Raw genomic sequence first — 94432 nt, 5'->3', positions numbered from 1 at the left:
TTGGATCCGGGTCAAAAGGGGCTAAAAGAAAGACAGTCTCGGCGTCGCAGAGCATCAGCGGATCGAAAATCATGCCTTTCGTCGTTCACGGCCCTGGGACTAAGCCGCTCCGCGGCATTGGCGCCTTTGGTTGGTGTGGTTACCTGACCAAATCAGTGCGCATTTTGCGATTTTGATGACCTGCCGGACGATTGGGGCCTTCTCAATCATTAGACAGGAGGTTTCCATGACAGAGGAGAGAGTAAGCCCGCTGCGTCAGCGGATGGTCGAAGACATGCGTATCCGTGGCATGGGCGACAAAGCTCAGAAAGCCCACATCCGAGCGATCAAAGACTTCACCGCATTCCTTGGCCATTCGCCTGATACCGCAACGCCGGAAGAACTGCGCGCCTATCAGCTTCATATGACCAACGCAGGGGTCACGCCGTCAACTTTCAATGCGCGGATCGTGGCGCTCAGGTTCTTCTTCGGCATGACCTGCGGGCGGGAGGAGATGAAGCGCTATATGCAATTCCGCACCGAACCGCGGAAGTTGCCGATCGTTCTCAGCGTCGAGGAGGTGTCCGACATCCTGATGGCGGCACCCGGGCCAGGGCTGAAGTATCGGGCGGCGCTCAGCATTTCTTACGGTGCCGGCCTCAGGGCAGCGGAAGTCTGTAATCTCAAGATCGGTGATATCGACAGCGACCGGATGCTGATCCATGTCGAGCAGGGCAAGGGGCGTAAGGATCGCAAGGTCATGCTGTCCCCGGGCTTGCTGAATCTGTTGCGTGATTGGTGGCGCGAGGCCCGCCCGGAAGGCTGGCTGTTCCCGGGCAAGCCAAAGATCAACCCGATTTCGCCGAGGCAGTTGAACCGTGCTTTCACCTCAGCCAAGCACATGGCTGGCATCAGCAAACCGGCAACACTGCACACGCTGAGGCACAGTTTCGCGACACATCTGTTGGAGGCCAACACGGATGTGCGGGTGATCCAGGTGCTGCTCGGTCACGCCAAGCTCACCACGACGGCGCAATATACCCACGTCGCCACCAAAACGATCCGCGACACGGTCAGCCCCTACGAGATGCTGGCCAAGCTGCAGGACCAGACTGTGAAGCGAAGTCTGGAGTGATTGGCTGTCGGGGTGCCCCGGCCAAAGCTAGAGATCGCTGACATCTTCCGTGCCCATGGTCCTGCGTGGCGGCAGGCCAATGCCGGGCATGTCAGCCTCTCGCAACTCAAGGTGATGTCAGCGATAGAAGCCTGCCGGACCGACGCGCTCGGCGGGCATGTGGCCGGTTGCACCAAGTGCGGCCACCATCACATCGCCTACAACAGTTGCAAGAACCGCCATTGCCCGAAGTGTCAGGGGCCGACGGCGCGAGACTGGATTGAGGCCCGCGCCGAGGACCTGCTTCCCGTGGAATATTTCCACGTCGTGTTCACGCTGCCCGCCGAGATCGCGCAAATCGCCTATTGGAACAAGAGGGCGGTCTACGCGCTGCTGTTCAAAGCGTCGGCGGAAACGGTCATGACCACTGCCGCCGACCCCAAACGCATGGGTGCGAAGGTGGGGCTGACCAGCGTCTTGCACACTTGGGGCTCTGCCATGACACACCATCCGCATATCCATATGATCGTGCCCGGCGGCGGTCTGTCGAGGGACGGCACCAGGTGGGTCGCCAGCAAGCCCGGGTTCTTCTTGCATGTGCGCGTGCTGTCCCGCCTGTTCCGCCGCCTCTTTCTGGACGGCCTGATGGCGCTGCACCAAGCCGGAGAGCTGGCTTTCTATGGCGACCTGGAGCGGTTGGTCCGGCCGGATGCCTTTACCGCCTGGCTCACCCCATTCCGTAAATCCGAATGGGTGGTCTATTCCAAACCGCCCTTTGGCGGCCCAGAGGCCGTGCTTGCCTATCTGAGCCGCTATACCCACAGGGTAGCGATCTCGAACCATCGCTTGGTCAGCGCGGATGCCCACACTGTAGCTTTCCGTTGGAAGGATTATCGCATCAAAAATGGCGATCGCCAGAAGATCATGCGCCTTGCCACACCCGAGTTCATCCGCCGCTTCCTGATCCATGTCCTGCCCGATGGGTTCCATCGCATCCGCCATTACGGCCTGCTGGCCAGCGGTGTCCGCAAAGCGAACCTCACCAAAATCCGCGCGCTGCTCTGCGTCCAGCCAGTGGAACAGGCGGATAACCACGATCTTGAGCCAGAGGTTGCCCCTCTTACGCTGCGTGAACCCTGCCCATGCTGCGGCGGACCCATGCGTATCATCGAGATCTTCTGTCGTGGGCAGAAACCGAAGTCGCGCGCACCACCAAGGGAGCAGGCCGCATGACCGAACGCCTCGCAAAGATCATAAACCCATGCTGGCAGCTCCATGCAGGCCCGGCCCAAGCCACCTGCGCCGATCAGGTACCAGCGCGGTTCCAGACCGCACATGCACACAGTCCGACGGTTAGCGCTTGGCGGCTGGACTGGGAAGCCCGCGTGTCCACCGCCGTGAAAAACGTGAAACGGCCCGCTGAAATCGCCGTCGCATCAACCGCCGGCGCTCTTTCCCCATAGTCTCACCAAGACCCTCGCGGCTTCGTCCTTGGGAGGTTTTCCAACGCGGGTCGTCCGCCCGCCAAGGCGCCAACCTTACGCCGCGACCCGCATCAGAAAACCTTCACCATTGCGGACGTTTGTCGCAGTGAGTCCCAGTGTCCGTTAAAGGTGTGTGACGTCAATATACGATCTTCCAGCTACATCTTGCAGTTGCGAAGAGAACTGGTAGTATTGTGCCACTCTTAGCTGGGTGTTTTTACGAAAATGCTCTACGCCGGGTGATTAGCCAGGCTGTACTAGATTGAACGACATTGGGCGCCGACTTTGATTGGTTTTGTCGGCCCCGGTCTTCGCCTCGGCGCCGACAAAACCAATCAAAGTCGGACGCTTAAGTAAGAGAACTCGAATGGACCACCCCCTGCGCAGCGAAGATCACAAATCGCTGCGCAGGACTCTATACAATTTGGTTTCGCAAGGCTTCACGGTCCCACGACAGAGCAACATCGTCTTCGTTTGCGGCGGTAGTGAAGCGGATCACATGCGCCGTCGCTTTCAGGATGAATTTGAGGCACTTTTGCCCGGTTACGAATTCTTCGAGCCTGAATTTGCGATGCGCAAGTATTGGACGCTTGGAGATAGCGAACCCTTCGACATTACCACTTTCGAAGAGCTGATCGGGAACCTGTCCCACTCAATTGTCATTTTTCCAGAGGCGCCAGGTTCACTAGCCGAAACAGGGTACTTTTCCGCACGGCCAGACATCGCCAAGAAGATTTTGCTCGCAATAAACGCGGCACATCTCACCACTGACAGCTTTATATCAATCGGCCCCGCGAAGAAGATAGCCGATGTGTCTGTCTTTCAGCCTAACATTCAGTTCGACTATGACAATCCGAATTTCAAGCTGATTTCACAAAGACTAATTGATCGAGCGCCGCTTCACCCAACCAGACAGGCGCTGCAGATCAAGGCGTTCTCAGACATGGGCAGCTTTGAACTCTTTGCAATCATCCAGTCTATGGTTGCGTTGTTGGGTATTGCGACAGTCGACGACATTGAGTTCTTCCTTCGCGGGTTGTTTTCCGGACACATTGGACCGTCGAAGACAAAGCAGATTGTTTCAATCCTCGTGGGTTCAGGGCGACTCGTGGAGATTGGAAACTACGGCCATCTTAAGGTCAGCGACGAAGACAACCTAATCCTGCAGATTAAAGACGGCGCGAAGACCGCACGGGACGTCTTGAAGGTTGACCTTTCAGCGGTCTATCTGGGAGCGGACCCAGAATTTTGCTCACTGCTGGGGGCCTGACATGCTTATCGAATTACTCAGCAAGACTTCAAACGTGCCGGAATCCAAACTCCTGAGTTTGTCGTTAACGGCAAGTCGCAGATATAAGGTCTACACAATCCCTAAGAGGACCGGCGGCGACAGATTAATTGAGCACCCCAGCCGAGAACTGAAAGCCATTCAACGCTGGATAGTGCAAGCTCTGTTCGCCCGGTTTCCCGTGCACGAGGCAGCAACCGCCTACCGGAAGGGCACGGGGATTAGAGAGAACGCGGAGCGGCATCGCCAATCAAAGTTCACGAACAGATATGACTTTTCGAACTTCTTCCCTTCATTCTCGCAAGACCGTGTTCTTCACTACGTGTCAGAGCAATCTAAGAACCTTGGAATCGATCTCACGCAACGTGATTTGGACTTTGTGGGGAATATTGTGTGTCGGCACGGCAGACTCACGATTGGAGCCCCGAGTTCCCCAGCAATATCAAACGCGATGATGTTCGAGTTTGATAGCCGAATGCATGAGGCATCCCAAAGTCGAGGTCTCGTATTTACGAGATACGCCGATGATATTTTCCTCTCCTCTTTCGAGCCGGGGAAGCTTGAAGGGTTGGAGGCGTTGATTCTGAAAAGTAAGCGCGACATTCCTCATTTACGGTTGCGGCTTAACCGCCAGAAAACTGCATACCTTTCGAAGAAGTATAGCAGGAAGGTCACAGGAATCGTCATTACTCCCCAGCACACATTATCAATCGGCAGGGAGAGGAAGAGGGAGGTTAAGGCGCTCATACACCAGTGGATCAAAGGCGGAATTGAACCGGAACGCTTCTACTATCTGAAAGGCCTGTTCGCTTTTGCGATCGATATAGAACCTCAGCTCGAAGCGAGGCTGATGGAGAAGTACGGGAAAGAGAAAATACAGCTTCTCAGAAGCGCCGATTTTGATTTTCCGATTGGGCTCATTTAGCGAATAGTCGATTTTTCGTCTGTTTTGGAACATACCAGACATCTGCTGGGTGCGCAGCGAATGTCCGGTTCCCGCCCCTCCAGGTCATTTGAGAAAAGTGCAGAATGTCTGGTTCAAATTGGCAATTTGGGCGGATTCCGGAAGTTCGCCGCATGTGCGAGCCCCACCTTGCGGGACCATGCAAGCGGACACTCCGCGAGTCTTGGGCCGCGGAACCCGGGCGATCTGCAGGGACGGCGGGGAGCTGACTTTCGCTGCATCGTTGATGAACGGCCGCACTGCGAAGTCATCACTTGGTTTCAGGGGTAATCCCAAAGATGCAAATTCTGGTAGAGTCAATCTTCCGCCGTGTGGTATGGGCAGTTCAGAAACTCGCTGGAAGTCAGAGGCTTAATTGTGATCATTTACGCTCGGGGCACAGCCATAATTGAACATCGCGACTCTGGTGAAAAATTCAAAATTTACGATGATGAATTGGATTGGGAGCCGGTAGATGGTGACGATAGAGGCATGGGGCCGGAAACGATCTATGAAGCCTTGATCGAACATGACGAATTGGGCGATTTGCGCTGGACGATTTCGGAGTACCCCGCCGGAGCCGAGAACTTCAAGGAAACTAATGTGGGCGTCCATCGGGTTGTGCAAGATTTTGACTACGGCTTGGAGCATGAACCCGAGTTTGACGACGAGGACCCGGCAAACCTTCGAGACCGATTTAAGAGCAATCCTGAATGGACGAAGGCGCTAACCAGAGCCACGGTAGTTAAATATTTGGTAAATTGGTTTCACTATTTTCACGAAGACCCTGCCAACGAAACTCCATATAACGGGCGCGAGGGGGGCTACCTCTACATCAAAGGCGGGCCGTATTCCGCAGAGGAGGAACTTCGAGAAAACTTTGAAGACGTGGTGCCGGAAGACGCCATTCTTGAGGCTGTCGAGGAAATTCAAAGCGATGGCCTTTTCGATTGGGCGCCCTCACATCGGCATCCTGACAGCATCGACTTCTATGAGGATGCGGTCGCAGAAGATTTTGCTCAGGAAGATTACTCTTTTGAGGAACTTAGAGAGATTGCCAGGCAGGGCCAAAGCGCGGGCCTCGGTGCTGAGGAAGAAAAAACTGCGCGCGCAGCATTATTGGAGCAGCTGGCTGCCCTGAAAGACGACTTGCCAAAGCCCGCGTCACATGGCGGCATCGGACACAATCATCCGCCCCAAGAGTTCGAACTGAATGGTGACGAACTTGAGGAAACGACTCAGAGCCTCGACGCAATCGAAGCGGAACTTGCTTCGAATGAACCGAATGTTGAGGTTGTGGCCCAAAAGGCATCGTTCCTTAGGAAGGCGGTCGGATGGGTGGCTGGCAAAATTGACGCGACAGTCGACGCGTTTTGCAAATCGTTTGGGACGACCCTGGGGGCAGCAGCTGCGGTAGCCCTTCCTGCTGCAATCCTTGCACAACCTTATTGGGGTAAATTGGCGATTTTGCTCGGAAGTGTGAAAGAGTGGCTATTGCTCGCTTTGGCATTATGATCCGATTTCGTACTTTCGTGGTGTGTAGCATTGGTTTGAAATGAAAAGCCGTAGGAGCAGTCCTCCGGGCAGACGGCAGCTGTAAATTGCACTGCAAGGGGGCAGAAAGCGGTTTGAGCTCAGTGCCGTGAGGCGTTCCCGCCGAACTGCTCTTCGATCACGATGCCAGAGCATTCTCAGGCTCATGAGGTGGGATGCACTTCAGAGCCTTGCGATCGTTCAGCCCCTCAGTTCTCCTTTTCTTGCGGCCAATCCTCCGGAACCAATGCGGGGGGCTTAGTCCAGGGATTTTCGACAAGCGCGTCTTGAAACCATTGATCACGAAGATTCGCATGCTCAACAACGATTAGTTGGAAGCCCGGCACGTCTTCTTGGGTGAACTTCAGCAAGATCTCGAACAGTCGGCGCACTGCATCAAGGTCAGCGTCGGCTTCCGTCTTTTGCACCGAACCATCAGCATCCCTGTAGACCTGCTCGGAAGGGAAGTAGACTTGGGTTGGCTGGTCGATCAACAGGAAGCGCGGAATTGGACGGTTGTTCTGTGCCGCGAATAGATGCAGGGCGAGCAGTGCTGACAGATGGTAGGCCAGATGGTTCTCGCCACCGCCAGTCCTGCTCATCGGGACAGGTCGCTCCGGACGATCAAAGATAATTGTCAACTGCTGCAGATTGAACCGCGCAGGGTAAGGACTGAACTCGGCGTCGAACTTCTGGATGTATCGCGACACCTGTGAGGAAATATTGTTTAGGATTGAGGTCAGACGTTCGTTACTTTCGTCGGCACCAATCTGCTCCTCAAGCTGCTCAACCTTATTGTTGAGAAGGCGATTTTCCGCTTCCAGTTTGATAAGATCCTCATTCGGCAGGAGCGTCTCCAAGAACAGGCTAATACGACCGACCACTCGCGCGGCCGCGTTGTTGCGGGTGCCCATCTGAGCGATGACTTCGTTTGCCGATATTGCTGCAGATAGCTCCGCTTCCTTCTCCTTGATATCGCCCGCAATTCCATCAACTACGCCGGTCAGGTCAGCCAGGTAGGCTTCGAGCTTCGGGCGCTGGCCGGTTGCGATGCGCAACTCTTTGTCGAGCGTCTCGAGTTCACGGAGCAGAACAACGGCTATCGGGGATTCCAGCGCCAAGTTTTGCTCGCTGAACGGCCATTGCCATTCGCCGCTGTCTGAGTTCTTCGGCAGTGCCTTGATTGAGGTCAGCCGGTCTATCTGTTCAGCGGCCTCGGTTTCGTAACCGCCGGCCCGCTTGGCGAACTGCCGTGCCGCGTCAATCCGGGCCTGTGTATCACGGCGATCCTGTCGAAGTTGGGCAAGTTCATCTTCCAGAAACGAAATCCGGCTGCCGTCGTCTTCTGGCAATCTTGTGGGTTTCCATGACAGCGCCAACGTCAATGCATCGATGATCCCGTCTGCCTTCGGGTTCTCGTCAGTGTTGCCGATGACCCCAACCGTCTTGGCTTCCGAGTAGAGGCCGATAGCTTGTTCATGCGACGTGTCGACGGCGTCGCGCGCCTGCTCCAGCTTCTTATTACTGATCCTCAGATCGCGCCGCGCTAAGCGTAGCTTGGATTCCAGTTCGTAGCGATCATGAGAGGAGACGCCAAGTAAGATCGGCAACGTGTCGCGGATGGCCTGAGGTTGGAATTGCTCGTTTTGTCGATAGAAAAGTTGATCCTTGTTGGCGACCAGACCTTGCTTTTGGAACAGGTAGTAGAACGTATGCTTGACGTTCGCGTCGTAGCTATCCCGGCTGTGCTCAAGCGCGACTTCTGTGCGGTTCTCGGGGATTCCAAGTAAGCGCGACAGTAGCGCAACAATGCTATCGTCGTCAGTGTTGACCGCCAGATCCTTGAACATGGGAACTTGCAATTGTTCTCCCCTTCGCAGCATCGCCGTACTGCAACTGGCACCACCACGAGGAGGAGAAGGCTTAGCGATAAGTACCTGTTCTTTCTCGAACTGATATATCACCGCGAACCAAGCCACTTTGTCCCGGATGATGCCTTCTGGAACGTTGAACGAGGAACGTCCCATGCAGTATTCGATAATCTCAGAGAGCGCAGACTTTCCGGTGGAGGAGCGACCGGTGATTACATTGAGTCCGTCTACCGTGAAGGTTAGATCACGGCGCTGACCGTCATGGCTATAAATGTGGATAGAACTAATTTTCATGGGCGAATTCCAAAGGTCGAATAAACTGTCGCCCGATCGGCGATGCGTGCAAATTCCTTTCCGACGATCCGCGCCACCTTCTGACAGGCTACGGTTTCGGCGGTTCCGTTTACGGCCTTGCGAACCTTCCTGGGTACGGATTGAATTCGACCTTCCTCCCCGACAATGATGCAGCCTTTGTCCATAAGCAGACCGAAACCTTCTAAAGCGTACGGCAACATTTGTGTGGCCCGGGTAGCGAAGCCCACAACGATTTGCTGGTTACCCTCTACGGTCTTGAGCAAGTAGCTGCGCGAGTTATTGGCGATCACCTCGCGCGAAGTCTTATGCAAGCATAGGGGCAGAACAAGCAACGACAACGAAAAGGGCATCCCGCGACCGTCTATTTCTTCGTAACCGTGCAAGGCACGAAACAAGACCAAGCCGCAGAACGCAGGATTGAACAGGTTCCGAATTTCAAAGGGGCGCTGATCCCATCGCTTCACGAGGCCACCTCCAGAAGTTTGCCAAGACGGTCCAGGAATCTGGGGTGCCAGTAAACCGTGGGCTCAGGGGTAGAATCCGCCAATATGTGGAAGCTGCCGCGAAGAACAAATGGTTCCGTCACCCGCGCACGAATTCGTAGGGATTCGATCTTTGCAGTCTCGAACTCCGCCCAGTTGTAGAGGGACATGCCTGCGTCGCGCAACGCTTCCTCCGCACTGTCATTTTTTAGCTTCTCGAAAGCGACATCCCTATAGCGACTCCATTCGTCGGTAAGCCGATCTTCATACTCCTCGACCTCTCCCATCACGAGCAGATCCTCGCGCGCCCAAGCCGATCGCTGTTCGAACGCCCGGTAATAGTCCAGTATCGCGCTCCTGATTCGATTGGAGGAGATGCCAATTTCGCGCAGTTGCGCCACGAACAGGCGTGGGTCTGTATCAGTGTCAATCTCGTCGGCGGGCAGCTTTCCCCGGAAGGTGATAGGAAGGTTGTCTGCCTTGTATTCCTCGGCGAAGCTTGAGAGCTTGTCGGAGACTTCGTAGCCGAAGACTCCGTCTGGCATTGCACCGGTAAGATGCTTGATTACGGCGTCGGTCCACCAGCCTTCCAATCTCTGAAAGACGAACTCGCGGTGCTCGCGCCGGATGCTTCGCATGTGCTTGTCCCTTATGATCGTCGGGATGTCGGCAATGCGCGGGCTACCATCAAGGATCAGAACTCGTTCTAAGAAATCTTGCTGCTCAAAAGCGTTCAAATCGTTGAACTCTATGGCAATCGGCTTGATGAGTTTTGACGTCGACTTGGTGAGCGCTTCTTTGGCAAGCTCTGCCAGTGTTTTTTCGTCATCCTGGGCGACCGAATGCTCGGGGAGCAAGCGCGCAAGGAAAGAGTCCGGGGATACCGTGCCTGTTGTGAACAGAAAGAAACGCAAATTAGATGCGGCACGACCATCACGTTTATACCGAGTCAACCATATGTTGACAGACTTCCAGAAATCGGTCGACAGATCGGTCAACCTATCACCAATGGCTTTATGCTTCAGTGAAGCCAAGGACTTGCCACCATCGCTATCGACGAAATCCAGGTCGTCGTCCTTTTCGAGACAAACAGCCGTGTTCTCTGGCAACTGTAATAGGTGAAGCAGGGCAAGACGCGCCTGATAGATATATCCAAGGCCCTGCTCGCCGGCTGAAAATTTATCGGGGCGGGCATCGGCCATAAGAAAATCCTGCTGCACATGTGCGGTACGCTGAGCCTGACGGCGAACAAGCGGCGCTGACCTTTCGCCTGTCTGACGCCACCGTTAACGAATAGTTAAACAAAATCAATGGGACCTTTGCCGAGAGAGGTCGTCAAATCCAGTAACTCGGTGTGGTAACTGCCTCAATTACGTACCGCCGTGGCCTAACGGCAGATCCAGAGAACGATGTCATGAAGCACGCGGTATGATCGAGTGGCGGCTTGGGGAAGCTGCGCTGCAGCGATGCGACTCTAAGTGAATGTCCTTTTAGGGCCGTAGGCACGGGTCGGAGCGATGCTACCGCGCTTTGTGCAGATGCACCTTCAAACCTGCCCATTCCTGGCAAAACTCTTCGATCCGCGCCTCTATCTCCGCGCTGGGGTTCAGCACGAAGAATGTCCTTGGGCTGTAGGCGGTCGCCCGGACTGCCATGCCCGGCATTCCGATCTGGCCAAGCCAATGATCCACTTCAGCATCATGACCGCCTCGCCGCCGAGTGTTATGATGGTAGATCAGCGCGCATCGCCCCTCGGCTAATTCCTGGACCTCTGCGAGCGGCATCTGTTTGCCGAACTTCGCACGCCCTCTTCGACAATCGGCATCGTCGATGATGCCATTATCCGGATCTGCGAATACAAGGTCGCACGGGGATAGCCGTTCTAAAACACGCTTGAACCATGCAGCGCGCCAGTTTCGGCGTTCACGGGGGGATATCACACTACTGTCTACGCTCTCATCAGATGAGATTGCCCCGCCCAGCACTGGCAACAATGAATTGATCGAACGCGCATTTTTCGTAATGCTTCGAAGATGACTGAACAGGGCCGGGTCCAGGCGCTCGTACCGTTGCGGTTGATCGAGATAGGTGATGTGCCGCCCATCTCCGTTGTGGCTTTCGTCGGGGTACCGGTACCACGCGACACCCAGCCGGCGTCCCGGTGAGAGAGCTCTCAGTAAGCCCAGCTTTACAAAGTCTCCAACATCTCCGGCATAACGGTCTTGCAATCGGGGTGACCTATTCCTTTGGCACCATTGATCTCTTGGAAGCGTATTAACAGCTTTCAGACGTATGGGCTACGAAGAGGCGATGGCGGCTATCCAACTCAGATAGATTGTTGATTCCGGTGGCCGCCGACCAGCTTTTGACCGGCGCACTGACACCTTGGGCCAGATAGAGTTCATGCGCCCGCAGCGAAGGTCCGGTATGATGAGCCGCACTGCAGCGAGCACGTCTGTGTTCCAACGGCAGGTCAGGGCCGGTCGGGCCAGAAGTCGCGTTCGATCACCCCGACTTTGCAAAGGCACTTACTGCGCATTGCCGACCTTGATCTCCCGCGGATGCTGCACGATCGACGAATGACCGGTTCGATGAAGTTGCACTGCGGTTTTGAGCGGTCAGTTCCATGGCAAACATGGGCCGTCTTTGCGTGCCACCCGGCTGCACAACCTCTCAGCCAGCGTCCCGAGCTTTTGTTGAACTGGATCAGCACAGGTTTTCGCAGGGCACTCCGTCGTTGTCGCCATCTAGGGCACCGCCCCAACTGCAATTTGTGAAGTACCAGCGCGCTTCGCGGCAGCTGGAAATGCTCTTGGAGCAATAGCGCCGTGGAGAACAACTCCAGCTTTGCGCAAGACGATAGGATGTTCTGTCCTTGCTTTCTTGGTGGCTTTGGCGCTGCGACTGGGGGCCAAAGATCGTGATCGGGGAGGCTTCTTCGGCGATAGCTGGCGCTGGGGAAAGCGCTGCTAAAAACAATAGTGTCAGTAGTTTCATTTGCATTCAGAATTCTTGCATCATAGTAATCTAGGATCACAAAGTTGCCTTGGAATAAGGCTCAATTGGGGCGTTGAGGTGTTCGCTCAGTGCCAATGCGGGGCGCGCCAGCCTGCTGCAATGGCTTCTGCTTCATCACAAAACCAACGTTCTCCTCTTGCTGGCGAGACCTTCGTACGAGAATACCAAGGAGACCAAGGCGCGTGGTAAATCTTGCTGTTCTTTGAAATGTTCCCTTTGATGGGGCATCCTTCGGGAGCGCTTTGTTGCGCCGCCGTCCATCGTTCTTCTCGGTATGCCCACGGGGCTTGATTGGTGCCAGCCCAGACGCCCTTTTGGCGTGCTTTGGCAGCATCCTCAGCGGCAGCATAGACATCATCGTAGCGCCTGAACGACCAAGCAAGACCAGCTTCGACAAGGCTTTTCCCGAGGTCAGTGCCGGATGCAAAGCACGTCGCGATTGTTCGGCCGTAGCGGTCTTGCTCCATCGCTTGGCACTTCAAGTCAGTGTTGGTGAGCAGGTCGACAAGGAACGCTGTCGCAGCCTCACCGCATCGCCAGGATTGCCCTGATGAGTTCAAGCAGGTTTGTCCGCTTTCTGGAGCGTCGATCCCGTTGAGGCGGTAGGTGATCTCGCCATCGGAGAGGGTATCACCATCAATCACCCGAATTGCCGCTGATACTCCAGCGGGACAGGCCAATACAGAGGCGAGCAGCGCCAAGCTCAGGATGATTTTCTTCATTCGATTTTGTTGGGCCTAAGAAGGAAAGTTAACAATTCATAAACGCTCCGCTCGCAAGGCGTCGACGTGAGTTTGCGCAAAGGCGGGCATGCGGGTCACGTAATTTGCTTCGACGAATTGAGACATGTTTTTGAAGAAGGCGCCTGAATTTACGCAGCGGGGGGCGCCTTAGGGTTAGTACATTGGACTGTCTTTCCATTCTGGTCGCGTGGTGAATGAAAACAGCTGGGGCGATTTGACCTGGCAGCGTAGCGCCCCGAGCCGCAGAGATGTGAAACGCAACCAGGTTTGGGCAGCGAAAACTGGTTTCTGTTTGTGCAGATCAAAGAGCAGTCGAGTTTCATGCGAAAACTTGCTTTATCCTCTGCCGAAGGCTTTCGGAAAGCCGGTCTTCAAGTATTGATGCGGTATGACATGCGGCTGCGATTATGACTCTATACACAGTCCATGGCTCTATCGCCGGCGCGGAGGCCTTTTGACGAACATTGAGGGAAGGCGTAGTCTTTGACGACGTCGGGTCCTGCTGGCTTCGTCGCTGTCTACGTTCATCTGATTTGGGACATACATGAAAACGGTTCGCCTTTTTGACTATCCCCAGCTTCGCTACCTTTGTTGGCACCGTCAGACTGATATGGAGCTCACAGAAGAACAGGCTTGGAGCATCTATCGGCGTCATTGGCGACATTTAAACAAGGCGCACCTGACAGACGAAGAAGCCGCCTTCATTGCCAGGTTGGAAGAAGAGAACTTCAGGGAGAAGTCGAGACATCTTCCCAATAGTCCGTTCTCTTCAGCGCCCTGAGCAGCGTGATCTGCCCCACTTGAGTGGGTTATTGCACCGTAGGCTTTCGGTTGACGGGCACGATGCTTTTGATTGCTGGCGTGCGGTAGCCCAGCGAACTGTGCGGGCAAAAGGCAGGTTGCAGCCAGGCTGAGCCTGGAGACGACGCGCTTCAACCAGATCGATAGGATTAGGCAAGGACAACATACCGAACCTCGTTTGCCGCTGGAGAGCAGCCGCCGCCGCAATCATACCATGTCTCCGCGACCCGCCTGGACGCCTTTCTGCCCGACCAAGGCTCTGCGCGGATATCTTCTTGAATCACCTCTCCGTCCTTGGGCGCCGGGAAGTGGCGCTCACGGCAATCGAGGGGCAGGTCGAGATCCGCCGCAGCCTCTCAGCGACCCGCCCTTATGCCTTCATGCTGGACCTGGCCATTGTCGGGCTCTTTAGCCCTTTCTGTCATAATATCAGCCGCAAGGGCGCAGAGAACGACTGATCGAATCGGAGGATGAAAATGTCACATCTCGGTTGATCGGCAGCGGCCGCTCATCCCTTGGCCCCATCAAACGCCACAGAACAATAAAGTTTCAACGTACTGCTGAACTGCGATGGCTTTCCCTCATATCCGTCTGAATGGTCATCCTTAGTGGGTCGAAAGGTCATGTTTCCTTCAAAATGGTCATTTAATGGGTGGTCTCTCACTCCCTATTTTGTTTTTCCGAGTAAATAAGTCAGACACTCTTTACCTGACTTCTTTAATCGGATAATCACCCCTCTAACGAAACGCGATTAGGACTTTTAAAGGGATTCGACATGACACTTCGCGCCACTCTTCTTGCTTCGGCGATGACTTTTGCAGCCACAGGTGCCATGGCCGTCGAGGCCGGTGACGTTCTGAACAACTATGCCGACATCGCTCTGGCAGGCTACGAAGACAGCCTGACCCTGGCCAAAGACCTGAAAACTGCGGTTGATGCGCTGGTCGCAAACCCCAGCGAAGAGACACTGGCTGCGGCCAAGGTGGCTTGGCTGGCCGCGCGTGTCCCCTACCAGCAGACTGAAGCGTTCCGTTTCGGCAACCCCACCGTCGACGAGTGGGAAGGCAAAGTGAACGCATGGCCGCTGGACGAGGGCCTGATCGACTACGTTGACCCCATGTTTGGCGGCAACGACGAAAACCCCTTCAGCCTTGCCAATGTGATCGCGAACCCCAGCTTTGAGGTTTCGGGCACCACCATCGACGCTTCGACTATCACCCCAGCGGTTCTGGAATCCCTGCACGAAGTTGACGGCATCGAAGCGAACGTGGCCACCGGCTATCACGCAATTGAATTCCTGCTGTGGGGTCAGGACCTGAACGGAACCGAGCATGGCGCAGGCAACCGTCCCGCGACCGACTTTGACACCGAGAACTGCACCAACGGCAACTGTGACCGCCGTGCGCAGTATCTGGTGGCTGCGACCGATCTGCTGATCACCGATCTGGAAGACGCTGTCGCCAACTGGAGCGCTGATGGCCAAGGCCGCGCAGACGTGACCGCCGACGGCACCGAAGGTCTGGTCATGGCCTTCACCGGTCTGGGCTCGCTGTCCTATGGCGAACAGGCGGGCGAGCGCATGAAGCTTGGCGTTCTGCTGCACGATCCCGAAGAAGAGCACGACTGCTTCTCGGACAACACCCACAACAGCCACTACTACGACGGTCTGGGCATTCGTAACGTCTATACCGGCCGCTATGTACGCGTGGACGGTTCGGTCGTCGAAGGCCCCTCGCTGAACGATTACGTCGCAGAGCGTGACGCAGATCTGGCGTCGAACCTGATGGCAGACATCAACCACACCATGATGGAGCTGGGTGCGATCAAATCGACCGCCGAAGCGGGCACAAGCTACGACCAGATGCTGGCCGCAGGCAACGAAGCAGGCGAAGCGCTGATCATGTCGGCAGTTGATGCGCTGGTCGCGCAGACTCGCAACATCGAGCGCGCCGTCGCGGTTGCTGGACTCGAAGGTGTTTCGGTCGAAGGATCGGACAGCCTCGACGATGAAGCGGCTGTGTTCCAGTAATTACACCTGACTGGGGCGCCTTTCGGGGCGCCCTCTTTTCTTGTGTCGGAGACGTAGAATGATTGTGTGTAGCTGTCAGAATATCACCGACCACGACATTAACGCGGCGGTTGACTGGATGCGGGCCTCGGACCCGAGCATCGTGATTACGCCCGGCCGGATTTACCGTGCCTTGGGCAAGCAGGCGGACTGCGGGGGATGTATGCCCTTGTTTCTGTCCACCATGCGCAAGAACGAAAGATACCCTGTTCCGCGACTGGACGTCCCTGTCGCCGTGCCTCAAGTTAAACGAACAACCACAGGACACGGAGGGTAATTTCCATGAAAGGCGACGCAAAGGTCATCGAGTACCTGAACGCACCTCTGCGCAGCGAATTGACTGCGATTAACCAGTACTGGGTACACTACCGCCTGCAAAAGGATTGGGGACTGGGCAAACTGGCAGCCAAATCCCGCGCAGAAAGCATTGAGGAAATGAACCACGCGGACAAGCTGATCGATCGCATCATCTTCCTCGAGGGTCATCCGAACCTGCAGAAGCTGGATCCCCTGCGGATCGGGCAGAATGCCAAGGAAACCCTTGAATGTGACCTCGCCGGAGAGCATGACGCACGCACCCTCTACAAAGAGGCGCGCGACCACTGTGACAGTGTTGGCGACTATGTCTCGAAGAACCTCTTCGAAGAGCTGATCGCCGACGAGGAAGGCCATATTGATTTCCTTGAGACCCAGCTTGATCTCTACAACCGCATCGGCGGCGAGCGCTACGAAATGCTCAACGCGGACTCTGCGGACCAAGCCGAAAGCTAAGGCGCTCTGGCTGCTGGCAGGGGTGACCTTTGCCAGCGCCACTTGGGCCGAGCCCCATCTGAACGTCGTGCCGCGCACCGCCGCTGAGGCGGCGCGCATCGCGGCTGCGACCGCGCCCACAACCGACTTCACCAAGCCTGAACAATTCGAAACACATCCCTCTGGGGCCGCGACCAAGTTCGACATCCGCACCCGTGATGCGTTCTCCTTTGCCTCTGCCAATATGCCGTTCGAGCGCGAAATGGATTTCAAGGTCGGCAACGGGTTCTTCAAGAAGCTTTGGGTGACGGCGCCGTCATCGACGGTGTCCAGCGACGGGCTTGGGCCGCTCTATAATGCGCGGGCGTGCCAGCGCTGCCACATCAAGGACGGTCGCGGACATCCGCCCGAGGGGGCAGGGGACGAGGGCGTCTCGATGTTTCTGCGCCTGTCGATCCCCGCCGAACAGAGCGATCTGACCGAAGAAACGCTCGCCTATCTGGGTGCCGCGCCAGAGCCGACCTATGGTCTGCAACTACAGGACAAATCCATCCCCGGCATTGCGCCCGAGGGACAGATGCAGATCACCTATTCAGAGGTGCCCGTGACCTTGGGCGATGGCTCTGTCGTTACCCTGCGCGCACCCGAGTACGACGTGGTCGATCTGCAATCGGGCGCCTTGCATCCCGACGTGCAACTCAGCCCCCGCATCGCCCCGCAGATGATTGGCCTTGGTTTGCTCGAGGCGATACCCGCAGCCGATATCCTTGCCCATGCGGACCCTGATGATGCGGATGGCGATGGGATTTCCGGCCGCCCGAACATGGTCTGGAACCACGAGTTCGACCGCGAAATGCTGGGCCGGTTCGGGTTGAAAGCGGGTTCGGCCACCATTCGCGAACAAAGCGCCATGGCCTTTCACGCGGATATCGGCCTCTCGACCTCAATGTTCCCCGAAGGCTATGGCGAATGCACTGCCTCGCAAACCGCGTGCCGTGCCGCGCCCGATGGCAATACGCCCGAGCAGCAGAACCTCGAAGTTTCGGATCAGGTGCTAAATCTGGTGACCTTTTACAGCCGCAATCTGGCCGTGCCTGCCCGCCGCAATCTGGACGATCCCGAGGTCCTGCGCGGCAAGGAGCTGTTCTACGATGCAGGTTGCACCAGCTGTCACACGCCGAAATTTGTGACAGATCGGCTGAACGACCAGGCGGAACAGAGCTTCCAGTTGATCTGGCCCTACACCGATATGTTACTGCATGACATGGGGCCGGGCCTTGCCGACAACCGGCCAGAGTGGCAGGCCAATGGCCAAGAATGGCGGACGCCGCCGCTCTGGGGAATTGGTATGACCCAAACCGTCAGCGGGCATACGTATTTTCTGCATGATGGGCGCGCCCGTAATCTGCTTGAAGCAATTCTGTGGCATGGGGGCGAAGCTGAAGCTGCTCGTGAAACGGTGCGCCTCATGACAGCCGCAGATCGCGGCGCCCTGATCAAATTTCTGGAGTCCTTGTGACAATGACCGTCAAACCCATCCTGTCCGCCTTGGTCCTTTGTGCCGTTGCAGGGACCACCTCCGCACAGTCGATCGCGAACAAAGAAGCGCCGGGCGTCGCGCTGGAAACCCATTCCGAGGAAACGGGCCTGCCCTATTTCGCTCCGGGCCGAGGGGTCGTCGATCATGAAGCGATCCGCCGCCGCGTGCTTGAGGTGTTTGACCGCCAGTTCGGGTCCTTTGTCAGCGAAACACAGGCATTGACCGACGCGGCGCTGGCTTATTGCGAGGGCACATCGGACGAGGCGGCCTTCAAGGCGCAGTTCCGCGACACTTGGATGGCTTGGGCGCCGCTAGACAGCTACCAGTTTGGCCCAATCGAAAGCCAAGGCGCGGCGCTGACCGTGAATTTCTGGCCGGACAAAAAGAATTTCGTAGGCCGCGCCCTGCGTGATCTCTTGAATAAGACGGCCGACGAGCAAGCCGATCCGGCGGTTGTCGCGGGCTTGTCTGTGGGGGCCCAAGGCCTGCCCGCGATTGAAATGCTGACCTACTCCGATGGAGTTGAGCCGTGTCCTGCGGTGATCGGAATTTCGGGCAACCTGCACCGGATCGCGGTTGATCTGCACGATGGTTGGTTCGCCGAGGGCGGCTGGGCTGATCTGGCGCGGGCTGCGGGACCGGACAACCCAGTCTACCTTGATGCGTCAGAGTTCACCAAAGTCGTTTACACCGCGCTTGATTTCGGGCTGACCCGCATTGCGGACACACGGCTCGGGCGACCCTTAGGCACGTACGAGCGCCCCAATCCAAAACACGCCGAGGCATGGCGCTCGGGCCTGACCAACGACATCATCGTCGCGCAGCTCAAGGGCATCGAAGAAGTCGTGCGCTTTGGGTTTGCCGGTGACATCGCCGAGAACAATCGTTCTTGGATCTACACCGTATTCGAGCAAACCGAAGGGCGCGTCGATAGCATTGGTATGCCCGTGTCAGAGGCAGTCGCCGACCCAATGTCCTATATCCGTGTCGAGGGGCTTCAAAGCAAAGTGCAATACTTGCAGGGGGAAATGGACCAAGAGATTGGACCGAACCTAGGAGTAGAGACCGGCTTCAGCGCAGCGGATGGGGACTGAGATGAAACGCCGCCATTTTCTGATCTCTGGCGCCGCTGGCGCTGCCCTGTCGATGGCACGGCCCTCTTGGGCCATGGCGGGCGCGCCGGCTTACCTGACTGCGGCGTCCAAAGAGGGCAACTCCACTTGGCTCGTAGGTCTGACCGAACAGGGCGACGTGGTCTTTGAACTGCCGATCCCGTCGCGCGGGCATGCGGCAGCGGCCCATCCTTTCCGTGCCGAGGCGGTGGCTTTTGCCCGCCGTCCAGGCCGGTTCGCTGTGGTTTTGGACTGTGCCACAGGGAAAGAAATCGCGCGCCTTGATAGCCCAGAGGGGCGGCACTTCTACGGGCATGGCGCGTTCACGGCGGATGGTAAGCTGCTGCTGACCACCGAAAATGCCTATGACGTGCCCGATGGCCGTCTTGGTATATGGGACGCCGAAGATGGCTATAATCGGATTGGCGAACTGCCGTCGGGCGGGATTGGTCCGCACGAGATGATCCGCTTGGCCGATGGCAGCTTTGCCGTGGCGAATGGGGGGATGCAGACCCATCCTGACTACGATCGTGCGGTCCTGAATATTCCGTCCATGAAGCCGAATTTGACCTATCTGGATGCGCAGGGACTGATCGTGGATCAGGTCGAACCGCCCGCCGACATGCGCTTGAACTCGATCCGTCACATTGCGGCGGACGACACGGGCCGCGTGGTGATCGCCCTGCAATGGCAAGGCAATCCTCTGACCGCCGTGCCCCTGATGGCCAGCCATCGCCGCGGCGAGGCTTTGGCCTTCTTTGATCATCCCGAAACTGTACGGCTCAAGCAATACGCGGGCAGTATCGCGATTTCATCCGACGGTGCAGAGATCGCGGTGACCGGCCCCAAGGGCGGTCACGTGCTGTTCTTTGACGGCGCGACGGGTGCTCCGATCAATGGCCGCGCCTTGCCCGAAGCCAGCGGCGTCGCGCAATTCGGCGACCGGTTCGCGATTACGCTCGCGGGTGGTTTGCTCGAAGGGGGCGCGTCGGGCGGCAAAATGCTGGATGTCGCCGGGGGCTACAGCTGGGACAACCATCTGGTGTCGATTAGACGCGTTTGATTGCTGACCTCGCCTCAGACGAATGGATCGTCCGGATATCCGACCTTGGACAGATACAGGCCCTGCGGCGGGCTGACCGGACCACATGCGGCGCGGTCACACGCCTCCAGCGCGGTTTTCACGTCAATGGGGTCCCAAGAGCCCGCGCCGACGCGCTCGAGCGTGCCGACAAAGCTGCGCACTTGGTTATGTAAAAAACTGCGGGCGGCCAAATGGAACCGGAACTCGATGCCGCTCTCGGTTTCGATCTGTTCGATGTCCAGCTTGTCCAGCGTTTTCACTGGTGAGGCGGCTTGGCAAATCGACGCGCGGAACGTGGTAAAGTCATGCAGACCCAGCAGGTGCTGTGCGGCCTCTTGCATGGGGTGCAGGTCCAGCGGCTGGGTCACTTGCCAAACGAAACCGCGCAGATGCGTCGCTGGGGCACGGCGGTTCAGCAGGCGAAAGATGTACTGCCGCTCTGTCGCGGAAAAGCGGGCGTGCCAGTCGTCGGCCACACGGCGACAATCGCGGATCGACACGGGCAGGGGCTTGAGGTGGAAGTTCAATGCCTCGGACAGGCGGAACGGGTCCCAATCCTTGTCCATGTCACAATGGGCGACTTGACCATAGGCGTGAACCCCTGCATCGGTGCGGCCTGCGGCGGCGATGGTGTGGTCACGCTTTTCCAGACGCGCGAGCGCGGCTTCGATCGCCCCTTGGACCGAGGGCTGGTCAGCCTGCCTTTGCCATCCGGCAAAGGGGGCCCCGTCATATTCCACAAGCAAAGCGTATCTGGGCATGGGCGCGATGTAGCGGGCGATCGCAATTAGGGCAAGCAACCTTCGCATTCCCCGAATTCAGCTACTGGTTTTACGGCCATGCGATGCTTAGGTTGTGCCGCGAAGAGGGAGGCGGTTCCATTTGGTCATCGGGCGGATTGCAGACGAACTGACGCGCGGCGTCGAAGGCATCACAGGCATCATCAACGAAGCACTGTTTGAACCTGGCATCCGGCTCGGGGTGACGGGACTCGCGCGTGCGGGCAAGACGGTGTTCATCACCTCGCTCGTGGCGAACATGCTGGACCGTGGGCGCATGGGCCACCTGACCGCCGCCGCCGAGGGGCGCATTCTGGCGTCCTTTCTCCAGCCGCAGCCCGATGTGACGGTGCCGCGGTTTGAGTATGAGTCCCACCTGTCCGACCTGACCTGCGCGCATCCCCATTGGCCCGACAGTACGCGGGCCGTCAGCGAGCTGCGCCTGTCCATGCGGATCAAACCGAATGGGCTGATCGGTGGACTGTCCGGCCCGCGCACTGTGCATCTGGATATCGTGGATTATCCGGGCGAATGGCTGTTGGACTTGGGCCTCTTGGATCAGAGCTACGCGGAATGGTCGGCGAGTGTCCTGCGCCGTCTTGAGGGACGGGCGCTCGGCGCGCCTTACGTGGATATGGCGCGGGGCACGGACACCGCCGCCCCGTTGGACGAAGTGGTCGCGCAAACTCTCGCTCGGACCTTTACAGCGTATCTTCATGCAGCGCGCGCAGACGGGTTCTCGGACTGCACGCCGGGCCGCTTTTTGTTGCCCGGTGATCTGGCTGGATCGCCCGTGCTCACTTTTGCCCCGCTGCTGAAACCCGACAACGCGCCCCGTCGCAGCCTGTGGCGCGAGATGGAAACACGGTTCGAGGCGTACAAGGCGCGCGTCGTTAAACCTTTCTTCCGCGAGCATTTTGCGCGGATCGATCGGCAGGTGGTGCTCGTGGATGTGCTTGGCGCCTTGCATCGGGGGCCAGAGGCCATTCAGGATATGCGCGACACGATGCAGGGCATTCTGGGATCGTTCCGCCCCGGCCGAAATGATTTCCTGACCCAGCTTTTGCGTGGCAAGCGGGTCGAGAAAATCCTCTTTGCGGCGACCAAAGCGGACCATCTGCACCACAGCCAGCACCAGCGCCTGACCGCGATCATCGAGGAATTGACCCGAGAGGCCCGCGAGCGCGCCCGCTTTGCCGGTGCCGAAACCGCAGCGATGTCTATCGCGGCCCTGCGCGCAACAACCGAAGAGAGCCGTCAGCACAATGGCCAGACCTTGGATGTGGTGCGCGGCAAATTATTAGAAGACGGGCGGATGGCCGCCCTGTATCCCGGCGAACTGCCTGCCGACCCCCGTGTATTGTTGAACGGGGAAGAGGGCGGTTGGCTGGAAGGTGATTTTGAAGCCATGCGCTTTGCTCCGGCCCCGCTGACCCTGCGGCCGGGGGACGGTCCGCCCCATATTCGACTGGACCGTGCAGCGCAATTTTTGTTCGGGGATCGTTTATGAGTTTCTATTTACGGCCTGCCCATGACCTCGATGCGGGGAAAATGGGTGCGATGTTGACCGAGTTTGTGGACCAGACGGCGTGGTTGCCCAAAGTGCGCTCCAGCGCCGAGGATATCATGTATTGCGCCACCATGATTGAGCGGGGCTGGGTGACGATTGCCACTGCGGACCGGCCCATGGGCTTTATCGCGTTGGCCGATGACGAGATTTTGGCCCTGTATGTGGCGCCGGATGCCCGCCGGAATGGCGTGGGGCGGCAGTTGATGACCTATGCCAAAGAGCGCTCGGATCGGCTGCGGCTGTGGACGTACAAGGCGAACACCGTGGCGCGTGCTTTTTACCGCCTGTCGGGATTCAAAGAGGTCGGGCGCACCGATGGTGATTACAACGACGAAGGGCTGCCCGACGTCGAGTACCTGTGGGAAAGGGGTGCTGAATGAGCAAAGGACCGGTCCTGTTCGATCTGGATACGCCAACGACCGTCGAAGCGGATACGCCCAATCCGGCGCAGGTAGAACCTGTGCCCGATCCGGGTCCCGACGCGCCAGAAGGCCGCGCGATGCAAACCGTCGCTGTTTTGGCAGCGCGCAAGCCTTCGGTATTGGCGCGGTGGTTCTGGGGCCTGCTCGTGTCAGTGATCGGGGCAATGATCTCGATCGCGGCGTGGAACTTTGTGACCGGCCTGATCGCGCAGAACGTTATTCTGGGCGCGATTGTCACTGGACTGATCGCAGCCTTCGTTCTGGTGTGTCTGCTGATTGTGCTGCGCGAGCTCGGGGCTATTGCTCGGCTGTCGCGTATCGACAAGATTCAGCATCAGGCCAACACCGCCATCGAAGGGCAGGACTTGGCCGCTGCGCGCGCTGTCGTGCGGGACGTGGAGCGTCTGTATGCGGGGCGCGATGATCTGCGTTGGGGTCGCGACCGCCTGAAAGAGCGCAAAGACGATGCTATCGAGGCCACAGATGCGCTGGCTCTGGTCGAGCGTGAACTCTTGGCCCATCTTGATGCGCAGGCGGTCAAAGAAGTCGAGGTCGCCGCCCGTCAGGTTGCAACGGTGACCGCGATGGTGCCTTTGGCGCTGGCGGATGTGGTGGCGGCGATGACTGCAAACCTGCGGATGATGCGCCGTGTGGCCGAAGTTTATGGCGGGCGCGGGGGCCTGTTGGGCAGCTGGCGCTTGGCACGCGCTGTGATGACTCATCTTGTGGCGACGGGCGCCGTGGCCGTTGGCGATGACATGCTAGAGCCTTTGATCGGGGGCAGCTTGCTGGGGAAACTTTCGCGCCGCTTTGGCGAAGGTTTGGTGAACGGCGCTCTGACGGCCCGCGTGGGAATCGCAGCGATTGAAGTCTGCCGACCCTTGCCCTTTATCGTCGAGAAAAAGCCCTCTGCGCGGGTGGTCGTCCAGCGCGCGCTAACTGGATTTTTCAAGAAATAGAATGCTCTGACTACCCGAGTAATTCAGTCAAGTATTTGTTTTAAAGCAACTTATTGACGCGGTCTGCGCGGTCGGCTATCCCTGACATCAACGAGGCAGCCAGCAGTACGCCAGCCGCCTCACAGCTCTTCAGCCACCTAGAACCAGCCCGCTCGCACCGCCGCCCCCTTCTGGTCGCCACGTTGCCAGCTCGCCAGCTTCAGGTAGCCCATCAGCCACCGTTGATCTTAAAATAGCTTTGGCACGGCGTCCTTGGGCGCGTCACGATCAGCCACGCCGATCCGCATTCCCGCACCGATCCGATGGGCCACAGCAGACCAACGCTCTGCGATTTCTGCGTCCAACTCCTCTGCCAGCACCTGATCAAACAGACTTAGCCAGTGGGCGAACATGTCGGCCTTGATCTCGGGCGTTTGCAGATGCGTGCGCATGGGGAAACCGTGGTAGTTCCGCTCTTGCAGTAGGGCATTGCGCCAGAAACGGCTGATCTTGTCCTCGTGCGCGGGCCATGCGTCGGCCGCGATCCGGCCATTAAATACGGGCCCCAGCACAGGATGCACCCGCACCCGCGCGTAGAATTTCGTGACGACACGGTCGATATCGGGGCCAGTGATGGGGTAGGGCATACGGCGACTCTCTGAAAGGAACGCGGGTCAGGCTATCGCCCGTGCCGCACCGCCGCAACGGGTCGATGCATCGCAGCGCTTTACGCCCCGTTTTCTGCATCATATAAGGCGGCCATGACATTCGTGATGGCGATCATTATTCGAATTATCAGCCCGGCGCTCTGATCCAAACGAGCCGCCGGGACAAGGCGTATGGGATACCGCGCCGCCGCACCCTCTCAGACATAAAACATGACCGAAGGACGCCACACATGTGCGCCGAAACGCCCGACTACAAAGACACCCTGTTCCTGCCCAAGACCGACTTCCCCATGCGGGCCGGTCTGCCCAAGCGAGAGCCCGAATGGCTGGCCCGCTGGGAGAAAATGGACATCTACCAGCAGCTGCGTGACAAGGCCGAGGGTCGCGAGCCCTTTATCCTGCACGATGGCCCCCCTTATGCGAACGGTAACCTGCACATCGGTCACGCCCTGAACAAGATCCTCAAGGATTTTATCGTCCGCAGCCAGCAGATGCTGGGCCGCGAGGCACGCTATATCCCCGGTTGGGACTGCCACGGTCTGCCCATCGAATGGAAGATCGAGGAACAGTACCGCAAGAAGGGCAAGAACAAAGACGAAGTTCCCGTCATCGACTTCCGTCAGGAATGCCGCAAATTCGCCGAGGGCTGGATCGACATCCAGCGCAAAGAATTCAAGCGTCTGGGCATCACCGGCACGTGGGATGATCCCTATCTGACCATGAACTTCCACGCCGAGCGTGTGATCGCCGAAGAATTCCAGAAATTCCTGATGACCGGCACTCTGTATCAGGGCTCCAAGCCCGTGATGTGGTCGCCCGTGGAAAAAACCGCGCTGGCCGAGGCAGAGGTCGAGTACCACGATCACCAGAGCCACACGATCTGGGTGCCCTTCCGCTTCCAGAACGCTGGCGGCGATCTGGAGAGCGCGCGCGTCGTGATCTGGACCACCACCCCGTGGACCATCCCATCGAACAAAGCGGTCGCTTACGGCAACGGCATCGAATACGGCCTCTACCGCGTGGACGCGACCCAAGAGGAAAGCTGGACCAACCCCGGCGATCTGTACCTTTTCGCCAACACTCTGGCTGCTGATGCGCTGGAAAAATCCCGCGTGACAGAATTTACCAAGGTTCGCGACGTCGCCCCCAGCGAATTCGAAGGTCTTATCTGTGCCCACCCGTTTAACGGCATCGACGGGGCCGACGGCTTCTGGGACTACGACGTGCCCATGGTCGATGGTGATCACGTGACCGACGACGCAGGTACAGGGTTCGTCCACACCGCCCCCAGCCACGGCCAAGAGGACTACGAAGTCTTTGTCGCCCGCAACTGGATCGAGCGCATGACCTATAACGTGGGCGAGGAATCCGAATTCCTGGACCACGTGCCGTTCTTTGCCGGTCTTCAGGTCTTTGATCGCAAGGGCAAAGAGGGCAAAGCCAACACCACTGTCATCGCCAAGCTGGTCGAGGCCGGCGGGATCATCGCCCGTGGCCGTATGAAGCACAGCTACCCGCACTCGTGGCGTTCCAAAGCGCCGGTCATCTACCGCAACACGCCCCAGTGGTTCGCGGCGATTGATCGCGAGGTTGGCGACGGTCAGGACACCTACGGCAAAACCATCCGTGATCGCGCTCTGACCAGCATCGACCAGCTGGTAAAATGGACCCCGCAAACAGGCCGCAACCGCCTGTATTCGATGATCGAAGCACGCCCTGATTGGGTTCTGTCCCGCCAGCGCGCTTGGGGCGTCCCGCTGACCTGCTTTACCAAAGTCGGCGCGAAGCCGCAGGACGAAGACTTCCTGCTCCGCAACGAAGAGGTCAACGCGCGTATCAACGAAGCCTTTGAGGCCGAAGGCGCGGATGCGTGGTACAAAGAGGGCGCGAAAGAGCGCTTCCTTGGCAATGTGGTGAACCCTGACGACTACGAGCAGGTGTTCGACATCCTTGACGTGTGGTTCGACTCCGGTTCGACCCACGCCTTCGTGCTGCGTGACCGTCCCGATGGCGCGGCGGACGGCATCGCGGACCTCTACCTCGAGGGCACCGACCAACACCGCGGCTGGTTCCACAGCTCGATGCTGCAGGCCTGCGGCACCAAGGGCCGCGCGCCCTATCGCGGCGTGCTGACCCACGGCTTCACGCTGGACGAGAAGGGCAACAAGATGTCCAAATCGCTCGGCAACACCGTGTCGCCAGAAGACGTAACCAAACAATACGGCGCCGATATCCTGCGTCTGTGGGTGGCCCAGTCCGACTACACTGCCGACCTGCGCATCGGGCCGGAAATCCTGAAGGGCGTGGCTGACAGCTACCGCCGTCTGCGCAACACCATGCGCTTCCTGATCGGCAGCCTTGATGGCTTCACCGAAGCAGAGCGTCTGGACGTCGCGGAAATGCCCGAACTGGAGCGCTGGGTCCTGCACCGTCTGGCCGAGCTGGATCACAAGGTGCGCACCGGCTACACCGCCTATGACTTCCAAGGCGTGTTCCAGCAGCTGTTCAACTTCTGCACCGTCGAGATGTCGTCGTTCTACTTCGATATCCGCAAGGACGTGCTGTATTGCGACGCGACCGACAGCACTCGTCGCCGCGCCGCCCGCACGGTCATGGACATCCTGTTCCACCGCCTGACCACATGGCTCGCGCCGATCCTGACCTTCACGATGGAAGAGGTCTGGCTCCAGCGCTTCCCCGGTGACGACAGCTCGGTCCACCTACAGGACATCCCCGCAACGCCCGCCGACTGGCTGGACGAACCGCTGGCCACCAAATGGTCGAGCGTCCGTAAAGTCCGCCGCGTGGTGACCGCTGCACTCGAAGTCCAACGAACAGACAAAGTCATCGGTGCCTCGCTCGAAGCGGCTCCGGTGGTCCACGTCGAAGATGCGGACGCGCTTTCGGCCCTGAAAACCGTCGCTTTCGAGGATATCTGCATCACCTCGGGTATCGCCCTGACCGCAGATCCCGCCCCGGCAGAGGCGTTCCGCCTGCCTGACCAAGCGGGCGTCGGTGTGGTCTTTGAAAAGGCAGACGGCGAGAAGTGCCAGCGTTGTTGGAAAATCTTGCCGGATGTGGGCACCCACAGCCACGCAGCGACCTGCAAACGCTGCAATGACGCACTCGGCTAAAACAGAAAAGGGCGCCCGAAACGGCGCCCTTTTTTCATCTTTGCCAAAATACTCCGGGGGTCCGGAGGCTGGCCCCCGGCGCTTACCCCTTTGGGCGTTCCGGAATAACCTGCTGCACAATCCCCACCAGAACCAGATAGATCGAGCTGGCGCCCAGCACCCAACCGGCCCAACTCGCCGGATGGAAATCGACCCAAGCGGCCCACGCCGCAGAGGCGGTCCAGATCAGTGCAATCGGCAAGGAGACTGCCCGCCAGCGTTTCGTGCGCACGGGGTGGATAAAGCGCAGGTTCAAAAACATCGCCACGGCCAACACGATCACCAGACCCACAATAAACTCGGGCGAAGGCTTCAGCGCGAACAAGGGCAGGATGGCCATGTTCCAGCAGCCCGGAAACCCGCGAAAGCTCTTGTCTTCGGTCTTCATGCGCGTGTCGGCATAATAGAGCGCGCTGGTGTAAGTGATCACCATGATCGCAAGCCAGCCCATCCAGCCCGGTAGCAAGCCGGACTTGAACAGAGCATAGGCTGGAATGAACACGTAGGTCAGGTAATCGATGATCAGGTCCATCAGCACGCCATCAATCTCTGGGGCGTTCTTGCCGACTTCGTATTTCCGAGCCAAAGGCCCGTCCACGCCATCGACGGCAAAGGCAACAACGAGCCAGAGCACCATCATGGACCAGTTTTGCTCTACTGCGGCCAACATGGCGAGCATCGCGATGCAGGCACCGGTCGCGGTCAAAAGATGTACGGATATTGCGGCGGATCTGAGTTTCATCGGTTGTTCATGCAGCATTGGGGTGCACGGTGCAACCGTCACCCGCGTTTCGCTCGGGGGTGGGCGGCAGAATACACGTCCAGAAGCCGTGCATTGTCGACACCTGTATAAACTTGCGTCGTCGAGAGGGCCGCGTGCCCCAACAATTCTTGGATCGCACGCAGGTCGCCACCCGCGTTTAACAGGTGCGTCGCAAAGCTGTGCCGCAGGGCGTGCGGCGTGGCCGAAGAGGGTAGGCCAAGCTGCATCCGCGTCGTCTCCATGGCTTTGCTTATCACGCGGGGGTTCACGCCGCCGCCGCGCGCGCCGCGAAACAGCGGCTCCTGCGGCCCCAGATCATACGGGCATTCTTTGACATAATCGGCCACCGCCTGACGGGCGGCGGGGATGACAGGGACAATGCGTTCTTTGCCGCCCTTGCCCACAATTCTCAGGGCATCGGGCAGGGGGGCGTCTGCGCCTGTCAGGCCCAGCGCCTCTGAGATGCGCAGGCCGCAGCCATATAGCAAGGTGACGATCGCAACGTCTCGGGTGCCGACCCACCCCTCACGGGGCAGAGTGCCAACGGTGTCGATTACAGCTTTGGCGGCATCCTCGGTCAGGGGGCGGGGCAGGGGACGCTGTGTGCGCGGTGCACGAGTTGAGAGGACAGTGGTTGGGTCAAACCCTTCGCGCTCTGCCAGCCAGCGGAAAAAGGTCTTCACCGCTGACAATCGTCGCGCAAGGCTGCGCGCGCCTGTCCCGCGGGCACGCTCATTCGCCATCCACGACCGCATGTCCGAAGGGGCGATGCGCAACAGCGGGCCAAGCCCTTCGGCGCCACCGTGGTGCGCGGCGAGGAAGGACAGAAAACCGGCCAGATCGTTGGAGTAGGCCTCGATCGTGTTGTCAGAGGCGTTCTTTACCCCGCGCTCATGCGCCAGCCAATTGGCCAGCGCATCCCGCTGCGCGGCAGAGATCAAGCTCATGCCAGCCAGCGGCGCATGGTCCGTTCGAAAACGCCAGCAAAGAACTCCAATAGGTCCGCGCCCTGCTGCGGGGTGAACTGGTGGGGGTCTTCGGCGCCCATTACCAGCATTCCGGGCAGGCGGCCCGCGCCGAAGTTTAGGCGCAAGCAGGCTTCGGAGCGGATGTCGGCGTATTTGTCGCCGTGCACACGGCTGTCGCCCGATTGGATCTGGCGCAGAGTGACTTGGCGTGTTTGGCCGCCGCGGCCCATGGTCAGATAGTCACGAACAAACCCCTCTTCGGCAGAGGACAGCACGTTGCTCAGGCGCTTGATCGCGGGCTCTTCGGCGCTCTGGCGGGTTTCCAGAACCAGACGCAGGCAATCCACGCGCAGGATTTGAGAGACCTCGCTGCCCAGGTTGGCAAGGAAGTCTTCAAACGTGACGGGGTCCAGCATGGCCAGAATGGCGCGGTGCACCTGATTGGTCCCAGCGAGGTTCTCGTAGGCGGCTGCGATCACGCTGCGATGAGTGTCCTCCAGCCGGTCCAGACGGCTTTCCAGTCGTTCCATCGCCAAGCCGCGCAGGTCAACAATATTGCTGCCCATTGCGCGTTCGTTCGCGGTGATCAGCGCGTGCATCAGGTCGCGGTCATCCAGAATGAGGTCCGGTTCAGCGAGAATGCGGTCGCGCAAGGGTGTTTCGATCTTTTGCGTACTGCTCATGTCGTAGGCCTGTTTTTTTAGTTACACGCGTTATAACACAGCCGATCCACCCGTGCCTTGTTTTATTGCATCTATCGTAAACCGTTGGTGACCTGTTGCGCGAAAGGCTCCGTCTGTTGCCCCGTTGGCATCAATTCCGCGGGTTGGCGTTTGCTTGCGAAGGGGCTAGGCCAAGGGGGATATCTGATCCAATCACAGGAGCCGGAGTTTGGAACCAGCGTATTTCGAGGCAGGCGAACCCTGTGCGGTGCTGACAACGCAGCCGCTGGATCGCCCTTTGGATTACCTCGCCCCAGAAGGCGGGTGCTGGAGCGGCTCTTATGTTGAGGTGCCCTTGGGGCCGCGTCGCGTTTTGGGTGTGGTGTGGGGGCCGGCGGCAGGTGACTATGATCGGGCCAAGCTGCGCGCTGTAATGCGCGTGTTGGATGTGCCGCCGATGCGCGATGAGCTGCGGGACTTTATCATCAAGGCGGCGGATTACACGCTGACGCCTTTGCCTGCGATGCTGCGGCTGGCGACCCGCGCGCCGGGCCTCAGCGATGCGCCTGCGACGCGCCGGATTTACAGGCTGGGGGACGGCGAGCCTGACCGGATGACGGATGCACGCCAGCGTGTGCTGGAGACGATGCGGGAATATGGTGGGCTGGCCTTTACCCAGCGCGAGCTGGCCGAAATGGCGGGGGTGACGTCCTCTGTCATCAAAGGACTCGTGAAGCAGGGGGCATTGCGCGAAGAGGATGCGCCCAAAGATCTGCCCTTTCCGCATCTCGATCCGAACCACAAGGGCAAAGACCTGACCGAGGATCAGGCCGCCGCAGCGGCCCATCTGGCCGAGGGGATTGCCAGCGGCACCTACGGCACCACGTTGCTGAAGGGCGTGACGGGCTCAGGCAAGACCGAGGTCTACCTCGAAGCAGTCGCGGCCTGCCTGAAACGTGGGCGTCAGGCCTTGGTGCTGCTGCCGGAAATTGCGCTGACATCGGAGTTTCTGACCCGTCTCGAAGCCCGTTTTGGTGGCAGACCTGCTGAATGGCACAGCGGTGTGACGATGACCGAACGCCGCCGCACCTGGAAAATGGTGGCTGAAAACGGTGCCCAAGTTGTGGTCGGTGCCCGGTCCGCCTTGTTCCTGCCGTTCCGCGATTTGGGTCTGATCGTGGTCGATGAAGAACACGACACGTCTTACAAACAAGAGGACGGCGTCCTTTACAATGCACGGGATATGGCTGTCCTACGCGCAAGCCTGTGTTGCGCAAGGGTGGTGCTGGCATCGGCAACACCCAGCCTTGAATCTTGGGCAAATGCCGAAGCGGGCAAGTACGACCGTCTCGATCTGACCTCGCGCTTCGGCGAGGCGGTCATGCCAGAGATGGAAGCCGTCGATATGCGGGCCGAAACACTGGCCGCGAGCACGTGGATTTCGCCGACTTTACGTAAGGCAGCGCAGGAGCGTATCGACCGAGGCGAGCAAGCCCTATTGTTTCTGAATCGGCGCGGATACGCTCCCGTCACGATCTGTCGGGCCTGCGGCCATCAGGTCGCCTGTCCCCATTGCGACGCACGCATGGTCGAACACCGGTTCCTAAAGCGATTGATGTGCCATCAGTGCGGCGAAACCACCCCGATGCCAGAGGAATGCCCAAGCTGTCATGTGCCGGGTAAGCTGGCTCCGGTCGGCCCCGGCGTCGAGCGTCTGGCCGAGGAGGCGACCACGCTTTTCCCCGATGCGCGCATTGCTGTGCTGTCATCGGATTTGTTTGGCAGCGCTAGGGCCTTGAAAGAAGAGATCAAACGGATTGCAGACGGTGCGGCCGATATCATTATTGGCACCCAGATGGTCGCCAAGGGGCATAACTTTCCCAATCTCACACTGGTAGGGGTGATCGACGCGGATCTGGGATTGCAGGGATCGGACCTTCGCGCAGCAGAGCGGACGTTCCAGTTGATGCGTCAGGTAGCGGGGCGGGCAGGGCGCTCGACCAAGCGCGGGCTTGCTCTGATGCAGACCTTTCAGCCGGAACATCCGGTGATCCGTGCCATCCTCTCGGGCGATGAAGAGGGCTTCTGGCAAGCCGAAGCGGCCGAGCGTCAGGCGGCAGGCGTGCCCCCGTATGGCCGCATGGCGGGTGTGATTGTTTCGTCAGAAGAATTAAATGACGCCTTCGATTTGGCAAACCAGCTTACAAGACAGTGCGAGCCGCTTCGGTCAGTCGGTGCACAAGTGTTCGGACCCGCGCCGGCTCCGATTGCACGAATCAGGGGGCGTCACCGAGTCAGATTGTTGGTCAAGTCTCCGAAAGGGGTGGCATTGCAAAAAGCAATCGCGCTCTGGGTGCGGAATGTAAGGGTGAAAAACACAACAAGGTTGACAATAGATATCGACCCGCAAACCTTTCTGTAGATAGGCACTTTCTTAGTGTGTTCTGCATAGGTTAATATATTTCTGTCTAACGAGTCTGGTTTGTTATGGTTACATCTAAGGTAAACTGGGACGACTTTCGGTACGTCGCAGCACTTGCGCGGCACCGTTCTATGAACGTTGCTGCAAAACATCTCGATATTAATGTTGCGACCGTCTCACGCCGCATTCACCGCATCTCTCAGGATGTCGGGGTAAAACTCTTTGTCCAAGGTCGGGACGGCTGGCGTCTGACACCCGAGGGACGCGCCCTCATGGATGTGATCGAGCAGTTCGAGTCGAATCTGGCGCGTTTGGGCAACAACTTGCCCCATTTGCAGTCGGCTGCAGAGAAGGCGCGAGTTATCACAACGGGATTCCTTGCGGCAGATTATCTGACAGAACAGCTTGGCGCGTTCATGGAGCGTTATCCCGGGATCGAGCTGGAAATCCTGTGTTCGTCGATCGAAGCGAACTTCGACCGTGAAGATGTGGACGTCGCGCTGCGGATGAACCGTCCGCTGGACGACACCCTGATGGGCCACGAAGTCGGCAAGGTTCACTTCTGCGCGGTGCAAAAGCCTGATGCGACCAGCCGTGACTGGATCGCCCTGAGCCGCGAGCTGGACTGGACCCCCGAGATGCAAGCTGGCTACGAACGCTTCGGTCGTCCGCCCGTCATGCGGGTCGAAGACTTCAGCCTTGCGATGGATGCGGCGGCCTCGACCGGTCTGGCGGCTATCGTGCCCCGTCTGCACCTGCCCGCGACATCGCCGCTGAACATCATCACTGGCGCGCATAGCGTTGCGACCCGCAGCCTGTGGGCAGTTTACCAAGAAAAGCGTCAGCGCGATCCGATTGTGAACGCTGTTGTGGACTGGATTGCCCAGAGTGTTGCGCAGCGCCGCCTGAGCGAGGGTTTCTCGCAGCCGAATAATGACGGTCAAGCGGGCGGGGTAGGTTACTCGGCCGAGTAATCCACCATGCGGTCGGTGACGATAGCGCCGACCCACATGCAAAAGAGTGCCAGCCAGGCGGTGCCGACAAAGATCGAGCCGCCTGTCACACCTGCGCCGATCGCGCAGCCCCCCGCCAACATGCCGCCAAAGCCCATCAGCGCCGCCCCGAGCATCGCGCGGCGCATATTAGCCTCGTCCTCGAACCCTTGGAATTTGAACTCGCCTTTGAACCAAGAGGCGGCAAAAGCGCCGATGAATACGCCGGGCACAAGTCCGACGTCGAACTCCAGCACCGGATTACGTTCGAGAAAGAACATGAGCGTGTGGGCCGAGGGTCCCGTAAACGTCGCGCTTTCGATCTGCACTGGGTCAAAAGCGACTTGGGACAAGGCGTAGGTCAGGACCCAGCCGACCGCGACAGCGAACCCCACGCCCGACGCGAACACCAGACGGGTCCAGCCAATCTGTTGGCGCCGGGACAGTTCTAACGCAAAAACAGCAATTCCAAGCCCAAGGATAAGCCCACCCCAGTCCGGTAGCCCTACAGCAGCCTCTAGGTTCAGGTTGCGCCCGCCGCTCGTGATCCACAGCGCCGCCAGCCTGTCCCGAAACGGAGAGAGCCAGCCGGACAGGCTCATTTGTGCGACGACCGCGAAGATCAGGCCAGAGATGATCGAGCGCAGATTGCCCGTCGCCCCGAGTACCAAGAGCCGGCCAGAGCAGCCTCGGGCCAGCACCATTCCGCAACCGAAAAGCAGCCCGCCAAGAATTGCACCGGACCAACTACCGGGGACGGCCATCATTCGTGCGTCTTCGGCCTGCATCAGACCGCTGAGTTCTGCCGCCTGTACCCAGACCAGCGCCGTTGAGAAGGTCAGAAGCCAGACCGCTACACGGTCCCCCATCTGGAACCGTCCAAATTCTACCGTCGCCGCCCGTAGGCAGAATCGTGATCGCTGAGCCGCGACGCCAAAGATCACGCCGGTGATCAGACCAAACAGAGCGGCAGTTGCGGCCTCTCCCAGCGATTCGACGATCCAGAGTATGTCCATTGTGCTCTCCTGTCGGGCGATTGGGCGGGTTTTACGCATATCAGCCGCGGCGTACTTTGATTTGTATCAGAATATGAATGTGTGAATTTGATCGCTGATTGTTCGATCCGCGATTGGGGAGTGCGATGTGTCGGGACAGAGTCCGTATCTAGAGACGTTCATCGGGAGGTGCGTCGCCCCGCAGATGCGCGACCGCGCGCAACGTGGAAGCCTGCCCGGGCGTACAACGTGTTTTATGTGCAGAATTGGAATACCCGTATACGACGTCCCGCGCAGATTGAGCTTTGCCAGCGATCACGGGCGGGCGTAATAGACTTGGCATGAGTCGTTCTTTCTTTTCCCCGCTTCCGCTGGCCGACGCGCGCCATTTGCCGAAATGGCGTCAGCCCAAAACATTGCTGTTCGTGATGGCCGCCGCGATGCCGGTGGCGTTTGCGACATGGTCTGCCCTGCTGAATAACTTCGTGATCGAGGTGGCACAGTTCGATGGTTCTGACATCGGCTGGCTGCATACCGTTCGCGAAATCCCGGGTTTTCTGGCGATTGGCGTGATCGCTCTGCTGCTGATCATTCGAGAGCAGGTCTTGGGGCTGGTCTCTTTGATCTTGCTGGGTGTCGCGACGGCGATCACAGGGTTCTTTCCGTCATTGGGCGGAATTCTGGTGGTCACGATGCTGAGCTCAATCGGCTTTCATTATTATGAGACGGTGAACCAGTCGCTCCAGCTGCAATGGCTGTCCAAGGAGGAGGCGCCCAAAGTTTTGGGCGCTTTGCTGGCGACCGGCAGTGCCGCGACGCTAGTGGCCTACGGCCTGATCATGCTGACGTGGCAGAGCTTTTCGCTGTCTTATTCCACAGTCTACATGATTGCGGGCGGGGTGACGGCGGCGGTCGCGCTCTTTGCGATCTTTGCCTATCCTCAGTTCGAAGCACCCAATCCTCAGGTTAAGAAGTTTGTTCTGCGCCGCCGCTACTGGCTGTATTACTTGCTTCAGTTCATGGCCGGAGCGCGCCGTCAGATCTTTGTGGTCTTTGCGGGCTTCATGATGGTCGAACGGTTTGGCTTTGACGTGCACGAGGTCACGGGGCTGTTTTTGATTAACCTTGTCGCGAACATGTTCTTTGCGCCCCTGATCGGGCGTATGGTGTCCCGTTTTGGCGAGCAAAAGGCGCTGGTGATCGAATATGTCGGCCTCATCTTTGTGTTTAGCCTGTATGGCGGCATCTACATGTTTGGATGGGGCGTCGTTCTGGCCTCTGTGCTCTATGTGATCGACCACTTGTTTTTTGCCATGGCTTTGGCGATCAAAACCTATTTCCAGAAAATCGCGGACCCCGGTGATATCGCGCCGACCGCGGCCGTTGCGTTTACCATCAACCATATCGCGGCGGTCTTCTTGCCTGCGGCCTTGGGCTACCTTTGGCTCCAGTCGCCGGGCGCGGTCTTTGTGCTGGCGGCAGGGATGGCGGCGACATCGCTCTGTCTGGCACTGCTGATCCCGCGCCATCCGGAAAAGGGCAATGAAACCCGCTTTAGCCGGTTCGTGGCTGCGGTCGCAGAGTAAAGGGCGCTTGACCCAAGGCAGAAGGGGGCCTATCGCCCCCTGCAAGCCTGAACAGGAGTCCGAAATGCCCACCTACACCGCCTACACCAAGCTGACCGCCAAAGAGAACGCCGAAGCCTTGGGCGTAGCGATGGAGAACATGATCCCCGAGCCCACCGGCATCGGCGTCTTCGAAATGGAAGATGGCTCGGGCCTGTGGGAAGTCGGCGGCTATTTCACCGAAGAACCCGACGCGGCCGGTCTGGCGCTGCTGGCGTCCATGAACGATGCGCAGGATTTCGTGGTCAGCGAACTGCCCGAAACGGATTGGGTCGCCAAAGTGCGCCGTGATCTGGCCCCTGTGGTCGCCGGTCGTTTCTTTGTCTACGGCAGCCACGACGCGGACAAGGTGCCTGAAGGTAGCGAGCCTCTGCTGATCGAAGCTGCAATGGCGTTTGGCACTGGTCACCACGGCACCACGCTAGGCTGTCTGAAGGCGCTGGACCGTCTGGACACTGGCGGGTTCAAGGGCAAGAACGTGGTCGATATCGGCTGCGGCACCGCTGTTCTGGGCATGGCCGCTGCGCGCATCTGGCCGAACCCCGTACTGGCCAGCGACATTGATATCGTCGCGGTGGAAGTGGCCGAAGCGAACGTCAAAGCAAACGGTCTGGAAGGCCGCGTCAAATGCCTTGAGGCGACCGGTTTCGAGCACGAGACCCTGCATGCCGCCGCACCCTTTGACCTAGTCTTTGCCAATATCCTGAAGGCCCCGCTGATCGATCTGGCCCCCGATGTGGCCTCGCATCTGGGCGAGGGCGGCTACGCGATCCTGTCGGGTCTGCTAGTAGATCAGGCGGACGACGTTACCGAAGCCTATGTGGCGCAGGGCATGACCTTGGCCCACCGCGAAGACATTGGGGATTGGTCGACCCTGACCCTGCAGAAGTAATCTGTATCTGACGCTGACATACAAAAAGGGCGCCTGACTGGATCAGGCGCCCTTTTGCGTTGGTCTGGTCTGCGGCTTAGAAGCGGCGCGCTTTTTTCATGTCGATGATGTCTGCGCGGCACAGGCCCAGATCGTCCAGCTGCGCGTCGGACAGAGCGTCCAGCGCCTTGTCAGAGCCCGTCGGGGCCGCCAGCGAATATGCGAAATGCACTGCTGCCTGCCAAAGGCGGGCACCAATGCCAGCCGCAGGGGTGTCGATGCGGGTGATATCGAGAACTGCCATTTTTGCGTCCCTTCGAGGTTGCAAGAAAAAAGTGGAGTGATTTCCTGATCCGCACGTAATTCGCCTTCTTTTCCGGCACAAGCGATAAAAATTGCATAGGTCGAACGCGACCCATGCATACACTGCATGACGACTAACAAACTGTTACTAAAGAGAAATATGTATCTTCTTCGTGTCGCATTCAGATCGCGAAGAGGCGGATTTCATCCCGATTTCAGGGCGCCGCCTCTTGCCATCATGCTGGCGTTTGTTCTTGTTTCGTGCTAGTGCGACGAAAAGAACACAGAGCAGGGGGCAGAAATGCGCGTTTTGGGGGTCGATCCGGGCCTGCGCAACATGGGGTGGGGCGTCATTGATGCGATGCCAGGGCGAATCACTCATGTTGCCAACGGCGTTTGCCATTCGGACGGGGACAACCTCGGGGAACGGCTGCTCTCTCTGTACAACCAGTTGATCGAGGTGATCGACGCATGGGCGCCGGAAACGGCCGCGATCGAGCAGACCTTTGTGAACAAGGATGCTGTGGGTACACTGAAACTGGGTCAGGCGCGGGGCGTGGCCCTGATGACCTTGGCGCAGGCGGGGTTGCCGGTCGGGGAATACGCCCCCAACGCGGTGAAGAAAACCGTGGTGGGCGTGGGTCACGCAGCCAAGGATCAGGTGGACTACATGGTGCGCTTGCAGCTGCCCGGCGTGAAACTGAACGGGCCCGACGCCACCGATGCGCTGGCGATCGCCATGTGTCACGCCCACCAAAGCCGCGGCGGACGCGGTCTGGAACAAGCATTGGCGAGGGCCAAGGGATGATCGGAAAACTGTCAGGCCGGATCGACTACCGGACCGAGGATCATGTGCTGCTCGATGTGCGCGGCGTCGGCTACATCGTCTATTGTTCAGACCGTACGTTGGGGGCGCTGCCTAGCGTTGGTGAGGCGACCGCGCTCTTCACAGAGTTGCTGGTGCGCGAGGATCTGCTGCAGCTGTACGGGTTTACCACGTTACAAGAGAAAGAGTGGTTTCGGTTGCTCCAAACCGTCCAAGGGGTGGGCGCCAAGGCCGCTCTGGCTATGCTCTCGGCGCTCGGACCGGACGGGGTGAGCCGCGCCATCGCTTTGGGCGATTGGAACAGTATCAAAGCAGCCAAAGGCATCGGACCTAAGACCGCGCAACGTGTGGTAAACGAGCTGAAGGAGAAAGCCCCCACCGTAATGGCCATGGGCGGCTCAATCACTGCTGCCATGGGCGAGGAACCCGCAGAGCTGACCGAGACACCGGAGCCAAAGACGCCAACAAAACGTGCCGCCCCCGCACCCAAGCCGAATATGGCCGCGCAATCAGAGGCGCTCTCGGCGCTTGGTAATCTGGGGTATCAGCCCGGCGAGGCGGCGTCGGCAGTCGCGCAAGCGATGCAAGACGACCCCGAGGCTGATACATCAGCCTTGATCCGCGCTGCGTTGCGCCTTTTGGCGCCCAAGGGATAAGCGATGCAGGAACCCGATCCGACCCTTCGCCCCGAAAAGCTGTCCGAGGACAACGACCGCGCCCTGCGCCCGCAGGTGCTTGAGGATTTCATTGGTCAGGCCGAGGCTCGCGCGAATCTGCGTGTGTTCATCGAATCCGCGAAACGGCGGGGCGAGGCGATGGACCACACTCTGTTCCATGGCCCGCCGGGTTTGGGAAAGACAACGCTGGCACAGATTATGTCGCGCGAGTTGGGGGTCAATTTCCGGATGACCTCGGGGCCGGTGTTGGCCAAGGCGGGTGATCTGGCGGCGATCCTGACCAATCTTGAGGCGCGGGATGTTTTGTTCATTGACGAAATCCACCGTCTGAACCCTGCGGTCGAAGAAGTGCTCTATCCCGCGATGGAGGATTTCGAACTCGACCTTGTGATCGGCGAGGGGCCAGCAGCGCGGACCGTGCGGATCGAACTGCAGCCATTTACTTTGGTCGGGGCGACGACGCGTCTCGGCCTGCTGACAACGCCGTTGCGCGACCGCTTTGGCATCCCGACGCGTCTGCAGTTTTACGAGATCCACGAACTGACCGAAATTGTTGCGCGGAACGCGGTAAAACTCGGGGCTCCTGCGGAGCCCGAGGGCGCCCGAGAAATTGCCCGCCGCGCCCGTGGCACGCCGCGGATCGCAGGACGTCTGCTGCGGCGCGTGGTAGATTTTGCGGTGGTCGAAGGCGACGGGCGTGTTACCCGTGAACTGGCTGACCGTGCATTGACGCGATTGGGGGTCGACCAACTGGGGCTCGACTCTGCAGACCGCCGATACTTGCGCCTGATTGCAGAGGCTTATCAGGGGGGACCTGTCGGGATCGAAACAATGAGCGCTGCGTTGTCAGAGAGCCGTGACGCACTGGAAGAAGTAATCGAGCCCTATCTGTTGCAGCAAGGCTTGATCCAACGGACACCCCGCGGGCGGATGTTGACGCAAGCGAGTTGGATGCACTTGGGGCTAGAGCCGCCCCGTCCCGCCGGAACGAGCGATTTGTTCGGGTAACATGCCTTGGCCTAAGGCCAAGGCTTTGCCTCCGGCGGGGGTGTTTTTGCCAAGAAAGAGTTAGAGCGCGGCTTTGAGGGCTTGCGGGAGTGCGGCTGCGAAGAGGTCGAGCGCTGCGTCAGGGCCGCAGCTAATGCGAATGCAGCGGTTCAGAGGGGCCACACCGGGCATGCGGGCAAAGATTCCACGCGCACCCAGTTCGCGGACCACTGCAGCGGCATAGTCCCCGTCACGGCCACAATCCATTGTCACGAAGTTCGTGGCAGAGGGGATCGGGGTGAGGCTGTTGTCCAGTGCAATCTGGCTTAGGCGGTCTCGGGAGTGGCTGACCTGCGACTGGATGTGGGCCAGCCACTCGGTGTCCTGCAGAGCGGCGAGTGCAGCGTGTTGGGCGCTGCGGTTCAAGCCAAAGTGATTGCGAATTTTATCGAAATTCTTGATGAGTTCCGCCGCGCCAAGGGCGTAGCCTACGCGCGCACCGGCGAGGCCATAAGCCTTGGACATGGAGCGCATGCGGATCACGCGGGGGTCCTCAATCGCGATGTCCGCGCGTGCGTCGGTTGGGGCCAGTTCGATGTAGGCCTCGTCCAAGATCATTAAGCAACCTTTGGGTAGGCGATCCAACGCGTCTGCGATCGTGGTGCCGCTCAGGTAGGTGCCCATGGGGTTGTCGGGGTTCGACAGGTAGAGCAGCTTGGCGTCCACCTCGGCAGCGCGGGTGATCAGGGCATCCAGATCCTCGAAGTCATCCTTGAAAGGCACTTTGTGGAGGACGCCGCCAAAACCTGCCACGTGGTAGTTGAACGTGGGGTAGGCGCCGTCTGACGTAACCACCGTGTCGCCCTGTTCGATCATCATACGGGCGAGATATCCGAGCAAGCCGTCGACCCCTTCGCCGATGACGATGTTTTCAGGGGCAATGCCGTTCTGGGCCGCGATTTCAGACTTCAGATCGTGGCTGGCGCTGTCGGGATACTTCCAGATTTCCGCGTCTGCCTGACGCAGGGCCTCTAGCGCTGTGGGCGAGGGGCCAAAGATATTCTCGTTCGCGCCGAGGCGGGCCGAAAAGGGCTGGCCGGTGGTGCGTTCAATCACTTCGGGGCCGACAAAAGGAACGGTGGAGGGCAGGCTGTCCAGCAGCCGAGTATAGCGCGGATGTGTCATGCGCCGAATGGTTACGTGCGGGCCTCGCGCCTTGCAAGGCCCGCCGTTTTTTGGGTTAACCGATCTCTGCGAGACGAGCGAGTGCCTCTTGCAGCTTCGCCTCTTCGGCTTCGCGTTCGGCAAGGTTGGCGCGCGCTTCTTCAACCACCTCTTCAGGGGCCGAGGCCACGAATTTGGGGTTGTTCACGCGGCCCGACAGACCTTTGATCTCTTTGGCCAGCTTGGTCAGCGTTTTCTCGAGACGGGCCTTTTCCTCGGCCACGTCGATGATGTCTGCCAGAGGCAGGCCGAAGCTGCCGCCCGAAACGCCCAAGGTCGCACAGCCTTTGGGGAAAGCGTCGACTTCGGTCAGGCTGTCCACGCGGGCCAGCTTCTTGATCAGGGTTTCGTTGCGGGCAAAGGCGGCCTTGGCATCAGCGGTGAAACCAGTGACGACCAGCGGCACGTGCAAGCCAGCGGGGACGTGCATTTGTGCGCGCGCCGAACGAATGCCTTCGATCAGCGAAATCACCCAGTTCATCTCGCTGTCTGCGGCGGCATCGATCAGCTCTTCGCCGTATTCGGGCCAGTCGCCGTGGACCAGCATCTTTTCGCGGTCGGCCAGTTGGTCCCACAGCTCTTCGGTGATGAAGGGCATGAAGGGGTGCAGCATCAGGATCGACTGGTCGATGACCCAACCCATGGTCTCACGGGTTTCGGCCAGAACCGCTTCGTCGTCACTGTTCAAGAGCGGCTTGGCGAATTCCACGTACCAGTCGCAGACCTTGCCCCAGACAAAGGCATAGAGCCCCAGCGCCGCGTCATTGAAACGGTAGGCCGACAGGGCGGTGTCGGTGGCCACGCGGGCGCGGGCCACTTCGCCGATGATCCAGCGGTTCACCGTTTCCTTGGCCTGAGGGGGTACGCTTTGGGGGACGTAGCCTTCGAACACGCCGTTCATCTCGGCAAAGCGAGAGGCGTTCCACAGTTTGGTGCCAAAGTTCCGGTAGCCCGCGATGCGGTCCTTGGACAGTTTCAGTACACCGCCGATCGAGGCCATGGCCGCATTGGTGAAACGCAGGGCGTCCGCGCCGTACTCGTCCACGATTTCCAGCGGGTCGATGACGTTGCCGGTGGTCTTGGACATCTTCTTGCCCTTCTCGTCGCGGACGAGGTCATGCAGGTAGATGGTGTGGAACGGGATCTCATCCACCACGGCCAGCTGCATCATCATCATGCGCGCGACCCAGAAGAACAGGATGTCAAAGCCGGTGATCAGCACATCGGTCGGGAAGTACTTGGACGTGCTTTCGTCCCATTTCGGCCAACCTAGCGTGCCGATGGGCCAGAGGCCCGAGCTGAACCAAGTGTCCAGAACGTCGGCGTCGCGCCAGATCGGGTAGACCAGCTGGGTCGGGTCTTGGGTGACGTTGTACTGCGCCAGACCTTCGGCCAGAGCCTCGATCGCGGCCTGACGGTTTTCTACCTCAATGACGCGGGCGTGGTTCAGGGGGGTGGGCAGACCGGCCAGAACGTCAACGAATTTCTTGCCAGCGTCATCGGCATCGCTGCCAGCGTGATACACCTCGCCGCGGTGTACCAGATGGTCACGGGTCAGCAGGCGCATGATCTCGACTTCGTCCAGCGCACCGTTGCCTTCGTCGTCCTTGAAGCCATCGGCGGCCAGTTCCAGACCGTACCACACGGGGATCTGGTGGCCCCACCACAGCTGGCGGCTGATGCACCAAGGCTCGATGTTCTCAAGCCAGTGGTAATAGGTCTTCTCGCCGGACTCGGGGATAATCTTGGTGCGGCCGGTCCGGACAGCGTCCAGCGCGGGGCCAACGACCTTTTCCGCGTCCACGAACCACTGGTCGGTGAGCATGGGCTCGATCACGACCTTCGAGCGGTCGCCGAAGGGCTGCATGATCTTCTTGGCTTCGATCAGGGGGACCAGCTGCTCTTCTTCGGTGCGGGCTTCGCCGCCCTCTTCGGGGGCAACGGGGGCCTTAACAGCCGCTTTGCCAAGACGCGGGTCGGTCGCCACGGTCATGACGGCCAGACCTTCGTCGATGATGTTCTGGACAACTAGCTTGCGGGCCTCGTAGCGATCCAGACCGCGGTATTCATCGGGGACCAGGTTGATCGCGTCGATTTCCTGAACGGTAAAGGGCTTGCCCGCCGCGTATTCCGCCGCCTTGGCCGCTTCTTCGGCATAGGGGGCACCGTCCGCACGCATGTGCGCAGTGGTGTCCATCAGACGGTACTGGGGAATGTTGCCGCGCTTGGCGACTTCGTGGTCGTTGAAGTCATGCGCGCCAGTGATCTTCACCGCACCCGAGCCGAACGCCATGTCGGGGTATTCGTCGGTGATGATCGGGATCAGGCGGCGCTGTTCCTTGGGGCCGACTGGGATTTCGCAGAGCTTGCCAACGATGGGCGCGTAACGCTCGTCATCGGGGTGCACGGCAACCGCGCCGTCACCCAACATGGTCTCGGGGCGAGTGGTCGCGATGCTGATGTAGTCACGCTCTTCGCTGAAAGTGACGTTCCCGTCCTCGTCCTTTTCGACGTAGGTGTAGGTCTCGCCGCCCGCCAGCGGGTATTTGAAGTGCCACATGTGGCCGTCGACTTCGATATTCTCGACCTCGAGGTCCGAAATCGCGGTTTCAAAGTGGGGGTCCCAGTTCACCAAACGCTTGCCGCGATAGATGAAGCCCTTGTTGTACATCTCAACGAACACCTTGATCACGGCGTCGTGGAAGTTGGGGCTGTTCTCGTGGCCGGTGCGCGGATCGCCGGGGGCGCCCGCCATGGTAAACGCGTTGCGGTCCCAGTCACAGCTTGAGCCAAGGCGTTTGAGCTGGTTCACGATGGTTCCGCCGTATTCGCCCTTCCATTCCCAGACCTTGTCCAGAAACGCCTCACGCCCCAATTCGCGGCGACCGGGTTGGCCAGTGGCGGCCAGCATTTTTTCGACCTGCAGCTGGGTTGCGATGCCTGCGTGGTCCTGACCGGGCTGCCACAGGGTGTCAAAGCCGCGCATCCGGTGCCAGCGGACCAGAATGTCCTGCAGGGTGTTGTTGAACGCGTGGCCCACGTGCAGGGCGCCCGTCACGTTCGGCGGGGGGATCATGATGGTGAAGGTGTCGTCACGTTTCTTGTTCGCACCGGCCGCAAAGGCGTGCGTCTCTTCCCATTTCTTCGAAATTCGCGGCTCGGCTTCGGCCGCGTTGAAGGTTTTTTCCATGGCCATGGAGAGATCCCCTTGTTTGTCTGCGCAGGGTTCTATCGAAGGGCTGGCCGAAGGGAAAGAGCGTAGGGCCGTCTATTGGCCAAACAGAACCGTGTGCATGAGTCGGCCGGGCAACAGGGTAAAGGCACCGGCGACGCAGAGCGCGCCATAGGTCAGCCCCAGCATGGTGCGCCGATGGCCCGCGATCTGACGCCGGCGCGCCCGCACAACGCCAAGCACTAGAAAACCAAGTGTTGCGACGGACAGCACGTGGATCGGGCCCAACTGACCTTGCCGCATTTCCGTGATCCCAAAGCTGGTAAGAGCAGCCAGAGCCATGGTGCAAACCCAAGCCCATCCTAACCGACGATGCCACAGGGTCCCGCGCGGCATGGAGAAGATCAAAATTGTCAATGCTGCGGCGCCGAAAGCTGCAAACGTGTGCACCTGTATCAGCGCAGGGGCAGCTCCAAGTGGGTGCACAGACATGATTAAAAATCCAATAAACCAAATGATTTTTTGGTAGGATTCCGCAATCACTTTGTCAAACACGATTGCGAATGAGCCTTGCCTATCCTCCCATCGGATATGTTAGACTAACCTACGATGGTGTGGGCGGTTTCTTGCCCGCAAATTGGGTGTGTTGCGATTTTGTCGGGTGTCAGCTTTATGGAAAACAAAGATTTTCATCAATGCGACGACCCCGCGACAGATTCCAGGACATCCGACCCCGTGGCCAAAAATACTGCTCTCGCTATCCTATCGGGCGCGCTCTCGGCCACCCTGCAACGGATGAAACATCCGACTTTCCGCGTCGCCATGCTCGTCTCGCCGGTGATCCTTGCGGTGATCGGTCCGTTCCGTTCGGACATCTACGACTTCTGGCATGCGCTCATCCTTTGGACTGCGATCATTTGGATCGCCACGGCACTCGGGATGTTCAATCGGTCCGTAACCGATCTGCTGCTGCCCAAGATCGGGTTTCTGCAGGGTGGGCTTTTGTCCTCGGTCGTCTTTGCGGCTTATCTGACGCCATTGATGCGCTGGGTGGCGATTGATCAGGGCCTCATCCTATCGACCGAACTCTATCCGTCGGACCTGCAGGTATTCTTGACTGCGACATTCGCCAGTTTCGCGGTCGCCTTGGTGCGGTTTTATCTTTTTCATTCGAAGGATGCCTCTGGCGCCGCACCAACGCAGGTCGCGCCCGCCATCTTTGACCGGATCGCGGCGTCTCGGTTTGATCAGATAATCAGGATGACCGTGAACGATCACTATGTCGAAATCGAAACCGATTTGGGACAGGAGCGGATTTTGATGCGTTTTGCCGACGCAGTCCGCGAGATGGGAGAGGGCAATGGCATTCTGACCCACCGCTCCCACTGGGTGAACTCAGAGGCTGTGACCGGCTGCCGCAAAGAGGGGACAAAGATGTTTCTGCTCATGCGCGATGGCTACGAAGTGCCGGTCAGCAAGACCTACCGCAGCCGAGTCGCGGACGCTGGCCTCGCCGAGGATTAACGCAGCCGCGCATAGGGCAATGGTGTAATCTGCCGCCCCGTGAGCAGCGCAATAGATGTCGCGTCCATCAGCTCTTTCAACACCGGATCAGAGCATTTAAGGCCCCCTGTGTAGGTGCCGAAAGCAGGCATAATGAGCCTATTCTCCGAGCGCAGAAAGCATGGGCGCGAGATATGGCGTCCTCTAAGTGTTAAGGCCGCTTTGGGATGATAGTGCCCTGAGATTTCCCCCGTCGCGCCATTCTCGGCAATGTGGCGAAACGTGAGTGGCCCAACGATGAATTCCGCCATGTGGCTGCCACCGAGCTCCAGCGGTGCGGGGTCATGGTTCCCTTCGATCCATATCCAAGTGCGGCCCGCTTGCAGCCGGATCAGCCAGTCACGCTCCCGCGCGCTGAGCGCCGCGCCCGCCGCCAGATCGTCAAAGCTATCTCCCAGGCAAACCACGTGCGCGGGATCAGTCGCGTCAATAGCAGCCTCGAGCCGCGTGAGGGTGTCTGTGGTCTCATAGGGGGGCAGCATCGTGCCGCCGCGCCGCGCGATCCGTTCGCTCTTGCCCAGATGCAGGTCGGAAACACAAAGCAGCCGTTGCTCCGGCCAATAGAGTGCTCCGGATGGCAGCGCCTTGAGCTCTGTCTGGGCAAAGGTGAAACGAAATGCGGTCATGGCGCGTACAGACCATGAACATTGCCCACGTGCAAGAGGGATCAGAGCGCGTCCAGCCCGACCTCGGCCATCAGTTCCTGCGCGGCGTCAGCCAGCAGACGATCTTGGCCCGCCCCTTCGACCGGCGTGCGCCCGTGCTCTAGGAACAAGGGTGCAGACAGGGGTGTGACCCGATCCAAGGTAATGTGGTCGATGGTGCCGTGCACGCGGGTGATCATCTCTTCAATTCGAGAGAAATCGACGAGGCCGCGTTCGGCTTCCTCTCCGGTAATCCGTAGCATCAGATGGTCGGGGTCATAGCGGTGCAGGGTGTCGTACAGGATGTCGCTGCTGAACGTCGCCTGCCGACCCGATTTGCGCTGGCCCGCGTGGTTGCGGTCGATCAGACCGGCGATGATTGCGCTGGATTTAAAGGTCCGCTTCATGACTGCATTCCCCGCGAGCCAACTGTCGAGACCGTCCCGCAGGGCGTGCAGATCGAACAGCGGTGCGGGGTCGCGCAGGGGCTCCAGACCCCAGATCAGCGTGGCATAGTCGGTCGCGACGAACCCCAAGGGCGCAAGGTTCAGTTCATCCATCCGTTTGGTCATCAACAGCCCGAGCGTTTGCTGTGCATTTCGCCCCGCAAACCCGTAGACGCAGGTGTAATGACGGGCATCCCGCGGGAAGCTCTCGATCAACAGGCGGCCGGGTTCGGGCAGGCGGCTGACTTCGCGTTGCAGGTGCAGCCACTGGGCTGTGTGCGTGGGCAGGGTGGGCCAATTGTCCTGCTGGAACATGCGCAAGATGCGCTGGCTGAGCTGGGTCGAGGTCGCGAATTTAGTGCCGTTAAACGTTGCGATCTTTGGCTCTTTGTCCGCGCGGCGGGTGACTTCGACGGTCATCTCGCGCAGCGCTTCGTAGCGGACGATCTGTCCGCCGATCAGAAAGGTGTCGCCCGGCGTCAGTTGCGCGGCAAAGCCCTCTTCGATCTCGCCCAAAGGGGCACCGCCGCGGCCTGTGAACCGGACCTTAAGCGTGTCGGGGTCCATGATTGTTCCAATATTCATGCGGATCTGGCGGGTGGCGCGGGGGTCGCGCAACTGCCACATCCCATCGGCTCGCTGCATCAGGCGCTGCCATTTGTCATAGGCCCGCAGGGCGTAGCCGCCGGTCGCCACGAAATCGAGGCAATCGTCAAACTCGGCGCGGGTCAGGTCGGCATAGGGGCCCACCGTGCGGATTTCGTGAAGCAGGTCCATGGCGTCGAACGCGCCAGCACAAGCGCGGATCAGGATGTGCTGGCACAGGACATCCTTGGGCCCCCGCTGGCGAGTTTCGCCGTCCAGATCGTGGTCCTTGACCGCTTCCAAAGCAGCGTGGCATTCGACCACCTCAAAGCGGTTCGCGGGCACCAGCAGCGCCTTGGACGGAGCGTTGTAACGGTGGTTGGCGCGGCCGATCCGCTGGACCAAGCGTTTGACGTTCTTGGGCGCGCCGACCTGAATGACCAGATCGACATCGCCCCAGTCGATCCCCAGATCGAGGCTGCCGGTACACACGATCGCCCTCAGTTGACCGTCCACCATCGCCTGTTCGACCCGCTCGCGCTGCTCGCGGGACAGGCTGCCGTGGTGGATGCCGATGGGCAGGCTGTCCTCGTTCGCGAGCCAAAGGTGGTGAAAGAAAATCTCGGCCTGCGCACGGGTGTTGTGAAAGATCAGCGTGGTTTTGTGCTGCTTGACCTGTTCGAGCACCGCGGGGATCGCGTAGCGCCCGCCGCCGCCGGACCAAGGGGGCGCCTCGGTGGTTTCCAGCATCCGGATGTCAGGATCAGGCCCGGGGTCAGCCAGAACGACCTCGCACGGGTCGGGATGCTTGGCCAGCATCCGCGCGATGGCTGCGGGGTCGTCCACGGTGGCGGACAGGCCCACGCGGCGCATTTCGGGGCACAGAGTTTGCAGGCGGGAAACGGCCAGCATCAGCTGATCGCCGCGTTTGGATTCCTCTAGCGCGTGGATTTCGTCGATGATCACCCGCTTGAGCCCCGCAAACATGCGCGGCGCATCCTCGTAGCTGGTCAGCAGCGCAAGGCTTTCGGGCGTGGTCAGCAGAATATGGGGCGGGTCGGCGCGCTGGCGGCGCTTGCGCGTGGCCGATGTGTCGCCGGTGCGATCCTCGACGCGGATGGGCAGGGCCATCTCGGCAATCGGGCGTTCCAGATTCCGGCGGATGTCACTGGCGAGCGCCTTGAGCGGTGAAATATAGAGGGTGTGCAGCCCCTCGTGCGGGCCCTCGGCTAGATCGGCGAGTGTGGGCAGGAAACCGGCCAAGGTCTTGCCTCCACCAGTCGGCGCAATCAGCAGCAGGGACGGCGCGTCAGACCGATCCAGCATATCCTGCTGGTGCGGGTGGATGGACCAACCGCGGGTGTCGAACCAGTTTTTCAGGATGGGGGGCAGTGCTCTCATACCGTGATCATATGGGGCGCTGCTGGGACGGGAAAAGGCCCGACACGCGGGCCTGATCCAGATTTATCGAACGATGACCTCGTCCTTGACGAACATGTTGGCCCAAGCGCGATCAATCAGCTCTGGCGTCATCTGATAGGGGATGCCCTCGAACTCACAAATCGCGATCATCTGGTCGATCAGGAACACCGGCTGGTAGTTCGCATAGACGTTGTCGATCGTCGGGTACTTCTTCTTCAGCAGGTGCAGCAGGGACTTTTCATCCAGTGGCATCTTCTTTTTCCGCGCGATTAGGGCAAAGATTTTCAGGAAGTCCGCCTGATCCGGCCCGTCGATCTTGATCTTGAAAAAGATCCGGCGCAGCGCCGCTTTGTCGAAGATGTCGTTCGGGTGGAAGTTGGTCGAGAAGATGACCAGCGTGTCGAACGGCACCTCGAACTTCTCGCCTGATTGCAGGGCGAGGATATCCTTGCCCTCTTCCAAGGGAACGATCCAGCGGTTGATCAGCGCCTGCGGCGGGTCGGCCTGACGGCCAAGGTCGTCCACGATGAACACGCCGCCAGTGGATTTCAGCTGCAAGGGCGCCTGATAGGTCCGCGCGTTCGGGTTGTAGACCAGATCCAGCATGTCCAACGTAAGTTCGCCGCCCGTAATCACGGTCGGGCGTTCGCAGCGCACATAGCGGGTGTCAAACCGGCCAGTGGTGCGGCGCAGAGAGGTGGGATCCTCCTCTTCTTCGGCCACGGCGGTGTGCACGATGGGGTCGTAGACGGTGATCACCTGACCGGAGTATTCGATGGCGCGGGGCACATAGATCTTGTCACCCAGCGCATCCCGAATCCCGTTTGAGATCGAGGACTTCCCGTTCCCCGGCGGTCCGTACATCAGGATGGAACGACCGGATGTCACCGCAGGCCCCAACTGGTCGATCAGGTTCGGCGGTAGGATCAGGTGGCCCATGGCCGACATCAGCTGCTGGCGTGTGATCTTCATATTGCGGACGGACTGTCGTTTGACTTGCTGGGCATAGACGTCCATCGGCACAGGCATCGCACCGTAGTATTCCGACTGTGACAGAGCATCCTGCGCACGGGCCTTGCCTGCGTCGGTCAGCTGATAGCCCATTTCGCTGCTGCTGGTCGCGCTCAGCGTCCCCGTGGCTTCGAGCATTTTCTGACCGCGCGCCACATCCACCAATTCCTGCGCGACGGGGATAGGCAGGCACAGGGCGCGGGACAGGTCGCTGACCATATCAAGGTTCATGCGGAACATGGTTTTCAGCAGGATATCCCGCATCATCACCATGCTCAGCTGCATGTCTTGCAGACGGCGCGGGGCCGGAGGGGCCTCGACCCCGCCTTGTCCAAGTTCATGGCTCATGATCTGCCCCTCAGGCAATGCCAAGGGCGCGGAGGCCCAGATAGGTCAGCAAGGTCAGACCCAGCGGCACGCCCATGGGGAATTCGCGCGGACGATCCCAGCTTTCCCAGCCTGCGGTTGCGGTGCGCAGCGGCGTGGCGCGGGCGATGCGATGCAGGACAAATGTCGCGATGATCATCGGGGCCATGATCGCGCCAAGCAGGATCGCGTCGCCTACGGGGACAAATGGTGCGGCAGCCGCCAGAAACTTGGCGTCGCCTGCGCCCATGACGCCGCCAGCGTTCATCAGCATACCGGCCACCAGCATCACTGCCGCATGGCTGAACCGCCACGCGTAGTCTTCGATCGGCAGAACAAAGGGGCCGGTTATGGCATAAAGAACCAAGGTCGCCAGAACGACCTTGTTCGGGATCTTCATCGTTGCTAGATCGCTCCAGATCACAAAGAGGCAGACGGGCAAAAGGGGTACAAGAAAAACAAGCGCCTGAGTGCTATCAAGAGGCATTACCGGATCCTACTAGCCATTCGTTCCTTCAAGAGCACGGAGGCTGCGGGTTGCTTCCTCGAAGTGCTGGGGGTGGGTTTCTATCGCTTCTTTCAGCAGGGCTTGGCCGGTTTTGACGTCGCCTTGCTTGATCGCGGTCAGGGCCAGCGTGTGCAGCAGCTTTGCGCGCTCTGTCTGGTCCATGGGAATGACGGGCAGGGTGTAGTTGCCCTGTGCGCCGCGAGCCAGAACGAGGTTGTTCTTGGCGGTAAAGACGCTGTTGTCCTGTCGGATCGAGTCGGTGAGCAGACGTTCGGCACCGGCAAAATCACCGCGAGTCAGCTTCGAATAGCCCCAGTTGTTCAGAACGCCCGCGGGGCTCAGCGTCAGGCCAAGGGCGGTCTCGTAGAAGGCATCAGCCTTTTTCCAGTCCTTGGCGGCGTCGGCCACAATCGCCTCTAGCCGATAGCGTTTGAAGGTCTCGTAGGTCGGGGGGATCGAGTTCAAGGTCTCGCGCGCAGCGTCAAATTCGTTCGCGCGGATTTGCGCGTCGGCCAGACCAACTTTGTCGTCATTGGTCGCGCCTTCCATCGCGGCAACCTTGCGCCATTCGATGACGGCCTCGTGCGGGCGTTTGGCGCGGACAAGTGATGCAGCGAGGCCACGCTGCAGGTCGATCCGGTCGGGATTTTCTAGGCCGGAGCGCCGGAAATAGTTCACGGCCTCGCCTGGATCGGCGACAGTCAGCATCACGTCGCTCAGGTTGGTTTCGTCAATGACGTTCACTTCCTGAAGTTTGCGATCGACGCTGCTCTGATCGTTTGCGCCACAGGCGGAGAGGGCCAAAGTCCCGCCAATACAAAGAGATACAATAAACCAATGGCGCATTTTCTGCGTCCTTTTACTGCTGCTGCCTCATTCTGGTGTCGTTTTGAGAAGGTACTCTCCGGTCCCTTGCCGCACCAATTTGTAAGTGTTTTCTACGTCATCATACTGCGCATCCTCGAATTTAGCGAGTGCTTTGCGCAGGTTATCGCGGATTTCGTCGCTCTGGCCGTTGGACAGGGCATAGGCCTGACGAAAGACCTGCACCGCCTCGGAGGTCCGGTCCGCTTCCATAAGAACGACCCCCAGATTGTTCCAAGTCCCGTAGTTGTCGTTGTCTTCGGCCACAGATTTGCGCAGTTGGGTTTCCGCTTGGCCCAATCGGCCCAATCGCAGGTTCGCGGCGCCCAAGGCCCCGAGCACCTCGGGCGTCATGCCGCGGTTTCCGGCGGCGCGGGTGTACGCCTGTAGGGCCAGTTCGAATTCGCCCGCATCCATCAGGCGATCCCCGACCAGAAGCTGGTCCACGGGTTCTGCTGAGTAATCCGTCGCGGGCGCATAAGGGTTGTCAGGCAGGTCGGCTGGGGCGCTGTCACACGCAGTCAATGACGCAATCACCAAAATGCCAAACGCCCAACGTGCCATTTTCAACCAATCTCCCAAGGCCACTCAAAGTGATCGGACCTCCCGTTAGGTCGAGTGCTATTTCATTTTCTCGAACATCTCAACGATACCGTAGATGGATGGACCGATGAGGATCAGGATGAGAGGGGGAACGGTCAGGCCCATCGTGGCGAGTGTCATTTTCGTAGGCAGAGTGTTTGCCTTTTCCTCGGCGCGCATCACGCGTTTGTCGCGCATTTCCTCGGCATAGACGCGCAGGGCGTCAGTGATCGGCGTACCAAAGGTGGCGGATTGGATCAGGACCGTCACAAAGCTAGAGATGTCAGGTACGCCAGCGCGTTCGGATAGGTCGCGAAGAACGACAGCCTTGTCTTTGCCGGCCTTCATTTCGTGGGCGACGATCTCGAACTCTTCGGAGAGGGCAGGGTAGCCGTCGCGGCTTTCGCGGGCGACGCGGATGATCGATTGGTCCATGGACTGACCTGCCTCGACACACACCAGCATCATATCGAGCGCGTCGGGAAACCCCTCGAGGATCGACTTTTGCCGTTCTTCTTGGCGCTTGTTCACCCAGTAGCGCGGCGCCATGTAGCCGACGACCGCAGGCAATAGCGCGTACATGACCATTTCTTTGGGTTGCAACGTTTCCTGCGCGCTGGCCATAAAGGCATAGAGTAGCCCTAGCCCCAGCGCCCCAAGTCCTAGAACCATCTGAGCAAAGAAGTACCAGCGAACGGCGTTGCGCGATCGGTAGCCAGCCTGAATGAGCTTGAGCCGGATCGACGAGAACTCTTCTTCGTCCTGCGGTTCGAGAAAGTGCGAGAATTTCTCGAGCTTGTCGGTACCGCTATCCGCGCGCAGGCGGTTTTCGCGGCCAGTGGTAGATGTTGCGGCGCTGGCGGCCTGCAGCTTCTTTAGCGGATCGGCAGGCTGCAGCAGGAACATTCCGGCAGCGACCGCGATCAGGACCAGCCCAAGTCCGCCTGCGATGATGACAAAGCCAAACGGGCCTAGGATATCTGTGAGCATGGACATAGCGACCTCATACCTTGATGTTTACGAGGGCCCGCATGACGATCATATTCGCCACGAGGAAGCCGCCAACGACCAGACAGGCTGGGACCCAGTATTCGGTGGTCGACACCTCGTCGTAGTAGCCGGGGTTGATCATGTTCATCAGTGCCAAGCCCGCGATGGGGAAGCCGGACAGGAACATGCCGGACCATTTCGCCTCGGCGGTGATAGCCTTGACGCGGCGAAACAGCTTGAAGCGGGCGCGGATCACCTTGGCCAGACCAGCCAAAATTTCCGCAAGGTTGCCGCCCGATTGCTGCTGGATCGACACCGCAACCGCCATAAAGCGAAGGTCCTGATTTTCCAAACGCGACGCCATTTCCCGTAGGGATTCGCTGACGTCACGGCCATAGGCAGCCTCGTCTGCGATCACACCGATCTCGGTGGCCAAGGGATCGTCCACCTCTTTGGCGACGATGTTGATGGCAGAGCTAAAAGGGTGCCCGACGCGCAAGGAACGGACCATAAGCTCAACCGCATCGGGCAGTTGCTCTTCTATCATTGCCATCCGCTTGGTGGCCTTGCGGTTGATCCAGAAGTACACGCCGCCGACGCCCATGCCGACAGCGATTGCGGCACGGATAGGGGTATCCGCCTCGGTCGTGGCGGTGAGAACCACAAAGGCGACAGCGCTGAGGCCGATCATCATCAGGATTAACTGGCGCGGCGTGAACGCGATTGCCGCCTTCTGCGCTTTGCTCGCCAGCAACGAGTAGATCGGAATCGACTGTGCCTTCATGTGCTGCTGCATTTCCTTGCGCAGCTGTTCCAGCACCTGTTCGCGATCTTTGCCCTTGTCCAGCATTTCCAGACGGCGGTTCACGCGGTTGTTCAGGCTGATCGATTTGCCAAAGACGGTCAGGTAGACGCCCTCGATCAGGACCAGAACGCCGACAAAGATCAGGACATAGATAATCAGTTCGGGATCGAGTGACATATCTTACCCTCTTACTGGTTCATAGATCGACGGTGGCAGATCGTAGCCCCATAGGCGGAACCGCTCTGAGTAGTAGCTGCGCACGCCGGTGCCAGTGAAATGGCCCATGATCTTGTTGTCGGGGCCTATGCCCGTCCGCTGGAACCGGAAGATTTCCTGCATAGAGATAACCTCGCCTTCCATCCCCGTGATCTCGGTGATGGACACCATACGGCGCGAGCCGTCCTGCAAGCGGCTGGCCTGCACGATCAGGTTCACCGCAGACGCGATCTGGCTACGCACCGCCTTAAGCGGCATCTCGATCCCGGCCATCGCGACCATGTTCTCCAAACGGCTGATACCGTCGCGGGCATTGTTCGCGTGAATGGTGGTCATAGATCCGTCGTGACCAGTGTTCATCGCCTGCAGCATGTCGATGACCTCTTCGCCGCGTGTCTCGCCGACGATGATGCGGTCAGGACGCATACGAAGCGCGTTCCGCAAACAGTCCCGCTGTGTGACGGCGCCTTTGCCCTCGACGTTCGGGGGGCGGCTTTCCATGCGGCCCACGTGGGTCTGCTGCAGCTGGAGTTCGGCTGTATCCTCGATGGTCAGGATGCGTTCGCTGTTGTCGATGAAAGAAGACAGCGCGTTCAGTGTGGTCGTCTTGCCGGAACCTGTGCCGCCAGAGACAATCACGTTTAGACGCGTGGCGACGGCGGCTTGCAGATAGGCGGCCATTTCTTCGTTAAAGGCGCCGAAGTTGATCAGGTCGTCGATCCCCAGCTTGTCCTTTTTGAATTTACGGATCGACACCAGCGATCCGTCCACGGCCACTGGGGGCACCATGGCGTTGAAACGCGAGCCGTCCTGCAAACGGGCGTCCACGTAAGGTGTGGATTCGTCGACGCGGCGGCCCACGGCGGATACGATCTTGTCGATGATCCGCAGCAGGTGCTTTTCATCCTTGAAGGTGATGTCCGACAGTTCCAGCTTGCCGCTGCGCTCGATGAAAATGCGCTTGGGACCGTTCACCAGAATATCACTGACCGTCTCGTCTTTGAGCAGCGCCTCTAGCGGGCCAAGTCCGGTGACTTCGTCATAGAGCTCGGTCACGAGGGTTGAGCGCTCCTCGCGGTTCAGGACAACGCCCATTGCGGACAGCGATTCAGTCGTGATGTCCGAAATCTCTGCCCGCAGATCTTTTTCCGAGGCATGTTCCAGCGCGGCCAGATTCAAGTGATCCAGCAACTCGCGGTGCATCTGCAGTTTCAGTTCGGCCAGTCGGTCCTTGCGCTTCTGCTCTTTGTCAGACGCGGCTGGGCGCGCTGATGTGGTTGGCAGTGGTTTGCGCAGCGGGGCGGCACGCTTGGGTTCGGGGGTGGGCTGCGGTGCGGCGTCAACAACCCCGCGACCGGCCGCGACGGCGGTCGATTTCTTGTAACGCGAAAACATGGTGTCTATCCCGGTCTAGAGGCGTCAGGCCGCCTCGGATGTGGTTTGGTTCAGCTGGTGCAATTGGGTGGCCAGCTTGACGATTTCTTTGCGCAAGGGGTTCTTGGCTGCGCTTTCGGCTAGCGGCTGTCCATGGTCACAGGCCTGCATCACGGGCTTGCCACCATCTGGCAGGTGCACCTCAATTGAAATTCCCAGACTCTCGGCTAGACGTTTGATCCGAGAGCGGCCCGTCAGGTCCGTGAATTTTGGCGCTCGGTTCAGGATAAAGCGCATCTTTTCAAAAGGCAGATCCTCCGCTTGCAATACGCGCTTGAGCCGCAGGGTGTTCTGGGCGGACCGCATCTCGAGTTCGAGCATCGCAAAGTAAACATGGGCAGTGTTCAGTACCACGTCCGTCCATTGGGTAATCACCGAAGGCATGTCGATCACAACATAATCGAAGTTCTGGCGGGCCGTTTCGATCAGATGGGTGACATCATCCTGTGTCAGGTAATCCATCGGCAGAATGTCCGGCGGAGCGGTCAGGACGTTCAACTTTTCTTCGAACTGAACGAGGCTGGCACAGAAGGCGTCATCATCCATTGCTTCGACATCAGACAGGAGTTCGTGCACGGCATCGCGGCGGGGCAGGTCGAGATAGGTCGCGACGCTGCCGAACTGATGGTTCATGTCCAGAAGTGCGACACGTGGTTGATGGTCGCCCTTCATGTTCGCAAGCTCCCAAGCCAGATTGACCGCCATGGTGGTCGATCCTGTGCCGCCTGCCATGCCTTGGACGGCCAGAACGACGCCATCGGTGCTAATCTTGGCAGGAGCCACTTTGCCAACACGCTGCGGCGCTGCGGGTTCAGGCGCCGGCGTGCGCAGACGCGCGACCGCAGAGGCCAGCTCGCCTTCGGGCAGGGGGTAGGGCAGGAATTCTTCGGCGCCGAGGCGCAAGAGTTGGTGCAGGTGGTTGGCCGAAACATTCTCGGTGACAAGGATCACCTTGATGCCCGCTTGCCGCGCGCTGCTGATAATTGTTTCGATCTGGGGCAGGACCTCTTCGTCGCTGTCGTCCATCGCGATGGCGACGAACTCCATCCCAGAGGCTTCGGGTTGAGATAGGAACGCAGCGGCCTCGTCGAGGGACAGGTCACCCCACGCCTCGCCCATCACGGTTTCCATATCCTCGATAAGAAGGTCGAAATTCTCGACATCCCGCGAGATCGTGCAGGCCAGAATCTGCGCGTTTTCTGGAGTCGGATCTACGCTGGTCATTCTTTACCTCGTTACTCTCTGACAACGAGGGCGCATTGGCCCCCAAAGATGATCCCCGAGCGATGAGACTCGGGGCTCTTTGGAGAAAGATGACGGCCAATCTGGGCAACAATTGGACCCAAACAGCCCATTTGTGCGGAAATGGTTAACGTAGATTACTTCTCGGTTTCGAAATCGCGGCCTTCGATACCGGTCAGCGTCGTTTGCGAAACGCCGCTTGCGATGTAGTCGCGGTAGACGATCTGCGCATATTTCCCATCCAAAACAGTGGGATGGCTGCCAACGAAGCCCAGAACTTCGGTCACGGTGCGGCGGTTGCGGCGCTCGTGGCCTTCGGTCACAATCAGCGGCTGCGTTTCGCCATAAGAAACCATAGCTTCCAAGCGGCTGCGGCTCACGCCGAGTCGGATCAAGTAGTTCACGACGGCATTCGCACGGCGCAAACCCAGAGATTTGTTATAAGAATCAGAGCCGACGGCGTCGGTGTGCCCATAAACACGGAAGCGTACTTCGGGGAACTGCTGAATCCAGCGGGCCTGTTCGCGCAGCGTGTCCTGCGCGCCAGCGTCCAGAACAGCGCTGTTGAACTCAAAGTTCACTGTGGTCAGCACTTCGGCCGCAAACCGGCTTGCCAGTTCGTACGTGTACTGTTTTTCGCCGGTCATGTAGGCGATGTTATTTCGGGTCGATTGCCCGAAATTTCCGTTATCAGCGATGGAGCCCGATTCTTCGTAAAATGCGCGGTAGACAGGATCCTGGCTGGCGCAGGCCGACAGAAGAATCACACCAGCCATAGCGGCTGTAGTTTTGTAGCGGCGCTGCATTAACCTATTCCATCACATAACCATAAGAGCCGCTGAAGTCCTGCTTGGCGACTTCGGCTGCCGCGCCATTCTGGCGTGTCGCAGTGTCGCTGGCAACACGTCCAAACAGAAACAGGTCTTCTTCCGACGGGGGTTTGATGCGATCGGTAGGCAAAGCAAGCACTTCGCCGCGGGTTGGCGTGACCAAGTGGGGGGTGATGATGATCACCAGTTCGGTCTGTTCCCGCATGTATTCGGCGCTGCGGAACAGGGCACCAAGCACGGGAATATCCCCTAACCACGGCACTTGACCGTTCAGATCGCGGAAGTCATCCATCAAGAGGCCCGCGATGGCAAAGCTTTCGCCGTCGCGCATTTCCACGGTTGTCGACGCTTCGCGCCGTTGGAAGGCATCAATCTCGAACCCGTTGACCGAAAAGCCGTTAGACGCATCGATTGCGGATACGGCGGCCTCTAGTTCAAGGTTAATGACGTCCTTGTCCACGACGCGGGGAATGAAGTTTAGCTCAATGCCAAAGGGTTTGTACTGAACGCCAATGGTGTCCGTGTCGACAACGGGGACAGGGTATTCGCCGCCTGCAAGGAATTTCGCCTCTTGTCCCGATAGCGCGACAAGGTTCGGTTCCGCCAGAGTGCGAACCATACCCTTGCTTTCCAGCGCTTCGAGCAGGATGCCCACTTCGACCGATCCCGCGCCAAAGCCAAAGAGCAAGGCGCCGTTGTTATCGTTCGTGGATGGTGTGAGTCCCGCGATTGCGTTCGAGACCGCGCCGCTGTTGTTGTAGCTGCCGGTGCCGCCAAAGACTGAAACGTTGTCGCCGCCGCTGAGGCTGACAGACGAGGACAGCGATTTCGAGACGGTGCGCTGCATTTCGGCGAAACGAACCTTGAGCATGACCTGCTGGACGCCGCCGACAGACATCAAGTTGGACACGCGCTCGGGCGCATAGCGTTCTGCCAGATCTAGCGCACGGTCGAGGCGGGCCGCGCTGCTGACCACGCCGGATAGGACGATGCCGTCGTTCGCGGTACGAACTTCAATGTTTTCGCCGGGCAGGATTTGACCGAGGCGCTCTTTGAATTCCGAAATGTCGGCGGCGACGCGCACGTCGACGTTGCTGATCAGTGTTCCGCTGGCATCAAAGAGTGTGAGCGAGGTTAGCCCGGGCGTCTTGCCAAGCACATAGATCGTTCGGTCGGACAAAGAGGAGATGTCCGCGATGTTGGGATTTGCGATGCTCAGCTCAGCAAAAGGGACGTCGCTTTCAACCACGACCGCGCGGTTCATGGGAACTTCGAGTGTTGAGCTCGGGCCATTGCGCAGTACACGCAGCGTATCAGCCTGCGCATGTGTGGGCACAAGGGCTGGCGTTGCGGCAATGATCGACATCGCGACGGTCATCGCGGTTAAAAACTTACTGCTGTACATGTGATCTGCCTCTCTGATCACGCTCGATAGTGTGAGTGTTGTTTTTCTTTTGCCTCTCAGAATGCGACAGAAGGCGGATTTTTTCAATAATTAGATTGGTTACACGCAAAACCTGTGTGTAGGACGCGCAACAGGGGCCATCAAAAGGCCCCCGTGTTTTGTAAGTAATTCTGTCGGCACAGCTTAGTTTGTGCAGGGAATTTCCGTCACGACCACCTCTGCGCCGCGGCGCTGACGAATGGTGCAAACCTCTTTTTCCTTAGCAACTTCAGCCACTTCGCGCTGCTCGATGCCCAAAAGACGGTTTTGGTCCACTTCGATCGACTGTGCGACGGTCTCGTCCCGCGCACCCAGCAGCGATAGGCTTAGGCCGCCACTCGATTGAGCTTGGGCGAGGGTCGCAACTTGCCGCGGTGTGGCCGCAACGGTCACAGTGCGCGCGATTGTCGCGTCTGAGGAGCTAAAGCTTGTGGCTTGGTCGATGGCGATAATCTGCACGCCGGGCTCGATCATTTTGGTAAAGTCACCGCTTGCAATGCCAAGCGCGTCGCCTGACCGGACTGCACCGGTCCAGTAAACGTCTACACGGTCTCCTGGGCGCAAGAAGCCCGAGACGCCGCTCGTTACATCGACTTTGATGGTAAAGGCACGCATCCCCGGTTCCAGCAGTGAGGTTAGCCCCACATCTTCGCCCGGTTCGGTCACTTTGCTGGTCATGATGACCTCGTCCTTTTCCATCTTGCGTATGGCCACGCGCAGAGCGCTGTCGCCTTCGGGAAAAAGAGCGGTTTCTTCTGTGAACGCGGCTTCGGGCAGGGCGCTCTGGGGCCAGTTGACCAAACGCACATGCTCTTTGGTAATTTTATCGCCGTAGTCGACCTCTTGGGTCAGGACATAAACGGGGGTTGTCGGGACGATCTGCTGAAGTGCTGCATCCCGAGCTGCGATTTCGTTGCGGTACGCTTGAATACGGTCCTTTGCCATGAACACAGCAAAACCGGCCAGCGCGACGCCAACGACGAGGACGAGTCCGAAGACCAAACGCATAGCGTTCCCTTTCTTTGAATGACCAATGAGCCGCCCCGAGGGATGTCGGGACAGTCCAGGCAGATGTTGCTCTGCTTCTTTGGGCGAGCGTGTCTCGCTTAACTTGGGGAGGCGATCGACCCAATGTAGGCCGCGATCCCCTCTGTGAGCACCGTTGTACTGTCGCTCATCAGCATGCCGGTGCCATAAGCAAATCCTGCCAGCATCGTGATGAGTACAACCCACTCGACCGAACTTGCCCCTTCCTCGCGATCCGCGAAGATTTTGACGTAGTTGAATGCAGTGTGCTGTTGCACGTCGCGGTCTTCCTGGGTTTCAGGGGTTTCTCGATAACGGAGAATGCCTCCGGACGAAAAAAGGCGCTCTCGACTGGCGAGAGCGCCTCGCGCTAGCTAAGCTAAGCTACTAGATTAGCTGGGTGCCGCGATGGTGCCGATGAAGGTACCGGTGCCGGTTGCCAGAGTTTCGGCGTTGCCGATGATGGTGGTGCCGATCAGGGCGCCAAGGCCAACGGTTGCGGCTGCCAGAACAACCCAGTCTACGGTGACAGCGCCCGACTCGTCGTTCAGGAAAGCGGCGAAGAATTTGTTCAGTTTCATGGTGTTCCCTCCAGAGGATACTCGTGTTGAATTTTTTACTACCGCCTCTTCTTGCTGACCGGCCTCAGTGTTGGTCAGTTCGTCGCTGCGGATGAATACATATAGCCCCCTGAATCGGGCGAGAATGCGGCCCGTTTAGTTCGATTTTCGTATTTCACATCCGAATGGGCCTCTTTTTGTGTAAGTAATTATTTCAAATAGATTCTTTCGTGTGTTTTTTTCTGTTTCATCCTCATTGCGCTTGGGTTCAGTGAGGAATCTGGCGGATTTGACACAAACTTATGATAGTAGACGTAGAAAAGCCGGAGTTCGGGCGCGATGTTCAAAGGGAAATCTGAATTTTCGGTGGATTTGCGGCGTGCCGTGGCGGCTCTGCCTATAGTTTTTGTAATTTTGAATGCGGATATGTCCTTGGCTCAGGACTCAAGTGACTCGTACATAAAAATTACGAGTCCCAAGCCCTTTCCTGAGTTTACCTTCAAATCAGTTAAACCGCCCAAACCAGGAGAGCGGCCCAAGATCGACGTCCAGATTCCTATTCAGGCGCAGATCACACCCAAGGAACCAAGCGCCACGTCAGAAGAATCGCCTGAAGCGCCGGTGTCCTCCTTGTATGAGTGGTATTGGTCGGTGGTCTCGCCCGCGATCGCGGATGCAAGTGCGGGCCGCATTGAGGATGCTCTGGTTGCTTTGCGTGGTCCTGATGGGCAGATCGTGCCAACACCGCGGCTCGCCGCCATGCAGGCACTGGCGGCGGAGCATGCTGCAACTCTCATGGTCGAAACGATTGGGACCGAGGTGTCGCCTGCTTTGGCCCTCGCTGTAATTTGGGTCGAGTCTCATGGCAGAGCCGATGCGGTAAGCGGGGCAGGGGCCCAAGGCTTAATGCAGTTGATCCCTGCCACAGCAGAGCGGTTCGGTGTCACCGATAGTCTAGACCCAGTTCAGAACATCAGAGGGGGGATCAAATATCTCGACTTCCTCCTCAAGACATTCTCAGGTGATCCGCTGCTGGCATTGGCTGGCTATAATGCGGGTGAAAATGCGGTGCTGCGAGCCCAAGGCATTCCGACATATCCAGAGACCCGAGACTACGTCCCCAAGGTGCTTGCCGCATTCTCGATCGCAAAGGGCTTGTGCAAAACGCCGCCGATCTATGTCAGTGACGGTTGTGTTTTCCAAAGAACAGAGCGATAGATGGTGCGTTATCGCGCAGAACTCACGAATACCTCACCTTTATGTGCATTGAACGTGAGCGAGAAAGATCCAATTTTGGTGTCATAAGCGACGCAACATTGCGTCGAGCATGAAGATAGAAACCGAAAGGAACTTTGAAATGAAACGCTTTGTAACCGCTACCGCCGTTGTTCTTGGTCTTGCTGCTCCTGCCTTTGCAAGTGACCAACTCACAGCTGACCTTGGTGTTCCCGCTGACCAGTACACAACTGCGCAGCTGACCCAGATGCATTTTAACCAGGACAAGTCGATCAGCGACAAAAACACTTACTTTGGTGGCGACAGCACCTCGACCGTGTCGTCGAAATCCTCGCTGAACCCGACCGCCGAAGCGATCTTTACTTCGCTGGAACTGGAACAGAACCCCGCTCTGGAAGTATCGCAACAGGTGAACACCACCACTGTCTATAGCTCGGCTGCCGTGAATGACCGCGCTGCTGCGATTTTTGCAGAGATTGATGCTAACGACTAATTAACATGCCGTGACATGCTCCGTGTGAGAGCAAAGGCCCGCCGGATCCCGGCGGGCTTTTTCTGTTTGCCGCCGTGGTATTCAGCGCATCCCAACCGACATTTCGCAACCAAACTCCAGAGGTTTCACTGTCATGTGAACGTCACATTTGTATGTGCATAAATGCACTAATATTACAGATAAATCTCGTTTTCGTGCATTGAAGTTCCGTCTTGGTGGGCGCATATCAAGCCCATGCCGAGGCCAAAAGGTCCGGAAGAAAAACAAACGGATGTTAGAAGGACGTTGAAAATGAAAAAGATTATCGCAACCACCGCTGTCGTACTTGGTCTTGCCGCTCCTGCTTTTGCTGCGGGTCAACTGGCCGCTGATCTGAACGTACCCGCAAACGAGTACACCACCGCACAGCTGGTCCAGCTGCACTTCAACCAAGACAAATCGGTTAGCGAGCAGAACACCTACTTCGGTGGCGAGACTGCAGCGACTGTTTCGTCGAAGTCGGCTCTGAACCCCACCGCCGAGGCGATCTTTGTTGGTTACGAGCTAGAGCGTAAGCCTGCTCTGGAAGTCGCACAGGACGTAGACTCGACCACTGTTTACAGCTCCGCCGTTGTTAACGATCGCGCTGCAGCAATCTTTGCAGACATCGACGCAGAGTAATCTGACATTCGTCAGTCGCCCTGTTGGGCCCAAGCCCGCCGGTTTTCCGGCGGGCTTTTTCGTGTGTGACGTGGAACATCCAAAGTGGTCTGGCCGATCCTTTGCCACAGACTGGGTTCCCTATTTCACTGCGATGTGAGCGTCACAAGTTATGTGCATTTTCGCACCAAAATGACAAATAAATCTCGGCTTCGTGCATTGAAGTTTCTCTGGATGGGGCTCATATCTAACCCATGCCGAGGCCGAAAAGCCCGGAAGCCAAACAAAACGAATTGAAAAGGATGTTGAAAATGAAAACCTTTATCGCAACCACCGCTGTCGTACTTGGTCTTGCTGCTCCTGCTTTTGCTGAGAACCAACTGGCTGCAGACCTGAACGTGCCCGCGAGCGAATACACCACTGCTCAGCTGGCACAGATGCACTTCAATCAGGATAAGTCGGTCAGCGAGCGCAACACCTACTTCGGTGGCGACAGCACCTCGACCGTATCATCGAAGTCTTCGCTGAACCCCACCGCCGAGGCAATCTTCACCTCGCTGGAGTTGGAACAGAACCCCGCACTGGAAGTCGCGCAGGACGTTGATACGACCACTGTCTACAGCTCGGCAGCCGTGAATGACCGCGCTGCAGCGATCTTTGCCGACATCGACGCGAACGACTAACACTCGATCGCTCTTTAACAAAAAAGGCCCGCAGAATTGCGGGCCTTTTTTCGTGTTCGCGAATGCCTGTGTTAATCCACAATCGTCGCTTCGGTGGCAGCACGCAGTTCGTCCTCGGTGACGCCCTCTGCGCATTCCACGATCTTCAGGCCACCTTCAACCACGTCCAGAACACCAAGGTTGGTGATCACGCGGTCCACCACGCCCTTGCCGGTTAGGGGCAGGGTGCAGGATTTCAGCAGCTTCGACTCGCCGTGCTTGTTGGTGTGGTCCATGACCACGACCACGCGGCCTACGCCAGCCACCAGATCCATCGCGCCGCCCATGCCTTTGACCAGCTTGCCGGGGATCATCCAGTTCGCCAGATCACCGTTCTCAGCGACTTCCATCGCGCCCAGAATCGCCGCTGCGATCTTGCCGCCGCGGATCATGCCAAAGCTGGTGGAGCTGTCGAAATAGCTGGTTTCGGGCAGTTCGGTGATGGTCTGCTTGCCCGCGTTGATCAGGTCGGGGTCTTCGTCGCCCTCATACGGGAAGGGGCCCATGCCCAGCATGCCGTTTTCCGACTGCAGCATCACGTTGACGCCTTCGGGAATGAAGTTCGGAACCAGCGTCGGGATGCCGATGCCAAGATTCACGTAGGTGCCGTCTTCCAACTCTTTCGCCGCGCGTGCGGCCATTTGATTGCGATCCCAGGGCATTTACATCTCCATGATCTGAGCGACTTCGACCGATCCGCCTTCCCCGATAATGGGGCATTCATTGGCGATCGCGGTCGCTTCGTCGATATTTGCGGCTTCTATAATGGCGTATCCGGACAGCGGGTTTGCGCCGCCATCATCAGAAATGCCAGAGGCCGACACTGTTTTGGATTGGCCCACCGGATTGCCTGGATCGGGCATGGAGGCCTCGTACTTGGTAACCCAAGCGACCCATGCCGCGATCGAAGCCTGCTCTTCGGCCTCGGTCTCGGGCATTTTGCCGCCGTGGTATCCATAAAGGAATTTGGCCATATCAGGCCTCTTTCTGACGCACGGTGCGCTGTTCGATCCGCTTCTCGTGCTCTCCTTGGATCAGGCGGTGCACATAGATGCCGGGCAGGTGGATGTGATCGGGGTCAAGGCTGCCGGTGGGGACGATTTCCTCGACCTCCATGATGCAGATCTTGCCGCACATGGCCGCGGGCGGGTTGAAGTTACGGGCGGTCTTACGGAACACAGCATTGCCGGTCTCGTCCGCTTTCCACGCTTTGACGATGGAAATGTCGGCGAAAATGCCTTCTTCCATGATGTATTCTTCGCCGTTGAAGACCTTTACGTCTTTGCCCTCGGCAATCACGGTGCCCACGCCGGTCTTGGTATAGAAGCCGGGGATGCCAGCGCCGCCAGCGCGCATGCGCTCGGCCAAGGTGCCCTGCGGGTTGAACTCCAGCTCCAGCTCACCGGACAGGTACTGGCGCATGAATTCCGCGTTTTCGCCCACGTAGGACGACATCATCTTCTTGATCTGGCGGGTGTCGAGCAGTTTGCCCAAGCCAAAGCCATCCACACCGGCGTTGTTCGACGCAACGGTCAGACCTTTGACCCCGCTTTCCACGATCGCATCAATCAGCAGTTCGGGAATCCCGCACAGGCCAAAGCCCCCTGCCGCGATCAGCATGTCGTCGCGCAGCAGGCCATCCAAGGCCTCCGACGCGCTGCCATACACTTTGTGCATTAGAAAAATCCTCCGTGTATCTCGGAGGCGACTGTGGCGGGCGGGGTGCCTCAAGTCAACAAAATGCCGCGGTGCAGTATCGCGCCGCGGCTTTTGTCAATTTAACGATCGTCCAAGAGCTTACTCTTCCGAGTCGGCCGCTTTCTTGGTGGTTTTCTTTGCTGCGGTCTTTTTCGCGGGGGCCTTCTTGGCGGCGGCTTTCTTGGGAGCTGCCTTTTTCTTTGTGCCCTTTTTCGATGCCTTGGCGTTCACCAACTCGATCGCCATTTCGGCGGTCACATCGGCGGGCTCAACGTCTTTGGGCAGGGTCGCGTTGACTTTTTCCCATTTCACGTAGGGGCCGTAGCGGCCGTCATAGACGTTCATCGCGCCGCCATCAGGGTGGTCCCCCAATTCTTTCAAGGGCTTGGCAGTGCTGGCCGCACCACGACGACCGCGGCTCTCGGCCTTTTTCGCCAGTTCTTCGACAGCGCGGTTCATGCCGATAGTAAAGACGTCGTCCACCTCTTTGAGGTTCGCATAGAGCTTGCCATGTTTGACGAAGGGACCGTAGCGGCCAATGCCCGCTTCGATCATTTCGCCGTCCTCTGGGTGGGGGCCAACTTCGCGGGGCAGACTCAGGAGCAGCAGCGCCTTTTCCAGATCCATCTCATCCTTGGACCAACCGCGCGGCAGGCTTGAACGATCGGGCTTGGGCTTCTCTTCGGTCGCTTCGCCGCGCTGCACATAGGGGCCAAAGCGGCCAGAGCGCAGGCTGATCTCGTTGCCGTCCTCGTCTTCCCCCAGAATCTGGTCACCGGAATCATCGGTATCGCCATTGATCGGGCGAGTGTAACGGCACTCGGGGTAGTTCGAGCAGCCGACGAACCCGCCTGTGCGCGAGGTTTTCAAGTGTAGCTGGCCTGCGCCACACTGGGGACAGGTGCGGGGATCGCTGCCGTCCTCGCGAGGCGGATAGAGCTGAGGTGCGAGCGCGTCATCCAGCACGTCGAGCACTTCGGCGATGCGCAGCTCGCTCGTTTCCTCGATCGCGGCGTGGAAATCCTTCCAGAAACGCGCCAGCAAGTCCTTGTAGTCGCGGTCGCCTGCGGACACGTCGTCCAGTTCGCCTTCGAGCGCGGCAGTGAAGTCATACTCCACATAGCGCTTGAAGAAATTCAGGAGGAAGATCGTCACGATCCGGCCTTTGTCCTCGGGAATCAGGCGGTTCTTGTCCTTGGTGACGTATTCGCGTTCCTGAATTGTGGTCACAATCGACGCGTAGGTCGAGGGACGGCCGATGCCGAGCTCTTCCATGCGTTTCACCAGCGTCGCCTCGGTGTAGCGGGGCGGGGGTTGGGTGAAGTGCTGTTCGGGAATCACGTCGCGCTTGTGCGCCTTTTCACCTTCGGTGAGGTGGGGCAGACGCTTGTCATCTTCGTCCACGACGTCGTCGCGGCCTTCTTCGTAGATCTTGAGAAAGCCGTCAAACAGAACGACCTGACCGTTTGCGCGCAGCACCACTTGGCCATCCGCGCTGGCGATATCGACCACGGTGCGCTCCAGACGCGCGCCTTCCATTTGGCAGGCCAGGGTGCGCTTCCAGATCAGATCATAGAGACGGGCCTGATCCTGTTCTTTCAGCTTCAGCGCGGCCGCGTCCTTGGTCATATCCGTCGGGCGGATACATTCGTGGGCTTCCTGCGCGTTCTTGGCTTTGTTCTTATAAATACGCGGCGACGAGGGCACGTATTCCGCGCCGTAGCGATCCTTGATCGCCTCGCGGGCTGCGGTCACGGCTTCGGGCGCCATGTCGATGCCATCGGTACGCATATATGTAATGTGACCGGCTTCGTACAAACGCTGCGCAGCATTCATGCACTGGCGCGCGCCCATGCCGAATTTGCGGCTGGCTTCCTGCTGCAAGGTCGAGGTCATGAACGGTGCCGAGGGGTTCCGGCTGGCGGGCTTTGCTTCGACCGAGCGGATGGTCAGATCGCGGCTGTTGATCGCCTGCACGGCCATTTCGGCGGCGGTCTGGTCGGCCAGATCGAATTTATCCAGCTTCTTGCCAGCGAACTCGGTCAGGCGCGCTTCGAATTCGTGGTTGCGGGCGTTGTTGAGCAGTGCCTTGACGGTCCAGTATTCGCGGGCCTGAAACGCCTCGATCTCCATCTCGCGTTCGACGATCAGACGCAGGCAGACGGACTGCACACGGCCAGCACTACGGGCACCTGGAAGTTTGCGCCACAGAACCGGCGAGAGGTTGAAGCCCACGAGATAGTCCAGCGCGCGGCGGGCCAGATAGGCGTCCACCAAGGGCTGGTCCACATCACGGGGATTTTTCATCGCCTCGGTCACGGCAGATTTGGTGATCGCGTTGAACACCACGCGTTTGACTTCGGTCGATTTCTTGATCGCACGGCGCTTGGTCAGGGTTTCCTGCAGGTGCCAGCTGATCGCCTCTCCTTCGCGATCAGGGTCGGTCGCGAGAATGAGCGAGTCGTCGTCTTTCAACGCGTCGGCAATCGCTTTGACATGTTTTTTGGAGTCGTTCCCGACCTCCCATGTCATCGCGAAGTGGTCATCCGGATCGACCGAGCCGTTCTTGGCAGGCAGATCGCGCACGTGTCCGTAAGAGGCGAGCACTACGTAGTCTTTGCCGAGGTACTTATTAATGGTCTTGGCTTTGGCCGGGGACTCGACGACGACGACGGGCATGAAGGGCACCTCTTGCGATGGGTTCAGGTGGCGTATGGCGGCGCAACATGTGGGGTGCAAGGGGGGAATGTCAATCTTTGCTGGAAACTCCGGCAAACCTGACTGTCATGATCGCCGCGCGAGCAGGCCGCCAGGTTGGCGCTGTATTCGGCCGTCCAATTCCAGATCTACCAGCACGGACGTCACATGATGCGCAGGCTCAGATAGATCGCGGATCAATTGGTCTTCGGCCAGCGGTGAGGGGCCAAGACGGCCTAGAATTTCTCGGTGTAGGGCGTAGGTTTGTTCTTTTGTTCTGGTATCTTTGGCAGGCGCTGGCGGTGGCTCAAGCGGAAGCTGCGGCTCTTCGCACAAAGGAGAAAGTGCTTCGATAACGTCGCTGGCGCTGCGGACCAAGATCGCACCATCTCGGATCAACATATTGCAGCCCGAAGCGCGGGCATCGAATGGGTGTCCTGGAACGGCCAGAACGTCGCGCCCCAAATCCAGTGCATTTCTTGCGGTAATCAAACTGCCGGACTTCGCGGCGGCTTCGACAACAACTAGGGCGCGACTCAGGCCTGCGATGATTCTATTGCGGGCTGGGAAATGACGCGCTGTCGGCGTGGCCCCCACCGGAGCCTCGGACAGGCGAAGGCCTTGGGACGCGATTCCCTGCGCGATCGACGCGTTCTCCTGCGGGTATATAATGTCCACTCCGCCGCCCATAACGGCAATCGTTCCAGAGGTCAGGCTGACTTCGTGCGCGGCGGCGTCAATCCCGCGTGCAAGGCCCGAAACGACCACATATCCCGCCTCGCCAAGTTCCTGCGCCAGTTTGCGCGTCATCCGCAGGCCGAGCGACGATGCGTTGCGTGCGCCCACCAGTGCGATCATCGGACGATTGAGCAACGCCGTTTCGCCGATTGCCCATAGAATCGGGGGCGGATCAGGTAGGTCGGTCAGGCTGTCTGGATAATCCGGTGTGCCATAACAGATCATGCGGGCACCGGCTTTGCGCCCATTGCTCATCTCGGCCAAGGCGACTTCGGGCGGGCAGGGGGCGTAGCTGTCGACCCCAGCGGCTTTGGCGATGTCAGGAAGGGCGTCTAGTGCGGTATCCGCGGACCCGTGCTCCGACATCAGCCGGTAGAAGGTCGCAATGCCGACTCGGCGCGAGCGCAAGAGGCGAAGCCATGAAACCCGCTCGTCTTCCGTGGTGGGTGGGAGTGGGTGGGGACTGGAAGAGTGAGTTTGGTGGGGCATCATGTCTCCGCCGTCTTGCAGAATCATGAATACCCCACGGAGTCTTAACCAGCGGTTAAGCCTAACGGAAAATGACTTAGACGGCCGATCCACCGATGGTGAGGCCGCCAATCAGCAGGCTGGGTTGGCCAACGCCGACAGGCACCCACTGGCCCTGCTTTCCACAGTTGCCCATTCCGGGGTCCAGTTGCATGTCGTTTCCGATCCCGCGAATGTTCTGCAGAGCGGTCGCGCCATCCCCGATCAGAGTCGCGCCCTTGATCGGGGCGCCGACGACACCATTGGTGACACGGTAAGCCTCTGTACAGGAGAAGACGAACTTGCCGTTGGTGATGTCCACCTGCCCGCCGCCAAAGCCGACGGCGTAGATACCGTCCTTCATGCTGCTGACCAGATCGGCAGGGGTCGAGTCACCGCCGAGCATATATGTATTGGTCATGCGGGGCATGGGGATATGGGCGTGGCTTTCGCGCCGCCCATTTCCAGTGGGTTTGACACCCATCAGCCGCGCATTCTGGCGATCCTGCATGTAGCCGACCAAGATGCCGTCCTCGATCAGGGTGTTTTTGCCGCTCGGGGTGCCCTCGTCATCGACAGTAATACTCCCGCGGCGGTCGGGGATGGTGCCATCGTCCAGAACAGTCACACCTTTGGCTGCAACCTGTTGTCCCATCAGGCCCGCAAACGCGCTGGTGCCTTTGCGATTGAAGTCCCCCTCAAGCCCGTGACCCACCGCCTCGTGCAGTAGGATGCCCGGCCAACCCGGCCCAAGGACGATGTCCATGACGCCCGCAGGGGCGGGCACAGCGCTCAGGTTCACGACGGCGACGCGCAGCGCTTCGTCTGCGACGGATTTCCAGTGCTGCGGAGTTACGATCGGCGCCAATCCATGGCGGCCACCTCCACCTGCGCTGCCGGATTCGCGGCGTCCGTCCTGTTCGACGATCACACTTATATTCAGGCGCACCATTGGGCGCACGTCGGTCACGCTGTGACCTTCGGGGCGCAGTATTTCGACCTCTTGCAAAGACGCGGCGAGGCTCGCGGTCACTTGGACCACGCGCTTGTCGGCGGCACGCAAGTACGCGTCGATTTCTTTGAGCAAATCCACGCGGGTCGCAAAAGCCAGCTCTTCGACAGGGTCCATATCGCCGTAAAGCTTCAGGTTGGTACCTTCGGGGGGCAGGGCAAGAGTGCCGCCTCCATCGCCCACAGCAAGCCGCGCGGTTTCGCTGGCGCGAGACAGCGCCCCTTCGGTGATTTCGGTCGAGTGGGCGTAGCCTGCCACTTCGCCGCGCACAGCCCGTAGACCGAATCCCTCGCTTGCGTCATAAGATGCAGTACGCAACCGACCATCGTCGTATGCGACGACCTCAGAGCGGCGACGTTCCAGAAACAGCTCTCCGTCGTCGGCTCCGTCAACGGCCCCACGCAGTTGCCCAAAGGCGGTTTCGCGGTCGATGAGGGTCTCGAATGGGCGGAAAGTGTCGGTTGACATGGGTTCTCCTGAAGGTCCGTCTTTGACTTGGATCAAAAAAGCGGCCCTTTGACGCGGTTCGCTATCTTGTTCCGAGTGACAGAATATGGTTTTTGCAGGACTGAACACAATGGATTCCGGGTGAATGCTTGTCAGTCCCCCGCAACAACGCGCTTAATGCCGAATAAGATCAGGGTGTAATATGCGACTTCTGACCAAAATGCTGGCCGCTATGGCCCTTATGCTTCCGCTTCCCGCTTTGGCCCAAGACGGGCTCGAGGTGGTTGGTAAGCCCCACGATGCGGGCGCTGCTTTCCAAGCGGCAGGGACCGAACTGGCCCGTGACATTCACTGGCTCGACAGCATGATCCTCGTGATCATCACCGCGATCGTTCTGTTCGTTTCGGCGCTGATGGCGTTCATCGTCGTCCGCTACAACGAAAAGTCGAACCCCAAGCCAGCGACCTTTACGCACAACTCGCCGCTGGAAATCGCTTGGACCATCGTACCGATCGTTATTCTGGTCTTCATCGGCTCGTTCTCGCTGCCCGTTCTGTTCAAGCAGCAGGAAATCCCCGAAGGCGACATCACCATCAAAGTCACCGGCTACCAGTGGTACTGGGGCTACGAGTATGTTGACGAAGGCTTCGGCTTCGAAAGCTTCATGCTGCCCAAAGAAGACTTGGCAGAGTACGGCTACAACGAAGACGAATACCTGCTGGCCACCGACACCGCAGTTGTCGTGCCTGTAGGCGCCACTGTTGTGATGCAAGTCACCGGCGCGGACGTGATCCACAGCTGGACCATCCCCGCATTTGGCGTAAAGCAAGACGCGGTTCCTGGCCGTCTGGCAGAACTGTGGTTCGCAGCAGAGCGTGAAGGCGTTTACTTCGGCCAGTGCTCGGAACTCTGCGGCAAAGACCACGCCTATATGCCCATTACTGTAAAAGTTGTCAGCGAAGAGGCCTACCAGCAGTGGCTGGCTGGCGCGAAAGAAGAGTTCGCAGGCATCCCGCAGGCCTACCAGGTCGCTTCGGCGCAGTAACGCACCCGACTTTAGGCCCGCCCCGATAACGTTCCGCGTGGACGGTCGGGGCGGGCCTTCACCCAAATAGACCCTTAGCCATCGAGACGGATCCGCCATGAGCGATACCAGCTTTGACAGCAGCCAGACCACAGAGGCCAGCTTTGGCGATTACTTCGCCCTTCTTAAGCCACGTGTGATGTCCCTCGTCGTCTTTACTGCGTTGGTGGGTTTGCTTGTTGCCCCCGGTTCTGTTCACCCGATCGAAGGTTTTGCGGCGATTCTGTTCATCGCATTGGGCGGCGGCGCATCTGGCGCCCTGAACATGTGGTACGACGCTGACATCGACCGCATCATGAAGCGGACCCAAAAGCGTCCGATCCCCGCAGGTAAAGTCACCCGTGACGAAGCGTTCGCCATCGGTATCGCTCTATCTTGCCTCTCGGTCATTATGCTGGGCCTTGCGTCGAACCTTGTCGCGGCTGGCCTGCTGGCCTTTACCATTTTCTTCTACGTCGTGATCTACACCATGTGGCTCAAGCGCTCGACTCCGCAGAACATCGTGATCGGTGGTGCGGCAGGCGCATTCCCTCCGATGATCGGATGGGCTGTCTCCACGGGTGGTATTTCGATCGAATCGATCATGATGTTCGCGATCACCTTCTTCTGGACCCCGCCCCACTTCTGGGCGCTGGCGTTGTTCATGAAGTCTGACTACTCGGATGCGAAAGTGCCGATGCTGACCGTCACCCACGGACGCCGCAACACGCGCATTCAGATCTTCGCCTACACCGTTCTGCTGGCAGCCCTGTCGGTTGGCATGTCCTTCACCGCGCTGAACGGGCCTGTCTTCTTGGCGACCGCCGTCATTCTGAACCTGTTGTTCATCAAGGGCGCGTGGACCATCCTGCGCCGGACCGAAGAGCAGGCCGAAGGTGACAACTACGCTGCGGAGCGCAGCTTCTTCAAACTCTCGCTGCTCTACCTGTTCCTGCTGTTCACTGCGATTCTAGCGGATGCCGTGCTGGTGCGCATGGGCATCAGCCTTGGGGGCTGGGTATGAGCAATTTCCGTCCCGACCATGAACTTCACCAGCGTCGCCGCGGCCGGAACTTCGGTCTGCTTGCGGTCCTGATCGGGTTCGTTGCGCTGGTGTTCCTGTTGACTGTGGTCAAGGTGCAGAACGGCGGCAAAGTCGAAGCGTTCGATCATACCGCCCGTCCGTCACTGACCACTCCGGAAGGAGGACAATGATGGAAGGCAAAAAGAAAACAGTCGTACAACTGGTTTCGGTCGTTCTGGTCATGGGCGCGCTCGCTTGGGCGGCTGTTCCGCTTTATGACCTGTTCTGCCGTGTCACCGGTTTTGGCGGCGAGACTCAGGTTGCGAGCTCGGAGTCCGAAACGATTCTGGATCAGACCATCAAGATCAAGTTCGATGCTTCCAAAGAGAGCGGCATGCCATGGGAGTTCAAACCCATGCAGCGCGAGATGGAACTGCGCATCGGCGAAAGCGGCCTTGCCTTCTATGAGGCCTACAACCCGACCGATCACGTTGTGGCAGGCACTGCCAGCTACAATGTCGCGCCCTTTGCGGCAGGCGGGTACTTTGTAAAGATTGCTTGCTTCTGCTTCACCGAGCAGGTGCTACAGCCAGGAGAGCGGGTCGAGATGCCCGTGACCTTCTATGTCGACCCCGAGATTGTAGATGACCCCGAGGCGAAATACGCCAAGCACATCACACTCTCGTATACCTTCCACGAGATGGATCTCGCCGATACTGATTATCAGGCGGCACTCGAGACCGAAAAAACAACAGAAATTAACTAAGCCTTCCAACGAGGGACCTTCAATGGCGCACGCAAAAAACCACGACTACCACGTTCTGCCCCCATCCATCTGGCCTTTCCTTGGCTCGATTGCCGGCTTTGTCATGCTGTTCGGCGCGGTCCTTTGGATGAAGGAAAGCGGCCCGTGGATGTTCCTCATCGGCTTCGTTGGCGTTCTCTACGTCATGTTCGGCTGGTGGTCGGACACCATTTCTGAAAACCAGGCGGGCGACCACACTCCGGTTGTTCAGATTGGTCTGCGTTACGGCTTCATCCTGTTCATCATGTCCGAAGTCATGTTCTTTGCGGCATGGTTCTGGTCGTTCTTCAAGCACGCGCTGTACCCCATGCCCGCCGTTGGCGGCGTTTGGCCCCCCGAAGGTATCGAGACCTTTGATCCTTGGCACCTGCCCCTGATCAACACCCTTATCCTGCTGTGCTCGGGTGCGGCGGCGACTTGGGCGCACCACGCACTCGTTCACGAGAACAACCGCAAAGACATCAAGTCGGGCCTGCTGCTGGCCGTTATCTTGGGCCTGATCTTCAGCGTGTTCCAGGCATACGAATACAGCCACGCGTCGTTCGGCTTTGCTGGCAACATCTACGGCGCCAACTTCTTCATGGCGACCGGCTTCCACGGTTTCCACGTAATCGTTGGTACGATCTTCCTGTTCATCTGCTACCTGCGCACCGTGCGCGGTCACTTCACCCCCGAGAACCACATCGGTTTCGAAGCAGCAGCCTGGTACTGGCACTTCGTTGACGTTGTATGGCTGTTCCTGTTCGCAGCTGTGTACATCTGGGGCGGCTAACCGCCAGTGCATCAGTTGTCGGTTGAAATTCCAGCCGCAGTGAATATCACAGCAAGGTGCGCAAACTGCGCACCTTGTTTTCGTTTGAAAGGCCCGAAATGCGTCGCTCTGTAATCCTGATCGTGGTCGGTATCGCTGTCGCGGCTGTCCTGCTCGGGCTTGGCAAATGGCAGGTGGACCGTCTGGCGTGGAAAACCCAGATCCTGGCCGATATCGAAACCCACATCACCCAAGCGCCTGTTGCGGTGCCCGCCAATCCGGATCCCATCGCGGACCGCTATCTGCCAGTCAGTGTGACCGGCACGGTCACGACCGATGAGCTGCACGTTTTGGCCTCGGCGCGGGGGCAGGGGGCTGGCTACCGGATCATCACTGCGCTCGAGACCGAGGAAGGCCGCCGCCTGATGCTGGACCGTGGGTTCGTCGCCATCAATGCCAAGGACGACACCCGTCCCGAACACGATGCGACCATCATCGGCAACCTGCATTGGCCGGACGAGCGTACAGGCTCCACCCCTGAAAATGACCTTGCGAACAACGACTGGTTCTCGCGCGATATCCCGCAGATGGCGCAGGCCCTCGACGCCGAGCCGATCCTGATCGTGGTGCGCGAGACCGACTATCCCGAACCGCGTGTGACCCCCTGGCCGGTGGACACGGCAGGTATCCCGAACAATCACCTTGAATACGCCGTAACGTGGTTCAGTTTCGCCGCGATCTGGATTATCGGCATTGCATACCTCCTGTGGCGCGACCGCAGGGCAAAAGATGAAAGGCCCGAATGATGCAATACATCTCGACCCGAGGCTCTGCGCCGACGCTGACCTTTGACGAGGCGATGCTGACTGGCCTCGCGCGCGACGGTGGTCTCTATGTTCCCGCAGAGATTCCTACCATGACGGCCGAAGACATCGCCGCGCTGGCTGGCCTGCCCTATGAGGAAGTCGCCTTTCGTGTGATGCGTCCTTATTTGGGAACGTCATTCACCGACGACGAATTCCGTGGGATCATCGAACGGGCCTATGCTGGTTTCGGCCACGACGCCCGCGCGCCGCTTAAGCAACTCGCTCCCGGACATTTCCTGTGTGAGCTGTTCCATGGCCCGACCTTGGCGTTCAAAGATTTCGCGATGCAGCTGATCGGTCAGCTGTTCGAGTTCGAGCTCAAGCGCCGCGACAGCCGCGTGACCATCGTGGGCGCGACCTCGGGCGACACCGGTTCCGCCGCGATCGAAGCGTTTCGTGGTCTGGACGCGGTGGACGTGTTCATCCTGTTCCCGCACGGCCGTGTGTCTGAAGTCCAGCGCCGCCAGATGACCGCTCCCTCCGAGGACAACGTGCACGCGCTGGCGCTCGACGGGCACTTTGATGACTGTCAGGCGCGCGTCAAAGATATGTTCAACGACTTCGAGTTCCGCGACGGCGTGAAGCTGGCGGGCGTGAACAGCATCAACTGGGCCCGTGTTCTGGCGCAGGTCGTTTACTACTTCACCTCGGCTGTGGCTTTGGGCGCGCCCCATCGCAAGGTCAGCTTCACCGTGCCGACCGGCAACTTTGGCGATATCTTCGCGGGCTACATCGCAAAGCGCATGGGCCTGCCGATTGATCGTCTGGTCGTCGCGACCAACCAGAACGACATCCTGCACCGCTGCCTGTCGACGTCCGAATACATGGTCGACGGCGTGATCCCCTCGATCAGCCCGTCGATGGACATTCAGGTGTCCTCGAACTTTGAGCGTGCGCTGTTCGATGCCTATGGCCGCGACGGCACGGCCGTTGCGCAGCTGATGGATGAACTCAAAGCAGGCGGCTTCAAGGTTAGCCAAGGTGCCTTGCAGGCTCTGCGAGAGAACTTCGACAGTGGTCGCTGTTCCGAAGAGGAAACGCTGGCAACGATTACGCGCACTCTGAAGCATTCGGCAGAGCTGCTGTGTCCCCACAGCGCGGTTGGCGTACATGTTGCAGAAGCGCATATGGGCAGCAGCCCGATGGTTACTCTTGCAACTGCGCACCCCGCGAAATTCCCTGATGCGGTTGAGAAAGCTACAGGCGTGCGTCCGGGGCTTCCCCCGCGGATGGCTGACCTATATGAGCGTTCGGAACGCGTGACCCGCGTCGAAAACGACCTGCTGGCGATTGAAACTCTAATTAAGGATCGGATCCACCTTTGACCGTTCAGACCCATACCCTTTCCAATGGCTTCCGCGTTGTGACGGAGCACATGCCCGGCCTCGAATCCGCTGCGATCGGGATTTGGGTGGGTGCCGGTGCGCGCCACGAAAGGGTGGAACAGAACGGCATTGCCCACTTCCTTGAACACATGGCCTTCAAAGGCACCAAGCGTCGCTCCGCGCTGGAGATTGCCGAAGTCATTGAAGATGTGGGCGGGTATATCAATGCCTACACCTCGCGTGAGGTTACAGCCTATTACGCCCGCGTATTGGCAAATGACGTGCCACTGGCGCTGGATGTCATCGCAGACATTCTGCTCAATCCGACCTTTGACGAGAACGAGATCGAGGTCGAACGTGGCGTGATCTTGCAAGAGATCGGTCAGGCGCTGGACACGCCTGACGACGTGATCTTTGACTGGTTGCAAGAAGAGGCCTACCCAAACCAACCTCTTGGTCGGACCATCCTTGGACCCTCCGAGCGCGTACGCCACTTCAGCCGCGAGGATTTGTCGGGCTTTGTCGAGGAACACTATGGCCCCGGTCAGATGATTCTATCGGCTGCTGGCGCTGTCGACCACGACGCCATCGTGCGCGAGGCGGAGAAGCTGTTCGGTCACATGCAGCCGGGTGCGGCACAGCACGAAGACGCTGCAGCATTCCAAGGGGGCGAGCGCCGCGAAGTGAAAAAGCTGGAGCAGGCGCACTTCACGTTGGCCTTTGAAAGCCCCGGCTACCGTGCGGATGATTTCTTTACCGGCCAGATTTATGCGAACGCGCTGGGGGGCGGCATGTCTTCTCGTCTGTTCCAGGAAATTCGCGAACACCGCGGTTTGTGCTACACGATCTTTAGCCAGGCGGGCGCTTATTCCGACACCGGCCTAATCACCGTTTACGCTGGCACCAGCGCCGAACAGCTGGGTGAATTGGCGGAAGTCACCATCGACGAAATGCGCCGTATCAACGAGGATCTGCGTATCGCCGAGATTGATCGTGCCCGTGCCCAGATGAAGGCTGGCATGCTCATGGGGCTCGAAAGCCCGTCGAATCGTGCTGAACGTTTGGCCCGTATGATGTCGATCTGGGGCCGTGTGCCCGATTTGTCAGAGACTGTGGCGCGAATCGATGCCGTTACTCTTGAAAACGTGCGTGATTTCGGAATCAATCTTGCCACCAATGCGCCGTCCGCGATGGCGCTCTATGGTCCCGTAGACAATGCGCCTTTCCTGGCCGCGTTGAAAGAGAGGCTGGCTGGATAAATGCTGCTGAACAAACGGAAGTTTCGCCTGGAGACCGAGCGTATGACGCTACGACTCCCGCTCCATGGCGACTACCGTGCGTGGAGCACGCTGCGTTTTTCCTGTCGTGATTTCCTGACACCGTGGGAACCCACATGGGCCGAGGATCACCTCAGCCGCAAAGCCTTTACCAACCGCGTTTACTGGGCCAGCCGATCCATGTCTCAGGGCACTGCTGTGCCGCTGTTTATGATCCGTCGGTCTGATGACATGCTGCTTGGTGCGATTACCTTGGACAATGTACGCCGAGGGCCTGCGCAGATGGGCACGATCGGTTACTGGATCGGCGAACCCTTTGCCCGCCAAGGATATATGACCGAAGCGATTGCCGCGATTGTGCACCATGCCTTTACGCGCATGGACCTGAGCCGGATCGAAGCGGCTTGCCTGCCGGAAAACAAGCCCTCGCACGGCGTGCTCGAAAAATGCGGGTTCAAGTACGAGGGCGTCGCGCAATCCTATCTGCAGATCGACGGTCGCTGGCGTAATCATGTGCTTTTCGCAGCTCTTCGCCACGATCGACGGGGCAAGACGGTTTAGTTGACCGATCCGTGAAGACCGGATCGTGCGGAACTTGTGTTAGCCTTTGGGCGAACACGGGGGATCGCACATGGTATTTCGTCTCATCTCACTTCTTCTTCTGGTGACTGCAGGGGCAGCTCAGGCCCAAGACCGCCGGCCAAGTCATTGCATCGCGGTGGCCAACAGCGCGCCGGGTCTTGAATACGTGCAGCTTGCCAGTTTTTCCGATCCAATCGCAGACGAATACACCGTCCGTATTCGCTATCTGGACCACGCGATGTTTTTGATCGGCACTCAGAGCGGTTTGACGGCGGTGACAGACTATTCCGGTTATCTGGGGCAAGGGGATTTTACGCCGGATGTTGCCACTATGAACAACGCCCATGGGACCCACTGGACCAGCTATCCTGACCCCGACATCAAGCATGTTCTGCAGGGCTGGCCTGATGCCGAGGGGAACGCGGCGGTGCACTATCTCGATCTTGGGGATATGCTGGTGCGCAACGTGACCACGGACAATCGACGGGGTTCTGGCTCGGCGGGCGAGAATGGCAACTCGATCTTTATTTTCGAAGTGGGCGGGCTGTGTATCGGCCATATGGGGCACTTGCATCACGAACCCTCGGCGGCGCAATACGCCGCAATGGGCCGCTTGGATGTCACAATGGTGGCTGTGGATGGCGGTATGACGCTAGATCAGCCGTCGGTGGTGCGAGTTATGCAGCGGCTGAAATCATCGATCATCATTCCGATGCACTGGTTCGGCCGCCTGACGTTGGAACAGTTCATCGCGCGTATGGAACAGGATTTCGCAATCCAGCGCACGGGCGAGTCGCAGATCGACGTCTCCCTGCGGAATTTACCCTCGCGCCCGACAGTTGTGGTGCTTGAACCTCGTCCGATTTCGGCCCAAGACTTGGGCGCTGAATAGGAGAGCCCATGACCCCCGTGACTTCGATCGAAGGCGCCCTGCGGGACGCCTTGCCTGCCGCTGCATTTCGCGAACTCGAACCTCGGTATTTGGAAGAACCCCGCGGTCGCTACAAGGGGCAGGGCGGCCTACTTATCGCACCCGCCAACACCGAAGAGGTATCGCTCGCGGTGAAATTTGCCCACGCGGCGGGTGTTCCGGTCGTTCCATACGGAGGAGGCACCGGCCTCGTCGGTGGGCAGATTGCGCAGGACGGAATCGAGCCGCTGATCATCTCGCTTGAACGGATGAATGCGGTGCGTGCGATCTACCCCGAGGAAAACGTTCTGGTGGCCGAAGCGGGCTGCATTCTGCAAGATTTGCACACGGCTGTCGAAAAAGAGGACCGGCTGTTTCCGTTGTCGATCGCAGCCAAGGGCTCGGCGCGGATCGGAGGTAATCTGGCGACAAACGCGGGCGGTCTGAATGTGCTGCGCTACGGAAATGCGCGCGACCTGTGTCTGGGACTAGAGGTCGTGATGCCGAATGGAGACATCTGGAACGGCCTGACCCGTTTGCGCAAGGACAACACAGGATATGATCTGCGCAACTTGATGATCGGATCCGAAGGCTCGCTCGGGATCATCACCGCCGCCGCGCTGAAGCTGTTCCCAATTCCCGCCAGCGAAGGGACTGCTTTGTTCGTCGTGCCCTCGCCCGAGGCGGCGACGGAACTGCTGGCCATGGCCCGCAGCCATATGGCCGAGGGAATCAGCGCATTTGAAATCATGCACCGTCAGGGCTGGGAGTTCTTGCAGGAAACCATGCCTGAATTGCGTCTGCCCTATGACGAAGCGCCGGAATGGAGCGTTCTGACCGACGTGGGACTTGCCAAAGGTTTGGACCCTGCAGAGGCGCTAGAGACCCTATTTGCCGAAGCCTTCGAAGCGGGAATCGTCACCGATGGCCTGATTGCACAGTCCGAGCAACAGCGCACCGACCTGTGGAACATCCGCGAGAATATCCCCGAGGGGAACCGCCGGATCGGTTCAATCAGCAGCCACGATATTTCTGTTCCGATCAGCCGAATCCCTGAATTTATCCGCGAAGGGAATGCAGCTATGGCGGCGCTTGGGGATGTTCGGGTGAATTGCTTTGGGCACCTTGGGGACGGCAACTTGCACTACAACGTCTTCCCCGCTGCCGGAAAATCCCGCGCGGATTACGAAGACCTGCGTGCGGCGGTAAAAACCGGGGTGCATGATCTGGTCCATGCGTTCAATGGTTCGGTCAGCGCCGAGCACGGTGTCGGCCGCCTGAAAGTCAGCGATCTGGAGAAATACAGCGATCCGGTCAAGCTGGCGGCTCTGCGCGCGATCAAACAGGCGGTGGACCCCAAAGGTATCATGAACCCTGGCGTGATCCTGCGCGCTTAACCCGCGTGACAGGCGGCGGCTTGGATCACCAAGCCGTCCGCGCCGAAATAGAGCGTCTCTGGCGCTAGAACGCCCCGATGGTTTTCGTAGGTGATGACCATCATCTCGTGGCCAGCAAACACATCACGGACGGTGAAATGCAGGTCAGGCTGTTTGTCCAGCGCGGCCTGCCAATAGGCGCGCAGGGCGTCATGCCCGCGCACCTCTCCGTTGCCGACCAGAGCCACCGCTTTTTTTGACCGGAAGACGATATCGGGACTGTAGTGGGCCATGATCCGGTCCAGATCGTGGCTGTTCCAACCCGCTTCCCAATCGGCGGCGAACTCAGCGGCAGGTGTCATCCTTAGTCCCCTTCGAAGGAGCAGAGCGCGTGGACGTCGATGTCCAACGCCTTCAGCCGTTTGCGGCCCCCTAGATCAGGCAGGTCCACCACAAACGCGCAGCCTGCGATCTGGCCGCCAAGCCGTTCGACCAGTTTGATCCCCGCTTCGGCGGTGCCGCCTGTGGCCAGTAGGTCATCGACGATCAACACGTTCTGACCTGGCGCGATGGCGTCGTCGTGTACCTCGACCACAGCCTCGCCGTATTCGAGCGTGTAGGCTTCGGAGATCACGGTGCCGGGCAGTTTGCCCTTCTTGCGAACAGGCACGAAGCCGGTCCCCAACTGGTGCGCGACCGCGCCGCCAAGGATAAATCCGCGCGCCTCTAGGCCCACAACCACATCAATCCGCTCGCCCGCATAGGGGTGCAGTAGTTGGTCGATCGCCATGCGAAAGCCCCGCGGGTTGCTAAATAGCGTGGTCACGTCGCGGAACATGATGCCCGGTTTGGGAAAATCGACGATGGTGCGGATGTAGTCTTGGACCTGTGTCATGGGGTGCCTTTCAGGACGCGGCCAGCGACCGCATCGAGTTTTTTCAAAAGTTCGGCGTCCCGTTTATCAGGCGCGGTCATGATGGCAAACTCTAACGCGCGGTCACATTCGTGGGGGCAGGGCGCCCGCTCGCGGTCGATCAGATCGGGCAGGGCACGAATGGTGTCACGCGCCTTTTCACCATTGCCCTGCAGGGTCTTGATGATGTCGGTCACGCTGACTTCGCCGTGGTCGGGGTGCCAGCTGTCATAGTCGGTGACCATCGCGACCGAGGCGTAGCAGATCTCTGCCTCGCGGGCCAAAGCGGCCTCGGGCATGTTGGTCATGCCGATCACGTCGCAGCCCCAGACCTCTCGGTACAGCTTTGATTCGCCCAAGGTACTGAACTGCGGTCCCTCCATCGCCAGATAGGTGCCGCCGCGATGAACGCGGGCACCGGCGGTTGCGGCGGCTTCGGCCAGAATATCCGACAGCCGAGGGCAGGTCGGATGCGCAAGGCTGACATGGGCGACGCAGCCCGTCCCGAAGAAGGATTTGTCGCGGCCGCGAGTGCGGTCGATGTACTGATCCACAATGACGAAATCGCCGGGGGCCATTTCTTCGCGGAAACTGCCTGTGGCGGACAGGCTGATGATATCCGTCACCCCGATGCGTTTCAGCGCATCTATGTTCGCGCGGTAGGGCACGGTCGAAGGGCTATGGACGTGCCCGCGTCCGTGGCGGGGCAGGAACGCCATCTTTAGCCCGTCCAGTACGCCGGTCATGATCTGATCAGACGACGCGCCCCACGGGGTTTCGACACTGACCCATTTGGCATCCTCTAGTCCGTCGATGTCGTACAGGCCGCTGCCCCCGATAATCCCGATCATGGTCTCCATGATGCCCTCCGTGTGCTGGGTTCAGCACATGGATACGCGGGCAGGGCGGACTTGGGAATACGGCAGGCGACTCAGTCGTCGGGGCGGGTCAGGCTAAAGACCTCTTTGATCACCCCGTAGTCACGATAGCCTAGACGGGTCAAAGGCTGGTAGCGCGTCACGTCAAAGCGACCGTCCACAATGCAGTCGTCTCGCATGTGGATGCCTGTTACTTCGCCAAATACGGCGAAGTTCGACTCACCCTCGAGCTGGATGATCTGGGTCACCTTGCATTCCAGAGAGGCGGGGGCGTTTGCGACACGCGCCGCGGCGATGGTGTCGCACGCAGCTTTGTCGATTCCGGCAAGTTCGAATTCGTCAACGTCGCGGTCCACTGTCGCTGACGAGGCATTCATTACATCGCGCGCCGCGTATTCCACGATGTTCACGCAAAACACGCCTGTGTCGCGGATATTCGAGACGCTGTCCTTGGTGTCTCCGCGGTCTGCTTTGGCAGATGTTGAAGCAAACATCACTTGCGGGGGCACGTAAGCAACCGCGTTAAAAAACGAATATGGGGCCAAGTTGTCCCGCCCGTCCGCATCACGGGTTGAGATCCAGCCAATGGGCCGCGGGGTGACGATGGCGTTGAACGGATTGTGTGGCAGACCGTGGCCTTCGCTGGGGCGATAGAACATGTTTTGCTCCTATGTGATTGATACACAAGTAGTGTCATGATACCCGCCATGCCACTCGAAAGATCGGAGGTCAGGTGTTCGAGATTGCGCAAGAACAGCCAGAGGACGTGTGGGAGGTCGAAGCCCTGTACGATCTGTGCTTTGCCCCCGGTCGCGAGGCACTGTCGTCCTACCGATTGCGGGACGGGGTTGATCGTGTGCCCGAACTTAGCCTGACAGCGCGTGACCCTGATAAAATTTTGGCCGGAGCCATCCGGTTCTGGCCTGTGCGGGTCGGTGACAGTCCGGCCTTGCTCTTGGGTCCCATCGCTGTGCACCCCACGCGGCAGGGCGAGGGGTTGGGGGGCATCCTGATGCAAGCCTCGCTCAGCCGGACCGCCGAGCTGGGGTGGCCGCGCGTGATGCTGGTGGGCGACTATCCCTATTACAGTCGGTTCGGGTTCGAGAAACTGACGGGCGTAGAGATGCCACCACCGACGAACCCGGATCGTGTCCTCGGGATCGGGGATTGGGAGGGCATCCAAGGCGATGTGCACAAGTGGGAAGGCCCCGCTGATTGATTTGGCCAAAGCAAAAGGGCGCTCCGGTTGGGCGCCCTTTGCTATTGCGTGGTTTGCTGTGGCCTTAGTTGGCAGTAGGGATCGCGGCCTTGGCCAGATACTCCATCACTGCGGGCCGCACACTTTGGACGCCGGATTCGCGAGCCTCGGAAATCACGCTATACAGTTCTCCGAGGTTGGTGCGGCGCAGCAGATGCTTCACCGGTCCAATGGATGCGGGACGCATAGACAGGCTTTGCAACCCGATGGCGGCAAGGCATAGCGCCTCGATTGGTCGACCCGCATCTTCACCACAGAAGGACAGCGGCGTGCCTGTGGTCCGGCAGCGGTTCACGATCCCTTCGAGGAAGGACAGGAAGCTGACGTTCAGCGTGTCATAGCGGCGGCGCACGCGCTCATTTTCACGGTCGGCGGCAAAGAAGAACTGCTTCAGATCGTTCCCGCCAATCGAAACGAAATCTACCTGCTCAAAGAACGCCTGAGGGGCAAAGGCCAGCGAAGGTGTCTCAAGCATGGTGCCGATTTTCAGCTCGGATGGCAGTACGTGGCCCAAGCGCTCTTCGCGGGCCATAGCCTTGTCGATTTCCTGACGCGCAACGGTGAATTCATCCATCTGCGCGATGAACGGGAACATCACCGACAGAGGGCGACCATTCGCAGCGCGGATCAGGGCCTGCAACTGCATCCGCAAGACGCCCGGCTTGTCCAAACCCACGCGAATCGCACGCCAGCCCAGAGCCGGATTTGGTTCGTCGTTGGGCTTCATGTAGGGCAGGACCTTGTCCGACCCGATGTCGAGAGTCCGGAACACCACCGGCTGACCGTCAGCGGCGTCCAGCACGCGGCCATACAGCGCGGAAAGCTCGGCCCGTTTGGGCATTTTGTTCCGGACAAGGAATTGGAGTTCTGTACGGAACAGGCCGACGCCTTCGGCGCCCGAGGTGGGCAAAGAGGGCAGGTCAGCCATCAGCCCTGCATTCATGGTCAGGGAGATTCGGCGGCCACACAGTGTTTCAGCGGGCAGGTCACGGATCGAGGCGTAACGCTCTTGGGCCTGTGCTTGCATAGCCATCTGATCGCGAAACGCTTTGACCACGTTTTCGTCGGGACGCAGGTGGACCACACCCTGATCGCCATCGAGCAGCACATGGTTGCCGTTCAGCGCTTCGGTCGTGATGTTTCGTGCGTGCACCACCAACGGAATCGCCAGAGCGCGGGCGACGATTGCGGCGTGGCTGCCAACAGAGCCTTCTTCGAGAATCACACCTTTGAGCCGGCGGCCATAGTCCAGCAGCTCGGCGGGACCGATGTTGCGGGCCACGAGAACCGGATCATCGGGCATCTCGGCACCGGTGTCGCTGCCCTGACCTGTCAGGATTCGAAGCAGGCGGTTTGATAGATCATCCAAATCGTTCAAACGCTCGCGCAGGTAGGCATCGGTCGAACGGGCCATGCGAGAGCGTGCGATGGATTGCTCTTTTTCCACGGCAGCTTCGGCGGACAGGCCGCGCGAGATGTCCTCTTCCATGCGGCGGAGCCAGCCTTTGGAATTAGCGAACATCTTGTAGGCTTCGAGAACCTGGACATGGTCGGCATCGCCGCCCTCGGCGACAGACAGCATCTGGTCCACAGAGTAGCGCAATTCATTTACGGCGTCGCGCAGGCGCTCTGTCTCGGCTTGGGGATCTTCGGCAACGGGATTGGTGACAACCACGCGGGGTTCGTGCAGCCAAATATGGCCTTCGGCGGTGCCTTCTTGGCCCACAGTGCCGCGGAACAGGACGGGCTGTTGATGCAGGGCTTTGAGCGCTGCTCCATCGCCGACAAATGCACCGAGCTCCGCCATTTCGGCCAGAACCATCGCCACGACTTCCAGCGCGTACACTTCATCTGACGAGAATTGTCGCGCCTCTTTTGACTGCACGACCAGAACGCCCAACGTTTCGCCAAGGCGCTGAATCGGAACACCAAGGAAGGAGGAATACGCCTCTTCGCCGGTTTCCGGCATGTAGCGGAAGCCGCGCTCGGACGGCGCGTCGGCCGTGTTGACGATCTGGGTGGTTTTGGCGACACGGCCCACCAGACCCTCGCCCAAACGCAGACGGGTCTGATGCACCGACTCGGCCTTCAGGCCCTCGGTTGCGCAGAGTTCGAGCGTGTCATCATCGCGAAACAGATAGATCGAGCACACCTCGGTCAGCATAGAGCTGGCGATCAGGTGCGTGATCTTGTCCAACCGCTCTTGACCCGCGCCGCCTTCGGCGAGCGTGTCACGCAGTCGGACAAGTAGTTTTCTGCTTTCGCTTTCGGTTCCGTCGGGCATGGTGCCCCTTAGGCTGCTTTCTCCAGTTCAAAGGCATCATGCAGTGCCTGAACCGCGAGTTCCATGTATTTCCGGTCGATCAAAACGGAAATCTTGATTTCCGAAGTGGCAATAACCTTGATGTTGATGCCTTCGTTCGACAGCACCTTGAACATCTTGGCTGCAACGCCGGGCTGGCTGCGCATGCCGATGCCAACGACCGAGATTTTTGCGACATTGGTGTCAGCGATGATCTCTTCGAAGCCGATGGTTCCGGCTGCTTTGGCGTCGTTCAGCGCCTTTTCTGCGCGGGCCACCTGATCGGTGGGGCAGCTAAAGGTCATGTCGGTGGTGCCTTCGTCCGAGATGTTCTGGACGATCATATCCACATTGATGCCCGCGTCGGCCAAGGGGCCGAAGATGGAGGCCGCGATACCCGGACGGTCCTCGACCGATACGAGGGTCATTTTCGCTTCGTCGCGGCTGTAAGCGACACCGGAGACAACTTTATCTTCCATGATTTCCTCCTCATCGCAGACCAGCGTACCGGCCTCGTCTGACGGTTCTTCAAAGCTGGAAAGGACGCGCAGTTTTACATTATAGCGCATGGCCAATTCGACCGAACGGGTTTGCAGCACCTTGGCGCCAAGGCTGGCGAGTTCGAGCATTTCCTCGAACGCGATCTTGTCCAGCTTGCGGGCTTTGTCGCTGATGCGGGGGTCGGTGGTGTAGACCCCGTCCACGTCAGTATAAATGTCGCAACGCTCTGCATCGAACGCAGCTGCAAAGGCCACAGCGGTGGTGTCCGAGCCGCCGCGGCCCAGAGTGGTGATGCGGCCTTCGGGGCTGATCCCTTGGAAACCAGCGACCACAGCGACACGCATGCCTTCGCCGAATTTGTCCATCAGGTTGTCGGTGGGGATCTCTTCGATCCGGGCCTGACCGTGCGCCGAAGTGGTCTTCAGCGGAACCTGCCAGCCCTGCCAGCTGCGTGCGGGCACATCCATTTCTTGGAGAGTCAGGGCCATCAGGCCAGCAGTGACATTCTCGCCCGAGCTGACAACGGCGTCGTATTCGCGCGCGTCATAAAGCGGCGAGGTTTCGTTAACCCAGCCGACCAGCTCGTTTGTTTTGCCCGACATGGCGCTAACGATGACAATGACATCATAGCCCTTGGCCACTTCCAGACCCACGCGTTTTGCAGCGCGGCGGATGCGGTCAAGGTTTGCGACGGACGTCCCGCCGAATTTCATCACGAGGATAGGCATGAGAACCCCCCTGTCACCTAAAGTCCGCCCGCGTTTACGCGCAGACCGTCGGCTTCGCAAGGGTCAGAAGGGGTGTTCGCGACCGTCCCAAGTCAGAAACTTGCCGGTAGTGTCCATGCTTAGGGCCTCAAATTGCGCGGCAAGGCCTTTGGCCGACTCGGAAACATCAATGTCGGCTGCTGTGCCACCCATGTCGGTCTGTACCCAGCCCGGGTGATAGATGCCGACGGCGATTCCTTCGGAGCGCAAATCGGTCGCCAGATTGCGCCCAAGGTTCAGCGACGCCGCTTTGGACGCGCGGTAGATATAGCTGCCACCAGGTGCGTTGGTGTGTGACGCCATTTGTGACGAAATGATCGCGATCTTTGGCGAAGCGGCGCATCTTAGATTCGGAAGCAGCGCCTGAACCGCTAGAAACACACCCGTGACGTTCACGGCAAAGGTTTCGGCCCACATGTCGGCAGGGTAGCCTGCGTCCAGCGTCTCGGCCGTGTCCAGATAAACACCGGCATTGCAGACCAACAGATCGATCGGTGTCCCTGACAGACGGTTCGACAAAGCGGTGTGACTGGCAGGGTCGGTCATCTCAAGATGTTCAAAGTCAGCTTTACTGCGGGCTGTTCCGATTACCGATGCGCCTTCGGATTGGTAGAGCGTGTAAAGCTCATGGCCAATGCCGCGGTTTGCGCCTGTAATCAGGACTGTCATCAACTGGTCTTTCGTGTTGGGGTAAAGGGTAGGGGGGCCACAGGCACGTCGTCTTCGATCAGCTTCTTGACGTCTTCGGGTTTGGCTTCGCCATAGATCGCGCGTTCGGGGGCGTCTCCCAAATGCTGCGCACGGGCTTCGGCCGCGAAATTGCCGCCCACATAGGTCGCATTCTTTTCGATATGCTTGCGCATCTCGGCCAGCATCTTTTCGGTTTTGCTGTTGTCAGTCAGCTTGGGCGCAGGTGCTTCGACCGGCTCGGTCGGAACTGCAGCGGCAGCCTTGTCCGAGGTGGAAACACGCGGTGCCATGATGGCTTTCTCGACCTTGGTGCTGCCGCAAATGGCGCAGGACACCATGCCCGCGGCGACCAACTTGTCGTAGGCGCTGCTAGACTGGAACCAACTGTCAAAACTGTGCCCTTCGGCGCATTTCAAATCATAGCGGATCATCGGCTCTCCTTAACCGCAGTTCGCTAAAAGTATGGGACTGCCGGATAAATGCAATATACGCAGATGCATGAGGAGACTGGTCGGAGGCGATCTCGCTTCTATATTACTTTGGGAAAAGCCGATCAGCGCGACACTATTCCTGTCGATATTTTAGGTCAGGTGAAACTAATTTGGCTGTCTCGCGTATTGGTGGTAGAGCCGCAGGGCTCGTTCTCGGAGGACATCGCATGTTTGTCAGACAATGCATCATTTCAGCATTTATCCTGTCGGCTTCGTCGGCATGGGCCGGCATGAGCCAATTCGATTTCACCTCGATCGAGGGTTTGCAGATGGACACCGCCTCTTGGGAGGGGCGGCCAGTTCTGGTGGTGAACACCGCGTCACGCTGCGGCTTTACCCCGCAGTACGACGACCTGCAGGCACTGCACGAAAAGTATAGTGATCAGGGGCTCGTGGTTTTGGCGGTCCCGTCCAATGACTTTCGCCAAGAGCTTTCCTCGGCCGAAGCGGTCAAGGATTTTTGTGCAGTGAATTTTGATCTGACCTTGCCCATGACCGACATTTCCAAGGTCAAAGGCACCGAGGCGCACCCTTTCTATCGCTGGGTAAAAGAGACCGCAGGATTTGAGCCGGGCTGGAACTTCAACAAGGTTCTAATCTCTGGCGAGGGAGAGGTGGTCGCGACCTACGGTTCGATAGTCAAGCCGACCTCGCCCAAACTCGTGTCGCAGATTGAACAGGAACTGGCGGACTAACTCCGCATACGGCCCAACGTGATCAAGGACCCTAAACACGCCCCACTGTTCATCGGGTCGGATATCTATCGCACATCGTCATATGGCGCGTGGCATCCTTTGCGGGTGCCACGCGTTTCCACTGTGATGGACCTGTCGCGGGGGATGGGGTGGTTGGGGCCTGCGCAATACGTCCAGAGTCCGCGCGCCAAGGCTGCAGCCCTCAGTCTTTGGCATGATCCCGACTATCTGGGGGCGCTTGCTTTGGCCGAGCAGACACAGATCGCCAGCCCAGAGGTCAAAGAACGCTACGGACTGGGGACCACTGCCAATCCTGTTTTCCCTGAAATGTGGCGCAGGCCCGCGACTTCGGCTGGGGCATCGCTCTTGGCCGGAGAGCTATTGGCGCAGGGCGGGATCGTGTATTCGCCCGCGGGTGGTACCCATCACGGGATGCCAGCCCGCGCCAACGGATTTTGCTATTTGAACGATCCGGTATTGGCGATTCTGTCATTGCGCCGCTCGGGTGTTCGGCGCGTGGCGTATATCGACATTGATGCCCATCATCCCGACGGGGTCGAGGTGGCGTTCGGCGCTGACCCCGATGTTCTGATGATATCTACGCACGAAGAGAATCGCTGGCCGCGCACTGGCGCCCTGGAAGATGTGGGGGCAGGAACGTTGTTTAACCTGCCGCTCCCGGCAGGCCTGAATGACACAGAAATGGCCGAGATTCGCGATCGACTCATTCTGCCGTCCGTCGCTTCATTTGCCCCCGAAGCGATTGTCCTACAATGCGGTGCGGACGCCGTGACTGAGGACCCGCTGTCACGTCTGACCCTGTCCAACAATAGCCACTGGCAAATCGTTGCTGCCTTGATGGAAATGGCGCCGCGGAATCTGGTCCTTGGGGGCGGGGGCTATAACCCTTGGTCTGTGGGGCGGCTCTGGACCGGCGTTTGGGCCACTCTGAACGGGCACTTGATTCCAGAGGTGCTGCCGCCAGTCGCCCAATCTGTTCTGCGCGGTCTCGAATTCCAGAATCACCGTTTGGGACGCAATCCGCCCGACCATTGGTTCAGCACCTTGCGCGATTCCCCGCGAAACGGGGAGGTCCGGCCAAAGGTGCGCGACGGGCTGGCGCGGCTTTGCGCGCGCATCCAGCCTGAATTCTAGTCGAAGAAAAAGAAGGCCTCGTCCAGATCGACTTGCGCGATACCCAGCAGAAGCATGTCATTGCCTGCGTCGTCAAAGAGGCTGACGCCGGATGCAGTGTCAGTGCTATGGTTGTTGATCAGATCAGTGTAGTCGGAAATGCCCGTAGCTGCGCTCAGATCGACCCAATCGCCCGTCGCCGAGGTGTCAAAGTCCAGAACGCGATCTGACCCTAGCCCAAAGACAAATATATCCGCGCCTTTGCCACCGACCATTTTGTCATTTCCCGCGCCGCCGTACAGATCGTCATCGCCGCCCTGTCCCTTGAGAAGGTCATTGCCGCTGCCGCCGTAGAGCGTGTCGGCGCCACCGCCGCCAATCAGGCGATCGCGCGCGCCGCCGCCACTTAGCTCGTCGCCTTGGGAGCCGCCAAGGAGCTTGTCCTTGCCCGCGCCCCCGTCAAGGGTGTCATTCCCTGCGCCGCCAAACAGGCGGTCTTTGCCGCCGAGCCCCTCGAGCGCGTCAGCCCCGGCGTTGCCCCGTAGCAGATTGCGGCCGTTGTTGCCTGTTATGTCATCATCACCGCTGCCGCCCGATGCGTTTTCGACATAGTTTATGACGCTGCCATCCACTTTGACGGTCGCAGCAATGGCGATGTTGTCGTCAATCTCTCCGATCGAGGAATAGCGGCCGTTGCGCAGGTCGATCACGCTGTCCGTATCGAGATCAGAGGCGTCGATCAGGTCGGTCCCGCCCGCATCCCAGATCGTCAGAATCACATCGCGGTAGATGCCATCCTCGCCCAAGACCTGCATGCCGCGCCCGTTGTCGGCGTTAGTGGCGTACTGGTATATGGCGTTGCCATTCTGCCCACCGCCGTCGCCGAAGTAGACGTTGTTCTCTGTCCGCGTGGCCGTGTTCACCCCGTAGAGATCCTGAATCGCCTGAATGTCCCAAACCATCGGGGTCAGAGACCACGCCTGTTTGTTAAACGGATCGTATTCCTCTTCGGGGTGGGCGTTGTAGGACATCACTGTGTATTGGGTCGTGATATCCAGATCATTGGGATCATTGTTCGGATGTTCGAGCCCCAGCGCATGTCCTAATTCGTGCAGATAAGTGTTCCAGCTGGTATGCCCGTAGACGGGGGAGCCGCCAACATACTGATCTTCGTTGCTGTGGTTGATCCACAGATCGCCGATTTCATCCTGCCAATTCGCGGCGCCATCGTACGGTAAGCCGCTGACAAAGCCGTAGAGGTCCGGATCATCGAATGCGGTGCCTGCGATCAGGATGTCCCCAACCGATGATGCCGCAACAGGTTCTTGAGCAAAGATCGAGCCCCGTGCGGTTCCGGAGCTGATCAGTGTCCCGTCCACGTAAAGATCGCCGCCGCGGAACTGATAGGTCCAGAGGCCAGTTTCGCCAGCGTTTCCGGTTATTTCGTCCAGTGCCTTCAGCGCGCTGACATTTGCAGAGTAGTCTGTTTCGAAAAAGCTGCTGAGAGACGCAAAGCCCGCAACGGCCGCCGATTTTCGGCCGGTATTTTCTTCGAATGCCCAAGCGATTTCGGAATAGTCAAAGACCACGTCGAAGTCGCCATTGCCTTGATCCACGAGTGTCAGGCTAAAGGTGTTTTCTGGCGCGCTTTCTTCGAGGCTGCCTGAATAGCTCGTCACGTGACGCCACTCAAAGGTGACAATGCCCGCCTCGGCATCGATCTCTTTGGTAATGCCCTCGGGGCCGGTCACGATGTCGGTCCAGAACGCTGCGATCATCGCAGGTGTCGCCTTGTTCAGAGTTGTCGGAGTGGCGACGTCGTAGCCTGTGCCAAAGGTCAGGCTGCCATTCGAATTCACGTAGATCTGCTCTGCGTTCAGCGTTTCGCCAAACATGTTCAGTCCGTCTTCGAACACCGCGGACAGGTCGATCTCTTCGGACTCGTCATCTGCGAAAGCCAAGACGGAGGCATAGGTCCGCGCGGTGCTGTCTGTCTCGATCTCTCTTGCGGCCGCGCTGCTGGTGCCCTCGACGGTTACGAGATTTACGTTCGCGATCTCATTCCACGCATCTATAGCGCGGAGGGTCATCGCCTTCTCGTCGTCGGTCAGTTCAACGCTTTGGGTCGTCGGAACTTTCTCGCCAGAAATATTCCAGACCTCGACTCCGTTTCTGATCCGAGTCGGATAATAGTCAGGCAGGCTACTGCCAGACGCAAAGCTATAGGTGATGGTGCTGTTCCCGTCATGCCAGCCGTCTGCTCCGCCGACCAAAAGGGATTTGTAGTTATACTTGTAGGCCATTCAACTATCACTCCGAAAGGAATGCGTCCGAGAGAAAGGTGCGGGTCGTCTAGGGCGATGACACAAAAACAATCAGAATGCCGGACAAGTTTTAGCCGCATTTTAAGGGAAAAGCGAATTCTTTCGGGGGCGTGCGGGCGGGTTTCCGCCCTAGTGGTTAATCGACATTAGCTGGTGGGAGACGTTCCAGAATGCGATCAACCAAAGGGTCAAGATCGGTCGAAGCTTGAATGACCTTAGTCGCGCGTTGGGCATAGGATGAGCGGTCTGACAGCGCGCGCGTCACCGCAGTCGCCAGATCGCTGGCGTTCTGCACTGGCAGAGCCGCTTGCGCTGTGTCCAGATCACGGTAGATCCGGCGGAAGTTGCTGGTGTCAGGCCCATGTAGAATTGCAGTGCCATAGGCGGCAGGTTCGAACGGGGTGTGTCCGCCCTTGGCTGCAAATGACCCAGCGACAAAGGTTGCACCCGCCGCACGATACCACATCGGCATCTCGCCCATCGTGTCGACCAAATAGACCTGCGTGTCCGGAGTTACCGTTTCCTGCTGACTACGTTGCGCGACGCTCAGGCCTGCGCCTTCGATCAGAGCCCTGATGTCTGCGGCGCGCCGAGGGTGGCGTGGGGCCAATAAGAGCAAACTATGCGCCCCCGCGGCGATGCGTTCTTTGTGGGCCTGTATGATGAGAGCCTCTTCTCCCTCGTGCGTGGATGCAGCCAGCCAAATTTGATCGCGCGCAAACGGTAGTGGCGGCGGGACCGTGTCGACAGGGGTGTATAGCGACTTCAACTCGATAATGGGTGCAAATTGCTCATCGCGAACACCCAGAGCCTTGAACCGGTTGCGCGACCCGCGATCTTGGGGTGCCAAAAGCGCGATGCTTTGAAACATCTCTCGTCTCAAGGCAGGCAAACGCTTCCAGACGCGGGCGGATTTCCGGGATATCTTGGCTGCCACCAGAAAGACCGGCATCCCGGCCCGTGCGGCAAGCGTAATACGGTTTGGCCAGAGCTCGTTCTCAAGGCTGATCAGCGCGACCACTTGGCGGGCTTTCAGGAATCGGCTTGTCCAGTTGCGCAAATCAAGTGGCGCGCAAAAAGCTCTGACGTGGGGTATGCCCCAGCTATTCACCATATCCCGTCCCGTCACGGTGTTGGTCGTCACAGTGATCTCAAGGTCCGGTCGTGCGTCGCGCAGGCGCTCTAGTAATGGACGTGCGGAATGAAGCTCTCCATTGCTGGCACCATGCATCCATAGGGTCGGTGTTTCAGACAGGGTAGGGCGCCCCATGCGCTCTCTTAGTGCGTCGCGGCTTTCACTCCCCTGTAGGGAGCGCAACGCAAACAGTCCCATAGTAGCGGGCGCGAATAGAGATATGGCGATGCGATAGAGCTGCACGCGCCGCTCCTTTCTGAAGTTTGGTCTTTGGTCATGAAGGTCACAACTGACCCCGTATGTCGAGAGAGGGCGCATACCTGATTTTTGGTGAGAAATGCCTGTTTTGACCAAAATCTGTGGATAAGTCACTTTTCTTATTTTTTCCTCTTGCGACTCTTTGTTGGTATCCGTAGAAGGCCCCTCACCGGCGGCGCTGAGGCGCGGTTGGGGCGGACGGGACGGTCGGAAGGCTG

General features: G+C 59.0%; 89 protein-coding genes. 42 read left to right on the top strand and 47 right to left on the bottom strand.

The annotated features are described in order from the left end of the window. The first annotated feature begins 226 nt into the window (after positions 1 to 226). The 5 genes from BM225_RS17905 to BM225_RS17885 all read left to right on the top strand — a co-directional run bounded on the left by BM225_RS17905 (position 227) and on the right by BM225_RS17885 (position 6323). Positions 227 to 1114, top strand: a complete 888-nt coding sequence (locus BM225_RS17905) for a tyrosine-type recombinase/integrase (RefSeq protein WP_092465131.1) — start codon at positions 227 to 229, stop codon at positions 1112 to 1114. A gap of 12 nt (positions 1115 to 1126) precedes the next feature. After that, entirely contained in the window at positions 1127 to 2326 is a 1200-nt protein-coding gene (locus BM225_RS17900; protein WP_092465134.1) for an IS91 family transposase, read from the top strand. A 618-nt stretch (positions 2327 to 2944) separates the two neighbouring features. Continuing rightward, entirely contained in the window at positions 2945 to 3847 is a 903-nt protein-coding gene (locus tag BM225_RS17895) for a retron St85 family effector protein (protein WP_092465130.1), read from the top strand. A gap of 1 nt (position 3848) precedes the next feature. Next, on the top strand, positions 3849 to 4790 hold the full coding sequence (locus BM225_RS17890; protein WP_092465129.1) for a retron St85 family RNA-directed DNA polymerase: 942 nt from the start codon (positions 3849 to 3851) through the stop codon (positions 4788 to 4790). 396 nt (positions 4791 to 5186) lie between these two features. Next, positions 5187 to 6323 carry a hypothetical protein gene (locus BM225_RS17885; protein ID WP_143095415.1) on the top strand — a complete coding sequence of 379 codons (1137 nt, stop codon included), beginning with the start codon at positions 5187 to 5189 and terminating at the stop codon, positions 6321 to 6323. Positions 6324 to 6550: 227 nt separating this feature from the next. Here the strand turns inward: BM225_RS17885 and BM225_RS17880 are convergent, their stop codons facing one another. The 6 genes from BM225_RS17880 to BM225_RS17860 all read right to left on the bottom strand — a co-directional run bounded on the left by BM225_RS17880 (position 6551) and on the right by BM225_RS17860 (position 12749). Next, a complete protein-coding gene (locus BM225_RS17880; RefSeq protein WP_092465127.1) occupies positions 6551 to 8506 on the bottom strand; it encodes a DUF3732 domain-containing protein in 1956 nt (651 codons plus the stop codon). After that, entirely contained in the window at positions 8503 to 8991 is a 489-nt protein-coding gene (locus BM225_RS17875; RefSeq protein ID WP_092465126.1) for a three component ABC system middle component, read from the bottom strand. Before BM225_RS17875 ends, BM225_RS17880 begins: the two co-directional genes overlap by 4 nt. Beyond that, positions 8988 to 10211, bottom strand: coding sequence for an ABC-three component system protein (locus BM225_RS17870; protein ID WP_092465125.1), 1224 nt, complete (start codon positions 10209 to 10211; stop codon positions 8988 to 8990). The genes BM225_RS17875 and BM225_RS17870 overlap by 4 nt, the downstream gene beginning before the upstream one ends. 318 nt (positions 10212 to 10529) lie before the next feature. Further along, positions 10530 to 11237, bottom strand: coding sequence for a hypothetical protein (locus BM225_RS17865; protein WP_092465124.1), 708 nt, complete (start codon positions 11235 to 11237; stop codon positions 10530 to 10532). Positions 11238 to 11715: 478 nt separating this feature from the next. Further along, positions 11716 to 12006, bottom strand: a complete 291-nt coding sequence (locus BM225_RS22415; RefSeq protein WP_420809864.1) for an excalibur calcium-binding domain-containing protein — start codon at positions 12004 to 12006, stop codon at positions 11716 to 11718. Between the two features lie 86 nt (positions 12007 to 12092). Continuing rightward, a complete protein-coding gene (locus BM225_RS17860) occupies positions 12093 to 12749 on the bottom strand; it encodes a thermonuclease family protein (protein WP_092465123.1) in 657 nt (218 codons plus the stop codon). A gap of 1097 nt (positions 12750 to 13846) precedes the next feature. Between BM225_RS17860 and BM225_RS17855 the strand changes: the two genes are divergently transcribed. The 7 genes from BM225_RS17855 (at position 13847) to BM225_RS17825 (ending at position 20104) form a co-directional block, all read left to right on the top strand. Beyond that, on the top strand, positions 13847 to 14029 hold the full coding sequence (locus tag BM225_RS17855; protein WP_092465122.1) for a hypothetical protein: 183 nt from the start codon (positions 13847 to 13849) through the stop codon (positions 14027 to 14029). Between the two features lie 317 nt (positions 14030 to 14346). Then, a complete protein-coding gene (locus BM225_RS17850) occupies positions 14347 to 15600 on the top strand; it encodes an imelysin family protein (RefSeq protein ID WP_072705624.1) in 1254 nt (417 codons plus the stop codon). Between the two features lie 58 nt (positions 15601 to 15658). Then, entirely contained in the window at positions 15659 to 15916 is a 258-nt protein-coding gene (locus tag BM225_RS17845; protein WP_072705626.1) for a (2Fe-2S)-binding protein, read from the top strand. Between the two features lie 5 nt (positions 15917 to 15921). Further along, positions 15922 to 16410, top strand: a complete 489-nt coding sequence (bfr, locus tag BM225_RS17840; protein WP_092465121.1) for a bacterioferritin — start codon at positions 15922 to 15924, stop codon at positions 16408 to 16410. 22 nt (positions 16411 to 16432) lie between these two features. Beyond that, positions 16433 to 17908, top strand: a complete 1476-nt coding sequence (locus BM225_RS17835; protein ID WP_245780537.1) for a di-heme oxidoreductase family protein — start codon at positions 16433 to 16435, stop codon at positions 17906 to 17908. 2 nt (positions 17909 to 17910) lie between these two features. Then, entirely contained in the window at positions 17911 to 19023 is a 1113-nt protein-coding gene (locus BM225_RS17830; RefSeq protein ID WP_072705630.1) for an imelysin family protein, read from the top strand. A 1-nt stretch (position 19024) separates the two neighbouring features. Beyond that, complete coding sequence (locus BM225_RS17825; RefSeq protein WP_072705632.1) at positions 19025 to 20104, top strand: DUF1513 domain-containing protein; 1080 nt, start codon at positions 19025 to 19027, stop codon at positions 20102 to 20104. Between the two features lie 14 nt (positions 20105 to 20118). Here the strand turns inward: BM225_RS17825 and truA are convergent, their stop codons facing one another. Continuing rightward, on the bottom strand, positions 20119 to 20886 hold the full coding sequence (gene truA / locus BM225_RS17820; RefSeq protein ID WP_072705768.1) for a tRNA pseudouridine(38-40) synthase TruA: 768 nt from the start codon (positions 20884 to 20886) through the stop codon (positions 20119 to 20121). Positions 20887 to 21007: 121 nt separating this feature from the next. Between truA and BM225_RS17815 the strand changes: the two genes are divergently transcribed. The 3 genes from BM225_RS17815 to BM225_RS17805 are packed head-to-tail and all read left to right on the top strand — an operon-like array spanning position 21008 to position 23855. Further along, complete coding sequence (locus BM225_RS17815) at positions 21008 to 22414, top strand: YcjX family GTP-binding protein (protein ID WP_092465119.1); 1407 nt, start codon at positions 21008 to 21010, stop codon at positions 22412 to 22414. Next, positions 22411 to 22854 (top strand): GNAT family N-acetyltransferase, encoded by a 444-nt coding sequence (locus BM225_RS17810; RefSeq protein ID WP_072705636.1) that lies wholly within the window; start codon positions 22411 to 22413, stop codon positions 22852 to 22854. The genes BM225_RS17815 and BM225_RS17810 overlap by 4 nt, the downstream gene beginning before the upstream one ends. Continuing rightward, the gene (locus BM225_RS17805) at positions 22851 to 23855 is read left to right on the top strand and encodes a YcjF family protein (RefSeq protein WP_072705638.1); all 1005 of its coding nucleotides are present in this window, start codon (positions 22851 to 22853) and stop codon (positions 23853 to 23855) included. Before BM225_RS17810 ends, BM225_RS17805 begins: the two co-directional genes overlap by 4 nt. Before the next feature lie 227 nt (positions 23856 to 24082). On the opposite strand, the gene BM225_RS17800 is transcribed toward BM225_RS17805, so the two are convergent. After that, positions 24083 to 24481 (bottom strand): group III truncated hemoglobin, encoded by a 399-nt coding sequence (locus BM225_RS17800; RefSeq protein WP_072705640.1) that lies wholly within the window; start codon positions 24479 to 24481, stop codon positions 24083 to 24085. A gap of 251 nt (positions 24482 to 24732) precedes the next feature. Here BM225_RS17800 and ileS point away from each other — a divergent pair, with 251 nt between their 5' ends. Next, entirely contained in the window at positions 24733 to 27636 is a 2904-nt protein-coding gene (gene ileS, locus BM225_RS17795; RefSeq protein ID WP_092465118.1) for an isoleucine--tRNA ligase, read from the top strand. Positions 27637 to 27718: 82 nt separating this feature from the next. On the opposite strand, the gene BM225_RS17790 is transcribed toward ileS, so the two are convergent. Genes BM225_RS17790 through BM225_RS17780 form a run of 3 tightly spaced genes read right to left on the bottom strand, consistent with a single transcriptional unit; the run spans position 27719 to position 30089 of the window. Then, positions 27719 to 28417, bottom strand: coding sequence for a CDP-alcohol phosphatidyltransferase family protein (locus BM225_RS17790; protein WP_072705644.1), 699 nt, complete (start codon positions 28415 to 28417; stop codon positions 27719 to 27721). A gap of 38 nt (positions 28418 to 28455) precedes the next feature. After that, positions 28456 to 29385, bottom strand: coding sequence for a tyrosine recombinase XerC (locus BM225_RS17785; RefSeq protein WP_072705646.1), 930 nt, complete (start codon positions 29383 to 29385; stop codon positions 28456 to 28458). Then, complete coding sequence (locus tag BM225_RS17780; RefSeq protein WP_072705648.1) at positions 29382 to 30089, bottom strand: DUF484 family protein; 708 nt, start codon at positions 30087 to 30089, stop codon at positions 29382 to 29384. The genes BM225_RS17785 and BM225_RS17780 overlap by 4 nt, the downstream gene beginning before the upstream one ends. A gap of 208 nt (positions 30090 to 30297) precedes the next feature. On the opposite strand from BM225_RS17780, the gene BM225_RS17775 reads away from it, so the two are divergent. Further along, positions 30298 to 32490 carry a primosomal protein N' gene (locus BM225_RS17775; protein ID WP_072705650.1) on the top strand — a complete coding sequence of 731 codons (2193 nt, stop codon included), beginning with the start codon at positions 30298 to 30300 and terminating at the stop codon, positions 32488 to 32490. Between the two features lie 65 nt (positions 32491 to 32555). After that, complete coding sequence (locus tag BM225_RS17770; protein WP_072705652.1) at positions 32556 to 33464, top strand: LysR family transcriptional regulator; 909 nt, start codon at positions 32556 to 32558, stop codon at positions 33462 to 33464. Here the strand turns inward: BM225_RS17770 and BM225_RS17765 are convergent. After that, the gene (locus BM225_RS17765) at positions 33449 to 34498 is read right to left on the bottom strand and encodes a YeeE/YedE family protein (protein ID WP_072705654.1); all 1050 of its coding nucleotides are present in this window, start codon (positions 34496 to 34498) and stop codon (positions 33449 to 33451) included. The genes BM225_RS17770 and BM225_RS17765 overlap by 16 nt on opposite strands. Positions 34499 to 34818: 320 nt before the next feature. Between BM225_RS17765 and BM225_RS17760 the strand changes: the two genes are divergently transcribed. Both BM225_RS17760 and BM225_RS17755 read left to right on the top strand, forming a co-directional pair. After that, positions 34819 to 36063: an MFS transporter gene (locus BM225_RS17760; protein WP_072705656.1), complete on the top strand. Its 1245-nt coding sequence runs from the start codon at positions 34819 to 34821 to the stop codon at positions 36061 to 36063. Between the two features lie 64 nt (positions 36064 to 36127). Then, the gene (locus BM225_RS17755) at positions 36128 to 36994 is read left to right on the top strand and encodes a 50S ribosomal protein L11 methyltransferase (RefSeq protein ID WP_072705658.1); all 867 of its coding nucleotides are present in this window, start codon (positions 36128 to 36130) and stop codon (positions 36992 to 36994) included. Between the two features lie 76 nt (positions 36995 to 37070). Here the strand turns inward: BM225_RS17755 and BM225_RS17750 are convergent, their stop codons facing one another. Next, positions 37071 to 37277, bottom strand: a complete 207-nt coding sequence (locus BM225_RS17750) for a DUF1127 domain-containing protein (RefSeq protein ID WP_072705660.1) — start codon at positions 37275 to 37277, stop codon at positions 37071 to 37073. 300 nt (positions 37278 to 37577) lie between these two features. Here BM225_RS17750 and ruvC point away from each other — a divergent pair, with 300 nt between their 5' ends. The 3 genes from ruvC to ruvB are packed head-to-tail and all read left to right on the top strand — an operon-like array spanning position 37578 to position 39787. Continuing rightward, positions 37578 to 38084 (top strand): crossover junction endodeoxyribonuclease RuvC, encoded by a 507-nt coding sequence (ruvC, locus tag BM225_RS17745; protein ID WP_072705662.1) that lies wholly within the window; start codon positions 37578 to 37580, stop codon positions 38082 to 38084. Further along, complete coding sequence (gene ruvA / locus BM225_RS17740; protein ID WP_072705664.1) at positions 38081 to 38758, top strand: Holliday junction branch migration protein RuvA; 678 nt, start codon at positions 38081 to 38083, stop codon at positions 38756 to 38758. The genes ruvC and ruvA overlap by 4 nt, the downstream gene beginning before the upstream one ends. 3 nt (positions 38759 to 38761) lie before the next feature. Next, a complete protein-coding gene (gene ruvB / locus BM225_RS17735) occupies positions 38762 to 39787 on the top strand; it encodes a Holliday junction branch migration DNA helicase RuvB (RefSeq protein ID WP_072705666.1) in 1026 nt (341 codons plus the stop codon). Positions 39788 to 39847: 60 nt separating this feature from the next. Here ruvB and BM225_RS17730 read toward each other — a convergent pair whose 3' ends face one another. The 3 genes from BM225_RS17730 to BM225_RS17720 form a co-directional block, all read right to left on the bottom strand. Further along, positions 39848 to 40951, bottom strand: coding sequence for a pyridoxal phosphate-dependent aminotransferase (locus BM225_RS17730; RefSeq protein WP_072705667.1), 1104 nt, complete (start codon positions 40949 to 40951; stop codon positions 39848 to 39850). A gap of 55 nt (positions 40952 to 41006) precedes the next feature. Then, positions 41007 to 44186: a valine--tRNA ligase gene (locus BM225_RS17725; RefSeq protein ID WP_072705669.1), complete on the bottom strand. Its 3180-nt coding sequence runs from the start codon at positions 44184 to 44186 to the stop codon at positions 41007 to 41009. 72 nt (positions 44187 to 44258) lie between these two features. Next, the gene (locus tag BM225_RS17720; RefSeq protein ID WP_072705770.1) at positions 44259 to 44654 is read right to left on the bottom strand and encodes a DUF2306 domain-containing protein; all 396 of its coding nucleotides are present in this window, start codon (positions 44652 to 44654) and stop codon (positions 44259 to 44261) included. Positions 44655 to 44897: 243 nt separating this feature from the next. Here BM225_RS17720 and BM225_RS17715 point away from each other — a divergent pair, with 243 nt between their 5' ends. Beyond that, the gene (locus BM225_RS17715) at positions 44898 to 45686 is read left to right on the top strand and encodes a LytTR family DNA-binding domain-containing protein (protein WP_177218656.1); all 789 of its coding nucleotides are present in this window, start codon (positions 44898 to 44900) and stop codon (positions 45684 to 45686) included. Here BM225_RS17715 and pdeM read toward each other — a convergent pair. From pdeM to BM225_RS17640, 15 genes are all read right to left on the bottom strand, one after another. Further along, entirely contained in the window at positions 45683 to 46351 is a 669-nt protein-coding gene (gene pdeM, locus BM225_RS17710; RefSeq protein ID WP_072705673.1) for a ligase-associated DNA damage response endonuclease PdeM, read from the bottom strand. The genes BM225_RS17715 and pdeM overlap by 4 nt on opposite strands. Before the next feature lie 41 nt (positions 46352 to 46392). Then, on the bottom strand, positions 46393 to 48801 hold the full coding sequence (locus BM225_RS17705; RefSeq protein ID WP_072705676.1) for a ligase-associated DNA damage response DEXH box helicase: 2409 nt from the start codon (positions 48799 to 48801) through the stop codon (positions 46393 to 46395). Positions 48802 to 48864: 63 nt separating this feature from the next. Next, on the bottom strand, positions 48865 to 50181 hold the full coding sequence (locus tag BM225_RS17700; RefSeq protein WP_072705678.1) for a P-loop NTPase family protein: 1317 nt from the start codon (positions 50179 to 50181) through the stop codon (positions 48865 to 48867). A 10-nt stretch (positions 50182 to 50191) separates the two neighbouring features. Next, a complete protein-coding gene (locus tag BM225_RS17695) occupies positions 50192 to 50686 on the bottom strand; it encodes an A24 family peptidase (RefSeq protein WP_072705680.1) in 495 nt (164 codons plus the stop codon). Positions 50687 to 50698: 12 nt separating this feature from the next. Beyond that, positions 50699 to 51553 (bottom strand): tetratricopeptide repeat protein, encoded by an 855-nt coding sequence (locus BM225_RS17690; RefSeq protein WP_072705682.1) that lies wholly within the window; start codon positions 51551 to 51553, stop codon positions 50699 to 50701. A gap of 27 nt (positions 51554 to 51580) precedes the next feature. Continuing rightward, positions 51581 to 52135 (bottom strand): tetratricopeptide repeat protein, encoded by a 555-nt coding sequence (locus tag BM225_RS17685; protein ID WP_072705684.1) that lies wholly within the window; start codon positions 52133 to 52135, stop codon positions 51581 to 51583. Positions 52136 to 52192: 57 nt separating this feature from the next. Beyond that, positions 52193 to 53149 carry a type II secretion system F family protein gene (locus BM225_RS17680; protein ID WP_072705686.1) on the bottom strand — a complete coding sequence of 319 codons (957 nt, stop codon included), beginning with the start codon at positions 53147 to 53149 and terminating at the stop codon, positions 52193 to 52195. 7 nt (positions 53150 to 53156) lie between these two features. After that, positions 53157 to 54125, bottom strand: coding sequence for a type II secretion system F family protein (locus BM225_RS17675; protein WP_072705688.1), 969 nt, complete (start codon positions 54123 to 54125; stop codon positions 53157 to 53159). A gap of 3 nt (positions 54126 to 54128) precedes the next feature. Then, positions 54129 to 55559, bottom strand: a complete 1431-nt coding sequence (locus BM225_RS17670; protein ID WP_072705690.1) for a TadA family conjugal transfer-associated ATPase — start codon at positions 55557 to 55559, stop codon at positions 54129 to 54131. A 24-nt stretch (positions 55560 to 55583) separates the two neighbouring features. Beyond that, on the bottom strand, positions 55584 to 56822 hold the full coding sequence (locus BM225_RS17665; RefSeq protein ID WP_092465117.1) for a CpaE/TadZ family protein: 1239 nt from the start codon (positions 56820 to 56822) through the stop codon (positions 55584 to 55586). 155 nt (positions 56823 to 56977) lie between these two features. Continuing rightward, positions 56978 to 57646, bottom strand: a complete 669-nt coding sequence (locus BM225_RS17660; protein ID WP_092465116.1) for an OmpA family protein — start codon at positions 57644 to 57646, stop codon at positions 56978 to 56980. A gap of 4 nt (positions 57647 to 57650) precedes the next feature. Next, positions 57651 to 59075, bottom strand: a complete 1425-nt coding sequence (locus BM225_RS17655) for a type II and III secretion system protein family protein (protein WP_072705696.1) — start codon at positions 59073 to 59075, stop codon at positions 57651 to 57653. Between the two features lie 183 nt (positions 59076 to 59258). Continuing rightward, on the bottom strand, positions 59259 to 60122 hold the full coding sequence (cpaB, locus tag BM225_RS17650; protein ID WP_072705698.1) for a Flp pilus assembly protein CpaB: 864 nt from the start codon (positions 60120 to 60122) through the stop codon (positions 59259 to 59261). A gap of 98 nt (positions 60123 to 60220) precedes the next feature. Further along, positions 60221 to 60418 carry a hypothetical protein gene (locus BM225_RS17645; protein ID WP_072705700.1) on the bottom strand — a complete coding sequence of 66 codons (198 nt, stop codon included), beginning with the start codon at positions 60416 to 60418 and terminating at the stop codon, positions 60221 to 60223. 114 nt (positions 60419 to 60532) lie between these two features. Continuing rightward, on the bottom strand, positions 60533 to 60721 hold the full coding sequence (locus BM225_RS17640) for a hypothetical protein (RefSeq protein ID WP_072705702.1): 189 nt from the start codon (positions 60719 to 60721) through the stop codon (positions 60533 to 60535). A 600-nt stretch (positions 60722 to 61321) separates the two neighbouring features. Between BM225_RS17640 and BM225_RS17635 the strand changes: the two genes are divergently transcribed. The 4 genes from BM225_RS17635 (at position 61322) to BM225_RS17620 (ending at position 63751) form a co-directional block, all read left to right on the top strand. Further along, the gene (locus BM225_RS17635; RefSeq protein WP_245780535.1) at positions 61322 to 61918 is read left to right on the top strand and encodes a lytic transglycosylase domain-containing protein; all 597 of its coding nucleotides are present in this window, start codon (positions 61322 to 61324) and stop codon (positions 61916 to 61918) included. 139 nt (positions 61919 to 62057) lie between these two features. After that, positions 62058 to 62429 carry a hypothetical protein gene (locus BM225_RS17630; RefSeq protein ID WP_092465115.1) on the top strand — a complete coding sequence of 124 codons (372 nt, stop codon included), beginning with the start codon at positions 62058 to 62060 and terminating at the stop codon, positions 62427 to 62429. A gap of 291 nt (positions 62430 to 62720) precedes the next feature. Then, the gene (locus tag BM225_RS17625; RefSeq protein ID WP_072705706.1) at positions 62721 to 63089 is read left to right on the top strand and encodes a hypothetical protein; all 369 of its coding nucleotides are present in this window, start codon (positions 62721 to 62723) and stop codon (positions 63087 to 63089) included. A gap of 290 nt (positions 63090 to 63379) precedes the next feature. After that, the gene (locus BM225_RS17620) at positions 63380 to 63751 is read left to right on the top strand and encodes a hypothetical protein (RefSeq protein ID WP_072705709.1); all 372 of its coding nucleotides are present in this window, start codon (positions 63380 to 63382) and stop codon (positions 63749 to 63751) included. A 71-nt stretch (positions 63752 to 63822) separates the two neighbouring features. On the opposite strand, the gene BM225_RS17615 is transcribed toward BM225_RS17620, so the two are convergent. From BM225_RS17615 to tldD, 6 genes are all read right to left on the bottom strand, one after another. Continuing rightward, positions 63823 to 64452, bottom strand: coding sequence for a 3-oxoacid CoA-transferase subunit B (locus tag BM225_RS17615; RefSeq protein ID WP_072705711.1), 630 nt, complete (start codon positions 64450 to 64452; stop codon positions 63823 to 63825). Then, a complete protein-coding gene (locus BM225_RS17610; RefSeq protein ID WP_072705714.1) occupies positions 64453 to 64764 on the bottom strand; it encodes a YciI family protein in 312 nt (103 codons plus the stop codon). It abuts the gene before it with no gap. A 1-nt stretch (position 64765) separates the two neighbouring features. Next, on the bottom strand, positions 64766 to 65467 hold the full coding sequence (locus BM225_RS17605; protein ID WP_072705716.1) for a CoA transferase subunit A: 702 nt from the start codon (positions 65465 to 65467) through the stop codon (positions 64766 to 64768). 120 nt (positions 65468 to 65587) lie between these two features. Next, complete coding sequence (gene topA / locus BM225_RS17600) at positions 65588 to 68167, bottom strand: type I DNA topoisomerase (RefSeq protein WP_072705718.1); 2580 nt, start codon at positions 68165 to 68167, stop codon at positions 65588 to 65590. A 105-nt stretch (positions 68168 to 68272) separates the two neighbouring features. Beyond that, positions 68273 to 69412: a DNA-processing protein DprA gene (dprA, locus tag BM225_RS17595; protein ID WP_072705774.1), complete on the bottom strand. Its 1140-nt coding sequence runs from the start codon at positions 69410 to 69412 to the stop codon at positions 68273 to 68275. A gap of 76 nt (positions 69413 to 69488) precedes the next feature. Then, positions 69489 to 70910: a metalloprotease TldD gene (gene tldD, locus BM225_RS17590; protein ID WP_072705720.1), complete on the bottom strand. Its 1422-nt coding sequence runs from the start codon at positions 70908 to 70910 to the stop codon at positions 69489 to 69491. Between the two features lie 181 nt (positions 70911 to 71091). Between tldD and coxB the strand changes: the two genes are divergently transcribed. The 11 genes from coxB (at position 71092) to BM225_RS17535 (ending at position 80889) form a co-directional block, all read left to right on the top strand. After that, on the top strand, positions 71092 to 71934 hold the full coding sequence (gene coxB / locus BM225_RS17585) for a cytochrome c oxidase subunit II (RefSeq protein WP_072705722.1): 843 nt from the start codon (positions 71092 to 71094) through the stop codon (positions 71932 to 71934). A gap of 97 nt (positions 71935 to 72031) precedes the next feature. Then, positions 72032 to 72976 (top strand): heme o synthase, encoded by a 945-nt coding sequence (gene cyoE / locus BM225_RS17580; RefSeq protein WP_072705724.1) that lies wholly within the window; start codon positions 72032 to 72034, stop codon positions 72974 to 72976. After that, positions 72973 to 73167 carry a hypothetical protein gene (locus BM225_RS17575; RefSeq protein ID WP_072705726.1) on the top strand — a complete coding sequence of 65 codons (195 nt, stop codon included), beginning with the start codon at positions 72973 to 72975 and terminating at the stop codon, positions 73165 to 73167. Before cyoE ends, BM225_RS17575 begins: the two co-directional genes overlap by 4 nt. Beyond that, a complete protein-coding gene (locus BM225_RS17570) occupies positions 73167 to 73742 on the top strand; it encodes a cytochrome c oxidase assembly protein (RefSeq protein ID WP_245780533.1) in 576 nt (191 codons plus the stop codon). The genes BM225_RS17575 and BM225_RS17570 overlap by 1 nt, the downstream gene beginning before the upstream one ends. Before the next feature lie 22 nt (positions 73743 to 73764). After that, positions 73765 to 74553, top strand: a complete 789-nt coding sequence (locus BM225_RS17565) for a cytochrome c oxidase subunit 3 (protein WP_072705730.1) — start codon at positions 73765 to 73767, stop codon at positions 74551 to 74553. 98 nt (positions 74554 to 74651) lie between these two features. Continuing rightward, positions 74652 to 75338, top strand: coding sequence for an SURF1 family protein (locus tag BM225_RS17560; RefSeq protein ID WP_072705732.1), 687 nt, complete (start codon positions 74652 to 74654; stop codon positions 75336 to 75338). Next, positions 75338 to 76723 (top strand): threonine synthase, encoded by a 1386-nt coding sequence (gene thrC / locus BM225_RS17555; protein WP_072705776.1) that lies wholly within the window; start codon positions 75338 to 75340, stop codon positions 76721 to 76723. Before BM225_RS17560 ends, thrC begins: the two co-directional genes overlap by 1 nt. Further along, the gene (locus tag BM225_RS17550; RefSeq protein ID WP_072705734.1) at positions 76720 to 77982 is read left to right on the top strand and encodes a M16 family metallopeptidase; all 1263 of its coding nucleotides are present in this window, start codon (positions 76720 to 76722) and stop codon (positions 77980 to 77982) included. The genes thrC and BM225_RS17550 overlap by 4 nt, the downstream gene beginning before the upstream one ends. After that, a complete protein-coding gene (locus BM225_RS17545) occupies positions 77983 to 78561 on the top strand; it encodes a GNAT family N-acetyltransferase (protein ID WP_072705736.1) in 579 nt (192 codons plus the stop codon). A 70-nt stretch (positions 78562 to 78631) separates the two neighbouring features. Beyond that, positions 78632 to 79474: an MBL fold metallo-hydrolase gene (locus BM225_RS17540; protein ID WP_092465114.1), complete on the top strand. Its 843-nt coding sequence runs from the start codon at positions 78632 to 78634 to the stop codon at positions 79472 to 79474. 8 nt (positions 79475 to 79482) lie between these two features. Further along, positions 79483 to 80889 (top strand): FAD-binding oxidoreductase, encoded by a 1407-nt coding sequence (locus BM225_RS17535; protein WP_092465113.1) that lies wholly within the window; start codon positions 79483 to 79485, stop codon positions 80887 to 80889. Here the strand turns inward: BM225_RS17535 and BM225_RS17530 are convergent. The 4 genes from BM225_RS17530 to BM225_RS17515 form a co-directional block, all read right to left on the bottom strand. After that, positions 80886 to 81230 (bottom strand): nuclear transport factor 2 family protein, encoded by a 345-nt coding sequence (locus BM225_RS17530; RefSeq protein ID WP_092465112.1) that lies wholly within the window; start codon positions 81228 to 81230, stop codon positions 80886 to 80888. The two genes, BM225_RS17535 and BM225_RS17530, sit on opposite strands and share 4 nt — an antisense overlap. Before the next feature lie 2 nt (positions 81231 to 81232). Beyond that, complete coding sequence (locus tag BM225_RS17525; protein ID WP_072705744.1) at positions 81233 to 81763, bottom strand: adenine phosphoribosyltransferase; 531 nt, start codon at positions 81761 to 81763, stop codon at positions 81233 to 81235. After that, positions 81760 to 82644 (bottom strand): S-methyl-5'-thioadenosine phosphorylase, encoded by an 885-nt coding sequence (locus BM225_RS17520; RefSeq protein WP_072705746.1) that lies wholly within the window; start codon positions 82642 to 82644, stop codon positions 81760 to 81762. The genes BM225_RS17525 and BM225_RS17520 overlap by 4 nt, the downstream gene beginning before the upstream one ends. 68 nt (positions 82645 to 82712) lie before the next feature. Further along, positions 82713 to 83318 carry a flavin reductase family protein gene (locus BM225_RS17515; RefSeq protein WP_072705748.1) on the bottom strand — a complete coding sequence of 202 codons (606 nt, stop codon included), beginning with the start codon at positions 83316 to 83318 and terminating at the stop codon, positions 82713 to 82715. Between the two features lie 74 nt (positions 83319 to 83392). Here BM225_RS17515 and BM225_RS17510 point away from each other — a divergent pair, with 74 nt between their 5' ends. Beyond that, positions 83393 to 83878 carry a GNAT family N-acetyltransferase gene (locus tag BM225_RS17510; RefSeq protein WP_072705750.1) on the top strand — a complete coding sequence of 162 codons (486 nt, stop codon included), beginning with the start codon at positions 83393 to 83395 and terminating at the stop codon, positions 83876 to 83878. A gap of 64 nt (positions 83879 to 83942) precedes the next feature. On the opposite strand, the gene ptsP is transcribed toward BM225_RS17510, so the two are convergent. The 4 genes from ptsP to BM225_RS17490 all read right to left on the bottom strand — a co-directional run bounded on the left by ptsP (position 83943) and on the right by BM225_RS17490 (position 88608). Continuing rightward, positions 83943 to 86201, bottom strand: coding sequence for a phosphoenolpyruvate--protein phosphotransferase (gene ptsP / locus BM225_RS17505; protein WP_072705752.1), 2259 nt, complete (start codon positions 86199 to 86201; stop codon positions 83943 to 83945). Between the two features lie 8 nt (positions 86202 to 86209). After that, entirely contained in the window at positions 86210 to 87448 is a 1239-nt protein-coding gene (locus BM225_RS17500) for an aspartate kinase (RefSeq protein ID WP_072705754.1), read from the bottom strand. A gap of 63 nt (positions 87449 to 87511) precedes the next feature. Further along, the gene (locus BM225_RS17495; RefSeq protein ID WP_072705756.1) at positions 87512 to 88156 is read right to left on the bottom strand and encodes an SDR family oxidoreductase; all 645 of its coding nucleotides are present in this window, start codon (positions 88154 to 88156) and stop codon (positions 87512 to 87514) included. Then, on the bottom strand, positions 88156 to 88608 hold the full coding sequence (locus BM225_RS17490; protein WP_072705758.1) for a DUF1178 family protein: 453 nt from the start codon (positions 88606 to 88608) through the stop codon (positions 88156 to 88158). Before BM225_RS17490 ends, BM225_RS17495 begins: the two co-directional genes overlap by 1 nt. Positions 88609 to 88835: 227 nt before the next feature. Here BM225_RS17490 and BM225_RS17485 point away from each other — a divergent pair, with 227 nt between their 5' ends. Together BM225_RS17485 and BM225_RS17480 are read left to right on the top strand one after the other, a co-directional pair. After that, the gene (locus BM225_RS17485; protein WP_072705760.1) at positions 88836 to 89363 is read left to right on the top strand and encodes a glutathione peroxidase; all 528 of its coding nucleotides are present in this window, start codon (positions 88836 to 88838) and stop codon (positions 89361 to 89363) included. An 18-nt stretch (positions 89364 to 89381) separates the two neighbouring features. After that, positions 89382 to 90518 carry an acetoin utilization protein AcuC gene (locus tag BM225_RS17480; RefSeq protein ID WP_338060995.1) on the top strand — a complete coding sequence of 379 codons (1137 nt, stop codon included), beginning with the start codon at positions 89382 to 89384 and terminating at the stop codon, positions 90516 to 90518. Here the strand turns inward: BM225_RS17480 and BM225_RS17475 are convergent. Next, positions 90515 to 92800 carry a M10 family metallopeptidase gene (locus tag BM225_RS17475; protein ID WP_072705762.1) on the bottom strand — a complete coding sequence of 762 codons (2286 nt, stop codon included), beginning with the start codon at positions 92798 to 92800 and terminating at the stop codon, positions 90515 to 90517. The genes BM225_RS17480 and BM225_RS17475 overlap by 4 nt on opposite strands. 157 nt (positions 92801 to 92957) lie before the next feature. After that, the gene (locus BM225_RS17470; RefSeq protein WP_177218655.1) at positions 92958 to 94091 is read right to left on the bottom strand and encodes a 3-deoxy-D-manno-octulosonic acid transferase; all 1134 of its coding nucleotides are present in this window, start codon (positions 94089 to 94091) and stop codon (positions 92958 to 92960) included. Between the last annotated feature and the right edge of the window lie 341 nt (positions 94092 to 94432).

This window comes from Donghicola eburneus (genome assembly GCF_900115865.1).
Lineage (GTDB): Bacteria > Pseudomonadota > Alphaproteobacteria > Rhodobacterales > Rhodobacteraceae > Donghicola > Donghicola eburneus.
Note: the sequence above shows the minus strand (reverse complement) of the source record. Positions and strands in the feature narration are given on the sequence as shown.

Coding starts and splice junctions, on each gene's coding strand:
- BM225_RS17905 (WP_092465131.1), top strand. CDS start 227: ATGACAGAGGAGAGAGTAAGCCCGCTGCGTCAGCGGATGGTCGAAGAC.
- BM225_RS17895 (WP_092465130.1), top strand. CDS start 2,945: ATGGACCACCCCCTGCGCAGCGAAGATCACAAATCGCTGCGCAGGACT.
- BM225_RS17890 (WP_092465129.1), top strand. CDS start 3,849: ATGCTTATCGAATTACTCAGCAAGACTTCAAACGTGCCGGAATCCAAA.
- BM225_RS17880 (WP_092465127.1), bottom strand. CDS start 8,506: ATGAAAATTAGTTCTATCCACATTTATAGCCATGACGGTCAGCGCCGT.
- BM225_RS17870 (WP_092465125.1), bottom strand. CDS start 10,211: ATGGCCGATGCCCGCCCCGATAAATTTTCAGCCGGCGAGCAGGGCCTT.
- BM225_RS22415 (WP_420809864.1), bottom strand. CDS start 12,006: ATGAAACTACTGACACTATTGTTTTTAGCAGCGCTTTCCCCAGCGCCA.
- BM225_RS17860 (WP_092465123.1), bottom strand. CDS start 12,749: ATGAAGAAAATCATCCTGAGCTTGGCGCTGCTCGCCTCTGTATTGGCC.
- BM225_RS17850 (WP_072705624.1), top strand. CDS start 14,347: ATGACACTTCGCGCCACTCTTCTTGCTTCGGCGATGACTTTTGCAGCC.
- BM225_RS17845 (WP_072705626.1), top strand. CDS start 15,659: ATGATTGTGTGTAGCTGTCAGAATATCACCGACCACGACATTAACGCG.
- bfr (WP_092465121.1), top strand. CDS start 15,922: ATGAAAGGCGACGCAAAGGTCATCGAGTACCTGAACGCACCTCTGCGC.
- BM225_RS17830 (WP_072705630.1), top strand. CDS start 17,911: ATGACCGTCAAACCCATCCTGTCCGCCTTGGTCCTTTGTGCCGTTGCA.
- BM225_RS17825 (WP_072705632.1), top strand. CDS start 19,025: ATGAAACGCCGCCATTTTCTGATCTCTGGCGCCGCTGGCGCTGCCCTG.
- truA (WP_072705768.1), bottom strand. CDS start 20,886: ATGCCCAGATACGCTTTGCTTGTGGAATATGACGGGGCCCCCTTTGCC.
- BM225_RS17810 (WP_072705636.1), top strand. CDS start 22,411: ATGAGTTTCTATTTACGGCCTGCCCATGACCTCGATGCGGGGAAAATG.
- BM225_RS17805 (WP_072705638.1), top strand. CDS start 22,851: ATGAGCAAAGGACCGGTCCTGTTCGATCTGGATACGCCAACGACCGTC.
- BM225_RS17800 (WP_072705640.1), bottom strand. CDS start 24,481: ATGCCCTACCCCATCACTGGCCCCGATATCGACCGTGTCGTCACGAAA.
- ileS (WP_092465118.1), top strand. CDS start 24,733: ATGTGCGCCGAAACGCCCGACTACAAAGACACCCTGTTCCTGCCCAAG.
- BM225_RS17790 (WP_072705644.1), bottom strand. CDS start 28,417: ATGAAACTCAGATCCGCCGCAATATCCGTACATCTTTTGACCGCGACC.
- BM225_RS17785 (WP_072705646.1), bottom strand. CDS start 29,385: ATGAGCTTGATCTCTGCCGCGCAGCGGGATGCGCTGGCCAATTGGCTG.
- BM225_RS17780 (WP_072705648.1), bottom strand. CDS start 30,089: ATGAGCAGTACGCAAAAGATCGAAACACCCTTGCGCGACCGCATTCTC.
- BM225_RS17770 (WP_072705652.1), top strand. CDS start 32,556: ATGGTTACATCTAAGGTAAACTGGGACGACTTTCGGTACGTCGCAGCA.
- BM225_RS17765 (WP_072705654.1), bottom strand. CDS start 34,498: ATGGACATACTCTGGATCGTCGAATCGCTGGGAGAGGCCGCAACTGCC.
- BM225_RS17760 (WP_072705656.1), top strand. CDS start 34,819: ATGAGTCGTTCTTTCTTTTCCCCGCTTCCGCTGGCCGACGCGCGCCAT.
- BM225_RS17755 (WP_072705658.1), top strand. CDS start 36,128: ATGCCCACCTACACCGCCTACACCAAGCTGACCGCCAAAGAGAACGCC.
- BM225_RS17750 (WP_072705660.1), bottom strand. CDS start 37,277: ATGGCAGTTCTCGATATCACCCGCATCGACACCCCTGCGGCTGGCATT.
- ruvC (WP_072705662.1), top strand. CDS start 37,578: ATGCGCGTTTTGGGGGTCGATCCGGGCCTGCGCAACATGGGGTGGGGC.
- ruvA (WP_072705664.1), top strand. CDS start 38,081: ATGATCGGAAAACTGTCAGGCCGGATCGACTACCGGACCGAGGATCAT.
- ruvB (WP_072705666.1), top strand. CDS start 38,762: ATGCAGGAACCCGATCCGACCCTTCGCCCCGAAAAGCTGTCCGAGGAC.
- BM225_RS17730 (WP_072705667.1), bottom strand. CDS start 40,951: ATGACACATCCGCGCTATACTCGGCTGCTGGACAGCCTGCCCTCCACC.
- BM225_RS17725 (WP_072705669.1), bottom strand. CDS start 44,186: ATGGCCATGGAAAAAACCTTCAACGCGGCCGAAGCCGAGCCGCGAATT.
- BM225_RS17720 (WP_072705770.1), bottom strand. CDS start 44,654: ATGTCTGTGCACCCACTTGGAGCTGCCCCTGCGCTGATACAGGTGCAC.
- pdeM (WP_072705673.1), bottom strand. CDS start 46,351: ATGACCGCATTTCGTTTCACCTTTGCCCAGACAGAGCTCAAGGCGCTG.
- BM225_RS17705 (WP_072705676.1), bottom strand. CDS start 48,801: ATGAGAGCACTGCCCCCCATCCTGAAAAACTGGTTCGACACCCGCGGT.
- BM225_RS17700 (WP_072705678.1), bottom strand. CDS start 50,181: ATGAGCCATGAACTTGGACAAGGCGGGGTCGAGGCCCCTCCGGCCCCG.
- BM225_RS17695 (WP_072705680.1), bottom strand. CDS start 50,686: ATGCCTCTTGATAGCACTCAGGCGCTTGTTTTTCTTGTACCCCTTTTG.
- BM225_RS17690 (WP_072705682.1), bottom strand. CDS start 51,553: ATGCGCCATTGGTTTATTGTATCTCTTTGTATTGGCGGGACTTTGGCC.
- BM225_RS17685 (WP_072705684.1), bottom strand. CDS start 52,135: ATGGCACGTTGGGCGTTTGGCATTTTGGTGATTGCGTCATTGACTGCG.
- BM225_RS17680 (WP_072705686.1), bottom strand. CDS start 53,149: ATGTCCATGCTCACAGATATCCTAGGCCCGTTTGGCTTTGTCATCATC.
- BM225_RS17675 (WP_072705688.1), bottom strand. CDS start 54,125: ATGTCACTCGATCCCGAACTGATTATCTATGTCCTGATCTTTGTCGGC.
- BM225_RS17670 (WP_072705690.1), bottom strand. CDS start 55,559: ATGTTTTCGCGTTACAAGAAATCGACCGCCGTCGCGGCCGGTCGCGGG.
- BM225_RS17665 (WP_092465117.1), bottom strand. CDS start 56,822: ATGACCAGCGTAGATCCGACTCCAGAAAACGCGCAGATTCTGGCCTGC.
- BM225_RS17660 (WP_092465116.1), bottom strand. CDS start 57,646: ATGCAGCGCCGCTACAAAACTACAGCCGCTATGGCTGGTGTGATTCTT.
- BM225_RS17655 (WP_072705696.1), bottom strand. CDS start 59,075: ATGTACAGCAGTAAGTTTTTAACCGCGATGACCGTCGCGATGTCGATC.
- cpaB (WP_072705698.1), bottom strand. CDS start 60,122: ATGCGTTTGGTCTTCGGACTCGTCCTCGTCGTTGGCGTCGCGCTGGCC.
- BM225_RS17640 (WP_072705702.1), bottom strand. CDS start 60,721: ATGAAACTGAACAAATTCTTCGCCGCTTTCCTGAACGACGAGTCGGGC.
- BM225_RS17630 (WP_092465115.1), top strand. CDS start 62,058: ATGAAACGCTTTGTAACCGCTACCGCCGTTGTTCTTGGTCTTGCTGCT.
- BM225_RS17625 (WP_072705706.1), top strand. CDS start 62,721: ATGAAAAAGATTATCGCAACCACCGCTGTCGTACTTGGTCTTGCCGCT.
- BM225_RS17620 (WP_072705709.1), top strand. CDS start 63,380: ATGAAAACCTTTATCGCAACCACCGCTGTCGTACTTGGTCTTGCTGCT.
- BM225_RS17615 (WP_072705711.1), bottom strand. CDS start 64,452: ATGCCCTGGGATCGCAATCAAATGGCCGCACGCGCGGCGAAAGAGTTG.
- BM225_RS17610 (WP_072705714.1), bottom strand. CDS start 64,764: ATGGCCAAATTCCTTTATGGATACCACGGCGGCAAAATGCCCGAGACC.
- BM225_RS17605 (WP_072705716.1), bottom strand. CDS start 65,467: ATGCACAAAGTGTATGGCAGCGCGTCGGAGGCCTTGGATGGCCTGCTG.
- topA (WP_072705718.1), bottom strand. CDS start 68,167: ATGCCCGTCGTCGTCGTCGAGTCCCCGGCCAAAGCCAAGACCATTAAT.
- dprA (WP_072705774.1), bottom strand. CDS start 69,412: ATGCCCCACCAAACTCACTCTTCCAGTCCCCACCCACTCCCACCCACC.
- tldD (WP_072705720.1), bottom strand. CDS start 70,910: ATGTCAACCGACACTTTCCGCCCATTCGAGACCCTCATCGACCGCGAA.
- coxB (WP_072705722.1), top strand. CDS start 71,092: ATGCGACTTCTGACCAAAATGCTGGCCGCTATGGCCCTTATGCTTCCG.
- cyoE (WP_072705724.1), top strand. CDS start 72,032: ATGAGCGATACCAGCTTTGACAGCAGCCAGACCACAGAGGCCAGCTTT.
- BM225_RS17575 (WP_072705726.1), top strand. CDS start 72,973: ATGAGCAATTTCCGTCCCGACCATGAACTTCACCAGCGTCGCCGCGGC.
- BM225_RS17570 (WP_245780533.1), top strand. CDS start 73,167: ATGGAAGGCAAAAAGAAAACAGTCGTACAACTGGTTTCGGTCGTTCTG.
- BM225_RS17565 (WP_072705730.1), top strand. CDS start 73,765: ATGGCGCACGCAAAAAACCACGACTACCACGTTCTGCCCCCATCCATC.
- BM225_RS17560 (WP_072705732.1), top strand. CDS start 74,652: ATGCGTCGCTCTGTAATCCTGATCGTGGTCGGTATCGCTGTCGCGGCT.
- thrC (WP_072705776.1), top strand. CDS start 75,338: ATGCAATACATCTCGACCCGAGGCTCTGCGCCGACGCTGACCTTTGAC.
- BM225_RS17545 (WP_072705736.1), top strand. CDS start 77,983: ATGCTGCTGAACAAACGGAAGTTTCGCCTGGAGACCGAGCGTATGACG.
- BM225_RS17540 (WP_092465114.1), top strand. CDS start 78,632: ATGGTATTTCGTCTCATCTCACTTCTTCTTCTGGTGACTGCAGGGGCA.
- BM225_RS17535 (WP_092465113.1), top strand. CDS start 79,483: ATGACCCCCGTGACTTCGATCGAAGGCGCCCTGCGGGACGCCTTGCCT.
- BM225_RS17530 (WP_092465112.1), bottom strand. CDS start 81,230: ATGACACCTGCCGCTGAGTTCGCCGCCGATTGGGAAGCGGGTTGGAAC.
- BM225_RS17525 (WP_072705744.1), bottom strand. CDS start 81,763: ATGACACAGGTCCAAGACTACATCCGCACCATCGTCGATTTTCCCAAA.
- BM225_RS17515 (WP_072705748.1), bottom strand. CDS start 83,318: ATGTTCTATCGCCCCAGCGAAGGCCACGGTCTGCCACACAATCCGTTC.
- ptsP (WP_072705752.1), bottom strand. CDS start 86,201: ATGCCCGACGGAACCGAAAGCGAAAGCAGAAAACTACTTGTCCGACTG.
- BM225_RS17500 (WP_072705754.1), bottom strand. CDS start 87,448: ATGCCTATCCTCGTGATGAAATTCGGCGGGACGTCCGTCGCAAACCTT.
- BM225_RS17495 (WP_072705756.1), bottom strand. CDS start 88,156: ATGACAGTCCTGATTACAGGCGCAAACCGCGGCATTGGCCATGAGCTT.
- BM225_RS17490 (WP_072705758.1), bottom strand. CDS start 88,608: ATGATCCGCTATGATTTGAAATGCGCCGAAGGGCACAGTTTTGACAGT.
- BM225_RS17485 (WP_072705760.1), top strand. CDS start 88,836: ATGTTTGTCAGACAATGCATCATTTCAGCATTTATCCTGTCGGCTTCG.
- BM225_RS17475 (WP_072705762.1), bottom strand. CDS start 92,800: ATGGCCTACAAGTATAACTACAAATCCCTTTTGGTCGGCGGAGCAGAC.
- BM225_RS17470 (WP_177218655.1), bottom strand. CDS start 94,091: ATGGGGCGCCCTACCCTGTCTGAAACACCGACCCTATGGATGCATGGT.